Origin of the sequence: Luteitalea sp. (assembly GCA_009377605.1) — a bacterium.
Classification (GTDB): domain Bacteria; phylum Acidobacteriota; class Vicinamibacteria; order Vicinamibacterales; family Vicinamibacteraceae; genus WHTT01.
The window spans coordinates 1-115,343 of the sequence record WHTT01000001.1; the positions used below are offsets into that span (position 1 = coordinate 1).

The following is a 115,343-nucleotide window of genomic DNA, read 5'->3' on the forward strand; positions in this document are numbered from 1 at the left end:
CTTAGGGGACATTTCTATTTCGCTCGCGAGGGGACATTATCACTTCGCTTCAACAGCAACCGCCGTCGCGGCGGAAGGCCTTCACGTCGGGCGGCGATCAGCGTGTCGATTCTTCGCACCGGCGAGCGACTAACCTACGTACGGCAGGTCGGCCAAGACGCGGCCGATCCTGCGAGCGCCCAGGCGGCTCTCATTACGCCGACAGGAGCAAGGGAACATGACGGAATCGATCGAAGCTGTGACCGGCGGCGCGCCGACCGGCTCCCTTTGGTCCGGCCTCAAGAGCGCCATCCGCGGCACCGAGGCGGACTACACTCAGATCCCCCTGCGCCGAGCGGTCTTCCTGCTGGCGGTGCCGATGATCCTGGAGCTGGTGATGGAGTCCACCTTCGCGGTGGCGGATATCTACTTCGTCGGCAAGCTGGGCTCTTCGGCGGTGGCGACGGTGGGCCTCACCGAAACCTACCTGTTCCTGCTCTATTCGATCGCCATGGGCCTGTCCATGGCGGTGACCGCCATCGTCGCCCGGCGCATCGGCGAGAAGCAGCGCGACGAGGCCGGGAAGACTGCCGTGCAGGCGATCTTCATCGGCTTGGCGATCTCGCTGCCGTTCATCGTGGCGGGCATCCTCTACGCACGCGAGCTGCTGGCGCTGATGGGTGCCGACGAGTGGAGCCTGGCCCATGGCTACCGCTACACGCGATGGATGCTCGGCGGCAACGCGGTGATCGCGCTGCTGTTCGTCATCAACGCGATCTTTCGCGGTGCGGGCGACGCGGCGATCGCCATGCGCGTGCTCTGGGTGGCCAACATCCTCAACATCGCGTTGGACCCGATCCTGATCTTCGGGCTCGGGCCGATCCCGGCAATGGGCATCGAGGGCGCGGCGATCGCCACCAACATCGGCCGCGGCGCCGCCGTGCTGATGCAGCTCTGGCTGCTGTTCAAGGGCGGCAAGCACATTCGCGCCACGCTCGACCACGTCACATGGAACGGTGCGATCGCGCTGAACATCGTCCGCACTGCGCTGGGTGGCATCGGCCAGATGATCGTGGCCATGACGGCGTGGATCTTCCTGATGCGGATCCTGGCCAGCCTCGGCAGCGAGGCGGTCGCCGGCGCGACCATCGCGCTGCGGACCATGATGTTCACGATGATGCCGGCCTGGGGGCTTTCGAACGCCGCCGCGACGCTGGTGGGCCAGAACCTCGGCGCCGGTCAACCGGAGCGCGCCGAGTCGTCGGTGTGGCGGATCGGCCGGTACAACATGGTGTTCATGGTCGCGGTTTCGGTGGTGTACTTCCTTTTCAACGAGCCGATCGTCGCGATCTTCTCGCAGGACACGCGGGTGGTCGCGATCGGTGCGGAGTGGTTGCGGATCCTGTCGTATTCGTACTTCGTCTACGGCTGGTGGATGGTGGCGGTGCAGGCCTTCAACGGCGCCGGCGACACCATCACGCCGACCAAGATCAACCTGGTGTTCTTCTGGCTGATCCAGATCCCGCTGTCGTATGCGCTGGCCATCCCGCTGGGCTGGGAGCACTCCGGGGTGTTCTGGGGCGTGTTCGTCTCGGAGACTGCGGTGGGCCTGTTCACCCTGTGGCTGTTCACCCGCGGCGGCTGGAAGCGGGCACAGGTATAGCCAATAGGTATTGACTTGATTAGTCGCCCTCTATATCACGGCGGCCCTAAAGGACCGCCCTACCACCCATTGCCCTTTGTCTTCGTGCGGATGCGACAGACATAGGCGTCTGCAGTGATATAGAGTACCGATCCATCATCGCCCCAGGCGCAGTTGGCCGTGGCCTGCTCGGTGTCGATCCGGCCGAGCAGCGCTCCCTCGGGTGTCATCACGTGGACGCCGCCTGGACCCGTGGCGAACAAGTTGCCCTGATGGTCCACCTTGAGACCGTCGGGCAGTCCCTTGTGCGCGTCGACCATGCTCGTCACGTCACGGAACACGCGGCCCTCGCCGAGCGTTCCATCATCCTCGACGGGAAACGCCATCCACACCGCATGCTCCGGATCGGAGTTGGCAACGTAGAGCGTCTTTTCATCTGGCGAGAACGCGATGCCGTTCGGTCGTGTCAACGCCTTCGTCAGGAGCGTCACCTCGCCGGTCTTTGCCGACCTTCGGTAGACTCCGTAGAAATCGAGCTCGCGCCGTCGGTCCTCCGCTCGCTCCGGTAAGCCGTACGGCGGGTCGGTAAAGTACAGGTCGCCGTTGGACTTGAAGACGAGGTCGTTAGGGCTATTGAAGCGCTTGCCCTGATAGTTGTCGGCCAGCGTCCGCTTCCCCCCATCCCACTCGAGCCGTGCGATGCGTCGATCGCCATGCTCGGCGAGCGTGAGCCGTCCCTCCCCATCGAGCGCCAATCCATTGCTACCCGGCTCACGTCCATAATCGTCGACGCCAGTGTATCCGGCAGGCTTCATGAACGTTGTCACGCCGCTGCTCGCCGTCCATTTCATGACGGCGTTCCCAGGAATCTCCGAGAAGAGCAGGAAGCCCCCTTCCCGGGCGACCCAGACGGGCCCTTCCGTCCACTCGAAGCCGTCGGCCACGACCTCGATCTGCGCATCTGGTGCGATGAGCTCGTCGAAGCGGGCCTGTTCTTGCACGAGGCGACCAATGGTCGGCGGGCTCGTGTGCTCGGGCTCTTGACTCGAAACCGCGGCCGAGAGCAACCCCGCACAGACCGCCAGCGTGGTGACGTGACGAAGACGCATAGAAAGTCCTCCCGAGGAGGGAATCATAACGGTTCAGAAGCCATCGCGATATACTGAGATCTTCCGTGTGCCCCCAATAGTAGTGCTTGGTCCCTGGTTCTTAGTGCTTGGTGCGCCTAGTACGCTTCGATGCTTCATGACGCCCAAGCGCACCAAGGACCAAGGACCAAGAACTAAGGACCAAGGACCAGCCTCATGCCTCGATACACTCTGCGCGTCAACGGCCGGGAGCACGCGATTGAGGCCGAGCCTGGCGACAGTCTGCTCTCAATCCTTCGCGACGACCTCGAGTTGACCGGAAGCAAGTACGGCTGCGGCGAGGGCCAATGCGGGGCGTGCACGGTGCTCGTCGAAGACGAGGTCACGCGATCATGCGTGACCGACGCGGGCTCGGTCTCTGGCAAGTCCATTACCACGATTGAAGGGCTTGCCACGGACGAGCAACTCCACCCGGTGCAAGAAGCCTTTGTCGAGGCGGAAGCGCTCCAGTGCGGATACTGCACGCCCGGGATGGTCATGGCCGCGGTCGGCCTTCTGCGAAGCAATCCGAGCCCGTCGCAAGCAGAGATCACCAAGAGCATGAACAACAACATCTGCCGGTGCGGAACCTACGGGCGCATCGTGCGCGCCGTCGAGCTCGCCGCAACGCGCACCTCATCCAGGACGAGCAGCGGGAGCAAATGATGAGCGACGAGAGCGCCTTCGACACGGCGCAAGAGCCGGAGCGCTACGAGCTCCAAGAGCGTTCGCGTTCACCGATGACGTTGGAGCGACGCGAGTTCCTGCAGATCGTCACCGGCCTGCTCGTGGTGGTGACGACGGGCGAGGCGCGTGCGCAGGAGTCGGGCAGGGGAGCTCGTGGCTCCCGAGGTCGTGAAGAGACACCGGAGCTCTCGGCCTGGCTCCACATCGACGAGAGTGGCCGCATCACGGCGTACACCGGAAAGGTTGAGATCGGTCAGAACATCCGGACCTCGCTTGCACAGGCGCTTGGTGACGAGCTGCGCGTCCCGCTCGATGTCATCACGCTGGTCATGGGCGACACCGACCTCACACCGTACGACGCCGGAACGTTTGGCTCGCGTACCACGCCCGCGATGGCGCCACAGTTGGCACGCGCGGCTGCCACGGCGCGCGAGATGCTGATCGATCGAGCCGCTTCGCAATGGCGGATTCGGCGTGACACGCTGCGCGCAAAGAACGGGCGGGTGCTTGGCCCAGACGGACGTTCGGCGTCGTATGGGGAGCTGACGCGGGGGGAGAAGCTCACCGGCACGGTTGCCGCCGATGCCCCGGTCGCAGCGCGGGACGGCTGGAGACTCAGAGGCCAGACCACCAAGAAGGTGAATGGTCGCGAGATCGTGACCGGTCATCATCGGTACACGCCAGACATGGTCAGGCCCGGCATGCTCTATGGGGCCATCGTCCGGCCTGACGCGTTCGACGCCACGCTCGAGTCCGTCGACGACACCGCCGTGCGGCGGATGGAAGGCGTCACCGTGGTGCGCGAGGCCGACCTGCTCGGCGTCGTCGCAGCCCACCCGCGCCTCGCGACGCGCGCGGCGGCTGCGATTCGCGCGCGCTGGCGCGTGCCACCAGGTCAGCCTTCGTCCAAGACCATCTTCGATTACTTGAAGAAGAGCCCCGCCTCGAGCAGCGGCGGACGCGGCAGGCGGGAGCCAGACGTGGTTGGGGACGTCGCAGAAGCGCGGACGCGTGCTGCCCGCACGTTCAAAACGACGTATCTGATCCCGTACATTGCGCACGTGCCGCTGGAGCCTCGCGCGGCGGTCGCCGAGTGGAACGACGGCAAGCTCACCGTCTGGGTCGGCACGCAGCGCCCGTTCGGCGTGAGGAGTGAGCTCGCGGAAGCCTTCGGTCTTCCGGAGAGCCGTGTGCGGGTGATCGTGCCAGACATGGGCTCGGCGTACGGCGGCAAGCACACGGCCGAGCACGCGGTGGAGGCCGCTCGGCTTGCCGTGGCGGCTGGTCGGGCCGTCAAGCTGGTGTGGACGAGAGCCGAAGAGTTCAGCTGGGCGTACTTCCGTCCAGCCGGTGTCATTGACGTGGCAAGTGCCGTCGATGGCGACGGCCGGCTTCTCGCATGGGAGTTCGACAACTGGAACTCGGGCGCGGCCGGCATCGAGACACCTTACGAGGTGCCGAATCGACGCGTCGCGTTTCATGCATCGGAATCACCATTGCGGCAGGGCTCGTACCGCGGCCTGGCGGCAACCGCCAATCACGTCGCCCGCGAGATCCACATGGACGAGATCGCGCGCGCGACTGGGATCGATGCCGTGGAGCTCCGCTTGAAGAACCTGAAGGATGCTCGGATGCGCGCCGTTCTGACGGCCGTTGCCGAGCGTGTCGGTTGGCCTCGCGATGCTGGAGCCGAGCGGGCGCTCGGCCTCGCCTGCGGCACGGAAAAGGACAGCTACGTGGCGACGGCCGCAGAAGTATCGAAGACCGAGTCTGGCTTTCGCGTCGAGCGTCTCGTGGCCGCCTTCGAGTGTGGCGCGATCGTCAATCCGGATGGTGTGCGCAATCAGGTGGAGGGCTCTCTCGTCAGGGGCTCGGCGGCGCGCTGTTCGAGGCGATCGAGTTCGCCAACGGGCGGATACTCAACGGCAGCCTGGCCAAATATCGTGTCCCGCGCTTCGCCGACATGCCCGCGCTCGACGTGTTGCTCCTGGACAGGCCCGACCTCCCATCTGCAGGCGCCGGTGAGACACCAATCGTTGCCGTGGCTCCGGCGATTGCCGCCGCGGCGCGCACGTTTGGCCCTGTCGGTGCCGCCCTGCCCATTCGCCTCGAAGCCTAGGGGTGGTAGGGACGCCCCGCCGAGGCGTTCGGCTGTTGTGGAGTGGATGTGTCGCTAACGGTATTGCTTCTCGTGGTCGCTGCCGGTGCGCTCGCGTACGTGAACGGCGCAAACGATAACTCCAAAGGTGTCGCAACGTTGGTTGGCGCGCGTCTGGCGACCTATCCGCGCGCGCTCGCGTGGGGCACCGCGTGGACCGTCGCCGGCGGCCTCGCGGCGCTCGTCGTCTCGAGCGGTCTCGTGAAGATGTTCAGCACGGCGCTCGTTTCTGGCGGCGTTGCCGCCTCTCCACGCTTCTCGCTCGCGATTGCGGTCGCGAGCTGGGCGTGGGTGCTGTTGGCGTCACGCCTTGCGCTTCCCGTCTCGACGACCCACGCGCTCACCGGCGCGATTGTGGGTGCCGCCGTGGCTGGAGGCGGAGTGGAGGGTGTCCAGTGGGCGCTCCTGGCGGGTGTCGTGGTGCTGCCCCTTGCGTTCAGTCCCGTGGCATCGGCGCTGCTCGCCTACGCGATGCACGCCATATTCGCGCAGCCAATGAAGCGCGCCGCCCGCTACTGCGTCTGCGTCGAGAAGGGACAGCGCATCGTGCTCGCGCCCGCCAGCGGCACGGCGCAGTACACGGCGCTCTCGCAACCCGTTGTCGCGACCGGGGATGGGGCCGAGTGCGACGCGGCGGGATTCCAACATCGACTACCGCTGACGACGGTTGCACATTGGGGCGCCAGCGCGGCGCTCAGCTTCGCGCGCGGGCTCAACGACACCCCGAAGATCATCGCGATTGCGGTGCTCGTAGGTGCGAACAGCGCCGTGCCATCGGCGTCGCTCTTCGTGCTCGGGGCGCTGATGATGGGACTCGGCGGTTATCTCTCGGGCTGGCGCGTGACACATACTCTCGCTGAACGCGTGACTACCATCGATCCGCTGGAGGGGTTGTCGGCCAGCACCGTGGCGTCAGGGTTGGTGCTTGCCGCATCCTGGTTCACGCTGCCCGTTTCAACGACGCACGTGTCCAGCGGCGCCATCGTAGGCGCCGGGTTGCGCGGCGGCGCATCCGCCGTCTCCTGGCGAACCGTTTCCACGCTCGGCGCGGCGTGGGTCATCACGGTCCCGGTCTCAGCGCTTCTGGGCTTCTCCATCTACACGCTTCTCTGGTGAGCGACAGCAGGGACGCCTCGACGAGGCGTCGCTACGGCCCCGATGGTAGGGGGGAGCCCGACCCGCCTCCCTGAGTGCTAAATGCATGGCAACACGAGAATGACCGTGACAGCAGAAACGAGAAACCTCGCTGAATCCCATCTGACAATCACATCGTCGGTGTATCGGACAAGCAGTCGCGCGCCGCAGAGAGTCCACCGATGGCAAAGATCAGTGGATAGAGCTCTTCGAAGTACCACAGTCGTGCGAAGTACAAACCGATCGGCGAAGCGGGTGTGCACTCGCCTCGCTTCGTCGCCTTCAGCAACCACTCCGCTCCGCGCGCAACGGCGCGCGTGACTCTGTCAGGGTCTGCATCCGACTTCGCGCGCGACAGCGCCGTCAATGCAACGCCGGTCTCTTCGATGGATGAGGCCACGCCGCGGCTTCCACCCCAGCCGCCGTCCGCGTTTTGCGCGTCGAGCAACCAGGCCGTTCCTTGACGACGACAGTTGACCGCCTCCGCCGCGTCTCTGACGAGTGGCGCGTGCAATCCTGTAAGGACCCGCGCCGTTCCGTACGTCCCGTTCTCCTCGTCTGATGCGTGCTCGTTGCCGAACCAGAGTGGAATCCAGGCTCCCTCTGCGCGTTGTGCTCGGGCGATGTATCGCAACGCGCGACCGGAAGCGCGCAGAATCGCGGCGCGGACCGGGGGATCGAGCAGCTCGTGCCACGCGCTCAGAGCTTGCAGCGCGTGCGCGGTAATCTCGGGCGTGCTGCGATCGAAAGGTAGCGCGCCCCATCCGCGGCAGAAGGTTGGTATCCCACCGTCGCGATTCTGTACGCCGAGGAGCCAGCCGGCGCCCGCAGCTGCTTGGCGCCGGATCTCTGCATCGGGTGGACCGAGCCGGCGGAGTGCCAGCAGGGCGCCTGCGGTGTCGTCTGCGTCTGGGACGCCGCCGCTCAGATTGGTCCAGGCCCAGCCGCCAGGCGCCGCGTGGGTAAACGGATGCTCGCAGACAGGCTGCTGCGAGAGCAGCCAGGCACGCACACGCTCGGTGTCGATGCGCTCGAGCTCTCCCGCAGCCGCCAGCGCAGACACCGCCAGCGTCGTCACCCACGTCGCCAGGTTCGTATCGATTGGCCAGCTCCCATCACCTCGAGCGGACTCCTCGAGGAATCGAAGACCACGCTGGACGACGGGATGCCGAGCGTGCCCGGCGGCGGCGAGGCTCATCACGACGAAGCTGGTCAGCGGCGCTGCCTCGAGATAGCCGCCACTCTCTGGTTGCATGTTCCTCAGCACGTCGAGCGTTGGCCGGCGTAGGCGATTGCGGACGAGGCGCAGCACCGGATTGGAAGTTGGCGCGAAGTAATGGCGCACCTGGCCGATCGCGATGAGCGCAGGCAGCGCGTAGCTCACCACGGGAAGCCGCGCATGGTGAAACCATCGATGCGGAAGGGCGGCGAGCTCGAATGGAAGCTGCGGCACGCGCCGCCACGCTGTTGCATCGTCGTGCCCCAGCTTGCCGGCCAGGGCGAGCACGGTCAGGATCGGGACCGAGAACGTCTTGTCTTTCCCGTATCGCCGGAGAATGGCCTCACGCAGCGCTTCCGGCTCGAGAGCATCCGCGCCGGACCCGAGCATGCCGCGTGAAGACTTCCGCAGCCACGCCTCCGCCCGTTCGCGATGAGCGCCGGTGAATGCGGGTCCCTCGCTTGTCTTCAGGGCAGGATGCGACGAAGCAATCGAGAGCGCCGACCACACGAGCGCCGTGGTGCTGAGGTTGCTGCGACTGCGCACGGTGTCTCCCCAGCCGCCATCTGCGTTCTGATGCGCCAGAAGCCACCGTGCGCCGTTGTCAACGAGGTGATCGAAGGGACCGAGACCTTCGCGGCTGGAGAGGGTCAGCGCCATAACCGCAGTTGCCGTGGAGAGCGCGCTGCTGGCCAGCGCACCTTCCCAGTGACCAGCCAGGACGCGGCGCTCGAGGAGTCGACGGGTCAGAGTCGCCAGCGTCGTGTCGAGGCTTTCACGGGATGGGCGCATCCTTGGGGGAAGGGATGAAGGGGTAAGGATCTCATTCTACTGACTTGGGTCCGGAAGCGGAACGAGCGCGGAGCGATTGCCCGAGGCGTCGACCGCGCGGATCCAGCCACCAAGACCGGGGTGGTCGACCGGCGATGTGACATTGTAGTTGGTCACCTCACATTGTCCCGTCTTTCGGGTTTGAAACTGCTTACGCGAATGGGAGGGAAGACTCATGCGGGCGATTTCTCTCCGGGGTTCGCATCAAGATATGTCTCTCACGGAAAACCGCCGGCGATAGGCGGTGGGTGTGGTTCGTAGTGAACGACGGAAGTGCAGCCGCAGCGTCGCAGCGGTCTGGAGGCCGACCGCTTCCGCAATGTCATCGACCGACTCGGGGCTCGTTTCCAGACGACGTTGGGCCGCGAGGAGACGCTGATGGGTCAGCCACTGATGCGGTGTCGTTCCCGTTTCTGCCTTGAAGCGCCGCGCAAACGTTCGCGATGACATCGCCGCACGTCGTGCGAGCGTGTCGACGCTCAGCGGCTCAGCGAGCCTGCTCTGCGCCCACTCGAGCACGGGCGCGAGTCCATTCGTCGCTTCGGTCCGAAGTGGTGCGGGAATGTATTGCGACTGTCCGCCGTCACGCTGCGGCGGAACGATGAGCCGGCGGGCCACCTGGTTGGCGACTTCTGCCCCGTAGTCGCGGCGCACGATGTGCAGACAGAGATCGATCCCTGCAGCGCTCCCGGCCGACGTCAGGATGTTGCCTTCGTCGACGTAGAGCACGTCCGGCTCCACATGCACGTTCGGGAAGCGTGCCCGCAGCCGATCCACGTGACGCCAGTGTGTCGTGGCGCGCTTGCCATCGAGCAGTCCCGCCTCGGCGAGGACGAATGCCCCGGTGCAGATCGTGACGAGACGGGCGCCGCGCGCGTGGGCGCCGCGCATGGCGTCAAGCAACGCCTCCGGGGCGGGATCGTCCACATCCCGACAGCCGGGAATCACGATCGTGCCCGCATGCTCGAGCGCGCGCAGGCCCGCGGTTGGCTGAAGCACGAGGCCTCCAGTGATCCTCAGCGGACCGCGATCGGCCGAACAGACCTGAAACCGATACCAATCGACGTCCAGCTCTGGGCGAGCGAGCCCGAAGATGTCGACGACGATGCCGAACTCGAACGCCGAGAGGCGGTCGTATACCAGCGCAACGACGCGACGGTAATCGAGGCGCCGCATGGCAGGATCTTAACGCATATTGGCGTTTCTGCCTATCGACCGTCTGCACGAGATCTGTGAGACTACGTCGAAGAGGTGAACAGATGGAGCCTTTTCGAATGACGCGCGCAGTTCATGGCGGTCGTGATCCCCGCGACGGTGGTCCGGTTGTGCCCCCGATCTATCAGTCGGCGATGTTCGCGGCACGCACGCTCGAAGAGCAGGCTGAGCTGAGCACCACTGACCGCTTCTACATGCGCTATGACAGTCCGAACTTTCGTAGCGTCGAACGCGTGCTCGCCGACCTCGAGGAGACCGAGGACGCCGTTGTCTTTGGATCTGGCATGGCCGCGATCAGCACCGTGTTTCTGAGTCTCCTCGAGGTAGGCGATCACGTCATCGCGCTGCGCGATCTCTACGGCGGCACCGTGGAGTTCCTCGATCATCACCTGAAGCGCTTCGGAATGTCATTGACCTATGTCGATGCGGTCGAGCCAACTCATCTCGCCGAGGCGGTTCAGCCCAGGACGCGCCTTGTGTACGTCGAATCGCCAAGCAATCCGCTGCTTCGTCTCGTGGACTTGGAGAGCATGGCGCGCTTCTGCCGGGAGCATCGGCTGCTGTCGGTCATCGACAACACATTCGCGTCTCCTGTCAACCAGCGACCACTGCGTCTGGGAATCGACGTGAGCCTCCACTCGGGCACGAAGTATCTCAGTGGTCACTCGGACGTGATTTGTGGTGCAGTGTGTGGAAGTCGTACGGTAATGGCGCGTGTGCGCGAAGGCCGACGTGATTTCGGCGGCATTCTCGATCCGCACGCGGTCTTCCTGCTGCAGCGCGGCTTGAAGACGCTGGCACTGCGCGTCGAGCGCCAGAGCCAGAGTGCATTGACGCTCGCGACGTACCTGCAAAGCCGCCAGGAGATCCAGACGGTTCACTACCCGTTTCTGGACAGTCATCCGCAGCACGCGCTTGCGCGGCAGCAGATGGCCGGAGGTGGCGGGATGCTCAGCTTCGAGTTGACGAGCGGCCTGAACGCGACGCGTGTGTTCACCGAGTCGCTGAAGAGCTTCACGCTCGCAGGCAGCCTCGGCGGCGTCGAATCGCTCGTTACCGTCCCGGCGATCACCACGCACGGTCGATTGAGCCCGGAAAGGCGAGCGGCCATGGGCATCTCGGACGGTCTGATCCGGCTGTCGGTCGGCATCGAGGACGTCGAGGAGCTTCAGGCTGATCTGGATCAGGCGTTTCAACGGGTGGCCGACTCCCGCGTCGCATGACACGGCGACCACGAATAGCTCATGGACATTACCCAGCGACGACCTGCGAGGCTGGGCGTCCGAGGCGTTAGCTGAGGTTACTCGGCGCTCTGTACCTGGTGGCTAACCGTTTGACGTGCGCTGGCGATCGGCGTCTTGCGGGATCGTCCGGCGAGTGGTGCCCCCAGGCGGTGACGTTTCCGCGGAAACGTAGGGCGGCAACGTTGCCGCGTTGTCGCTACAGGCTACCCGTTATCTTTCCTCTTGGTGGGGCGCCCACCGAACATTTCTTGCGTCCAGGCGGGATTGGATCTAGAGTCGGGGTTACGCGCGTTGGAAGGCTATCGGTTGGCTCTCCGAATCCTAGGAGAGTCGCATGGTCGTGGACGTCCCCTCCTTCGCTGAATTGGGATGCGCACGCTCGGTGGAGCCGGCGCACCTTTGTTCGCCCCGTTTCCCTCCACGCATCTTTTTGGCAACAGCCCCACCACGTCCTCGAAGCGATGCCAAGCGTGGCTCGTTGGCGAGCCGCGTAGCCGGCCGGCGTATCGGCGCGTCACGTACGGCCATCACGCGCGCATGAGGAATGAGGTGCAACGATGACCCCGAACCAGATCAATTCGCTCAGGCTGCACACGCGCCCCTTGCCAGCGGAATGGACGCCCGCGGAAGGCCGGGAAGCCGCCCGCGCGGTCGTGCTCTGCTACAGCGACGGACGGTTCTCCTGCCAGTCCTTCTTCACGCAGCCCTTGCTCGGTCAGCTCAACCGTGTCGAGGGACTGACGCCGGATGCAGAGGTGTACTTTCGGGAGATCGCGCTGATTGGGATGGATCTGTTCCACGTTCGCCTCGCCGGTCCAGAGAAACAGATCCAGAAGATGTGCCGTGAGCCAGGTTTCTACGACCTGCTGCGCGCGATCGACACGACACTGACGCCGGAGGTGCGTTCCAGGTGGTTTCTGGAGACCACGGGCGGGAAAGAACGCTCGGACGTAGTTGCCGCCCTCGATCTCAGGACCTTCTACCTGGCCAACTATGTCAGCCTGAACGGAGCGCGCACGAAGATCCACAACATCATCGTGGTTGGCGACCGGTTGGTCGGACGGACCGAGCGGCAGGAAGTGGTCATTGGGCAGCTCACACCCGACGTCATCGAGAAGGAGCACATGCTGCTGGAGGTGCAGCCGATGCGCAGCGTCAACGAGCTCGGCAAGATCGATCTCTTGGCGCGCGTCCCCAACTCGGATGACGTGTTTTTGGTCGCAGTAGAGAACCGCGTGTATGAGTTCGACCTCTGGGGCGAGATGACGCGGTTCCACGAGTTGGACGAGCGTGTCAAGGAGATCCACTCGATCGACTTCAACCGAGTTCGTTCAGTGCTGGCGACGAATGCGGGGCTCTTCGAAATCGACATCCAGGAGATGCCGAACATGGTGCGGGCCACCAGTCTGCCGCGGCAGATCGCTCATACCGAGCTCTGGAAGAGCTTCTCGCTTGCTCGCTACGTCGAGGATCCGCTGGTCCTTGGGATCCATCCGGCCATGGCCATCATGGCGAAGACGAAGGACGAGAAGGTGGTCATCGCCTGAACGCGGATCACTCGCTCGCGTTGAGAACTACCGAACCTTCGTTCCAGGAGCGCCGGTCCACGCCACGGTGGGCCGGCGCATGTTTTCAATGGACCGATTCCTTCACGCGCGGCTTCTGCTCAAACGGCCTCGTCCGCGGAAGGGCCGTAGATCGACGGCAGCGGGACATCCTGCAGGCGCAGGTACACGGTGAGCTGACCACGATGGTGAATCAGGTGGTTCAGGAACATCGTGCGCAAGGCGCCGATCTTCGGCTGCGTAACTATCACGCGTCCGTCATTCTTGAATGTCCAGGGCACCAGCAGCTCCGCGTCAGTCTTGCCGACCATGGCGGCACGTGAGGCGCTGACCTGCTCGTCGAAGGCTGCCAGCAGCTCGTCGACGTTCGCGTACGGCGCGCGCGGCGGTTGTGCCGCGCGGTCGAACTCGCTCAGCGTCATCGCCCGTACCACCAAGCGGGGAATGTCCGCGAGGTGCGAGGCGAGCTGCCGCAGCGTACGTGACTTCTGATGCGGCGTCCATTCGCCATCCTGCAGCGGCGTGCGCTCTAGCAGACGACGAGTCAGCCCCATCTCGCGATCGAATTCCGGTAAGAAGGCATCCATCATAGCCATGCGTGCTTCTCCGTTCCAGAGCGAACCATTGCCCGAGCGAGTTGTATCCGATTCATGAACGGCTCGGGCGCCTTGATCTCGTTCGGCAGGCCGCCCGCGCCCGGGAGGTCAGCGACCGCTTCCGAGCGCGGCGCGCATGCGGGCATCCTCACGGATCCTTCTTGCAAGTGGAAAACCTCGCTCCGATTCGGCAAGCCAGTCCCCGTCGACGGTGGCGCCCGCATCGACCAAGATCTCTACCACATCGTAGTGGCCGCTGCTGCTGGCAGTGCGCCGCTCGCTGCCGCCCCAGGCGTACAGCGCCCAACCGAGGGGCGTCCCGCCAAAACGTTCGTCCTTCGCATTGACATGTGCGTTTCGGCGGAGCAGCACTCGGACCGTGCCCGGATGGCCGCCATAAGCGGCCCAATGCAAGCCCGTCTGGCCATCATGTTTGAGCTTTGCGTTGACGTCCACACCTTGCTGCAGCAGGAAATCGACGACGTCGCTTCTGCCGTACTCGCAGGCCCAGGTGAAGCCGTCCCTCATCTGCGTCTCGGTCGTGTTTCCTTTCAGTGGCCCGTCCGATGTGAAGAAGCTCTTGACCACATCGAGCCGTCCGGCCCCTGCGGCGGCTTCGAGATCCAGCCCTGGAGCGCGCTTGGCGAGGAACTCTGCGGCCTTTCCGCGACCATTTGCATGGCACCCGTTAATCAAGTGTGACCATGCCGCTGTTCCTGTCGCGTCGCCCACCGATGCGCCGCGATCGAGCAGGAAAGCCATCAGCTCCTCCTGGACGCCCGCGGTCACGGGATGAATGCTTGTTGCCATGAGACCCAATGTGGTCGACCCGCCGTACATGCCTGCCGTTGCGTCGATGTCTGAACCCGCGCTCAGAAGGATGTCTGCAATCCTGACCGCATTCTTTGGTGTCCGCTGGCGGAAGCCCTCGACTCCATTCGCGCCGACGTAATGGAGCAGGGTCGAGCGGTGCGTGCGTGTGGAGCGCGCGTGAACCAGATCCGGATTGGCGTGAAGCAAGCGCTCGACGGTACGGGCATCACCGGTCACGATGGCATCGACGGCTTCCTCCGCCGCCCGCCATATCCTGTCCGACGGACTCTGTTCAGTCACTGCGCCAATGTGCTTGGCGAACTTCGGCCAGCTCTCGAAGCCATGCTCCCGCGCAAGGACGAACTGCGCGTCCGCAAGCGTGAATGTCGCCGGCCGGAGGTCGGGGTCCGGCCTCGCACTCAAACGCGGATGGTGTTTCCTGATCCGTGCGAGCGCGGCTGGGTCGCCGGCCTTCCACGCTTTGACGAGCTCCTTTGCTTGCTTCTTGTACTGCTCGAGGTCGGGACGGGCGGGTAGTTCTCTGGCAGCCATACGAATCTCCTTTCATCACATGCCTGGAGTCCGCCCGACTCAGGCTGAAAGAAGCTTCGTAGCGGTCGCTGTTGGTAGGGTGGGCACGGCCCTTTCCGCGGACTGGATGCGCCCCTCGCGCTGACGTGGATTATACGGCGTTTTCGGGGCGTCCGACCGGTTTCAACCGCTTATCGCGCTCAACTTCGCGCAGTCAGCGTCGCCGAGCGTTCCAGTCATCGACACGCAGGCCCGGGATGCGCGTCATGTGCTCGAGATTCGCTGTCACGAGCGTCGAATCGAGGGCGAGGGCATGCGAGGCAATGGCCACATCGAAATCCTCGACGCGCCGTCCCCGTCGTTCGAGGGTGGCTTTGACCCGGCCGTAGGCCAGGCTGACGGCGTCCGTCCACTCGGCCCGCGCCAGTGTTGCGCAAATGAGATCGAAGCGTGCCTGGAGTGCCGCGCGACGTTTCGATCGCGGCAGCCGCTCGATCCCGTAGGCGATCTCTGCAATCACCGGATGCGGCACGGCGACCTCCGTCGGGGCGACCGCTGCCAAACGGTCCACGACGTTCGGCGTTCCCTTCATCAGCGCGGATACCGCGTTCGTGTCGAGCAGGTACTTCACAGATCCTGCGGCCGCTTCGACCGCCGCGCGTGCTTGACGTGGGCGACCAGGTCGTCGACCGCCGCGGCCGTCTCGGCGTCGACCTCGCGCAATCGATCGAGGAATTCTGTCGGCCAACCCTGTCGCTCATTGACCGCCTGCTGCAGAGTCTGGACAATGAGGCGGTTGCGACTCAGCCGGAGGGCCTTGGCTTGCCGGTCCACGGCACGCAACAGGGCGGGAGGAATGTGCACAGTCGTCGGCATGAATATATTCATGAATATACCACAGTGCCTGTGACATTCGCCAGTTGGAGGCGAGTTGGGAATTGCTTGTTTGCATACATGCCTCACGCTGGAATTTCGGCCGTCGGAACTTCATCGGCGGCGGCGCTGGTCACGGGGAGGGTGCATGCTCGCGTACAGTTTTCAAGCCGCTCACAGTGCGCAAGAACCATGCCCTACGGGCCGCGGGGCGAGTTTCTGTAACACCGCACATCATATATAACGGGCGATAGAAGCTGGGTGAGCTGCCACGCGCAGGTTTGGATGGGATTGGCTCCGAAGCTCGGTTTCGTCGCACTGTGAGATACTGACAGGGAATCGGAGATCTTCGGAAATGCGCAAGATCGTCGAAGTGCGGCCCTTAGATGACTATCGGATCTGGCTCAGGTTCAGTGACGGCGCGAAAGGCGAAGTCGATCTGAGCGATCTCGCGGGCCGTGGCGTCTTTTCAGCGTGGGCCGACCGAAACGTGTTCACGGCGGTTCATGTTGAGAGCGGTGGCGGGATCGAGTGGCCTGTGGAGATCGACATGTGCCCAGATGTGCTGTACCTGCGGTTGACGGGCAAGGCGGTCGAGGACGTCTTCGCCAGTCTCAAGCCGACGCCGGTTGATGCCTGAGCTCAGCCGGCAAGATCGATCCACTACCGCAAGCGCCAACGGTGTACTGCTGGGTTCCGAGACCTGAAAAGATTCCTGAAACGCTGCGCACGAAACGGGCCGTCCCCTGAGGCTGGCCACGCGTCCGGACTGCAGTCCCGTCGTGAATCAAGAACCGTCGGTGTGGGGCCTATTCTGGTCGGCGCTTTCGTCACACCCGCAAGAACGGCCATCCCGCTCGCCGAGATCGGAGCCGGGTATCATACAGGCCGATCGCGCGATTCAGGAACCGATCGGTTGCGGCGTGACGAAATCGGGAAGGAGAATTCTCAGAGTACGTCTATCCGTTTCCCACGTCGCTCGGCCGCTGACCCTGCCACCGCCAGGTGCCCGAGCGCGAGGAGGCCGTAGTAGGTGTACTCGCAATCGAGACCGTCATCCGCCCAATTGCCGTAGAAGCCGCCGCGGTTCGTCCACAGTGAGTCGATGAAGTCGAGGCAGGGCTCGAGAACGCCGGCCAGCGGGACGTGCAGCGTGGACAGGGCATGGAGCGCCGTAGCCGTGGAGAGCAGATCGGGGATTGGCGCGCCCGGCGTGGCGAAGAAACCGCCTTGAGGGTGACAGCGATCCAGCAGCCACACGCCGTGCTGAGGATCGATCGGCGCATCGAGATACCGGCGCAACAGCACGGCAGCAGCCGTCGTGGCGGTGACGCCGTGCTCGAGGCCAGGCTGATTCCCATAACCTCCATCACGCGAGCGCAGGCCTTCGATTGAGCGCACGAGCGCCTCGGGATTGGGCAGCGCGCAACCGAGGTCCTGGTAGATGCCGAGTGCGAGAAACGCCGCGTAAATGGTGCCGCGCGGCGATCGCGCCACCTGCGCATAGCCGCCATCGTCGCTGCGGTAGGTCTCGAGTCGTGCGAGGAACCGATCGGCGGGCAGGCCGTCGAGCCGGTGCGAGAGCGTCGCCCAGCTGCGTACGAGACACGCGAGATGCACGAAATCCAGGCTCTCGCCGCTCCCGAACCGACCGAGATAGGTGGACGTACGCTCGGCCGGTAGGCCGGCCTGCAGAGCAACTAGGCCCTCCAGCCCGAACACGGTGTAGTAAAGATCGCTGACGCCAGCGCGATCTCGGAAGCCGCCTTCATCGCTCATCTGCTCGAGCAGGAAGGCGCGGACGAGCTCGGCCGATTCACCCAGCTGCGTGGGTGCGAGCCTCGCGATCTGCAGCATCTCGAGCCTGAAACTCACTGCACCAGCCCTTGATCTCGACACGGAAGATCTTGCCCACCACGCGCCGCAGCAGTCCCTTCAGGCTCGCGTGCTGCAGATCCGGCAGCGTCCGGATGGCATGTTCTTTGTACCCTTCGAGCAGCGCGTGGGCACGTGCCTCGGCGCCAAGCTCGGTGACCAGCGTCCGGACTGCGTCTGGGCCGGCCGTATCCTGCAAGCGCCGGCGCCAGAGCTGATCCAACGTCTCACGCGCCGACCCCTTGGCCTTTTCGAAGGCGAGCGCCAGCGGCAACGACGGCCGCATGGCGCCCACGTCATCCGGCGCGTGGCTCTCGACGAGATCCTCGAGGTCGTCTCGAATCTGATAGGCAACACCGAGCGCTTCGCTGTAGCGGTGCAAGACGTCGTGCACCTCTGTCGATGCGCCGCCGAGCACGCCGCCGAGTCGGAGCGCTACCTCGAACGCCGGCGCCGTCTTGCGACGGAAGATGTCGATGACCTCGGCGGATGGGAGCGGCGCCGGTGTGCGGGCCCACGCGAGCTCCGCCCCTTGGCCCAGCGTGAGTTGTCGATGACCCTCTGCCGCGATCCTCACGAGCTCTGCACGCGATACGGCCGTGGTGTCGGCTGCTGCCAAGAGCCGGTAGCCCTCACCGACCAGCAGGTCGCCCACGTTGAGTGCGACAGGAACGCCCTGCTCGACGTGGAGTGTCTCTCGTCCATACCGCTGCGCGTCATCGTCCTCGATATCGTCATGGACGAGCGAGGCCTTGTGAAAGCATTCGACCGCAACAGCGACCTGTCTGAGCGCTGTGGGAAGCGGCGCCGTCGGGTCGTCTTGCAGGGCGCGATAGACACACGCCGTCAGGAACGGCCGCCACCGCTTGCCCGCGGCCGCGAGCCATCGCCTGGCAACGATATCGGCGTCGCCTTCCGTTGGGCCCATCAACTCATCGAGCGCCTCGGGCGCGAACCAGCCCTCGACCTCGTCGCGCAGCGCATCCAAATCGAGGCGACGTGTCCGGTCGTCGCTCGTGAGGTGCACCACGCTCCAGATCCACTCCAGATCGACCGCTGTGTCTTTGCAATCATCTTGGAGCAGCGGGATCGCGACGCCGGGAACGGCTGCGGACTCCATGTAGGGGAACGCGCGCTCGAGCACCGACAAGCAGCTCACCCCCACGATCGCGTCGACCTTCCCGGTCTGGATGAGCGCCATGACGATCGCCGATCCCTCCGCGACGAGCACAGCGTAGCCCAGACGTTCCGCCTCCACTTGCAGGTCCTGAATCGTGCAGAGCCCACACTGCTTACACAACAGACCGAACTCGTCGAAAGGAGCGGGGCATTTGTCCTCGACGCGCAGACACTTCGGCAAGAGCAGCAGTCGCCGCTCGTACGGCACGGTCGCGAGCTGTTCGTGCCACACTTCGTTATTGATGAGCACGCCGATGTAGTCCCGATAGATCGGGTCGGTGTCGGTGAGCGCGACGAGCGTATCGGCCTGCTGACGCAACTCGTCCAGCACGAGCGGCGGTACCAAGGTCGACCGCCGCGCCTCGACATAGCGCACTACCAGCGAGCGCAGCTGCTCGCGCTCCGGTAAGGTCTGCGGGATGTTCGCCTGCGGCGGCCGTTCCGGCATCGACGGGAGGACACGCAGGAGCTTGGGTGCGGGCAAAGTCATGCGGATGTTCCTAGGTTCCTAGTCCTTGGTCCTTGGTCCTTGGTCCTCGGTGCGCCTATTGCCCCGATGCCAAGGCGCACCAAGCACCAAGGACCAAGCACCTCTAGGACCGCTAGCTATAGGCGCCGAATCCGAAAAACCACCGTTTCTTGGCAAAGCGATACGCCCAGTGTTCTTCCGGGATCTCATGGCCCGGATTGTGTTGGCTGCGGCGTGGCGTCATCGCCTCCACTTCCGCAAGCGCGGTGCCGCGCTGTGTCGTGTCGCGGGCGCCATGCTTCTGCACGAGGTCGCGTACGAGATCGGGCCGTTCGAGCACGATGCAGCCGCGCGTGGCGCGAGCCGCCGTCTCGCGGAAGTCCTGCAGGAACGGGGATCGCGTCATGGTCTCGTAGAACGACGCGCCGTCGCGGACCGTGCTCGTGGCGAACTGCAGGATTGGACAAGGCTCGATGTCGCCCGACGGTCCGATGTGATGACTCACGCCGGTCGCCATGGGACAGAGAGCCTCGCCGCGATCATCCCAGTACGCGTCGACGATGGCGATGGGCAGCCGCGCACGCATTTCCACGATGAAGCGGCGGACTGCAAGCGTCTGCTCCGGTCTGAGCGCCAGCTCCGGCGACGGCTTTGGACCCGCGACTCGATACGTGTGAAACCACACGTAGTGGACGCCGAGGTCGATCAAGCGCCGCAGCCAGCTCTCGGACACGAGATCGTCGATGTTGCTCTGGCACACGCTCGTCGCGACGCCAACGAGGAGCTTGTGTCGGCGGCAGGCCTCCAGACCAGCGAGTGTGCGTGTGAGCACCTCGGTGCGTCCGCGCCGCTGGTCGCTCACCACCGCTGTTCCCTCCACGCTGATGAGCGGCGTGACGTTGCCCAGTCGGCGCAGCTCGCTTGCGACAGCATCGGTGATGAGCTGTCCGTTCGTGAAGACCTGAAAGTAACAATCGCGATGGGTCGCGAACAGCTCGAGCAGCTGCGGGTGCAGAAATGGCTCACCGCCCAGAATCCCGAAGTACGCATTGCCGTGTGCCTTCGCGTCCCCGACGATGCGGTTCAGGTCGTCGAGCGAAAGCTTCTCGGCTGGTGCTGCCACATCGACCCAGCAGCCGTGGCAGCGTAGCTGGCAGCTCGAGATCACGGAGATGAACAGGAATGGCGGAAAGTACTCGCCGCGACGAAGGCGCCGCTTGTACAGCTCGACCGAGCGGATCCCCTTGACCCCGAAGTTGTACACGAACTTGCCAACGACCTTGGGGTCGGCTTCGGTCAGCACGCGGCGAGCAAGCTGGAACAGCATAAAGGACGAACTCCGTAGCGCAGGCCTTTAGGCCTGCTTTTGCCGTGGCCTCTCTTCGCCGCGGTTGGCAGGCCTGAAGGCCTGCGCTACGTACGAATATCTGACGCCTAACCCCTGACGCCTACTGACCCCTGACCCCTGACGCCTGATCCCTGGCGCGTGCCCTTGCCGCCTCGGACTTCTCGCGAATCTCGTCCGGCGATGGGAGCGCGGCCAGCACTTCGGCCGGCACGCCGAGCTCCTTCTGCAACTTCACCAGACAATTCTGCCGTTCCTTGAGCGCGCGCTCATCGTCGCGCTCTTTGGAGAAGCGCGACTGTGCCTTCGCGCTGCGATCCCGGAGCGCCGCGTAGATGTCGCCGCCAAGGAGCGAGGAGATGTCGACCTTCATCGCCTCGCGGCGCACGTCATCCACATCCACCTTGTCACCGTTGATCGGCCCGTGGCGATACTTCGGAAACATGATGGCCACTTCCGGGCACACGCGCGAGCAGGCCGGACAATCCGTCTTGCAGTTGGTCTGGTTCTGCACCTGGATCTTGCCGTCCGACGACACACCGTAGACGTCGAATAGGCAAAAGCTCAGACACTGCATGCAGTTCGTGCAGCGTGTGTAGTCGATCACCGGAAACCAAGGCTTCCAGGGCTTGGAGGTCTCCGTCCTCTCGGCGGCGCGGAGGCTGTCCATAGCGTCCGCCAGCGCGCTCGGTGCGAGCCCGTCTACTTCCTGGAACTGCGTGCCGGCGACCGGAGGCTCGGGCACGCGGCCACCGTAACGGCCGACAACGATCGGCGGCTCGCCAGCGACGGCGCTGCCGACCGACGCTGCTTCATCACCGACGCACGAGACCTCATAGCCGCGCTCGAGCAGGGTCCGCAGGATCGCACCACGTTCGCCCGCCGCAAGAGCGGCGCTCCCGCGCGTGATGACCAGTGCCCGTGGCGCCCTCGGAACCGGCATCGTCATCGCGAGCTCTCCATCTCGCCAGCGTCGCTCTCCGGCGCGAGCAGCCCGTGCGCGACGTCGTCTGCGGTTTCTGTGCGCATGTTGAGAATCTGGACCCGGTCGTCTGCCAGCTCGGCACCGGCTGCGGCAAACAGCCAGCGCACGGCACGCGGATAGCACGCCGCGATGCGGAGACGTCCCTGCGCCGCAAGCTCACGCAAGCGCGGATCCGCTCGCGCGGCCATCTCGCAAAGGTCAGGGACGGCGTCGAACTCGACATCCGCTTCGGCGAGCCGATCCAACACCGCCGTCTTGACGTCCACTGGCAGCACTCGGGCATGTACGCAGTGACAGTAGAGGACGCCTGGGCGAGGCGTCCGTCCCTCCCCATCGTCAGGTGCGTTCGCCGAAGGCGCCGTGTCAGGTGTCGTCTTCACAGGTCCGCTCCAATCGTTGCCATGCGATGCGTCGGACTCGGTCTGCCTGGGCGGAAATATTCGCTGTGCTCGATTGTGGCGTCGACGCCCATTTCTCGCGACGCTTCGACCAATGTTTCGCCGACCACCACATGTAGATGGTTCGGGTCACCCTCGGCGCGGAGATTGAGAATCAGCTGTCCCTCGGCCACGGCCTCGTCGAGGCGATGCGACAGCTCCGGCTCCCCGTCCGTTCGCACGAGGTTGAGTGCTGCAATGTCGTCCCCTTCGACCGGTGTGAGCGTCATCTTCAGGTGCGCAATCTCGAGCCCATCTGCGGCGAGTCGCCCACGGATGCCGCTTGCCAGCCGTTGCAAGAAACGGTTCCCGTCAACCGGCGCCGGCGCTGCGATGCGCACCGTCGCGTTGAGCCAACCAAGCAACGCTTCGCCCTCGGCATACATGTCGTAGTCGATATCCATCGCACGACGGTCGGCGAGCGTCGTCGCGGCGAGGCGGCCGAACCACTGGTCGAGGTTCGAGCCGGTCCGCGCGCTCACCGTGAAGATTTCTGCCTGCGGGTAACGGTCGTGCAGCGCCCCCTGAAGCGTGCGCTGCTCGTCGGCGGTCAACAGATCGCTCTTGTTGATGACAATGAAGTCTGCTTCCTCGAGCTGTTTCTCGTACACATAGAGCACTTTGGGTGAGAACGTGCGGCCAGGCTCGAGGCCCAGGATGCGTCGCGCGCGCATCGGATCGACCAGCACGCTCAGCGGCGCAATCCGGTAGTCGTTCCCATAGAGGCGGCTCAGTGGGTACTGCACGGTTGCGCGGAGATCGGTGCAGCTCCCAACTGGCTCGGCGAGGAAGACGTGGGGCTTGGCCTCCTGCATCAGTCGGTCCGAGGCCTCGGTCAGGGAGTTGAAGCGACAGCAGAAGCAGCCACCGGTGATCTCCTGAACGGGGTAGCCGTGCGCGGTGACAAACGAGGTATCGACCAGCCCATGGCTTTGGTCGTTGGTGATGAGGCCGACTCGGCGTCCCTGTTTTGTCAGATGCTCCGCCAAGCGCAACAATGCTGTCGTCTTCCCAGCCCCTAGGAAGCCCCCCACCATCATGTAGTCAGCGCTCATCGTTCGCTCCCTCGTCAGCGTGGCGGCTTGCGAGCATCTTGTCAATCGTCACATCGAGAATCGCGGTGTAGCCGTGCACGTCCACCGCGTCCTCCGCCGGCTGGCCTTCGAGCCGATACAACCAGCCCTGTCCGTATGGGTCCGACTCGATGAGCGTGATGTCGCTGCCAATCGGGCCGCCGGCATCCAGGAACCGTCCGGTTCCCACCGAGAAGATCGTCGTCACCGCTTTCAATCCCTCCATCCAGCCGATATCCTCACCGACTGAGATGGCCGCGCCCGGCGACCGCGTGAGCTCGTATTCCACGACGTCGCCCAGCATGCGCGTCGCGAACTTCGTGAAGCCAATGCGCCAGATGCCCGATGCTTCCTCGGCCAGCCAGTAGTGCGCCGCGGTATACCGGCGGTCGACTGGCAAGTGCGTCGTGAAGCGCGACCGGCGATAGTAGACCGACTCGCCGCGCCATCGGCTCATGAAGCTCGACTCCCGACGGCTCGGACGCCGCTGGGCTCCGGCGCTTGCAGCCGTTCGAGTGCCGCGACCATGGCCGAACAGTCAGGGAGCTCCGACGTCGCACACCATGACAAGCGCAGCGCACCTGCTTGTCGCCATTCCGGCAGTCGCATCGCGCTGAGCACGTGACTGCAGGTGTAGGTTTGTGACGTGCAAGCGGCTCCGTTGGAGATCGCCACGAGGTCGCGCCACCGATCGATCGCTGTCTCGGCATCGATGCCGGGGAATGAGACATTCAGGATCTCCGGCACGGACCGATCCGGATCGCCATTGATCACCGGCTGCAGCGGAGCCAAGCCATCGAGCAACGCGCGTTTGAGCTCACGACACCGTTCACGCCGTCTGGCGCCCTCGACGACAGCCAACTCGGCAGCCTTGCCGAAGGCCACGATGAGCGGCACCGCCAGCGTGCCAGGTCGCAGGCCCCGTTCCTGCCCGCCGCCGAACATCAGCGGCCGCAGGCTGGGTCGCACGCCTCCTCGTCGCCGCACGATTAGCGCGCCGATACCCTTCGGTCCATGCATCTTGTGTGCGCTCGCGCTGATGAGGTCGATCCGAGGATGGCTCAGCGCCGCGCACTCACGACCGAAGCTTTGCGCCGCGTCGACGTGGAAGTAGATGTCGCGCTCCTGGAGGAGGCGTGCCACCTCCGCGACGGGCTGAATCACCCCGGTCTCGTTGTTCACGTGCATGAGGCTCACGGCGAGTGTGTCAGGCCGCAAGACCGCGCGGATGGCCTCGGGCTCGACCCAGCCCGCACCGTTCGGGGAGACCAGCGTCACCTCGAAGCCGCGTCCTTGCAATTCGGCCAGTGGCTCGAGGACGGCGTGGTGCTCGATCTCGCTCGCAACGATGTGCCGCCGATCCTCGGCGCTGGCAGCCGCCAGTCCGAGAAGGGCAAGATTGTTGCTCTCCGTGGCACCGCTCGTGAAGACCACGTCACCGCGTGAGGTGCCGATCACTGCTGCAACACGGTCGCGCGCCTGCTCGACGGCGGCCCGAGCCCGTTGGCCGAAGTCATGCGTGCGGCTTCCGGCATTGCCGAAGTCCTCGTCCAGATATCGCAGCATCTCCGCGCGCACGCGAGCATCGAGCGGCGTTGTTGCAGCACAGTCCAGATAAACTGGCATCACCCGCGTCCTAAGCCCTGAGCTCACTTGACGGGCCTCGTAGTAGCGCAGGCCTTTAGGCCTGCCGGCGGCGGGATTGGCAGGCCTGAAGGCCTGCGCTACGAGTACCCTGATTCAGATGCACCTCATCGCCGACCAACCAGATCTCAGCGCCACGGACCAGGTCGCTCAGGACTGGGCGCTGTTTCGCGCAGCCGAGGACGGATCGGCCAATGAGACGCTTCGGTTTTGGGAGACGATCCACCCCACTGTCGTCATTGGACGCGGCGGTCACCTTACTGACGAGGTCTTCGAACAGTCGTGCGCGTTGGACGGCGTGCCCATCGCCCGTCGCTGCTCCGGCGGCGGCGCCGTCGTCCTCGCATCCGGCTGTTTGAATTACGCCTTGGTGCTCTCACTTGTTCAGCGTCCGGACCTGGTGGACTTGCGCCGGAGCTACCACATCATCCTCGAGCGGTTGGCCGAGGCGCTCGCGGTGCCGGGTCTCAGGCCCTCTGGCACGTCTGACCTCGGGGTGGACGGCCGTAAAGTCTCGGGGAATGCCCAACGCCGGGGCCGGAGAGCCCTCCTCCACCATGGGACCTTGCTCTATGCCTTCGACCCGCGCCTGTCGGAACGATACGTACGGGAGCCGGTTCGTCAGCCGCCTTACCGTCGCGGCCGGCCACACGTCGACTTCCTGACCAACCTCCCCCTTCCGGTGCATGCCATTCGTAAGCGCGTTGCCGCCGCCTGGCTGTGAAAGGGAACCCGGTCCCTTTCCGATCCCGGGTACAATAGCTCATCCTCGCCGACGGTGCTGTTCCGTGCCTGCGAAACAGCGTTATGATGCAAGCTTCGAACATTCCTTTCTCTTCTTCGACTCCGCCTCTGGGTGCCAACCCACGGAGCTGGGTCGCGTCGCCCGAACACTCGGGCTTGGGGGGTGCGAATCATGAACGTCAGACCGATTCTGGTGCTGGTCGCGGCCTGCGCTTTCGCAGCACCGACAGCGGCACAGCAGGGGAGCACGGAGATCCGCGGGCAGGTCGTCGACGAGCAAGGTGCGGTGCTACCGGGCGTCAGCGTGACGGTGCGCAATCAGGAAACCGGCATGTTCCGCGAGACCGTGAGCAACACCGAAGGCACCTACTTCATCAGCGGCGTCACTCCCGGCCAGTACGAGATCACCGCACAGCTCGAGGGCTTCAAACGCTATCAGAGACGCGACGTTTCGCTCGCGATCGGCCGGACGTCGACGGTCGACATCCGCCTGGAGGTTGGCGCCCTCGAGGATGCCATTACAGTCACGGCAGAGACACCGCTGGTCGACGTCACCTCGAAAGAGGTGGGCGGTAACATCACCAGCCGCGAGCTCGTCGCGCTGCCGTCGATCAACCGTAACTACATCGGCTTCATCGGACTACTCCCGGGCGTGATCCCCAACATCAGCACGGAGTCGTTTGGCTCCGATTCCATCAACGTGAACGGCCAGGATGCCCGCAACAACAACTACATGCTCGACGGCGCGAACAACAACGACGATGTCATCGGGCAGCGCGCAGGCACCCAAGCGCGGACGCCCCTCGAGGCGATCCAGGAGTTCCAGGTGCTGACCAGTCAGTTCGACGCCGAGTTCGGCCGGACGACAGGGGCGATTGTCAACGCGATCACCAAACAGGGGACCAACGCGTTCCGGGGCAGTCTGTTCGAATACTTCCAGGACGCACGCCTCACCGAGCGGGACTACTTCGCGAGCAAAGAGGGCCTCCCAAAACCGGATACGCAGCATCAGCAGTTCGGCGGCACCCTGGGCGGACCCATCATCCGCGACAAGGCGCATTTCTTCACGAGTATCGAGCGCGTGCTCGTCGACGAGGGCATTACGGTCAACATCCCGGCGCGTCCCGAGCTCAACGCCACGACGACGGAGGCGACGCGCGTGTGGAACACGCTGCTCCGCTTCGATCATCAGCTCAACGCCAACACGACCTGGGGTGTGCGCTGGCTGCGCGAGGCCTCGCCTCAGTTCAATCAGATCATCACGCCGCCCCTCGTCACGCTGGCAGCGTCACGGGAAGAAGACGACGTCGACCAGACGGTGGTCGGGACGCTCAGCACGGTGCTCGGCAATGCCAGCGTCAACACATTCCGTCTGGCCTGGACACAGGAAGATGTCGCCTTTGCCAACCCCTGCTTCAACGGCAACGGTCAGCGCCAAGATCTGTGCGATCCCACGCTGGCCTTCCAGACGTTCGACGACCAGCAGAGCGACGTCGCGCAGGCGCGCGTCAACGATGCCGTTCAAATCGAAGACACGTTGTCCTGGTTCGTCCCGGGCTGGCACGGTGACCACGACATCAAGGTCGGAATGCAGTATCAGTACTCGTCGAACGATTTCGTGTCGCAGGACAACTTCAACGGCACGTTCACCTTTGGCGGGAACGATGCATTCGACGCCGCCAACCCGGCGAGCTATCCGGAGCGGTTCTCGATTCGCGTGCCGGGGCCGCTGACGTATTTCATGAAGGCGCATCACTTCGGCGCCTTCGTCCAGGACAAGTGGAAGGTGAGCGATCGGCTCACGCTCAGCGTGGGTGCGCGCTACGACCTCGAGGTGATCCCACTCCGGGAAGAAGCGAACCCTGCCTTTACCGACGTGGATGACTATCCCGTGGACACCAACAACCTGGCTCCGCGGGTTGGCCTCACCTACGACCTGAGCGGCGACGGCCGGTCGGTCGTGCGTGGCGGCTACGGCCTCTTCTACGACAAGACGCATTTCGAGTTGATCACGGCGCTCATCGCATCCGGTGTCTTCTCGAACTCGTTCGTGGCGCAGTTCCCCGCGAATCAAGCGGATCCTGGACCCGCGGCGGGAGAGCTCCCCACCGATGCATTCCTGCGTCAGGGGCCAGTTGTCGATCGCGATCGACTGCAGGCGCTCTTTCCTCCGGGATCGCGGCTACAGAACGCCGGCAACGTCTTCCTCGACAATCCCGATCGGCACATCCCGTTCACGCACCAACTGTCGGCAGGATACGAGCGGCAGCTCTGGTCCAGCGTGTCGCTCAGCCTGGACTACGTGCATGCCTTTGGCCGGGCGCAGTTCATGACCCAAGACCTCAATCCGCCCGAGCGGCTCGGCGAGGGGCGGACTGACCCGGTCGTGCGTCCCAATCCGGAGTTTCGTCAGGCGGTGTTCACCCGCATCAACGCGGGTGAGACCGACTACGATGCGCTGCAGCTTCAGCTCGAGAAGCGTTTCGCGCAGAGCTTCAGCTCGCGCGTCGCGTACACTCTGGCGTACTCCCGCGGCAACACGAGCGGCGTGGGCATTCCCACCAGCTCCTTTCAGCTTGCGGACGACCTGCGGCTCGATCGCAATACCGGACCTACCGATATCGATCGCCGGCACAATTTCGTGTGGAGCGGGGACGTCTTCGTGCCACGCACGGGCGGCTTGACCTTCAGCTGGGTGGCCCGGGCGCTCAGCGGCTTACCGTTCACGATTATCGACACTGACGTGGATCCGGATCGCAACGGCATCCTCTTCGATCCATTGGCGGCGGGAGCTTACAGCGGAGAGGGTGAGGACGCCTTCGATGTGGAGTTCGACGGTGGACGCAACGGCGCGCGTGGTCCCGGTTTCTTCCAGCTCGACGTACGCTGGGGCTACAAGTTTCGCGTGGGCGATTCCCGGGCGCTCGACCTCTTCGTCGACGTGTTCAACCTGACGAATCGGTCGAACTTCGATAACCCTGACGGAGACCGCCGGTCGGTCGACTTTCTTCGCCTGACGGAGCTTCGGCAGGGCGGCGTGCCACGCACGCTCCAGCTCGGTGCGCGCCTGCAGTTTTAGGTAGGGCCGCCTCGCCGAGGCGTCCTAACGAGTGACGAGTGACGAGTGACGAGTGAGGGTGTACCCGACTGTATAGCCTACCGACCACAATCGGGGCGCTTCATGCGTGCGTCGCCAGCCGGAGTGCCGCCAAGCTGTGGCTCGTCACTCGTCACTCGTCACTCAGTGCACGGCACCGTGCGGCGGAGACGGTTCCTCCTCGTCCACCATGCCGTGGGCGACGACGAAGTAGTACGCCGCGAGGCGCCGGCTCTTCGTTTCTTTGATCGCTTCGAAGAGGTGCTCCCCCTCCTGTTCCTCACCGAGGCTCTCGACGTAGGTGATTTCCTCGGGATCGACCACAACCTCGCCGACCACGCGCTTGCCACGAATGAGCTGGACCACCATCCGTGGCCCATCCTCGCCCAGGTGCCAGTGCAGGTCATCGTCGTCGTACAGCGCCCCCTTGGGCGTGCCGACGCGCTGCACGCAGTTGGGGTGTTGCCGCAGCCACGCCCAGAAGAGGTCGAACGGGAGGGTCGACATGACAGAGCACGGTAGCATGAAAAACGTCCCTGCGACGCTGCTCCGTTCTCTTTGTGAGGCTGTCAAAGCGGAGGCCGAAGAGAAGATGCGGGAGGGGGCATCGATCCCGCGTTCTATCAGAACAGGTCTTCAGAACCTCGAGGGCAGGATTCGGAACCGCTTTCGCCCACCAATGCGATAGGTTTCAAAGTCGTCGTGCTAAATCTCGGTCTTTCGCATGGTGCATTGCATGGTAATGCAGGCGAGTGTAAGTGTCGATTGGGAGCTCAACGTCGACCTGGAACGAGCCGCGGAATAAAGGGAGGGCAGTCATGGTCTAATCGAGAGATGCCGTTGGCGCTGACGCGATGTAGAGAGCCCTGAGTGGATGCCGATCGGACGCTCGTAGCCGAGGCTGCGGCTGGGAGCCGGGAGGCGTTTGACGAGCTCGTCAGGCGCTACCAGGCACGCATCTACGGGTTGGCGCGCACGCTCACCGGCGGCGACCCTGATGCCGAGGATCTCGTCCAGGAGACGTTTGTGCGAGCGTTTCGCGCGGTTGGCGACTTCCGCTGCGAGAGCTCGTTCCATACCTGGCTGTACCGAATTGCGGTAAACGTCATGAAGTCGCACCTCGAGCGACGTCGCCGGCTAGACAGCGTGACGGCGCGGCCGGCCGGGGAGACCTTCAAGTCGGCGACCGAGCAGTTGCCGTCGGTCGAGGACTTGGAAGCGACCGTCGCGCGCCGGCAGGCCATCGATCGCGCGCTCGCGTCGCTCCCGGAGGAGCTTCGGATCGTAATCACGCTCCGCGACGTCCAAGGACTTGAGTACCGTGAGATTGCGACAATCACCCATCTGCCCATGGGGACCGTCGAGTCCCGGCTGTTTCGCGCACGGCAGCGGCTGCGACCGCTCCTCGAGCCGCTGCTGGGAAGTGCGTCCGGCGGCCGTGGTCCTTCGGCCAAACGCCGAAGGGATGACCGAGCGGATGGCCGAGCGGATGGCCGAGCGGATGATAGAGACGAGAGATGTTGAGTTGCGATGAATCGGTGCCGCTGCTCGCTCGCGCCGTGGACGCGCTGCTCGATCAGGAGGAGCTCGACCGGCTCAGAGAGCACCTCTGGCAATGTGGCTCGTGCCGCAAGGAGGTGGAGGCACAGCTCTCCGTCAAGTGGGTCCTCGCCGAGCGACCGGAGGAGGCGCTGCCGGCTGGCTTCGGCGAGCGTCTTGCGCGGCGGCTCAACCGAGAAGCACGGCACCAGCAGCGCGGGCGTCGAGGTCTCGAGCGCCCGCCGGTCTCGGGGCGTCGCAGCGTTGACGTGAACGGTGGAACGCTACGCTGGCTCGAGCTGCTCAACTGGCGCAAATGGAGCATCCGGCTCCTGCCCGTGGCGCTGGCGCTCATCGCCTGGGCGGCGATCGCCGGACACACCGATCGGGGAGTCGCATCGATCGACCTCGCGACGGCTGTCGAGGCGTGGACGCTTCCGGGCGAGGCGGCGACGACGCTGCTCGTGGACCCAGAGGTCAGTGACGACTCGCTGCTGTTCGTCTTGCTGTCTCATGACCCGGAGCGGCCGGCCCAGGAGAATCCCCCATGACCGCCTACTCACGTACGGCGCGCGCCTGGTTCGGAGTCTTCGTCGCGGTGGTATTCGGCGCAGGTGTCGCGACCGGACTCCTCCTGCATCACTACCTCGAGCCGCCTCTGGCAGCGGACACCCCTCCTCGATTCTTTGTCGCCCCCCCAGGGGCGCGACTGACCACCCTCATGGCTGACGAGTTGGAGCTCACCCCTGAGCAACAACAGCAGCTCGCCTCCATCCTCGCCGCCCGCCGGCAGAAGCTCGGCGAGCTTCGGCAGACCCTGCGCCTGCACTTCGAGCGTGAAGCGACAGGGGTCGGCGCCGAGATCGCACACATCCTGACGCCGGCGCAGAGAAGGCGGTTCGATGCCCTCCAGTCAGAGATGCGGTCCCGCTTCTTGTTTCGGGAGCCACGGCCACCGGAGAGGCCCGGTTTGTAGACGCTCTCAGATCTGTGACGCCGCCGCCGGCGAGAGGATGACGCTCGCAATGCTCGACATGATTCGCGCATCCAGGTACTCTTCACGGCTCGACAGCGCCTTCCACTCCGAATCCTCACGAAACGCCGCCCACCGGGCCTCGCGTTCGGAGGCCGATGGGAACGTCAACAGATACTCGAAGCACGGCATGCGCTGGCCGACGACGGTCTGACCGAAGAAGACAGGTGTGAGGCCAACCCGCTGGAAGATGCTCAGCTCGCCACCCGTGTTGAACATTTCAATCTTCTTCAGATGTGTCGCATCGCTGGGCTGCTCGTAACGCCGCAGCTCGAAGATCCGCGGCTGAGACGCGTCAGGCGGCACGAGACGTGGGATACCCTCGAACGCGACGAGCAAGCTGCTTTCGATGCGCTCGAAGGCCGGGCTCGAGGCGGTGCCTTCGCGGAACGCGGCCGCGGCCTTGAGATAGGCGGCGTCCTGCTCCAGCCGGCTGCCGAGCGTCAGGACCGACTCGCTGTTCCGATGCGTGATGAGCAGGACAATGCCGGGGTCGCCGAACGTCACGTTGAAGACGCCGGTCGGACCGAGACCGGCGCGGCCCAGCGCCGGAACGAGCGCCTTCTCCAGATACTCGCTGGTGGCTCTGCGCTGCTCGCCGACACGCACGAGGTACCGCCTGAGCTCGTAGATGTCGCGCTCGATCCGTGTCTCCCGGGTCTGTGCGCTGGTGGTGCCTGCGGCGGACATGGCCGCGAGCGTAGTCGAAGAGGCGAGAAAACGACGTCTGGTCATTGACAGGACACTATACGATACGTAACAAGGTTGCGGTACCGTCAGGTTGGAACGACTGCGTCCCGGCGACCCGCCTCAGGGGGATGATCGGGAGGAGTGACCGGATGGCCATCAAGCGCTCAGTGGTGCTTCCGTCGTTGGCGATGGTGATCCTGGCCGGCGCGATGGCGTCTCAGCGGAGCTCGCTGACCGCGCCTCGTGACGTCGACCGTCGTGCGTACGGTGAAACCTCGAATGGAGAGGCTGTGGATCTGTACACGTTGAGTAATGCGAACGGCGTCGAAGTAAAGGTGACCAACTACGGCGGCATCGTCGTATCCATCTCGGTGCCGGACAGAAATCGCATGAAGGCCGACGTCGTCTTGGGCCACGATACGATTGCGGGGTACGAGAAGAGCTCGCCTTACTTCGGGGCGATCGTCGGCCGATACGGCAACCGCATCGCCAACGCTCGATTCGCGCTCGAGGGCGCAAGCTATACCCTCGCCCGTAACGATGGCCAGAACCACCTCCACGGCGGCCTGCGCGGATTCGACAAGGTAGTCTGGCAGGCGTCGGAACGCGGGGATCCAAACGGCATGGCGATCGAGTTGCGCTATCGCAGCGAGGACGGGGAGGAGGGCTATCCCGGCAACGTCGAGGCGAGGGTGACCTACACGCTGACGGAGAAGAACGAGCTTCGCATCGACTATTCGGCGACGACCGACAAGCCCACGGTGCTCAATCTGACGAACCACTCGTACTTCAATCTTGCTGGCCACGGTGAAGGTGACATCCTCGGCCACGAGCTCATGATTGATGCCGACCAGTTCACACCTGTCGATGAAGGGCTCATCCCAATCGGCGAGCTGCGGCCCGTCGAAAGCACACCGTTTGATTTTCGGACGCCGACGCCGATCGGCGCGCGCATCGACCAGAAGGACCAGCAGCTCGCCTTCGGCAAGGGGTACGATCACAACTATGTGCTCAACGACCCTGCTGGTTCACTCCGGCTCGTTGTGCGGGTCACCGAGCCGAAATCTGGGCGCGTGCTCGAAGTGCTCACGACCGAGCCGGGTTTGCAGTTCTACAGCGGCAATTTCCTCGACGGCACCATTCGGGGGAAGGGGGGCAAGGTCTATGGCCATCGCGCGGGCTTCTGCCTCGAGACCCAGCACTTCCCAGACTCGCCGAACAAGCCCCGCTTTCCAACGACCGTCCTGCGCCCGGGTGAGCAGTACAGGACCACGACCGTGTATCGCTTCTCTACCCAGCGTTCGTAGAGAATTCCCTTACGTAGCGCGCGGCCTTTGAGCCCGGAGCTCGTTGGATTGACGGTCGTAGCGCAGGCCTTTAGGCCTGCCTGACCCGCAGTTGGCAGGCCTAAAGGCCTGCGCTACGTGGTCAAGCGGTGACGGCGGCGCCGTCCGTCGCTCGACAGACGTAGACATCCGGTGGACGTCCCTCCTGTGCCAGGTATCGCTCGGTAACACGTGCGGTGAACGCGTCGATCGTTCCGGCGTCGATGAGCGCAACGACACAGCCACCAAAGCCGCCACCTGTCATTCGCGCACCGTAGCAGCCGGCCTGCAGAGCAGCCTCCACCATGACGTCCAGGGCGCGACTGGACACTTCGAAGTCGTCTCGCAAGCTGCAGTGGCTTTCGTTCATCAAGCGGCCGAATGTCGCGGCGTCCGCGCCGGTAAGCGCGTCGGCGGCGCGCAGCACGCGCTCGTTCTCGCTGACGACGTGCCGAGCGCGCCGGCCCATGAGACCGTCGAGCGGTCGAGGGTGGTCCTCCAGCGCGGCGATGCTCACGTCGCGCAGCGCCGGCACGCCGAGCGCCCGGGCCGCTTCTTCACACTGCTGCCTCCGTTCGTTGTACGGCGAGTCGGTGAGCCCGCGCCGTGTCAACGTATCGAGCACAATGACGGCCGTGCCTGGCGGCAGCGGCATGGCGGCGAGCGCCAGCGAGCGGCAGTCCATCAACAATGCATGGCCGGCGCGGCCCGCAGCCGCCACGAGCTGGTCCATGATGCCGCACTGCAGGCCGACCCATTGATTCTCGGCGAGCTGCGCGGCCCTCGCCATGCGCACCGGATCCCACGTCAGATGCGAGACGCTCGCGAAGACCCGTGCCGCGGCGAGCTCCAACGCAGCCGACGAGGAGAGCCCGGCGCCGATTGGCACATCGCCGGCCAGCACACCCTCCCATCCACCGAGCGGGAGGTCCTGTTGTCGAAGCGCCCACGCAACACCCTTGATGTACTCGGACCAGGCTGGTCGGCCGTGGGAAAGCTCCAGCAGATCGAGCTCACACCACTCGTCGAAGTCGTCCGAGTAGAGACGCACGACCGCTTGCGTGATCGGCCGGAACGCAATCCAGACGGCCCGATCGATGGCCATTGGCAGCACGAAGCCGTCGTTGTAGTCGGTGTGCTCGCCAATCAGGTTGACGCGGCCGGGCGAGCGCACGACACTGGACGGTGCAGAGGTGAATAGACGCGCAAACGCACGGCGTGCGCGTGTGTCGGGCGACGCGGAGTGATCCATGTACCGCCCGCGATCTTACGCGAGCCGGTCTGATGCGCAAAGCCGCTCCTCGTACGCGGTGATATCATGAAGGATCTTGCAGTCCGACGAACGACACTCATGCACAGGACACTCAGATGAGCAGCCTCGATTCCTTCGACACCCGAACAACCTTGAGCGCCGGCGGCGAGACGTTCGACTACTTCAGTTTGCCAGCGCTCGCCGAGAAGTTTCCTCAGGTCTCGCGTCTTCCGTACTCGCTGAAGATACTGCTCGAGAACCTCCTCCGGCGCGAGGACGGCGGCTTCGTCAAGGCGTCGGATATCGAAGCGTTGGGGACGTGGGACGTCACAGCTGGCGTTGAGAAGGAGATTGCCTTCTCGCCCGCTCGTGTGCTGCTGCAGGACTTCACAGGGGTTCCCGCCATCGTCGATCTGGCCGCCATGCGAGAGGGCATCGTCAAGCTCGGCGGCGACGCGAAGAAGGTGAACCCGCTTCAGCCGGTCGAGCTCGTCATCGACCATTCGGTGCAAGTGGACGTCTTCGGCTTGCGCGACGCGCTCGAACGAAATGGCGAGCTGGAGTACGAGCGGAACCGAGAGCGCTACGTGTTCCTGCGCTGGGGCCAGAACGCCTTTTCGAACTTCCGTGTCGTGCCGCCAGAAACGGGCATCGTGCATCAGGTCAATCTCGAGTACCTGGCGCGGGTCACATGTCGTGACCAAGACGATGGCCGCCACATCCTGTTTCCAGACACGCTGGTTGGCACCGATTCGCACACCACCATGGTCAACGGCTTGGGCGTGGTGGGTTGGGGCGTCGGCGGGATCGAGGCGGAGGCCGCGATGCTCGGCCAGCCGATCTCGATGCTGATTCCAGACGTCGTGGGCTTCCGCCTGAGCGGCCACCTACCCGAGGGGGTCACGGCGACGGACCTCGTGCTGACGATCACCGAGATCCTCCGCCAGCAAGGCGTGGTGGGGAAGTTCGTCGAGTTCTTTGGTCCTGGTCTCGCCGCGCTGACCATTGCCGACCGCGCGACGCTTGGGAACATGTCGCCCGAGTACGGGGCGACCATCGCCATCTTCCCCATCGATACGATGACGCTCGAGTATCTGCGTTTGACGGGACGTGACGAGGCGCAGGTGGCGCTCGTCGAGACTTACACGAAGGCGCAGGGGCTGTTCCGCTCGGAGGGGGCGCCAGAGGCGAGCTATGCCAGCCTCATCGAGCTGGACTTGGCCAGCGTCGAGCCGAGCGTCGCCGGGCCGCGGCGCCCGCAGGATCGCGTACGCCTCGGACAGGCCAAGGCGCGGTTCGGTGAAGCGCTTCAGTCCCTGCTCACCGCACCGAAGAAGGAGCCCCGTGTGACGGGCACGGCGACCGGCGGCGGGGGCGGCGCCGCCCTCGCGAGCGCCGGTGCCGCCGCCGCAACCGAGGCGCCCCCCTGGGTCGATGAGCTCGATCATGGCGCCGTTGTCGTTGCCGCTATTACGAGCTGCACGAACACCTCGAACCCGAGCGTGATGATCGGCGCCGGCCTGCTCGCGAAGAAGGCCGTCGAGAAAGGGCTCACACGAAAGCCTTGGGTGAAGACGAGCCTCGCCCCGGGGTCGAAGGTGGTGACGGAGTATCTCCGCGAGGCCGGTCTGACGGAGTACCTGGACGCGCTGGGGTTCAATCTCGTTGGCTACGGGTGCACCACCTGTATCGGAAACAGCGGCCCGCTTCCCGAAGAGGTGTCCGCTATCGTCGACGAGCGCAACCTCGTCGTCTGCTCGGTGCTGTCGGGCAATCGGAACTTCGAAGGGCGCATTCAGCCGCAAGTTCGTGCGAACTACTTGGCCTCACCGCCGCTCGTCGTCGCCTATGCACTCGCCGGTCGGATGACGATCGACCTGACGACCGAGCCCCTTGGAACGGATCGTGACGGGGCGCCTGTCTATCTTCAGGACGTCTGGCCCAGCAGCAGAGAGATTCAAGACACGATGGCGGCTGCGGTGCAGGCGGAGATGTTCCGCCGGCAGTATGCCAGCGTGTTCGAGGGCGACGCACGCTGGCGCGCGCTTCCGGTGCCGGAGGGCGAGCGCTACGTGTGGGATTCCGACTCCACGTATGTCCGACACCCACCCTATTTCGAGGGGATGACGCTCACGCCGCAGCCGCTCGAAGACGTCGCCGCAGCGCGTGTCCTTTGTGTGCTCGGGGACAGCGTGACGACAGACCACATCTCGCCGGCGGGATCAATCAAGGCCGACAGCCCGGCTGGGAAGTACCTCGAGGAGCATGGCGTCCGTGTGCGCGACTTCAACTCGTATGGTGCACGGCGCGGGAATCATGAGGTCATGGTCCGTGGGACCTTTGCAAACATTCGGCTGCGCAACCAGCTCGTGCCAGGCGTGGAGGGCGGCTTCACGATCCATCTGCCAGACGACGAGCAGATGACGATCTATGAAGCGGCGATGCGGTACCAAGCCGAAGGGGTGCCGCTCATTGTCTTGGCGGGGAAGGAGTACGGCTCTGGGTCGTCGCGCGACTGGGCCGCAAAAGGGACCAAGCTGCTGGGCGTGCGAGCGGTCATCGCCGAGAGCTTCGAGCGCATTCACCGGAGCAACCTGGTGAACATGGGGGTGCTGCCACTGCAGTTCAAGTCTGGTGATCACGCCGCGAGCCTGGGACTGACAGGACGCGAGCGCGTCGACATTGCCGGGATCGCCGCCGAATTGCAGCCGCGCGGAGAGCTCACCGTCCGTGCGACGCCCGATGAGGGCCATCCCATCACGTTCACCGTGACCGTGCGCATCGACACGCCGGAGGAGCTCGTCGCGTTCAAGCATGGCGGCATCCTGCCGTACGTGCTTCGCAAGTTAGTGCAGGCGGGCTGAGTGGATTCCTTGCAGCATGCTGACAGCCGCTGCAATCAAATCGCGCGCTTCGGAAATCGGCTTCGACCTCTGTGGCATTGCGCCTGCGGAGGCGTTTCCAGAGCTCGGCCGATTCCGCGAATGGCTCGCGCGGGGATACGCAGGCGAGATGCAGTATCTCGCCAGAACGGCCCACAAGCGCGCAGACCCGCATCTCCTTCTCCGAAACGCTCGGTCCGTCATTGTCACGGGGACCATCTATAACGTTGACCGGCCGTACTCGGCGACGTGCGGACCTGGCGAAGCACGTATCGCGCGCTACGGCTGGGGTGACGACTACCATGACGTCATCGGCCAGCGGCAGCATTTGCTTCTGGGTTGGATGAAGGATGCGGCTGGTGAGCTGTTCGACGCGGTCTCCTACGTCGATACAGGCCCGGTTCAGGAAAAGGTCTTCGCCGCGCGTGCTGGCCTGGGCTGGATTGGTAAGAACACGTGCGTCATCAACCAGGATGTCGGCTCGTGGATCTTCCTGGGCGTGATCTTGTGCGGTCTCGAGATCGAGCCGGACGCGCCTGCGCTGGACCACTGCGGTAGCTGCACGCGGTGCCTCGAGGCCTGCCCAACCGGTGCGCTGGTCGAGCCGTATGTGCTCGATGCAACCCGGTGTATCTCGTACCTGACGATCGAGGTGCGTGGTGCCATCCCACGGTCACAGCGGCCCGACGTGGGAGAACATGTCTATGGGTGTGATATCTGCCAGGACGTGTGCCCCTGGAACCGGCGCGCGCCGACGAGCGACGATCCGGCGTGGCTGCCGCGGACGATCTTCGATCGAACGCGCACCATCGATCTCTGGCGCCGATCGGACACCGATCTGCGGGCGGCGCTCAAGGCGAGTGCCATGACTCGGGCCGGGCTCCGCCGCTTCCGTCGCAACCTCTCGGTTGCGCTTGGCAACAGCGCCGGCCCGGAGAGTGAAGCGGCACTGTGCGATGATGACCGAGCCGACGCCCCGTCACTCGCGGATCCAGCCGTGAGGGAGCATGTGGAATGGGCGAAGGGCGGTAGGGCGCGTTCGCCGAACGCGCCAGATTAGTGGACCCCTTGGCCGCCCTGGAGAAACGCGGGATCCGCGCCGAGCATGCGAATGCCCCGATCCCACATCTGATCTGCCGGCGTGTCGAAAATGAGTCCGGCGTCTGCTTCCATGGTGAGCCACGCCGAAGCGGCGAGCTCGGCATCGAGCTGGCCAGGGCCCCAGCCGGAATAGCCGGTGAGCACGCGCGTGCGGGGCGGCGTGTCGATCAGGACACGCCGCAGCAGCTCGAGTGAGGTGGAGAGATAGAGACTTGGTGCGACCTGGGTGACGTCATCATCGACGCCCGAGGGCAGTCCGCCAAGCAGGATCCAGCCGCGCTGGGGCTCCACAGGACCACCAAACCACAGGAGAGGGCCGCTCGTTGCGCGGACGGGCGGCGCGAGGTTCACAACCTCCGCGGCGGCGGTGGTGGTCGGCCGATTCAGCACGAGACCGAACGCGCCATCCGGCGTGTGCTCGCAGAGGAGGAGCACCGTTCGCTCGAAATTCGGGTCCGTCAGTTGGGGCATCGAGAGCAAGAGCGTCGGTGCCAGGCCATTCACATGGTCGCCATCGATCGACATGGCTCCATCATACAAGACAGGATTCAGGAATCAGGGGTCAAGGGCGTCGAAGCTTCTGGTACTGCGCGAGCCGCACGGCGGGGAGACGGCCGTCTGCGACAGCCTGCTTGACCGCGCAGCGCGGCTCTCGATCGTGCCTGCAATCCGTGAAGTGACAATCGGTTGCCAGCGCCTCGATGTCTGGAAAGGCTGCTTCCAACGCCCCATCCCCTTCCCAGAGCTGCAGCTCCCGCATTCCTGGCGTGTCAATGAGCAATCCACCGCCGGGCACGGCGATCAGCTCCCGATGCGTCGTCGTGTGTCGTCCGCGCTGGTCCGAGGCGCGCACTTCGCGTGTGGCCTGACGGGCCTCTCCCAGGAGCCGATTGATCAGGGTCGACTTGCCGACGCCCGAGGATCCGAGGAAGGCGACCGTACGTCGCGGTCGCACGTGGCTACGGAGCTTCTCGAGCCCATCGCCTCGACCCGCGCTGGTGACCACGATGGGGACGCCGGGAGCGATCGCCTCCACGTCCCGCAGTCGCGCATCGATATCGTCGCACCTGTCGGCCTTGTTGAGCACGACGACCGGCGCCGCGCCACCCGCCCACGCCGTGACGAGATAGCGCTCGATCCGGCGCGTGTTGAAATCGTGATCCAAACCGCTCACGAGGAAGACCGTGTCGACATTGGCCGCCAGGACCTGTTGCTCAATCACCCGGCCAGCCGCCTTGCGCGAGAAGTGGCTCCGACGCGGCAGCACGCCCTCGATGAGCGGGGTCCGATCGTGCGCCGCCAGGCGAAGCGCCACCCAGTCGCCGACGGCTGGAAACGCGTCGCGCGCGCGCCAACGATGCCGGGCGCGCCCTGCGACACGGACGAGCATCTCTGCTTCGTCCGTGCTCACCCGATAGATGTGCTGATGCTCGGCGACGACACGCCCCGGGACCAGGCCTGCGGCGGCGTAATGCTGGAATTCTCGGGCGAAGCGGTCGTCCCATCCCAGTGTCACGAGACGAGCTGGTAATGTCATGATGACTGATGTGCTCCCGCGTGCGGCAGCGAGCCCACCGCTCGTGTGGCGCCCGGAGCCGACATATCCGCACCCCTATTGTGCGCGCGATGGACGACGATCGAGAATCGCGGAGATTCATGAATGGACCGGACGGACGCCGCAGGGCCGATGAGCGGCAGCGCGCCGACGCGCTCGAGACGTTGCTGCCAGTGGTGTACCGGGAGCTCCGGCGGCTTGCGGCGCACTACCTGCAGCGCGAGCGACCGGGTCATACGCTGCAGGCCACCGCGCTCGTGCACGAAGCGTACTTGCGCCTTCTCCGTGAGCACAACACCGCCTGGCAAAACCGCGCACACTTCTGCGCGATTGCGGCCGGCGCCATGCGTCAGATCCTGGTCGAGCACGCGCGCGCGCGACACGCGCAGAAGCGGGGCGGACACGCGGCTCGCATCACGCTCGATGAAGCGCTCGTCGCCACATCGCCGGGCTCGATCGACGTCGAGGCGTTGCATGGCGCGCTCGAGGAGCTTGCGGATCTCGATCGGCGCCAGGCGCGATTGGTCGAGCTGCGGTTCTTTGGTGGCCTGTCGATCGAGGAGGCGGCAGGGCAACTCGATGTCTCGCCGGCGACAGCCAAGCGCGATTGGACCGTCGCGCGTGCCTGGCTGCGGCGCCGGCTCGTCGGGAGCGAGGCGCCGTGAGCCGTCGGGAGGAATGGCGCCGCATCAACGAGCTATTTCATGCGGTGCTGGCACGGCCTCGAACCGAGCGAGCGGCCTTCCTCGAGGGGGCGTGCGCGGACGCGCCTGCCCTTCGGCGCGAAATCGAGGCGCTCGTCACCGCCCACGAAACCGACCCGGACTTCCTCGAGCAGGGGCTCGATCCACTCGACTTGCTCGCCCGCGGAGCCCTGTCCTCCATTGGTCCGTCGGTAGACGCACAACCGTTGTCGGCCGGCTCTCGCCTGGGCCGCTACGCCATCGAGGAGGAGCTCGGGCGAGGCGGCATGGGCATCGTCTATCTGGCCCGCGACACCGAGCTGAACCGCTCCGTGGCGATCAAGCTCCTGCCAGCCGCAGTTGCCAGCGATGACGGCCGCCGGGCCCGCTTGCGGCGTGAAGCACGCGCGGCGGCGGCGTTGTCGCATCCCGGTATCGCCACCGTCTACGCCCTCGAAGAGGTTGGACGCGTGCTCTTCATCGTGTCGGAGTACGTGCGCGGCCGAACCCTTCGGGATGAGTTGGAGGCGTTGGGCCCTTTCAAAGGTGGGCACCTTCTGAGCACCGTTTTGGACATCGCCCGCGCGTTGGCGGCTGCGCATCGACAGGGTGTCGTTCATCGCGACCTCAAGCCAGAGAACGTCGTGCGGAGTGAGCACGGCATCAAGATCGTGGACTTTGGCTTGGCGCAGGTCGCCCCTGCGGAGCGCGCCGGGTCGCTGCCCACACGGCTCACGCAGACTGGCATGATCGTGGGGACGCCGGCGTACATGTCGCCCGAGCAGCTGCGCGGCGAAGAAGCGGACGCACGATGTGATCAGTTCATGTTTGGCGTCTTGCTCTACGAGCTGATCACCGGGCAGCATCCGTTCCGTGGACCGGAAGTGCCGGCGACGTGGGCGCGGATCTTGCGCGACGAGCCGCAACCGCTCAGCGTCGTCGGTGACACAGTGGCGAGGCAGCTGCAGCCCGTGGTCACACGTTGCTTGGCGAAGGACCCTGCCGAGCGGTTTACGGCGACCGACGACCTCGTGTCTGCCATCGTGGAAGCGCGCGGCTCACTTGCCAGCGAGACGCGCAGGCAGGGTCACGCGGCCGAGAGCGTGGAGCCGGACGGCTCGGTGCCGATGACGCACGGCGGCGCACCCGGCGAGCGTCAACCGGCAACGCGGTTGGGATGGGAGGTTCACCAGGTCGTCGTGTCGCTCGTCTACGGCGTGATGCTCTGGCCCATGTGGCTGGTGCGCGCACACATGACGCCGGGACCATGGCGCACGCTGTGGTTCGTCGTCAATGTGGCGGTCGTGGCGCTCGCGGCGACGCTGCGCTTCAACCTTGCGTTCACGTCTCGTTGCTATCCTGCGGCACTCGATCTGCAGCGGCGCCGCGCTTCCTGGCTGGTGCGCAGCGCGGACTGGGCGGTTGCGCTCCTGTTGATGCTCGGCGCCGCCATCGTCGGTGGGGCGGATGTCGGTCTCACGGCGCTGCTGGTTGGCGTGGCGATTGGCGCCGGCGTGGCCTTCCTCTTCATCGAGCCCGCGACCGCGCATGCGACGCTGGGTGAGGGTGGGCCCGACCTTTAGGCCGCGCGTTCGCTGTAAGATGAAAGATCCGGGCCGGACGCCTCGGCGGGGCGTCCTAGCCTCACGACCTACCCGATCGGCTGATCCGCATCACGGCGGCGCGCGGATAACCTGAGTGATCGACGCTGATTATGCCTAGTTCCCCGGAGACGAAGAAGCGCATCGACTACCGCAACGCCTGGGAGGAAGCACGCGCGATCATCTGGGCGCGGCGCGCACGCTTGACGCTGGGCGCGGTGCTGATGCTCATCAATCGACCGATCGGGTTTGTCCTTCCGATTACATCGAAGTTTCTCATCGATGATGTCGTCGGAAAGCAGCGCCATGATCTGCTCGTGCCGCTGGCGATCGCGGCGGGTGTGGCAACGCTCGTGCAGGCAGTCACCTCGTTTGCGCTGACACAGGTGCTCGGCATAGCCGCGCAGCGCGCCATCACGGAGCTGCGTCGCTCGGTGCATGCGCACGTCACTCGCCTCCCGGTTCGGTACTTCGACACCACGCAAACCGGCATCCTCATCTCGCGCATCATGAGCGACGCGGAGGGTATTCGGAACCTCGTCGGCACCGGCCTGGTGCAACTGGCGGGTGGCATCGTCTCGGCCGTGCTCGCGCTTGGCGTGCTGTTCTATCTCAACTGGACGCTGACGCTCGCGACGCTCGTCCTCCTTGGGTCGTTTGCCGGCGGCATGGCACTGGCGTTCAAGCGGTTGCGGCCGCTGTTCCGCGAGCGCGGGAAGATCAACGCGGAGGTGACCGGCCGGCTGTCGCAAGGGCTGAGCGGGATTCGCGAGGTGAAAGCCTACACGGCCGAGCGGCGGGAGCAGATTATCTTTGCCGGCGGCGCGCATCGCCTGCTCCGAAACGTCGCGCAGTCGATGACGGGCATTTCACTGACCACCGCGCTCTCCACCGTGGTGATGGGCGTCGTGGGCGTGCTCATGATCGTCGTGGGCGGCCGCGATATGCTCAGCGGCTACTGGACGGTCGGCGATCTGTTCATGTACGTCATCTTCGTCGGCCTGGTGACCGCACCGCTCGTCCAGATGGCGTCGATTGGCACACAGATCACCGAGGCGTTCGCCGGTCTCGATCGCATTCGCGAGATTCGCCAAACCGTCGCCGAAGACGACGGCGATAGCGACCGCGTACGGCTCGAGGATCTCCAGGGAGAGATTGGGTTCGAGGAGGTGTGGTTCGAGTACAAGGAAGGCGTACCGGTGTTGAAGGGCGTGTCGTTCCGGGCGCCGGCCGGCTCGACGACCGCTCTCGTCGGTTCGAGCGGCTCTGGCAAGAGCACGCTGACCAGCCTGGTCATGGCCTTCAATCGACCCTCGTCTGGGCGGATCCTGATCGACGGCCATGACCTGCGCGATGTACAGCTCGCCAGCTATCGCGGCCAGCTCGGTGTCGTGCTGCAAGACAACTTCTTGTTCGACGGTACCATTGCCGAGAACATCCGCTATTCCAGTCCGCACGCACGCATGGATGAGGTGCGGGAAGTGGCGCGTATCGCGCACTGCGACGAGTTCGTCGAGGCGTTCGAGGAGAAGTACAAGACGGTCGTCGGCGAGCGCGGCGTTCGGCTGTCGGGCGGCCAGCGACAGCGCGTGGCCATTGCACGGGCGATCCTTGCCGATCCCAAGATTCTGATCTTGGACGAGGCGACGTCGAGCCTCGACAGCGAGAGCGAGGGCAAGATTCAAGACGCGCTACGCATGCTGCGCCGCGGCCGTACGACGTTTGTCATCGCACATCGCCTCTCGACGATCCGGAGCGCCGATCAGATCCTCGTCATCGAGGATGGTCAGATCATCGAGCGTGGGACGCACGCGGAGCTCTACGTGCGGGGCGGACGCTACCGGCAGCTCCACGACCGGCAGTACGAGTGGGAATCGGACCGGTTCATCAACCCCGGGGAAGACTTCACCCCAGAGCCGGAGAAGATGGAAGCGGCATCACGGGTGACAGAGGCGCTGTAGGGCGGCCCTTCCGGATTCCAAACATAGCTGTGTATAGTTTCACGCGTGTCTATCTGTGCTCATCTCTGGATCAAAGATTCCTTGTGCCCACCGGTGATGTCCTGTCTCATCGGCGTTGCCTTGATCGGCGCATCGCTCTTGACGAATCAGCCGGCCGAGGCCTCGCAAGGCGGTGAGACAACCGGCGAGCTGTTCGTCTACGTCGGCACCTATACCAACGGCGAGAGCAAGGGCATCTACCTGCTGCGGATGGATCCGCGCACGGGACAGCTTTCCGAGCCCACGTTGGCCGCCGAGGCGAAGAGTCCAAGCTTCCTTGCCGTTCACCCGACCAAGCGCGTGCTCTACGCCGTGAACGAGATAAGCGGCAACGACGGCGACCGCCCGGGCGGTGCCGTGAGCGCGTTTGCCATCGGTCCCGACGGCTCGCTGACACTCCTGAACGAGCAATCGTCCCGCGGAGCAGGCCCATGCTTCGTGGCCGTAGACGAGGCGGGAGCGCACGTGCTCGTCGCGAATTACGGGGGCGGCAGCGTTGCCGTGCTGCCTATTGACGAGGATGGTCGCCTCGAATCAGCCTCTGCGACCGTGCAACACGAAGGATCGAGCGTCGATCCGAAGCGGCAGCAAGGGCCGCATGCCCACTCCATCAATCCCGACCCAAGCAACCAATTCGCGTTGGCGGCGGACCTAGGGCTCGATCGCATCCTGGTTTATCGGCTCGATGCCACGGCAGGCACGATTACACCGCACGATCCCCCAGATGCCCGAGTCGAGCCTGGGGCCGGGCCACGGCATCTCGCGTTCCACCCCAACGGCCGCTTTGCCTACGTGATGAACGAGCTCCAGTCGACCGTGACATCCTTTGCCTGGGACGCGGCGGAGGGCACGCTCGAGGCTCTGCAGACGCTGCCCACGTTGCCAGCCGATTTCAGCGGCACCAACCATACGGCCGACGTCCAGGTACATCCGTCAGGCCGCTTCGTCTACGGATCGAACCGTGGCCACGACACCATCGCAGTCTTCGGCGTAGACGAAGCAAACGGGCGTCTCAGCCCGGTGGAGCATCGAGCCAGCGGCGGTAAGACGCCACGCCACTTCGGCATCGATCCCAGCGGCACCTATCTGCTCGCCGCCAATCAAGATTCCAACTCGCTTGTGGTTTTTCGCATCGACCAGCAAAGTGGCCGACTCGCACCCACTGGCACGCAGGTCGAAGTCCCTTCACCAGTCTGTGTCAGGTTCGTACGCCGGTAGGGTGACTCGGTGACAGGGTGACTCGGTGAGTTTCACCCTGTCACCCCCTCACCCCGTCACCCTGTCACTCGGGCCGGCGTACGGATCGAACCCACGACTCGACCTCTCGGCCAGCGGCGTCTCGTGCACCAAGACCAAACGCCAAGGCCACCGCCACGGCGATGGCCCCCACGAGGAGCCCAAAGGCGAGGTTGATGATCTCGTTGGCGAGCCCCATCTGACGGAGCGCCATGGCGCCCGCCAGCACGAGCACCGCCACGCGTGCGGCACTGGCCAAGAACCGCGCGTTGGTCACGTTGCTGTCTCGGATCACGTTGGCCGCCAGGTTCGCGAGGTAGAGCCCGACGCCAAACACGACGAGGCCGAGCAAGATGTGGCCGCCCAAAACGATGAACGACGACAGCAACGCTTGCAGTTCCGTGAAGCCCATCAGCCCCGCCGCTTCGATGGCAGCAAACAGGAGGATGGCGACGAGAATCAGCTGCCCCACGATGGTCGAGGGCTTCCGCGTGGGGGCTGCGCCCGCTTGCCCGACGACGCCGAGCTTGGCCAGGAAGTTATCGAAGCCAACCGCAGACAGCGTTCGGGCGACCAGCTCCGCTATCACACGGCCGATCACGTACGAGAGCACGATGACCAGCGCCGCGCCAAAGATCGCTGGCACGGAGCTCAACAGCGTATCGAGCATGTTGCTCGCCGGGCGAGTGACCGCCTCGAGCTGGAGAGCATTGAGCGCAGCAATAGCAACCGGGAGGAGCACCAGAACATACACCACCGTGCCGATGGCCCCGGAGACCGACGTGCCACCTAGGGCTTGCTGCAACCCGTGGCGCTCACCCAAGCGGTCGACGCCAATCGCCGCGAGCAGGCTCGACACGATGCGGCGGACCAGGTGTGCCACGAACCAACCGACGCCAAGCACCAGCGCCGCCGCAAGGATGTTCGGCAGGAAGGCGAGCGCTTTGTTGAGCATGCCCTGGATTGGTGTCAGCAATCCGTAGAGCTGCAGCGTGCTCAGGATCGCTGGGAGGAAGAGCAGCCACACGATCCAGTAGATGGCTTCGCCCAACGTCTGGCTGAGAGGGGGGCCCCCTTCTACGGCGAGTCGTTGGTCAGCACCGGTCGCAGTCAACGCGCGCGTGACGATTGCTCGCGCGATGGCGGCCAGCACGGCAGCGACGATGAGCAGCACCAGCACGCCCAGGAGCCGGGGGGCGAACTCGGTAATCTGCTGCAGCAGGGCGTTGAGTGGCTCGGTGACGGCCGTGAGCTGCAGGGCCTGGAAGAAGGCCATGAGCACGAACAGCATCACGCCCCAGAAGACGATCTGACCCAAGTACCGCTCGATAGGCACTTTCGCGCCGCGGGCGCCGAAGATCCATCCGGCCAGCTTGTTGTCGAAGTCGGTACGTTTCAGCAAGCCGCGCACGATTCCGGCCGCGATTAGGGCCACTAGCCAGCCCACGATGAGAATAACCAGCGCGCCAAGCACGCTGGGAAGAGACGCACCCACGTGCTCGTTGAACCGGTCCATCATGTTCTGCATCAGGTTGGTCCTCCTTTCTGCGATTGTGCCGAAAAGGGATACGCCGGGCCGTTGCTCGGGCCAAACACACCGCCACCGGCTCATCCGTTGCGTCTAACTGGGAGCATACTGTATCAACTGCCTGTCAAATCAGCAGTTTCGACTCAACTATACTCTTCATACCCTCGCGACGTCCGCCCCGTTGCGCGGCGCGACCCCCGTCGAGCAGCCCGGGAGCACCCCTGTACATTTCGGCCGTCGCACTCTACCAATCCAGGTCGTCAGTACCCTTGACACCCGAGCGCAAATGGGGCGTTGAACAAGCCGCACGTCGGCAGCTCAGCACTGAGGACCGGGGACGACAGCGCCCAAACCGCGGCCCGCCCAGCACTTCAGACCCTCTGAGGCTGTCCAATGTCACGTGTCACTGTCGAAGGGGAGGCGTGGTGTGAGGTCGTCGGTACGTGTGGGCCCCCAGGGTGACTCGCACAGATTGTGCACGCTCACGCCGAGGAGGCGCACCGGCCGTACGCCCGCGTCCGTGCGATTCAACAGGCTCAGGGCGCGGCTGACTATCTCTGGTTCGTCACGGGAGGCCGGGCTCGCGGTGCTGCTGCGGGTGATGGTCGTGAAGTCGTCGTACCGCACCTTCAGGGTGACGGTTCTGGCCCACAGGCTCTTTCGCACGAGCCAGGTGGCGCTGTGGCGCGCCATCGCTGCAACCTCATGTTGAATCTCAGCAAGGCTCGTGAGGTCCGTGGCGTACGTGTTCTCTGAACCGCGCGACTTCAGGGGACGGTTGGGCTCAACCGGCCGATCATCGATGCCGTGCGCCAAGCGGACGAGCGACTCCGCAAACGAGCCAACGCTCTCATGGAGGAGCTCAGGGCGTGCGGCACGCACGTCCACGAGGCGACCGATGCCGCGCTCGCGCAAGCGACGAGCCGTAACGGGGCCAACACCCCAGAGGGCTTCGATCGGGAGCTCACGCAGGAACGCCTCGACACGCTCCGGGGCGATGACCGTGAGGCCGTCGGGCTTCTTCCAGCCCGACGCGATCTTCGCGAGAAACTTGTTGGGCGCGGCGCCTGCCGACGCGGTGAGCCCGGTGACGTCGCGGATGTTCGCCTTGAGCCGGCGTGCAACGTTGGATGCGAGCGGCTCGTCCCAGGTGTTCTCCGTGACATCGAGGTATGCCTCGTCGAGCGAGAGCGGCTCGACAAGGGAGGTGACGCTGCGGAAGATTGCGAAGACCTCACCGGAAACCGTGCGGTACTTCGCAAAATCAGGTGGGACAACAATGAGGTCGGGACAGAGACGGAGGGCGCGCGCCGTCGGCATCGCCGAAGCGACGCCAAACTTGCGTGCCTCGTAGCTGGCCGCGCAGACAACGCCCCGCCCGCTCGGGCTGCCGCCCACGGCCACGGGACGTCCGCGCAGCGTGGGGCGATCGCGCTGCTCCACCGACGCGTAGAAGGCGTCCATGTCGATGTGCAGAATGCGCCGCACTTTCCAGGATTCCCGACTCCTGATTCCTGAATCCTGAATCCGAAACCTGATTCAGTTCTTCACAGTCACTTCCAGCGGTGCCGCCAGCGTCGTCGTCACGCGAGATCCGGAAGGGAGACGTACTTCCTGGCCGCGAGTGGCGAGCACCGCGCCGCCGCCGGCAGCGGCGCCTGCTGCTGCGCCGATCGCCGCACCTTTCCCACCACCGGCGATCGCGCCGATCACACCACCAGCGGCCGCCGGGACGGCGACTTTTTGCGCGTCCTTCTTCGTGGTGGCCTTCGCTTGTCGCGCGACTCCTGCCGTGCGGATATCGTAGCTCTGTTCGCCGATGACCAGCGTGTGAAAGCGAATGCCAAGGTGAGCGACGCCCTTCACGCGGCCCGAGCGTTGCACCTCGGAGACGGTCCCGGAAACGACGGAGCCTTCGGGAATGACCGTCGTGCCCTCGACATCCACGGCGCTCGCGAGCCGTGCATCGACCGGGTCCTCTACCTCGCTCGTGTCCGATGCTACCGCGCCCGTCAAAACGAGCGGCAGGGAGGTGCCGTCGGGCACCGTGATAACGCGGGTGAGCGGAACGGCAGGTGCGGAAGGTGCCGGGCTGGCCGTCTCGCGTGAATCGCTACGGGCTTCACGACCGGCCGGTGCCGTATCGGGGCGGTCGGTCGTCGCGGTACGCGGCTCGCTGACCGAGTCCGACGCGCTGGGGCGATTCGTCCTCTCGGCGTCGGGCTCCGGTGCCGGTGCCGGTTCTGTCGCCTCGCCGGTCGCCGGCGCCGTGGCCGCATCCGGCGCATCGTCATTCGCCAGGCGATTGCCGGCCGTCGGTGCAAACGTCTCGTCGGCCCCCGCCGCCTCGGTCGGCGCCGGCCGTCCCTCCTCGGACCGCGCGGGCCGTTCCGGCTCCGCCGTCCTCGTGCAGGCGCCAGCCATTATGACGAGGCCGCCGCACAGCAGGCTCAGGCCAATATCGCGAATGCTACGCATCAGTTGTCCTCTCTGCGCCGCATGTGCGCGGACGCCTTTCCCAATCCTGTGACGATGAGCTGCAAGCGTCGTGCCGGCCGACGTACACTATCCTGACGGAGCCGCCTTCGCGTTGGCGGACGGATCGCAACGCTGACCATTGTGCAATGACGGAGACACCGAATTCCCGACCATCTATTCTCTGGAAGCAGATGACCGCTGCGCAACGGCGTGCCGCGGCAGATGCGTTCTGGCGCGAAGACACCCCTTCAGCCGAGCAAGCCGAAGCCGTGAGCCTCATCGCCGAGCGGCTGCATTTTCGGCCAAAATCGGTGATGGGCATGCCGCTCGAGCGCCGGGTCCGCGCGCTCGCGTCGGCGAGCGCGCTTTCGGAAACGCTTGCGGCCAGCTTGTTGGTCGCCTATCACCTGGCGTCGCAGCGCCCGATGATGTCCACGTTTCTCGATGCGCTGGGCATTCCACACGAGAATGGTCTGATTGCAGAGGATGTCACGCCGCAGCTCGACGAGGCGCGGCTCGACGAGGCCGTCGGGCAGGTTCGTGCGTCGTTCCCTCCGGAAGACGTCTCGCTCTACTTCGCCACGCTGTCGATGCAGGATCCCGATAGGTGGAAGGTCCTGGCGCGCTTTCAACAAGATCAGAAGGCGGACGAAGGTCGGTGATGCACCTGTCGTCTGCCGACGTGTCTCATGAGCGAGCTCCTCAGCCGCCGGACAGTGAGAATCCGGCTACGTCTCTTCGGATATCTGAGCCTGCCAACTTTGCTGGAGGTGCTCGTTCATCAGGGCGCGCGCGGCTGTGGTGTCGCGTTGGCGGATGGCCATATAAATGCGCCGATGCATCTCGGCCGATTCTTTGAGATCTCGCGCTCGTGCGACCGTTTCTCGCCGCCGCTTGTAGAAGACGGCGGAGACCATCTCGACGAGCGAGGCGAGGATGGGATTGCCGGACGCGGCCGCCACGGCTCGATGGAAGCGGATGTCGTGGACGAGGAAGTCGTGTGGGATCTCGATCGAGGCGAACATACTCGTCACCTCCTCCGCGATAGCGGCGAGGTCTTCGCCAGTGGCCCGCTCTGCGCTCAGGCCGGCGACGCCCACCTCGAGCAACCGGCGCGCCTCGAACATCTCATCGCGGCTGAAGCCATGTAGCGTCGCCAGGTAGCGAAGTGGCTCGCTCTCGAGCATCGGCGGTCCGTCCACCACGTAAGTGCCCGAGCCGTGACGCGACTGAATCACGCCCATGGTCGCGAGCGCGCGCAGGCCGACCCGCACGCTCGACCGACTCACACCCGCTTCCACGGCGAGCTGTCTCTCCGGTGGCAGGCGATCGCCCGGCTTGAGCAGCCCTTGTTCGAGCAGCACTCGCACGTGGTGCACGACGCGCTCGGACGCGCTGGGCACAGCATCCTCGAGGGCCGCCTCCGCGTTCTGTGCTCCGGGGAACCCAGGTGCCTCCGCGTCCTGCGAGTCGGTGCGCCGAGCCGAAGCAGCGCGAAGGCGGGGCCTGCCCGCTGAACGGCTGGCGCGACGCGCGGTCGGTGAACGGCCGGGGCCAGGCGCGTCCATGAACTCTGACATGCCAGCAGTTGTATCACATTCACTGTGGCCTCAGACCAGGCTGAGGTCCAGGAAGGCTGCGGGGCCGAGCTACTCGATGGCGCGTCTCACGGCGTCGTAGTCGTTTGGCAATTCGATGGGTGTGTTTGCATACCGCGGTACGACATTGTCCAGGGCGCGCTCATGGTAACGCTCCTTGAACTCGGTGAACTTGAGACCATTGGCCGTCGAGATCACGACAACCCGATCGCCTCGATCGATCTCTCCACGAGCAACGAGCTTTTCCAGCACCGCCAAGGCGACACCCGTGTGGGGACAGTTGTACATGCCTGACTGATCCGCGCGTGCCGCCGCGTTGGCGAGCTCCTCTTCGGTGGCCTGCTCGACGATGCCGTCATATTTCTCGAGGGTGCGGATCGCCTTCTGAATCGAGACGGGATTACCAATCTGGATGGCCGACGCGAGCGTGGGCTGCGCGACGACCGGTTCGAACTGCCAGCTGCGCTGAGAGGCGAGATACAGAGGATTGGCGGCGGCCGCCTGCGCGACGACGATGCGCGGTCGCTTGCGGATCAGCCCGAGCGCCTCCATCATGTCGAAGCCAGCGCCGAGCGCGCTCACGTTGCCCAGGTTCCCGCCTGGGATGATGATCACCTCCGGGACCTCCCAGTCCCACTGCTGGACGATCTCGATGGCCACCGTCTTCTGGCCTTCGAGACGCAGACTGTTCATGGAATTGGCGAGGTAAACCCCTTCTTCTTCGGCCAACCGCTTGACGATGGCCATGCAGCCATCGAAGTCCGTGTCGAGCGCCAGCACCGTGGCGCCGTTCGCCAGCGGCTGAATCAGCTGCGCCACCGACACGCGTCCCCTCGGCAGAATGACGATGGCCGGAATGCCCGCCGCCGCCGCGTAGGCGGCGAGCGAGGCGGAGGTGTCGCCGGTCGAGGCGCACCCGACCGCGCGCACCGGCTGGCCCAGCGCGATCATGTAGCGCACGACCGACACGAGAACGGTCATGCCGAGATCCTTGAACGAGCCGGTGTGCGAGTTCCCGCACTGCTTCACCCACACGTCTTCGAGGCCGAGCGCACGGCCGTAACGCTCGGCCCACAGCAGGTTGGTTCCGCCTTCGTCCATGGAGACGATGTGCTCGTCGGGAAGGCCCGGGCACACCCACTCCTTCTTCCCCCACACGGACGATCCGTAGGGCCAGGCCGTTCGCTTGTAGCGGTCGTCGAAGAGCCGCATCCAGGCGGCGGGTGAGCGATCTCCCAGCGCCGCGAGATCATGGGCGACTTCCAGCAGATGCTGGCAGTGAGGGCAGCGATAAATGGGCTGCGTCAGCGGATACTCACCGGGGCACCCGTTGATGCAGCGAAAGGAAGCGCGATACATCGTTGGAAGAGCCGTTGACGAGAGACGTCGCCCTATGACCGGCCCGGCTCGGTCTGGGGTGCCTTTCGCGCTCGCTTGCGTGTGGTCGTCGTCTTTCGCGCACCGCTCGACGGGCTTGCAGCCTTGTCCGCCGAAGCGCGAGGCGCGAAGGCGGAAGCGCCAGCCGTCGACGTGGCGCGTGTGGGACGTCGAGCCGTCTGCTTGCCGACGCGCGTGCGACGGGCCGTTGGCTTCCGCGTGGGTTCCTCCTCCATGGACGTCCCGCCGGCATCGGGTTGCGCCTGCTCGCTCGGCGGGGCCTGCTCAGCGCTCTCGAACAACCCGGTTTGCTCGCGCTCGCTCCGCTGGTCAGGCTCTGCAGAAGTCTCGCGCTCGTCGACGAGCGGCTCCGGTCCGGGGGCGCCTTCTGCCTCCTGTTCTTTCACGTCTGGGGCACCGGCGGCTGTAGTGGCCGTCGACGGCTGTTGGAATAACGCACCGGGATAAACCCGGATGACCCCTTGCCGGTCACGGTCGAGACGGAAGAGGCCTTCGCGTTGACCATAGCGCAGCGCGTCGACAATGCCCCCGAAGCCGTAGCGGCGCTCGTCGAAGCGCTCTTGCGTCGACCGGAGAATCTGCTTCACCTGGCGCACATAGAGCGGCCAGCGTTGTACGGCCCCGGGGCGCAGGAATGTCTCGCGCAAGATCGTGAAGCCGTCGGCTTGGGTGCCCGCTGGCGCGCCGTTCTCACTGACGGGACCTCCCTCCGTGCTCTCGCGAGGCTCGGTTTGCGCCACGCTGTCCGCCGCGACCTCTGGGGCATCCGACGCGCTCTCAGCGCTTGCCGCGTCGGCGTCTCCAGACGATTCTTGCTCCTTCAGCTCGACGTGTAGGCTCCGGTCCGTGCCCTTGAGTGTCACGTGGCCGCCGCGCGCCAGCCGCTCGGCGAAGTCGCGGAAGCTGCTGACGCCGTACTCCCGCTCGGAGAACGTCGGGTCGAGCTGGAGCAGCGTGCTCTTGAGGACGCCAAGCTGAGGCGTGACCTCACGATCCGCGAGAATCTTGAGCGCGCGCTTGACGAGCGGCATGCCCTCCGCGGGGTTCTTGACCGGCCCCCGCCGAGCGCCCGGGCGGCGGTCACGCGTCACGTTCTCGTACGCGATGAACTCGTGGCAGTTGCGCTGGAGGATGATGCTCGTGAACTGGCGCCCGCCGACCACCATCACCTTGCGATCGTACTGTTTCAGCTTTTCGACCAGGGCCATGAAGTCGCTGTCGCCACCGACGATGACGAATGCGTTGATGTGGCTGTGCGTGAACGCCATTTCGAGGGCGTCGAGGGCGAGGTTGATATCTGCGCCGTTCTTGTCGCCACCGGGGGTCAAGCTGCGCTGGACCATCTGGATGCCATGCTGCGTCAGCTCCCGGCTGTAGTCGCCTGCGCGCGTCCAGTCACCATAGGCAATCTTGGTTGCGACCTCCCCGCGCTCCTTCACGGCTTCGAGGACGGCGCCGGGGTCGAAACGGCCACCGAGGGTGGTTTTGACGCCGATCTCGATGTTGTCGAAGTCGATGAAAACGGCAATCTTCAGTCGTGGTTCCGGCAAGCGGGATGTCCTTTCACACCGGTCTGTCGGGACACCAGCGTCGCTGGTGTCCATCTATTGGCAGCTGATCATCGGGCGCATGTCGTTGGTTCGGCAGAGGAAGGGATCGTCTCCTCCTCCTAACCGACAGCACGCGGCCGGAGCACAGACCGTCTCCTTCACTATACGGGACCGTCAGCCCTCAAACAAGCGGATGAGGTTGTATTGCCTGGTTCGCACACCTACAGTTCTCTGCTAGACTGACGCGGTTCCGCAGGCGCGCACGGGGTGTGCGCACGAGCCCGTGCCCCCGTTCAGCGATCGAGGAGACGCTCATGCAACAGCGATGGTCAGTCGTAGGGTTTGGTTTGGTCCTGATGGTGTTAATGGTGCAGGCGGAATCCCGCACGACGGCACTGAGTCTGCCACAGGTGGCGGCGCCGCCGGCGTCCAGTGAGTCGGAGAAGAGCGAGCCGGATGTCATCTTCGTTCCAACTCCGCCCGAGGTCGTGGAGGCGATGCTCAAGACCGCCAACGTGACCAAAGACGATGTGGTCTACGACCTCGGATGCGGCGACGGCCGCATCGTCGTGGCTGCCGCTCGTGACTTTGGCGCGCGCGGCGTCGGGATCGACATCGACCCACAGCGCATCAAGGAGGCGAACGAGAACGTCCAGGCCGCCGGTGTCGAGGATCGCGTCGAGATCCGGCAGGACGACTTGTTTGGCACCGATATCAGCGAGGCGACCGTCGTCACGCTGTACTTGCTCCCAACGCTCAACGTGAAGCTCATGCCAAAGCTGCAGAGCGAGCTCAAGCCAGGCACGCGGATCGTCTCGCACTCGTTCGACATGCAGGGGGAATGGGAACCTGAAGAAGAGGTCGAGGTAGACGGCCGCAAGGTGTACTACTGGACCGTTCCGGAGAAGTAGGGAAGGAAGGGATCAAGGGATCAAGGGATCAAGGGATCAAGGGGCACGTTGGTTCGAGCGTATAGGGCGTGCGCCGTCGGACGCTGGGCCCAACACCGACCATCACCTCCGACTGCCGAGTCGACCCCTAGATCCCTAGATCCCTAGATCCCTAGATCCCTAGATCCCTAGATCCCTAGATCCCTAGCCCCCTTGCCCTTTCCGGCCTACCCCAGCCGCTCGATGATTCGGTCCATCGTATCGAGTTGTGCCTCCATCGATTCCACCATCTTGAACTGCGTGCGGGCGCGGTCCACGTTGTGATCGGGACGCGACGTCTTGAAGTAAACGTCGCCCTGCAGGTAGTCGGTCAAGAATCGAAGACCGTTCTCGAGGGTGATGAGCCTGGCACCCACAGTGAGCGATTCTCGTTCAGGTGGCGTGAGGAAGGCACCTGCGGTGGACAAATAACCTTCCGCGAGCGCCTCGAACATGTCCATGCGTGCGCAGACTTTGTCGAGGTTCTGCTCGTCTTCGGCGGCTGCCGCCGTCGCGGTTCGCACCAGGTCGCCAAAGTCATACGCCGCAAGTCCCGGCATGGTTGTGTCGAGGTCGATCACACAGAGCCCTTCCGACGTCTGATCGTCAATCATCACGTTGTTGAGCTTCGTGTCATTGTGCGTGGTACGTTCTGGGAGCTCGCCGTGAGCTTGCCGTGCCAGCAGCGCATCGATACCGGCCTCGCGCGCGTCCGCGAACGCGATCTCGCTGGCCACCCGCGCCGCGCGGTTGCAGATGTCGGCGTCGATCGCCCGCTGCAGAGCGCCGAAGCGCCGGCGCGTGTGGTGGAAGTGCGGAATGGTCTCGTGCAGCCTGACGCCGGGGAGGTCGGCGAGGAGCCGTTGATACTCACCGAAGGCTCGCGCCGCGGCCCGCGCCTGCCGGTCCGTCTCGATGACATCGTAGGTCCGCGCGCCCTCGATGAAGAGATACATACGCCACACGGCGCCTTCTTCGTCGATGACGTAGGGCTTGCCGTCCGATGAGGGGACGAGGGTGAGGACCCGTCGCGAGATATCCCCGCTGCCGTTGGTGGAGAGTCGCGCGCGGGCATGAGCGGTCACGCGCGCGACATTCTCCATGAGCGGAATGGGTTGCCTGAAGACGTCGTGATTGATGCGCTGCAGGATGTAGCGGACTGGTGCGCCCGACTGGTTGAAGGTGAGGGCGTAGGTTTCGTTGATGTGGCCGCTGCCGTAGCGAGGGGTGGCGAGGCAATCGCCGTACACTTGGAACTGGCTGATGACGGTGAGGAGACTATGTTGGACGTGCGCGCGCATCAAACAGGTCAGCTCCAGAGCGGGGAAGGGTAGCGGCCGGCCTCGACGAGGTGCTGGATGGCTTCCATGACCAGGGGCTTGTCTTCCCGGTAGGTCACGCCGAACCAGGACGCGGAGGTCGGCAGCACGTGCACGCGCGCCCGGTTGCGGGCAATGAGCGTATCGACCGCCGCCGGAATATAGCATTCGGCCGTGAGATCCGCACGGCGCGCGCGCAGGAAGCGCTCGAAGATCTCGGCAAGCTGTGCGAACACCGACGGCGCGAAGCCCCAGAAGTTGAGCGAGACCACCTCGTCACCGGTCAGCTCGACCGGGTGTGCGGGATCCTCGCGGTTCTCGACGCGTCCGTCCACTCGGACCACCTTCGTCATCTCGCGCACCGACCGCAACAAGCCCTGCCCGTTGGTCTCACACACGCCGCGCGCCACGCTGCCGTGGGCGGAGAGCGTCTGCCGGAGCTGGTAGCCGATCATCGCGTAATCGGCGACGGCAGCGGGCGACTGCTGCGATCGGGTGACGAGGAAGTCGTGCATGATCCGGTACGATTCACGCCCGTAGAAGTCGTCTGCATTGATGACCGCGAACGGTTCGTGGATGATATCGCGTGCCGCGAGCACCGCTTGCGTCGTCCCCCACGGCTTCTCACGTCCGGGCGGCACCTCGAAGTCGGACGGCAGATCCTCCAGTGTCTGGAAGGCGTAGTCGACTCTCGTCTGGCTCGCATACCGCTCGCCGATCGTGGTGCGAAACAGGTCGGCGAACTCGGGCCGGACGATGAACACGATACGGGCAAACCCTGCGCCGATCGCATCGAACACGGCGTAGTCCATGACGGTCTCCCCGTGAGGCCCCATGGGATCCAACTGTTTCAGGCCACCGTAGCGACTGCCGATGCCTGCTGCAAGAATGAGAAGAGTCGGGTTCATACGGACACAGGAGACGATACAGGCAAGTGCGTAGCGCAGGGCTTTAGCCCTGCCGCCGTCTGGCCCACGCCTCGCTGGCAGGCCTGAAGGCCTGCGCTACTGTTTTTGACCACTGAACTTGCGCCCGTCACGCGTTCCCGAGAATAATGCGCGAGCTACGCATCTTCAAGCCTTGAATGCGCTGCGACGTGGCTGGGGTCTTCGATGCAACTGCAGGCGATTGATTGGCTCATCGCGCTCGGATCCGTGGCGATCTGCTTCGTTCCGGCACTGTTCTTCGGCCGGCGGTCTGGCCGCAGCACGTCCGAATACTTCGGGTCGGGTCGGGCGGTGCCCTGGTGGCTTGCCGGTATCTCGATGGTGGCCACGACGTTCAGCAGCGACACACCAAATCTGGTGACCGACATCGTGCGCCGGCAGGGCGTCGCCGGGAACTGGCAGTGGTGGGCGTTCACGCTGACCGGCATCGCGACCGTGTTCTTCTACGCGCGGCTCTGGCGTCGATCCGGCGTCCTGACGGATCTGGAGTTCTACGAGCTTCGCTACTCCGGTACAGCGGCCAGCGCCGTCCGGGGGTTCCGGGCCGTCTATCTCGGCTTGTTGTTCAACTGCTTGATCATGGCGACGGTCAACCTGGCGGCCTGCAAGATCGCCGGCGTGCTGTTTGGACTGGCGCCGTGGCAGACGCTGATGTTCGTCGGTCTCCTGAACGTGGCGTTCGCGGCGCACTCGGGTCTCTGGGGTGTGCTCGTCATCGACATGATCCAGTTCGGGATCATGATGACCGCCGTGATCGCCGCGGCGTACTTCGCGCTCGGGCTCCCGCAAGTGGGTGGTCTCGACGGTTTGGTGACCAAGCTCTCCGCGATGGAAGGTCCCGGCGGCGTGCACTATCTCAACCTGCTGCCAGACTTCACCAACACGTGGGACATCGCGCTCGCAGTGTTCGTCATGCCGATCGCCGTGCAATGGTGGGCCGTGTGGTACCCGGGCTCGGAACCAGGCGGTGGAAGCTACATTGCGCAGCGCATGCTGGCCTCGAAGTCGGAGCGAGACTCGCTCGGGGCGGTGCTGTTCTTCAACCTCGCCCACTACGTGCTCCGGCCGTGGCCCTGGATCATCACAGCGCTCTGCTCGATCTTGGTGTACCCGGAGCTCTCCGACATCCAACGGGCTTTTCCCCACCTCGACCCGAGGCTGCTCGGTCACGACATCGCGTACCCAGCGATGTTGAAGTTCCTGCCCGCCGGCTTCGTGGGATTGATGGTTGGAGGCCTCATAGCGGCCAATTCGTCCACGATTCTCACACATCTCAACTGGGGCGCCTCGTATCTGGTGCACGACTTCTACCGTCGGTTCATCCGGAGAGAGGCGGACGAACAGCACTACGTGCGCGTGGGGCGCATCACGACGGTGCTGTTGTTTGTGTGTGCTGCCGGCCTCACGTTCGTCCTGGACACCGCCAAAGACGCCTTCGACATCATCTTGCAAGTGGGGGCCGGCACCGGATTGCTCTATCTCGCGCGTTGGTTCTGGTGGCGCGTGACCGCCTGGTGCGAGGTCGTCGCCATGGTGAGCTCGTTCGTGATCTCGGTGCTCCTCATCGGGCTCGCGCGTTATGATGTGCTGCAACCCTCGACCTTCATCGGCTTGAAGGACATCAACCTGCTCATCACCATCGCCGTGACCACCGTCTGCTGGGTGCTGACCGCGTATCTCGGTCCGCAGACCGATCGTCAGACGCTCGTCGAGTTCTACCGAAGAGTGCGCCCGGCGGGGCCCGGTTGGGCGCCCATTCGCCGGCTCGCCGGCATCTCGAAAGAGGAGGCTGCACGCACAGGAGACGACTTGCCGCTGGCGCTCGTCGGGTGGGTCGCGGGCTGCACGATGACCTGGTCGGCGCTCTTCACCATCGGCAACTTTCTCTACGGTCGCATGGGATACACGATCCCGTTGGGCCTCGTGGTCCTCGTCAGCGCTTCCGTCCTGTTGTACGTGGTCAACCGCCTCTGGTCATCGCCACTCAAAACTCAACACTCATAGCTCACAACTACGTGAGCGAGATCGCTTCGTCGACGAGCATGACAGGAATATCATCGCGGATAGGATAGAGGTAACGGCCGTCCTCCCGAACGAGACCTTCCGTCAGGGCCTCGGTCACGGCTTGGCCGCTTCGATTCTTCAGCGCGCCTGCCTCGATCCGCTGGTTCAGCGCGCCGATCTCTTCCGCCGTCGCTGGCCGTACCGGCGTCTTGTCTTCTGGGCACACGAGAATCTTGAGTAGCTCATCGTCGATCATTGCAACCTCCACTCACACCGTGACCGTCTTCTGCACGACGAAGATGTTGTTCTCCGTCTCCTGAATGGACACCTCGATCGTGTAGTCGACCTTGTGTTCCGGGTACTTGCGACGAATCAGCTCGACGACGTGATCGAAGACGTAGTGCGTGACGTTCTCGACGCTTGGTCCCTTCCCGGGCAGCACCACAACGCCTTCCGGCTCGAACTGGTCTTGATCCAAGAACGCCTGGTCTTGCGACGTCGCCAGCATCTTGTGGTCCAGGAAGCGCATGATTGCCTTGATGTCGCCGAAGTCGAGTGACATGTCGAGATCGTCGCGCGGGAACGCTTCCGTCGTCACGGTGACCGTCCCGCGCCAGGTGTGACCGTGCACGAACCGGCACTTGCCTGGATAACCGAGCTGACGGTGGCCCGTGTGAAATTTCGTATGGACGATGACCTTTTCCATGTCTAGATCATTCTACCCGGATGTCATCGAGCCACACCGTGCCGCGCGTGCCAGGACGCGTATTGACCGTGTCGACGACCAGCAGCAATGACTGCAGCTCCGCGGTGGGAATGCGCGGCGGAGCATCCGCCACTGGACGAAAATCGTCCAACCGAACGGTGACCTCGCGGGCGGTGGCATCGAGGTACACCGAGCGTGTCCAGCGGTCGCCAACCTCGCCGGTTGGCTGTCGCACCTGCACCGACAGCCGCATCGGCCTGCTCGCCCGCGCCCGGAATCGAAGCAGACGCCAGGTGTCGACCCGCTTCAGCGCGTCGGTTGCCGCCGCGGCGAACTGGCTCGCGCGTGGTCCCGGCCCAAGGGCGTACTCGAAGGTCAGTCCCTTGCCGGCGCCGCCACGCCCGACGCGTCCCGCGGACCGAGCGTCGTGCTCGACGTGCCACTTGACCTTTCGCGTGCTGAGGAGGACGGGCCCCCGAGAGCCGGTGCCGGTGCCGGTGTCAGCGCCCGCCCGCCCAGCGGGCGTGCCGCTCGCCGTTCGGCCTGGTACGTCCCCCGATGCCTGCGATCGCCGTGGCGGCTCCCGAACGAAGATCGGGTTGCTGACGATCCACGGGATGGCCGGCTCCCTACGGCGGCGTGGCAACCAGACCTCCGCACGGTACACCGCCGGATGCCCGCTCGCACGATACGTGAGCACAGGCGCCGGGCCATCCTCGATGAGCCGCCCGTTCTCGAACAGCCGAAGGCGCGTGCCGGCCGGTCCGATCGCGCGAGCCTTCACCTCCAGTGGGCTGCCTGCCGAGATCTCGTCGCCCATGCGGACGCCGACAGTACCCCGCGACGCGGTGAGGTCGAAGCGAGCCGGCGCTGCGAGCGCCGTGATGGTCGAGAACATGTGTCCGCGGCGCAGCGCGTCCAACAGGCGACGGCCATCCTCTGGGCCGGACCCAGTGAGCGGCCGGTCGAGCTGGACCTGTAACGCGAAGAGTTGAAACGAGCTTTCGTACGACGGCGCGCGGAGTGTGCCCGGCATGGAGAACGAGCGCACTTCCAGACGCCTCCAGAGCCGCGCATGCGCATCCGCCGCCGCAAACGCCACGACCCGCCGTGTTGCTGCCAGGCGATCCCACCGTGCCAGGAGACGTTCTGGGTAGGCCAGCATGGTCATGAGTGTGGCGGCCGGGCGATACGGATAGCGAAGGAAGAGCAGCGCGGTCGCTGGCCACGACTCGTCGCGCCACTCGCTGTCGGCGTTCAGCCATTCGAGGCCGTCGATCGGGACGCTCCAATCGGTCCAGGCGAGGTTTGCCTTGCGGGAGTCGGGATGCGCCGCCACACCGAATCCCCCGAGCCGCTGTACGTCCTCGGCGACGTCGCGTGCTTCGCCCGCCAGCGGATACGGCGCCGCCGGTAGATCGAGGGCAACATAGTGTCCGTGAGCCGTGCTGATCTCGACCGCATCCAGAACCAGCACGCCGTGACTGTACCTTGGGGGATCCGGCCCCCGCGTGGCGTCACCGTGATCCGTGAGAACGACGAACTGCAGGCCCGCCGAAGCAGCAGCGGCGGCCACCTCGTTTACCGACCCGCTGCCATCCGAGCGGGTCGTGTGGATATGATAGGCCCCAGCAACGGTGGCGGGCAGCGTTTCTGGAGACCAACCTGGGTTGCCCTCGGCCTGCCGCCCTTGTGAATCCGTGAGGGCCCGCCCGTCGAGCAGGCTCAGGCCGAGCTGGCCCAGGTCGCGCGGGTTTGGCGGCAACGTGAGGATGACGACCGCGAGGCCGGCACCCACCGCGAGCAGCAGTGCTCGCAGCACGTAGAGCAGCCGTCGCATTGCCCGCATTGTATCGGGATTCAGGAATCGGGAAACAGGGAACCTCGAACTGCTAACCTTGAACCTCGCCCCTCGTCCCTTGCCCCTTGCTGTGCTCGCGATCGTCGCGCTTGTGGGCGCCACTGGTTCCAAGCCGGCGGCCGGCACCCAATCGCGCCACCGCATCGTCCGGGTCACGCCCGCGGATGTGCAGAACCCCGCTGAGGTCTCGGTGGCCATCAACCCGACCGATCCAAACAACTTCGTCGTCTCGATGTACGCGCGTGGGCCGAAAGAGGGGCCGCGCGTGACGAACCGCATCTCCGTTACCCGTGACGCAGGGCGCACGTGGCAGGGCGCCGCAGCGGCCAATCCCGAGAAGCGCGTACAAGGAGACGACGCGGTATTGTTCGACGGCGATGGCCGCGCGTTGCATAGCTACATCTCGTTCGAGGGCATTCGCGCGCCGCGCCCCAGCCGCGCCGTCAACGGGATCTTCGTACGACGATCAGACGACGATGGCCGGACGTGGGGACGACCGGTGGCGGTCGTCGATCATCGCAACACGGTCACGCCATTCGAAGACAAGCCGTGGCCCGGCATTGATCGCGTCAGCGGGTCTCCGCATCGGGGCAACGTCTACGTCGCGTGGACGCGCTTCGACGAGTACGGCAGCAAGGATCCGGAGTGCCGGACGGAGATCCATTTCAGCCGTTCGACCGACGAGGGCAAGACGTTTGCGATGCCCTTTCGTATCTCCGACGATTCCGGAGACTGTCTCGACAGCGACAACACGGTCGAAGGCGCTGTGCCGGCGGTCGGACCGCACGGTGAGGTGTATGTCGCATGGAATGGCCCCAAGGGGCTCATGTTCGACCAATCGGAAGACGGGGGCCTGACGTTTGGACGAGATCGCCAGGTCGCGATCACGCCCGGTGGGTGGGACATCGACATCCGCGGGATTGCCCGGAGCAACGGCATGCCTGTCACGGCCGCGGATGTCAGCGATGGCCCGCGGCGCGGGACGATCTATGTGAACTGGATCGATGAACGAAACAGTGATCCGGATGTGTTCGTCGTCTCGTCCACCGATGGCGGTCACACGTGGAGCGCGCCCGTCAGAGTCAACGATGACCCTGCGAAGAACGGCGCCGCGCAGTTCTTCACGTGGATGGCGGTCGATCCAATCGACGGCTCGGTCAACGTCGTGTTTCACGATCGGCGCGGGTTGAAGGGCACTCAGACACGCGTGACGCTCGCCCGCAGCGTCGATGGTGGCAGAACGTTCGTCAACCACGCCCTGGATCTGGCGCCGTTCGAGTGCAACGAGAACGTGTCGTTTGGCGACTACAACGGCATCGACGCGTACAATGGCCGTGTGGTGGCCGTGTTTCCTCACTTCATCGAAGAGGAGGCGCTCGCCGTGTCGGCCGCTGTCTTCGACTTCGCGCTCGGCACGCAGGAGACGCGCTGAGGATAATCGCTGTCGAGCCCGACCTAAAGGTCGGGCCTACACCTTGGCTGTTCCGTGCGCCAGACCTAAAGGTCGGGTTTGCGCTTCCGTATTCTGTAGGCCCGACCTTTAGGTCGGGCGTGACCCCTTTCGCGCCTTGCGTCGAGTGGTGGACGTTCGAGACTTCGGCGTGGTACGGGGCTGTTCGTCCGGCTTCTCCGATTCTGTCGGCGGTTCCAGCTTTTCGACGCGCTCGACCAGGCGCCGTAGGGTCTGGACCGATGCGGTGCTCGTGCCACCCCGGTTCGACAGCCAGAAATCCGGGGCCTGCTGTGTGAGGATGTCGCGGAAACCGCCGCCGCTCTTGACGCTGTTGGGTGCGAAGGTCGCGATGTCGAGCGGCCCAGACCAGTCGTCCCGATGCTTGATCAGCAACCATGAGCGGCCGTCGGGCGAGGCACCGGCGGCCCGACTTCCAGGGACCCCCCGCGTCCGCACGAGCACCCAGGATCCTTTCAGCTTGTAGCCATTCAGCGTGAACTTGAGGTCGCCCTTTTGGAGGGCCGCGTCGATGTCGTCCACCTCTGGCTCCCACGTGCCCTGATCCCAGAGCATGACGACGCCGGCACCGTAGCCCTCGGGAATAACCCCTTCGAAATCGCCGTAGTCGATGGGATGATCCTCGACGTGCATCGCGAGTCGCTTCACGCTTGGATCGAGCGAGGGACCTTTGGGGACGGCCCAGGAGAGCAGCACCCCGTTGTGCTCGAGCCGGAAGTCGTAGTGGAGCTGTGTCGCGAGGTGCTTCTGAACGCAAAAGAAGCCGCCACGCGGTGTGACCCGACGCTGCGCCGACGGCTTCTCATCGCCGCGTGGCTCTGGCGACTTCGTGAAGTCGCGCTTCTCTCGGTACTCCTTGAGGGACATCGATGGCCTCCAGGACACAAGTTTACCGGTTCGGCGGACGCCTCGGCGAGGCGCTGGGGTGGCCCGTTCCGACCACCACGATGGTAGGGCGCGTTCGCCGAACGCGCCGTGCTCGATGCTAGACTGTCCGCTGTTGTCCGAGAATCGTCTTTGAGTCGCACACCATCATGTTGAACGCGCAAGATTGGCAGCTCCCGACCTCGCTGGCGGCGGCAGTGCAGGAGGAGCTGGAACGTTGGGTGACCGACGAGAAGATCGCGCGTTTGTGGGCGCGCGACGCCAGCCTGTGGACCGGCGGCGACGAAGCACGTTGGTTGGGTTGGCTCGGCGCCATCGAGCATCAGCGCGGCCAGATTGACGCGCACACCGCGCTCGCCGCCGCCTTTCGTGACGAGCAAGTGACGGACCTGCTGCTGCTCGGTATGGGTGGCTCCAGCCTCGGGCCGGAGGTCATCGGCCGCGTCCTTGGAGCATCAGTGGGGTGGCCGCGCTTGCACGTGCTCGACTCTACCGATCCAAGTCAAGTCCGCAGTGTGGAGGCGCGTGTCGACCTGGCAATGAGCACAGTGATTGTCGCCAGCAAGTCTGGCACGACGCTCGAGCCGAACATCTTCCACCGCTACTTCTTTGGGCGGATACAGGAGCGGCTTGGCGCTCATCGAGCCGGTCGTCGCTTCGTGGCGATTACGGATCCAGGCTCGCAACTCGAAGACGTGGCTCGGCGCGACGGCTTCCGTGCCACGATACACGGTGATCCCTCGATCGGCGGCCGCTACTCCGTGCTGTCGCCGTTTGGGATCGTGCCTGCCGCCCTGATCGGCGTCGATGTAGCGGAGCTCCTGAAGCGTGCCGGTGCCATGGCGGATGCGTGCCGAAACGGCGGGACGACCAACCCCGGGCTCCGCCTCGGTGTCGTGCTGGGAATTGCTGCGCTGCAGGGCCGCGACAAGCTCACCATTGTCGCGTCGCCCACTGTCGCGCCGCTGGGAGCGTGGCTCGAGCAGTTGATCGCAGAATCGACAGGGAAGAACGGTCGTGGAATCATCCCGGTGGACCTCGAGCAGCTCGGATCGCCGGATGAGTACGGTGACGATCGAGTGTTCGTCTATGTCAGGTTTCGGCCGGCGCCAGATAGTCAGCAGGATCAGCGCATCGACGCCTTGATGCAGCGCGGTCAGCCCGTCGTGCGTATCGACATCGCTGAACCGTATGATCTGGCGCAGGAGTTCTTTCGCTGGGAGGTGGCCACGGCTGTCGCGGGCGCAGTCGTGGGCATCAATCCATTCGATCAACCGGACGTCGAGGCGAGCAAGGTCGAGACGCGCGCCTTGACTGACGCGTTCGACGCCACCGGTAAGCTGCCGGCGGAGCGCCCGCTCTGCGACGACGGGCTGCTGCAGGTGTTTACCGACGGCGCCAATGCGAGCGCGCTTGCCGTTGGCCAGGGAGGCGGCGTGCGCGACTGGCTGCGCGCTCATCTCTCTCAATTGCGGCCAGACGACTATTTCGCGTTGCTCGCATACCTGCAGATGAGCGACGGCAACATCGACGAGCTACAAGCGATCAGACACGCCGTGCGGCAGCGATTTCGCGTGGCGACCTGCCTGGGCTTCGGCCCGCGCTTCCTGCACTCCACGGGCCAAGCGTACAAGGGCGGCCCGAACAGCGGCGTCTTTCTCCAGGTCACGTGCGATGAAGCGGGGGATCTTCCCGTGCCAGGCCGTCGTTACACGTTCGGGGTCGTCAAGGCAGCGCAAGCACGAGGCGACTTCGACGTGCTGGCGGCGCGCGGGAGACGTGCGCTCCGTGTGCACCTGCCTGCCGACGTCCCGCGCGGGCTCAGGGCGCTTGGTGAGATGATCAGGGCTGCTCTCGAGTGAGATGAGAGGAAACGGGGAAACGGGGACTGCCCTCGTTTTCTCAGCGTAAGGAAGTGAAAACGAGGGCTGTCCCCGTTTCCCCGTCTCCTCCAATACTAGGTGTTGAAGCGATGCAAATTGGGATGATTGGTTTGGGCCGCATGGGCGGCAATATGGTTCGGCGATTGATGGGCGCCGGACATACCGCGTCCGTGTACGACCGCAGCGCGGACGCAGTCGACGCGCTCGTGTCAGAAGGCGCATCGGGCACGACGTCGCTCGAGGATCTCGTGACCGGGCTCGAGACACCGCGGGTAGTCTGGATTATGGTGCCCGCCGGCAACCCAACCGAGCAGACAGTCGACGCGCTCGCTCCGCTGCTCACCGGGGGCGACATCATCATCGACGGTGGCAACTCGTACTTCAAGGACGATGTGCGACGGGCGGAGGCGCTGAAGCCACGCGGCATTCAGTACGTGGATGTGGGAACCAGTGGCGGGGTGTGGGGGCTCGAGCGGGGCTACTGCCTGATGATCGGTGGTCCGGCCGAAGCCGTCAGCCATCTCGACCCGATCTTCCGGGCGCTTGCGCCGGGAGACGGCGGCGTGTCGCGCACACCAGGACGCAGCGGCGAGCCGGTTGCCGCCGAGCTCGGGTACTTGCACTGCGGCCCGGTTGGTGCCGGGCACTTTGTCAAGATGGTCCACAACGGCATCGAGTACGGTCTCATGCAGGCGTTTGCGGAAGGGTTCGACATCCTGCGCAGCGCGCGCCTCGAGCAGGTGCCAGAAGCGCACCGCTACGAGCTCGATCTCCGCGACATCGCCGAGCTGTGGCGACGGGGGAGCGTCGTCTCCTCCTGGCTGCTCGACCTCACGGCGCAAGCGCTCGTGGAGCAGCCAGACCTCGAGCGCTACTCTGGATTCGTTCAGGACTCGGGCGAAGGACGCTGGACGATCTTTGCCGCCATCGAGGAGGCGGTGCCGGCCGACGTGCTCGCCGCCTCACTGTTCGCGCGCTTCCGTTCGCGGCAGGAACGTACCTTCGCGAACCAAGTGTTGTCCGCGATGCGCGAGAAGTTCGGCGGGCATCAGGAGCCAAGGGGATAGAGGGATCAAGGGGCCAAGGGATCAAGGGATCAAGGGATCAAGGGATCAAGGGATCAAGGGGCAGGCTCAAGGTCTCGAGGTTCGAGGTTCACGCTTCGAGGTTGCGGAGCGAATAAGCGAAGGTCATATGGCCGATCAGGAGCTGGACACGACCGTCGTCGAGGAGACGCGCGCGCTGGAGCCGACAGCGAAGCCGGCGGGGGCGTGCGTCATGGTGATCTTTGGGGCAACGGGCGACCTCACCAAGCGTAAGCTGCTGCCTGCGCTGGTCAATCTTCATCAGGAGCACTTGCTCGACGAACCCTTTGCCATTGTCGGTGTCGGTCGCCAGGCCATGAGCGATGACGCGTTTCGCGACCGGATGCTTCAGGAGCTCGCGCAATTCGCCACGCGCCCGCTCTCGGCGAGCGAGAAGACCTGGCTGTGCAAACGGCTGACGTATGTGAGCGGCGATACGCAGGATCCCGACCTCTACCAGCGCTTGGCCGAACACCTTGCGGAAGTCGACCGGCGCAATCAGACGGAGGGGAGTTACCTCTTCTATCTCGCGATGCCACCGGCACTCTTCCTGCCGATATCCAAGCACCTGGCTCGCGCCGGGCTGGTGAGACAAGCGAATACCCACTGGCGCCGCGTCGTGATCGAGAAGCCGTTTGGCCACGATCTCGCTTCCGCGCGAGACCTGAATCGCCAGGTCGCCACGTGTCTGGGCGAATCGCAGGTCTATCGCATCGATCACTACCTCGGGAAGGAGACGGTGCAGAACCTGATGATCTTCAGGTTCGCCAACGGCATCTTCGAGCCGGTGTGGAATCGTCGGTACATCGACCACGTGCAGATTAGCGTGGCGGAGACGGTCGGCGTGGAGCAGCGCGGCGGCTACTACGAGGAGGCGGGCGCGCTTCGTGACATGGTGCAAAACCACCTCTTCATGTTGCTCGCGCTCACCGCGATGGAGCCGCCGAGCTCTTTCGAGGCGGAGGCAGTACGCAGCGAGCGCGTCAAAGTGCTCGAAGCCATCGCGCCGTTCACGCCGGACGAGGTGCGCCGGTATGCGGTGCGCGGTCAGTACGGGGACGGGACAACAGCCGATGGTGAGCCCCTCTCCGCCTATCGCAGCGAGAGCCACGTGGCCCGCGACTCGAAGGTGGAGACGTACGCGGCGCTGCGGCTCATCGTGGAGAACTGGCGGTGGGCCGGCGTGCCCTTCTATCTCAGAACCGGCAAGCGGCTCCCGAAGCGCGTGTCCGAGGTCGCCATCCATTTCAAGAGCCCGCCATTCGTCATGTTCCGTAAGACGAAGGTCGACAGCCTTCGTCCAAACCTTCTCGTCGTCCGGATTCAGCCGGACGAAGGCATCTCGCTGCGGTTCCAGGCCAAGGTTCCGGATCAAAAGCTGCGACTGGGCACCGTCAAGATGGACTTCCACTACCAGGACTACTTCGGCGCGAGCCCTTCGACCGGTTACGAAACACTGCTCTACGATGCCATGATGGGAGATGCGACGCTGTTCCACCGCGCCGACATCGTCGAGGAGGGCTGGGAGAAGGTCACGCCCCTGCTCGACGTGTGGCGCGAGGAGCCAGCCGCGGAGTTTCCGAATTATGCGGCGCACACGTGGGGCCCAGAGGCCGCCGATGCCCTGCTGGAGCGCGACGGACGGAGCTGGCGCCGGCAGTGACGGGGTGACAAGGTGACGGGGTGATGGGAGCGACAACGTGATGGCGTGGCGCCAGGGCCGGCGTGCAGATCGGTCGACGTGCCCTGATCTTTTGACGCGGGGCCTGAAGGCCCCGCGCTACTACAGCTCGAACGAACTCCCTCACCTGGTCACCTGGTCACCCGGTCACCTGGTCGCCTCTCGCGCCTTTTACCCCCGGAGGAGTTCGTGAGCCCTCTGGCCGTGGTCGTCTTCGCGTATCCGCTGGCGATGGTTGCCGTTAGCCTCTGGCGCTCTCGCAGGATCAAGAGCCACGAGGACTTCATGGTGGCCGGCCGCTCCGTTTCCGTACCGCTGCTGGTTGGGACGTTGGTCTGCACCTGGATCGGTTCCGGCTCCCTATTCGGCGGTGCCGGGTTGGCCTATCGTAGCGGTCTCGCCGAGCTGTGGTTCTCGTTTGGCGGCTGGGTGGGGCTCGTCGTCGCCTTCTTCATTGCGGGCCGCGTACGGCGGATCGCCCAGTACACGGTCCCTGATCTTCTCGAGCAGCGCTACAACGCGACGGCTCGTGTGCTGGGAACGGTCGCGATCATCCTCGCTTACGTCACGATTGCTGCCTATCAGTTCCGCGGCGGCGGCTGGGTGCTGTCGATCGTGACCGACGGCGCAATCGACGCGACGACCGGCCTCTACATCACCGCGGCAGTCATCGTGCTGTTCACGGCGCTGGCCGGCATGGTCTCGATCGTCACCGTTGATATCCTCAACGGTGTCATCATCACGCTTGGCGTGCTCTTCGCACTCCCTTACATGGTGGTCCAGCTTGGGGGCGTCGCCAGCGTAGTGTCCCTGTTGCCAGCCGAGCACGTGACGCCCCTCGGCGGGCACAACGCACTGTGGGCCGTGGGCGTCGCCCTGCCCACGTTCCTCTTGCTGTTGGGCGAAAGCGGGATGTATCAGAAGTTCTTCTCGGCCAAAGATGAGCGGTCGGCACGCCTTGCCGTCCTCGGGATGGTGGTCGGGATCGTGGTCATCGAAGTAGCGTTGGCGCTTCTCGCCATCACCGGGCGTGCCGCCTACCCGCGGTTGATGGAGGAGACGTCGATTGTTGGTCGTGCGGCGTCCGAGACGGTCATTCTCTACGTGGCGCGGCACGGCTTGCCGATGATCGGCGGAGCGATGCTGCTGAGCGCGGCGGTGGCCATCGTGTTGTCGACGGGCAACACGTTCCTCCTCGTGCCCTCGACCAACGCCAGCCGCGATATCTTCCAGCGGTTCATCAAGCCGGACGCCAAGGAAAAGCAGCTGATCAACCTGCAGCGGGCGTTCATTGTCATCTTTGGCGCGCTGGGGCTCGTGCTGCTGACGCAGTTCCAAACCGTGCTGTCCATGGCGCTCTATGCCTACTCGTTGGTCGGCGCGAGCCTCACGCCGGCGCTCTTGGCTGCCTTCCTGTGGAAGCGGGTGACGCCCCAAGGCGGGGTCGCCTGCATCGCCGGGGGACTGGGAGCGATCATCGGCATCGGGCTGCTCGGCCGGAGTGGCCTCGACTTCAGCATGAACATTGGCGGCACGGACTTCGACTTCGCCAGCAGCGACTACATCGTCATCCCGGGCGTGATCGTCTCCTGTCTGCTCTTGATTGTGGTGAGCTTGTTGACCAAGCCGTCACCGCGCGAGAAGTGGGAGCCGTTCTTCTCGACGCCGGCGCGAGGAGCCTGAAGGCGCCTCGCGCCCGCGGCCGCCTCGGCGAGGCCGCCGTACTTTTGTCCGCCGAAGCGCGGAGCGCGAAGGCGGAGCAGACAAGATCTTGTCCACGCCGGCCAACATCTTGACTGCGCGACCCGCTAGAAGAACTTCTTGATCAGCCCTAGCGCGCCTTGACGCCAGGGCAAACGATGTGAGACACCGGAGGCCTCCGCAAACTCGTGGCGGTGAGCGATGTACCACTGGAAGTTGCGGATGAGAGCCTCCCGATTGGAGTACTTCGGCGTAAAGCCCAGAACGTGCGTCGCTTTCTCGATACCGACGAACGAGTCGTGACACGCCGTTTCGTAGACCCACTTGTAAAGCGGTGAAAGGCCTAGCTTCTCGAGCGCCCGAAGACTCCACACGGCCGGCGCAGCGGGGAAGCCGATGATTCGCTTGCCTTTACCCGCGTAGGTCAGCACCGCTTGATAGTCCTCGCGCATCGTCGCAAATTCCTTGGCGCCGATGTTGAACGTGTCGTTCACGCGCTCGCGTGGCAGCGTGAGGCACAGATGGATCACCTCACAGAGATCTTCGACATCGAGGAGCTGGTAGCGGTTGTGCCCGCGGCCGATCATGGGAAAGTGACGACCGTCGAGCGCCCAATCGTAGAGCAGCGCAAACACGCCGAGGCGCTCGGGTCCGACAAACGACTTCGGCCTGAGAATCGGCACGCAGAGGCCCTTGGCGCGCTGCTCCAGTGCCACCATTTCGGCCTGCACCTTGGCCTGGCCGTACGGACCAACCCCCTCGAGGCGATCGTCTTCGACGACCGGATGATGGTCCGGGATGCCGTAGACCGCGGTCGAGGAAATGTGGACCGCACGTTCGACGTCCGACCGCCGTGCGACCTCCAACACCAGGCGCGTGCCCTCGACGTCCGTCGTGTAGATGTCCCTGGAGCTGTAGAGCGGCAGCGCTGCCGCGCAGTGCACGACGTGTGCGCATCCCGCGATGGCGCGTTCCACGTCGGCCCGGACGCGAATGTCCCCCTGGATGATGCTGATCTCGCTGGCGATATCTGGATAGGTGAAGTCAGTGATGTCGAGGGAAACGAGATCGTACCCGCGCGCGTGGAGATAACGAATGAGATTGATGCCGAGAAACCCCGCTCCGCCGGTCACGAGGACGCGCGGACGGTCCTGTCCGTTGAGATCCGTCATGCATTCCCTCGTCCGTTCAGCGCTGACCTTCGGGCACATAGCCGGGTGGTGGCGCGGCGCTCTCACCAAAGAAAAACTCCTCCATGTAGCGCGCCATGAGATCTTGTGCCTCCTTCTGCCAGGGCATTAGGCGGTACTCATTGAGGATCATGCGCATGCGCTCCTCCCACATCTGCCACGCCTCGGCCGACACGTTCTCGTAAATGCGCCGGCCGAGCTCGCCGGGCCACGGTGGCTCGTCCAGACCCGGCAGCTCGCGCCCGAGCTTCACGCACTTCACGAGGCGCGGGTTGGCGGGTTCCGGTGTGTCTGCGCTCATAAGGACTACTCCCGCCCGACTTGAAGGTCGGGCCAATCAGGTGACATGGATCGGAAGGCGAAAGAGGCCGTTCTCAAGGGTTCTGGTGAGCAGACCGCTCTCATCTGCTTCAGCGCGCTTCCGGTACTCATTCTCACCTATTCTGGGCAGTCGGTGAAAAGGATCGAGGCTCCGGATGTGCGCATGGCGGGCATGTATGTCGTCTCGGCATGCCATTCTTACGCGGTCGTGTAGGGAAACCCTTCGGCGCGGGCGACGAGCATGCCCGGCAAGTGAAATCGAGGCAGGCTCTTCACCGGGCCTGACGCCGTCGGACGCTGTGCTCGAGGTGGCACGGAAGTTGTAGCACTTACGGGCACGAGTCGCCTGGGGCCGGTGTGCGCGGCATGCGAGTGCCCTGGGTCGGTCAGACCTTAGCTAGGCCTCCGACACGGCTTCTCCGTGGCGATGGCAGGTCGACGATCGGGCGCGCACGACGAGCGCGCTCGCAGTTCTGGTTCATGGAGGTGCGGACGTGAACGACGAGCTCAAGACGCTGAGTCCGACAATGCCGGGTGAGCCGGCGCGGCGCAAGGAGCGTCGAGGCTTTGCTTCGATGTCTCGCGAAAAGCAACGGGAGATTGCCAGTAAGGGCGGGCGCATGGCGCATCTGAAGGGCACGGCCCATGAGTGGACGCCCGAGGAAGCACGCGTGGCCGGACGCAAGGGTGGCATGGTGAGCCGCGGAGGCCGCGGCCGGCTCACGGGGCCGGGTGAGGCCGAAGAGGGGACAGAGAGCTCGGCCGGCCCAAGCGTTTAAGGCTCGAAACTTGACATAGCTCGTTAGCTGGTCGGTCAAGTTTCCTCCCCAGCGCCCTCATGTGGTGGAAGGGCGCTGGGGACCCGATTCGAGGTGTGGGATCGCGCCCTGGCGGATGCGGTGGCTGGCACGTTGCTGCCGTACGGCAGCTGTTCTCGTGTGGCGTCGCATACCCTCCCCCGCCAGGGCGCGCTCCCGCGCCCTTCGACGAGCTCAGGCCGAGCCCTGACAAAAGGGGCCTGTTCCCCTCTGCCGTGGTCGTTCGCTCTCTTGTGCAGACCGCAATCCCAGGGCAACATTGACGCGTGGCGCACGAGGGCATCCCTCCTCCGCGACGTCTGGCCACACCGGCCTGCCGATCGGCTGGCCAGGTGCTTGCCTACCTCATTGCGGCATGGCTTTGTGCCTTGCCCGCCTCGGCGCAGGAGGAAACACTCCACGTCGAGCGCCTTAGTTTCACCGGTGTTCAGCACGTCGATGTCGACGACCTCGAGTCGGTCCTGGCCACCCGAGAGAGCAGTTGGCTACCGTGGGGGCGTAAGCACCGGTTGGTGTCCGACCAGCTCCAAGCCGACCTTGGACGCATTGCCGCGTACTATGCTGACCGCGGTTACCCACAGGCGCGCGTCACCCGCTACGACGTTCGCCGCGAGGAAGGGGCTGGCAACGGCGTTTCGATCACGATCCATGTAGACGAGGGTGAGCCGGTCCTCCTGGAGGAGGTGCAATTCTACGGCTTCGAGTCCTTATCGCCGGATGACATGGCACGCCTGAAGGCGGCGGTCCCGCTTCGCGTCGGTCAGCCTCGCCGCGTCACTGACCTGCAGGCGAGTCGCAGCCGCGCGCTCGCGTTGCTGCGCGAGCGCGGATACGCGTACGCGACGGTCGATACGCTCGAAGCGCAGGGCTCGGCTCCCGCGCGCATCTACGTCATCCTGGCCGCCACAGCGGGACCACAGGCGCGGTTCGGTCCGATCACCATCGCGGGCAACCACACACTGCGCGGTCGCAACGTCCTCGAGCAGCTCGTCTTCAAAGAAGGTGAGCCTTACCAATGGAGCAAGCTACAGGACAGCCAACGCCGCCTGTACCAACTCGAGCTCCTGCAGTTTGCCAACATCGAAACGACGCGCGGAGGCGAGGGTCAGCCGGTGGACGTGCCGGTCCAGATCACCGTCAGCGAAGGGAAGCCCAGGCGTCTCAGCCTCGGGTTGGGATTTGGCAGTGAAGAGAAGGCACGCGCGACGCTGAACTGGCGGCATGTCAACTTCTATGGCGGCGCCCGGAAAGCGGGCATCGAGACGAAATTTTCGTCGCTCGACCGTGGCGTGCGTGTGAGCTTCGAGGAACCCTCGTGGGGACGGTATGGTCTTGTGCTGTCGACGAGCGTTCAGTCGTGGTTCTCAGACGAAACGGCTTATGACCTGGCGACCAGCGGCGGCCGCGTGACGCTCACCAAGGAGCTCGGTTGGCGGGATCCGGTGCGTCAGCGCCAGGCCACGACGACGGCGTCGCTGAGCCTGGTGAACGAGTACGAGGACTACCAGATCAGCAACGAAGCGCTGTTGGATCCCGAGTTCCGCGACACGCTCATCGCGCTCGGTCTCGATCCGACGACCGGAGAAGGGGAGGGCGTGCTCCGCGCGATCGCGCTCGATTTCCAACACAACACCACCGCGAACCTCCTCAACGCCAATAGCGGGTACATCGCTGCGGTTCATCTCGAGCAGGCAGGACGATGGGTCTCCGGTGACTGGGACTACTTCGAGCTCACGGCCGAAGGGCGCTTTTACAGGCCGCTCGCGGGCCGGGCCGTTCTGGCGGTGCGTGGCCGTGCCGGGAGCTTCTTCGGCGCCGATGACATCGAGCTGCACGTCCCATTTTTCAAGCGCTATTTTCTGGGCGGCTCCGGTAGTCTGCGTGGGTGGAACCGATTCCAGGTTGCGCCGCTCAGCAGGGACGGCTTTCCGTTGGGCGGCCATGCGGTGTTCGAGAGCGCGGTCGAGCTGCGCATGCCGGTCATGGGGAACTTTTCGATGGTCGCGTTTCTCGATGCAGGCAACGTCTGGGCGAATTCGTGGGACTTCCGGCTGAACGACCTTCGCTACGCGGCTGGCCCAGGCCTTCGCTATCAAACACCCATAGGGCCCGTCCGTGCCGATGTCGGTTTCCAACTGAATCCAATACTAGGTCTGAAGGTGGATGGCGAACCGGAAACACGGAACTGGCGGCTGCATTTCAGCATTGGGCAAGCATTCTAAGGTTCGAGGTTCGAGGTTCGAGGTTCGAGGGGCGAAGTTCGAAGGCGAGTGGTTCCGACGTTCCGACGATTTCCTAACGGATTGAGTCTCATCTGAAGTGCGGTTGCTTCGACGTACCCTGCGCGTTCTCGTCATCCTCGCGGCACTCGTGGTCGGGCTCGTGGCGCTCGCCCTGGTGGCGACCCAGACGCCATGGTTCAAGGAGCGCGTCCGCCGCCTCGCGGTCGGCCAGGCCAACCGGGTGCTCAACGGCGAGCTCTCCATCGGCCGCCTCGAGGGCAACCTCTTCACCCGCGTGACCCTCTCCGACGTTGTCTTGCGTCAGGAAGGACGCCCGTCGATCACAATCGCGCAGGTGGAGGCGACCTACGATGTGACGAGGGTCGCTTCCAATGGTGTGACGCTCGATGGCTTGGCGTTGGAGCGTCCGGTGATCGTGCTGCGTCGAATGGGCGACGGTTGGAACCTTGGACGACTGCTCGCGCCGCGGCCTTCTGCAGGTCCACGCCGCGGCCCGCGGCTCACCTTCAACCGGATTTCCCTCACCGGCGGACAGTTCGTTGTCGAACCCGAGCACGATCCACGACCGCCCCGCCGCTTCGATGAGATCGATACCGATCTCGCCCTGAGCAACAGCCCGGACGGTCTTCGCATTGCCGTCAACCGCCTGAGCTTCGTGACCGATCAAGCGGACCTCGCGATGCGCAGCTTCACGGGCACGATGGTCTTTGACCAAGGGACGGTCACGCTCGATCGGATCCATGTCGTCACCGCGCAGAGTGATTTCGAGGTGCACGGCTCGATCGCAGACTTCGCCGACAGGGCGCGCTACGGTTTGGACGTCGAGGCAGCGCGCGTGTGGCTGCCGGAGTGGGCAGGGCTCCTCCCGGCGCTCCGCAACATGCGGTTGAATCCAGTGTTTGGCGCCAGAGTCGATGGTCCTGCTTCTGCCATGCAGATCCGGGTCCGTGACTTGCGCTCGGAGGCGGGCCAGGCCGATGGTAGCCTCCTCGCGGATTTCGTGGGCCCCGATCGAGCGCTCAGCGGCACGCTTGCCGTACAGGACGTGGACCTCGCACCGATTTTCGATGACGCCGAGCGGCAGACGCACATCACGGGTGATGTGACGTTCGATCTCCACTTCCCTCCGCGGAGCGGCGAGGGCATGGCGGACGGCACGTACCGATTTCAGGGCCCAGTCGCGCGAGCGTTCGGCTACGAGGCCCAAAACCTCACCGCACAGGGGCGAGTCGACGGGCGGCGGGTGACGATTGCGAGCGCGGTGGGCAGGGCGTACGGTGCGCGGGTGAGGTCGAGCGGCACGCTCGATGTGCCGGTGGACGGGAAACCGTTGGCGCTGGATCTCCGCGGGCGCGTGCAGCAGGTGGATATGCGCCGTGTGCCGCGTGTGCTCGACCTCCCACGGCTCGCGACCAGTCTCGACCTCGACTACTACGTTCACGGGCCCGAGGGCGCGATCGGGGGGGACGCGACGTTTCATGCGCCGTCGGTCGTCGAAGGCACGACCGTTGGTGAAGGCAGCGTGGCGCGCTTTGCCTTCCGGCCGCGCCGGTTCGACTATCAAGCCAGCGGCACCGTCACCGGGCTGGATCTTCAGCGACTGGGTCGTGCGCTGGATGTCGAGGCGCTAGCCGCAGACCGATTCAGGAGCCAGTTAGGCGGCCAGTTCGACGCGCGCGGTACCGTGGCGCCAGACACGCCGGCGATCGTTTCCGGATCTGGCAGGTTGGTCGATTCGACAATCATGGGCGGCGAGCTTCCAGAGCTTCGCTTCAAGGCCAACATGGCCGACAACTCACTCGACGTCACGGCTGATGGTCGCTTCGTGGACTACGACCTCGAGACACTGTTTGACGTCGAGCGCGTCACCAGTCGACTCACCGGTTCGGCCGACGTGCGGCTCTGGTTTCCAGATGTCCGCGCACCATTGACACCCGAGTATCTCGACGTGAGCGGGCTCGTTGCGCTGCAGGATTCGGAGGTTGCCGGTGTGACCGTCAATGCGATGGAAGCAAAGGGTGACTACGAGAAAGGGGTCGCAACGTTTGACACGCTGAGCGCCAATGGGCCGGGATACTCACTGACTGGCGCGGGCACGGCCTCGCTCGATGAGGAGACGCCCTGGTCAGTCACCTATCGGATCGTGTCGGACGACGTCGAACCTCTGGCGCGCCGCATCGGCCAACCGGTCAAGGGAGCGGCAACCGTCGAGGGGCGGATTACGGGCCGGCGTTCGGAGCTCACCACTACCGGAACGCTCGAGGCGCAGACAGCCGCGTACGGCGCACGGTTCTCGATCGCACAGCTCGACTCGACGTTTCAGCTGGTGCTGCCAGAGCTCGACGTTGCTCGGCTCAGAGGCGAGGCCAAGACGCGTGCGAGTCGTGTTGGAGCGCCCGGCGTCGAGTTGCAGACGCTGACCGCCGACGCCACGTATGCAGACCGCACGCTGGACTTTCGAGCGAGTGCTCTGGAATCGCGCGGCTCGATCGAGACACGCGGCCGTGCATCCCTCCTCGATGGTCGCCAGGAGGTCCAACTGGAGGAGTTTTCGATCGAGCGCAGGGACGTGGTTTGGCGTCTCCCTCCGGACCGAGAAGCGCGCATCGTTTACGACAAAACGACGGTGACCGTCGCTGGAGTCGAGTTGGTGAACCGCGCGCAGCGGCTGGCGGTCGATGGGCTGCTCGCCATCGGCGACACCAGCAAGTCCGAGTTGGAGGTCACAGCGGAGCGGGTCGACCTCTCGCAGATGGACGACCTCACGATTGGCGACCGCGGGATGGCAGGCATGCTCGACGGCCGCGCGACCATTCGCGGCACGCCTGCGGCGCCGTTGGTGAACGCAACCCTCGACGTCAGGGACGGCGCGTACGGCGACTACGAGTTCCAGTCGCTCGCGGGCACCGTCAGGTACGACGGCGCGCTGGCGGACGTCGATCTTCAGTTGCAGCAAGATGCGAACGCTCGCCTCACGGCGCGCGGTGTCGTGCCGAAGACGCTGTTCCAGCCCCGCGCCGAGGCGCCCGCTGGCCACGTGGCCGCATCCGCACGTGACCGGCTCGACGTGACGATCCAGGCACAACAATTCAGTCTTGCCCTGATCGACGAGCTGGTGCCACAGATTCAGCAGATGCAGGGCACAGCATCGGCCGACCTTCGGCTCACCAATGCCGGCCTGGATCCGCACATCGTTGGGTCGGCGGATCTCGCCAACGTTCGATTCACGCTGCCGGCCACGGGGCTTCGCTATCAGGGTGGACACGCGCGTCTCCGATTCCAGCCGGAGCGGCTGCGGATCGAGGAGTTCCAATTGCTGGATCCCCAAAAGCAGCCGCTGGCAGTGACGGGGCAGATGGCGCTGCACGGCGGCGACATCGGCGAGTTCGTCGTGAGAGTCAAGGCGCAGCAGTTCGCCCTCGTGAACAACGAGTACGCGAATCTCGACGCCGATCTCAACCTCCGTATCGACGGAGAGCTGCTTCGGCCGCGCGTGCAGGGGGACGTCACGGTGAGGACATCGGAAGTGGAAGTGGATCGACTGCTCGAGCGTTTTGGAGCAGGCACCTACGCCGCCGAGCCGATACGAGAGCTGCCCGAGCTGACGATCCGACCCGGGGAAGAGATCAGCGTGACCGTGCCGCCGCCCCGGCCTTCTGACCTGCCCGCCGACAGCGAGACGCCTCCCGGCGATCGCACGGAGCCTTCCCCCGAGCCTTCCCCTGGGCCAGGAGGCGTGGCGCGGCTGCCGTCGGCCGACGCCGAAGACCAGACGACCGAGCGGCCGAGCGCGTTTGCCTCGAGCGCACTGAACGTCAGGGTCAGGATTCCCGACAACATGATCCTCCGTGGTCAGAGCCTCCGGCCGGGCGCCCGCGGGCTCTCGCTCGGCGACATCAACGCGACGGTCGGCGGTGACTTCCGCGTTGCGAAATCCCCGGGAGAGCCGGTTGTGCTGATTGGGAGCGTCAACATGGTGCGTGGCCAGTACACATTCCAGGGCCGGCGCTTCGAGATTCAGCGCGACGGACGTATCACGTTCCGAGGTGGCGGGCCCATCGACCCCGGCCTGGACATTTGGGCGGAACGTGTCATCCAGGGCATCCAGGCGCAGGTCCATCTTCATGGGACTGCGCGGCAGCCCGAGCTCTCGCTCTCCAGCAAGCCGCCGCTCGATGAAGGAGATGTCCTCGCGCTCATCATCTTCAACCAACCGGCGAGCCAGCTCGGTCAGGGACAGGCCCAGACGCTCGCAGAGAGCGCGGGAGGCCTTGCTGCCGGAATCGTCGTCTCACCGCTGGCACAGACCCTCGGCAGCGCGCTGAACATCGACCTCCTCGAGGTCCAGACGACCGACGAGGCAGGCCGCATCAGTCCGTCCATCGTTTTGGGTGAACAGGTCGGCGAGGCGCTCTTCGTCAAGTTTCGCCAGCAGTTCGGCGCCCAGCAGGTGAGCGAGTTCCTCTTGGAGTACCAGCTCGCGCACTACCTGCGGTGGCGCTCGTCGGTGGCGGAGGGCGAGGGCGTGGGCCGCGGTGCGAACCGATCACTCATCCAACGCGTCGAGCGCTACGGCATGGATCTCATCTTTTATTTCGCATACTAGGTCCTTAGGCCTCAGTCCTTGGTCCCTGGTGCGCCTATGACCCCGATGCCAAGGCGAACCAAGAACCAAGAGCCAAGGACCAAGGACCGTTATTACTACGCGCCGATGTGGAACGGCGGTCGCTCGCGCCACACGGCGACGACGCTCGGGCGCGGTGGCCCCGCGCCGAAGTCGGGCCAGCGCGTGCTCGGCCCAGTGGGATCCGAGAGCGTGGATCCTTCACCCGGATGCTGGATGCTGACAAAGAGCGTGCGCTGGTCCGGTGCCAGCACGAGGCTCGCGACCTCGGCGCCCATCACGCCACTGAGGAACTGCCGGAGGAATCCGCGGCCCCGACCATCGGTCGGTACCGCGTAGATGCCGTCGTTCGCCCCGAACGTGCTGGCCTGACCGTCGGTGGCGATCCAGAGGTTGCCGCGCCGGTCGAACGTGATGTTGTCCGGCGAGGAAATGGCGCTCACGTTGCTCTGATCGAAGCCCGCGAAGTAGGTGCCGTCGGCGGGCTCGTCGGGGTCCCCGCAGAGAATGAAGACCTCCCACGTAAACGACGTCGCTGCGTGGTCGTCGTCTTGCTCGGTAATTTCCAGGATGTGGCCGTGCGGATTCGGCTGTCGCGGGTTGGCGGCATCCTCGCCGGCGTCTCCGGAGGGCGTCGTCCGCGCGGTGTTGTTGGTGAGGGCGAAGTACACCTTGCCACTGCGGGGATTCGTCTCACCATCTTCCGGACGATCCATCCTGGTCGCGCCGGATACCAGGGCAGCCTCTCGCGTGTTGATGCACACTTCGGCTTGCGTCCAATCGGCCAGCGCGCCCTGCCCGGCGATCAGGGGAATCCACGCCCCCGTCCCGTCATCGTTGAACTTCGCCGCGTATAGGATGCCTTCGTCCAACAGGTCACGATTGTGTCCACGAACGTGGCTGACGGGCTTGGCGCTGACGAACTTGTAGATGTGCTCGAATCGCTCATCGTCTCCCGAGTAGACGACGGCGCGTCGACTTCTCGACAGCGCCACGGTCGCCGCCTCGTGTTTCATGCGACCCAGGGCGGTCCGTTTTGTCGGAAACGAGTGCGGATCGAACGGATCGATCTCGACGATGTAGCCGAACCGAAACGGCTCGTTCGGCTCTTTGGAGACGTCGAAGCGGTCGTGGAACAGCTCCCACCTGCGTGCGCTGGCGTCGCCCGGGATCCCGTAGCGCTCGTGGAAGGCTCTTCGTGGATCGCTCTCTGGAAGGGCGTTGTTGTTCGCGAAGTATTGGTTGAAGTTCTCTTCGGCCGTCAGCAGCGTCTGCCACGGCGTGATGCCGCCCCCGCAGTTGTTGAGCGTGCCGAACGCCAGGCGCCCGTTCGGATCGCCCGACGTCTTGACCATGGCGTCCCCCGCCACCGGTCCGCCCAGGAGAATGGGCGTAGCCGCCGTGATCCGACGGTTGAATGGGGATCCCCGGCGAACCTCCCATCCTGTCTCCCGCGACTCGATGACCTCCAGCACCGACAGGCCATGTGCCATCAGCTCGATGTTCACCTGTTCTTCGAGTGGACTCTCAGGGTTGTAGCCCTCGAACATCAGCTCAGGGTTGGTGTACTCGTGATTGACCGTGAGCAGACCGCGCCTGCGCCATCCAACCCCGAATCGCCCGCGCCTGCCGCGGTGCTCAGGTGGGAGCGGAAAGAACATCAGGAAGTCACAGTTGTACCCGACCTGTTGGGCCTGTTGTATGGGTGTCTGGCCAAGCGGATCGAACGTGGGAACGCCATCGTGGAGCGGGTCACCCCATCGGGCTACGACCGCCGCGCGGTAGCCCGGCGGCACGACCACCTGCTCGCCAGACTGCAACGGGATCGTCTTGAAGGTCAAACCGTTCGATCCGCCGAGCGGTCGTGTTGCCGTATCGGCGCCAGACGGCTCGGCCAGCGCCGTTGGTGCAACGACGAGCAGAGGCGCGGCTGCAGCTGCGCCCTTGATGAAGCTCCGGCGACCCACGCGCCTGGCCATCACTTCTTCGAATGTTTCCCCGAGCCGCAGGAGCGGCTCATGAACGCCTGTCGACATCCTGCATCCTCCTTCCCACGTGGTGGGAGCTGCCGCTGAGCGTAACGGCGGGTGATGACAGACGTATGACGCGACGTCCGCGCACCGGTAAATTCCAAGTAACGGTGAATCTTCTGAAGGAGCGCGGATGGATGTTCGTGAGCGTGAAAGGAGGCCGTAGCCAAGACGAGAGTACGGCGGTCTCGTCGCAGCACCTGCACTATCTGAAGAGCTGCGCAATCGGCTTGCCCGCGCCCGGATACTCGGCGCGATACTCGAACCCGAGCAACTGCGCAATCGTGGCGGCAATCTGATTGGCATAGACCGTTTCGGCCTGCGACCACTCGCCGCGCAGCGGGACGCCCGGAACGACATACGCTTGCCAGACGTCCTGTGCGCCATCGATCTTGCCGTGCTCCGACCAGTCCTTGACCGTGTGGCCCCGGCCGTGGTCCGTGGTGATGAGCAGTGCTGTTTGCCCCCGGTACTGCGGATCGGACTCGAGGAACGTCCAGAGCTCACGCAGATATCCGTCCAGCCGCGCCAGCGTGTCGAGCAGGCGGTTGTATCGACCCTGGTGTGCATCCACATCCGTTTCGCTGAACGCTAGGTAGAGCACCCGCGGTCGGTGCCGGCGGAGGTGCGCCATCGCGAAGCGAAACGTGAACGCGTCTAACCGATCATCGTCTGCATCTCCTCTTGCTTCGTGCTGCAGCGTGTTCAGCGCGTCGATAACGGCACCGGGCGCGTCGTAGTCCTCGTACCCCGCGTTGACGAAGATCTGCCGCTCCTTGCGCTGGACGATCCAATTGAATGTTTCCCAGGAGCCAAACATGGCAACGCTTCTGTCAGTGCGACCCAGGCGTTGCCTGAGGAACTCCAACACGGTCGGATACGGATAGAACGTCTTATCGTTGCTGTCGATCTCATCGTGCGCCTCGCCCACGAGGATCTCCGAGTATCCCGGATAGGAAAACCCGTGACGATTGGTGATCCAGACACGGCTGCCGCGTGCCCTGTTCCCAGCAATCGAGCCATGCTGCCGCATGAGCGTCTGCCAGAAGAACGGCATCAGCTTGACTCGCCGTTCCTCCGGTGTTGCAGCCCAATACTTCTCGTAGGCAGGCTGCTCCTCGAGCTCGACTCCCTTCTCGAGTGTCGACTCGAGGACAGCCAGATCCAGGCCACCGAAGATCTCCTCGACGCGCACGCCGTCCATCGTGATGAGAATCACGTTTCGGACGGTCGGCTGAGCGAAGGCCCCGTGGGCGCACGTGACGACACCGACCAGCACACCGGATATCACGCCGCGAGCCAGATCATGCATGATGGCTTCCCAACCAGAGCAATCGGATGCGAGGGCGCTTTCGGTGAAGCTGCCTCAGAAAGCATAGCGCTCAGAAAGCATAGCCCAGTGAGAACTGCACGCTCCGCGGATGCACTTCTAGCGGGCCGCGTCCTCCGGCCGCGCTCCGAGACGCTCACTTGCGAGCCCCGAAACTTGACTCAATGCGTCAAGTTTCGCGTTCTCAAGAGTTCGTGCCCGCTTTTATTGATATGCTCGAGCATGAACATGACGGTTCTGAGATTTGCGAGACGCCTCCGTGTCTCTGAAGGAATCATCACGGGCGTCTTGGTCGCTGGCCACATGCCTGTTCACGCGGCCCCCGGACAGGCTCGCTCGTCAACGGCTTCCGGCTTTGCAACCATTGCTGTCCGCGCCGACGCCGCGCGTGACGCAGGCCGCCTGGACGAAGCATCGGGTCTCTATCGCCAGGCGTTGGCCCTGCAGCCCGACTGGACGGAGGGTTGGTGGTCACTCGGCACCATCCTCTACGACCGGGACCTGCACGCGGACGCGGCGCGGGCCTTCCAGCGCGTGGTCTCCCAGAATCCGAAGAACGGCACCGCACACCTAATGCTGGCGCTCTGCGAGTACCAGCTCGATCGCAATGCAAGCGCGACGCAGCACATCCAGGCCGCTAAGACGCTGGGCGTCCAGAAGGACGACCAGCTGCTTCACGTGCTCGTCTATCACGAGGCGATGCTCTTGCTTCGTGCGGGCCGCTACGAGCGCGCCATCGAAGCCGCGCGGCCTCTGGTGGCCGCCGACGTCGAGGATGACAACCTCGATGTCGCGCTTGGCTTGGCCGTTCTGTTAATCCGTCCAAACGACGCGCCGCCGGAGGGCTCGCCGCGCCGTCAGATTTTGCTGCGCGCAGGTCGCGCCGAGCGCCACAGCCTGTCCAAGCAGTTCGCCGAGGCGAGGGAGCACTACAGCGCCCTGGTGCAGGAGGCACCGAGCTTCCCGAACGTTCACTACGCGTACGGTCGTTTCCTGCTCGCGACGGAGGATCGCGAGCGTGCGGTCGCCGAGTTCCGGGAGGAGATCAAGCGCGATCCCTCTCACGTCCGCGCACGCATGCAGATTGCCGCCGCACGCTACCGTGTGGATTCCGCCGCCGGCATCCCGTTCGCCCAGGAAGTCGTGAAGCTCCAGCCAGACTATCCGTTCGGCCACTACTTGCTGGGATTGCTGTACTTCGACACCGGCGACATCACGCGCGCGATTCCAGCGCTCGAAGCGGCGGCTCGCATGGTGCCCGACGAGCCGCAGTTTCAATTCACGCTGGGCAACGCCTACGCGAGGGTCGGGCGAAAGGAGGATGCCGCGCGAGCGCGGGCCGCTTTCCAGCGGCTGCGTGGAAACGACACGGCAACGTCGTCGCCACGTCTCGACCTGGACGAGGCCGAGCCGACACCGCGCGCTGGGAAGAGCCGGCGACCCCGATAGCCGGCCAAGGACGCTGCCCCTTGATATTCCCGGCCGGTCGCACAACGAAAACAAGATGTGCGCGACGGCCGCATAGCGGTCCGAGGCACCGTACCGGGGTCGCCGGGCACGTTCAGAAGCTGAACCTCGCCTGCACCTCCACCGTCCGCCCCCCAAGCGCATCCTGGGCTTCGCTGAAATGCGAGTCGAAAATGTTGGTCTGGAGGTTGAAGAGGTTCACGGCGTTGAACACGTTGTAGATGTTTGCGCGGATCTCCAGCCGCGCCGCGTTCCCGAGCCCGGGCATTGCCGGCAGGCCGAACGCCTTGCTGATGGTCGCGTCCACGTTGAAGTAGCGGGGCCCGCGGAACGAGTTGCGCGCGACGCCGGGCCGCTCCGGGATCGGCCCCGGAGGATTCTCCCCCTCGACGATCGACACGAACGACGGACCCTGCTCGCGCACTGGCTCGGTGAAGTACGCCGGCCCGCCGTCCGGGAAGTTCCCGCCCGGCCGGCGGAACGCGTCGTCGCCGTAGTCGCTCAGCGCGCCGCCGAGGTAGGCCGCCGGGCGCAGATCGCAGTTGCCTGAGCTCTCCGCGTACACCACGCCGCAGCCGAGCCCCGCGTAGATCGGCGTCCACGGGAACGCGGAGTGCGCGTTGACGATGCCGCTGAGCGTCCAGCCACCGGCGATCTTCTCGAGCAAGCTGTCAGGATTGTCCGAGAGCTGGGGCGACCACACGCCCCAGAACTTGAACGTGTGAGTGGCGTCGTAGTCCGACGGTCCCCAGGCTGCCTCGGGGTCGTACACGTAGTGGTCCTGCGCGAAGTTGTTGGAGCCGTGGTCGTAGCTCCGGCTCAGCCGGTACTGCGCGTCCAGCTGGAATGAGTTGCTGAACCGGTGGCGAATACCGGCGAGGAGCGCGTTGAAGCTCGCCTCGCCATCGTTCGCGTACCAGGTGAGTTGGTTCACGACCGGGTTGAACGGGATGCCCTGGACGGCGGAGACGAGGTTCAGGTTGTATAGCCGCGTCAGGTGGTCCGTGGTGCTGCCCTGGTAGCCGAGGCTCGCCACCCAGCTGCTGCCGAGGTCGTACTCGGCGTCGACCGAGTAGCGGAGCATGCGCGTCGTCGGCCATTCCGCCGGGAAGCCGGTGAGCCCGATCCGCGCGAAGTTGGGGCCCGGCACCGGCAGGTTGGTCTCGGGATCGAAGCTGGCGATTGTCGCCGGGTTGGAGGCGTAGCCTGAGAACGAGTTGACCTCGGCCGGGAAGCTGTCCACGCCGTACACGATCTGGCCGCCGGTCAGGTTGCCCGCAGCCGAAAGGAACGGCGCGTTGTTGCGGCCGTTCAGCGAGATCGCCTGGTCCAAGCCGTTGTAGGCGAGGCCGACGCCGCCGCGGACCACCATCTTCCCGTTGAAGCGGGTCGGCGTCCAGGCGAAGCCCGCCTGCGGGCCGAAGTCCGTCTTGTTGGACTCGTAGAGCGTCCCCCCGAGGCGCAGGCGGAGATCGGTGAGCGCGGCGTCGCCCGACCCGAGCACGACGGCGCTCAGGTCGTCGGTGTCCTCCGAGATGGAGCCGAAGTACTCCCAGCGGAGGCCGAGGGTCAGCGTCAGGTTGTCACGGACCTTCCAGTCGTCCTGGACGAACAGGGCATAGAGCGTCTGCTGCGTGTCCTTCCGGAAGTCGGTCGGCACGCCGGTGAGCGGATCGAAGGTGGCGTTCTCCTCCGACGGCGCGTCGTTCAGGAAGTCCCACATGTTGTTGAAGTAGTACGACGGCCTGGCCGACCACGGCGCGGTGTCGACAAACGTCATGTAGGTCACTTCGCCGCCCATCTTCAGCAGATGGCTCTTGTGGACCTTGGTTAGCACGTTCTTGAAGCCGTAGGTGTCCTGGTTGAACAGGCCGGGTGCGCCGATCCCGAAGTCCAGGTGGTTGTCCTCGATGGTCCCGAGCGTGGCGCTCCCGTCGACGTTCTGGATGAACGTGGACGGCAGGCCCCACGGGCCGTCCGGATTGTTCCCCAGATCGTCCCAGCTCCAGCCCGCGTGGTTGACCCGGACCTCGTTCAGCAGCGTCGAGGAGAAGGTGCGGTTCCAGAGCACGGTCTCCGCGCCGTTGTTCTGCGTGTGGTGGAACTGGTTCATCTCGCGGAGCGAGCCGTTGATGGAGTCGTTGCTGACAGGCACCTGGTACATGCTGAACGCGATGAGGTCTCTGGCGGTCGCGTTGAAGTCCACGCGCATGTTGTACTGCGAGTTCGTGCTCTCGTTGGGGTTGGCGTTCGCCACGAACACCATGTCGGGCACGCCGTCCAGGTTCGACGGGCGGCCGGTCCCATCGCCGCCCAGGCCGGGGCTGAAGGGGTCGATGAACGACGGATCCCGCGTCCCCACAGGGAACCGATCCCGGGACAGCGGACGGCCGAGGTCGAGGCCCTGCCCCTGGATGAACCGGCAGTTGACGCCCTCGCCGAGCCCGATGTCGCTGCAGGAGTGGCCGTCGTTGGCGCCCATGAGGACGGTGCCGGCGAGCGGCGAGGATCCCGGGAACGACAGGAAGCGCTCGGCGGCGCTGGCGGACGGGGCGGCGGTCCCCATGTACTGCGGCGTCATGTACCACCCCTGGGTGATGTTGGAAGCCGAGTCGCGGATCGTCTCGTAGGAGAAGAACCCGAACAGCCGGTTGCGGAGGATCGGGCCGCCGAGCGTGGCGCCGATGTCGTTCAGCAACGCCTGGTTGCGTTCCACGGCCTTGCCGGACCCGTTGTACTCCTGGAAGGCGCTCATTCCCGGGGTGATCCGTCGCAAGAAGGCGCTGCCGTGGAAATCGTTGGTGCCGTTCTGCGAGATGATCTGCACCTGCGCGCCGCGGTACCGGCCGAACTCGGCATCGTAGTTGTTCGTGACGATCTTGATCTCCTTGATCGAGTCCTCGTTCGGGGTGATGACCGACGTCCCGCCCCACGACACGCTCGTCAGGCCGACGCCGTCGATTTGGTAGTTGTTCTCGCCCGTGCGCGCGCCGTTCGCCACGATCTGGCCGCCGTTCTCGGTGGCGAAGACGCCCGACGCGTTGCCGGTGCCGCCGATCGTCGTCGCGGGCAGGTTCTGCGTGCCGCCGCCCGCGCTACGCGCCCCGTCGCCGAACGCGCCCGGGGCGAACTGGAGGAGCTGGAACGGATCGCGCCCGTAGGAGGGGAGCGACTGAATCTGCTCGGCGGTCACGGTGCCGCTGATGTTGCCCGTGGCGGTGTCGAGCAGCGGCGCGGCATCGCTGACCGTGACCGTTTCGGCGGTCCCGCCAAGCTCCAACGCGACGTCGAGCGCGTTCGACTGCTCAGCGATGATCCGGACATCGTCCAGGACCTTCCGCTTGAAGCCTTGCAGCTCCACAGCCAGCGAATAGGTCCGGGCTGCGAGCGCGGTGAAGACGTAGACGCCCTGCTCGTTGCTCGTGGTGGTAAGAGTCCGGTTCGTCTCCTTGTCGCGGAGCGTGACCGTAGCGCCTGGAACGACAGCGCCCTGGGGATCCTTGACGGTGCCCGAAAGGCTGGCTCGATATTGCGCGTATACCGCCGTGCCGGCCAGGCTCACGGCCACGCACACAAGTGATGCCGACAACCTTTGCATGCGGGATCTCAGCCTCATGATGCCCATCCTCGTAGGCCCGTGGTTCGTGGCACGGGCGACAACACCCCTGAGTACACAGGTGAACGCACCAAGCGCGACGCTCTGCGACGGATGAACCTACTGCGTGTTCAAACGATTTAGTATAGGCGGGCGAGCGTTGGGTGTCAACGACCGAGATCGGGATCACACCAAGGAAGAAGAGGACGGGCCTTTTATGTGAGGAGTAAGGCAGCAGACGAGAAAAGGTCTGTCCCCATTCCTCACACCATCGGCCACTTGAAGCCCGAACGTAACCCGATCTTCTTTCCGCTGTTCGCCGATGCGCGCGCAGCTTCGATGATCTCGAGCACGTGGAGCGCGTGCTCGACGGCAATCGACGGCTCGCGTCCCGTGAGCAAGGCTTCGGCGACGACTGTCGCACCTTGCTGCCACACGTACGAGCCGGGATCGGGCGCGAAGCGTTGTGGCTTTTCGTGATCGATCGTGGCGAGATCCACGCCAAATGGCGCCCAGTCGTAGCCGACGAGGCCCATGTTCCCACGGGTGCCCCATACGGTAATGGTGTGGCCCTCTTGTCCCTGGCCGCCGTGACCGTACGGATCGAAGTAATTGAAACCACACTGCACGTGGGAGATGAGGCCATCACCATGATCCATCAGCAGCATCGCATTGTCTTCGGCTTCGACGCGTATCTTTCCCTTGTTGTCGACCGTTCGCTCGGGGGTGACGATGGCGGTCATCGCCATCACAGCACGGGCAGGGCCCAGTAAGCCTGTCAGCGTGGCGAGATTGTAGACGCCGAGATCGGGCAAGCTGCCGCCGCCCTTTTCATAGAAGAATGCCGACCACGTGGGCCCCAGATGACCATAGTGCGCATGCGCGCTGGAAACTCTCCCTAGCTTGCCCTCGCGGATGGTCGCCGCCATGAAGGCAAACTGCGGGCTGTTGACCACGGCGGGCGCGCCCCAGATGCGAAGCTTCCGGCTATGCGCGAGGTCCAACAGATCCTTGCCTTCCTCGTAGCTGTTGGCCAGTGGCTTTTCGCTCCAGACATGTTTGCTCGCAAGCAAGGCCAGCCTGTTGAGGCTGCCGTGTTCCTGCATATCGGTCAGGTTCACGAACAGATCGAACGGCGCGCCGGCCAACATTTCATCCACATGGGGATAGTGATTCGGAACGCGATACTCGGCGGCGCGATGTTGCGCTCGCTCGTAGATGATGTCGCACGTGCTCACGAGCTCGACATGAGGCGACTTGGACAGATGTGGCAAATATTGTGATGAGACGCTCCCACAGCCGATGACCCCGACGCGTATGGCCCGGCGCTGAGCCGTGGCCACATCACTTATCGACGCGACCAAGAGGCTCACGCCGGCCATCGCGGTTCGCTGAAGAAATTCCTGACGTGAGATGGGATCCACCACGATGACCTCCGCTACCGTTGCTGCGACGCTTTTGCCGAGACTGGAGCAGGCGCTACGGTCGCAGCGGCACGAGCCAGCTCAGGACGACCACAATCAGAAAACCGACGGTGCCCGTAATCGCCGCCACCGGTGTCCACAGCCTGAAGGTATCGCGCTCCGAGAGACGCGCCATGCGCGAGATCACCCAGAAGCCGCTGTCGTTCATCCACGACACCACCAGCGAGCCACCCGAGATGGCCAACGTGGCGTACACGGGATGTGGCAGGCCGCTCATCCCTGACGCGTAAATACCCTGCAGTACGGAAGCGGTCGTGATCATGGCCACCGTGCTCGAGCCCTGCGCCACCTTGAGGAGGGCTGCCATCAGATACGCTAGCAGCAAGAGCGGCAAGTGCATCGCATCGGCGACATCCGCCAGGCTGGCGCCCGCGCCCGCCCGGGTGAGCATGGCCCCGTAGGCGCCGCCCGCCGCGGTGATCAGAATAATGGTGCCGGCGGTTGCCAGCGCGCCCTCTGAAAACGTGCCGAGGTCGCTCATCGTCATTCCACGCGTCCGCCGCGCCATGTCGAGCGCCAGGACAGCCGACAACAGCAGCGCCGTATTTGGATCACCGAGAAAGGCCACGAGCTCGGCGCCGGGGAATTGCAGCTCGAGCGTCGTGAGGATGGTGCGCGACGCGATCAGGACGACGGGCAAGACGACCGGGAGAAAGGCGTAGCCGGTCGAGGGCGCGCGGCTCAGGTCGGCCGCCGGCTCCGCGTCGACGGTGGCGTCGACCGTGGCGAGCGGATTCCCACCATCCCAGCGCCGATTGATCCAGTGGCCGTACGCCACGCCGGCCATCGATCCGCCCAGGGCGACCACTGATCCCATGATGATGAGCAGGCCAAGGTCGACGCCCAATGTGGCGCCCATGGCGAGTGGCCCTGGCGTCGGCGGCACGAAGACATGTGTGGCGGCGCCGCCCGCCAGCGTTGCACAGAGATAGAGCGGATAGTTGTGGCCGGTGCGCCGGTACATCGCCCGGATGATGGGCGCCATGAGGAAGAACACGGTATCGAAGAAAACGGGCACCGACAGGACGTAGCCAGAGGCCCAGAGCGACATATGCGCCCGTCGCTCACCGGTCAGGCTCAGAAAGGCTTGGCTGATGCGCGCGGCGCCACCGCTGTGCTGGAGAGCAAAGCCGATGACAGACGCGAGAGCGATGACGATCCCGATGCGGCCGCACACGACACCGAACTCGGTCGCGGTGGCCGACGCCGCGTCGGCCAAGGGTACGCCGGGACTGAACAACGCAACGAACAGCGCGCCGAGGAACAAAGCGAGGACCGCATGCACCCGGAGGCGTGCGATCAGCAGGATGACGGCCAGCATCGAGCTGACCAAGACGACGAGTGGCATGGACGAGCGTGATTGTAACTGACGTGAGGTCCCTGACGCTTATCGTTCTGAGCTCTGAATCCTACTCGTAACGCAGCGCTTCGACGGGGTCGAGGTGCGCCGCTGTCCGCGCAGGGTAGACGCCAAAAACCAAGCCGACGACGAGCGACACGAAGAAGGCGAGCAGCACGGAGGTTGGCGTGATGATGGTGGTCCAGCCCGCGAAATAGGCGACGAGCTCCGAGAGGCCAAAACCGACGAGGACGCCGATCAGGCCGCCGGCGCAGGAGATGATCGTCGCCTCCATGAGGAACTGCCGGACAATCTCGCTGCGGCGTGCGCCCACGGCGCGCCGGACGCCAATCTCACGGGTGCGCTCGAGCACACTGGCGAGCATGATGTTCATGATGCCGATGCCGCCCACGAGCAACGAGATCGAGGCAATGGCCACCATGACCATCTCGAAGATGCGGCGGGTGCGCTGCTGCTCGGCCAGGAGCTGTGCCGGCACGTAGACGGAGAAGTCGCCTGCGCCTTTGTGCGAGTCGTTCAGGAGGCCACGCACGATGCCGGCCGCCCGCGGGCTCTGTTCTGGCGATTGGAGCTGCACGTAGATGGCGTCAATCTCGTCGCGAATCCGGGTCTTGTTGTCCTCGAGGCGGAGCATAGCTCCTGCAAGCGGCACGTAAATGAGGTTGTTTCTATCCTCTGACGGTAAGCCCGCGACCTCGCCTGGAGCGCTGAGCTGCGGTCCGGCGACCCCGATCACGCGGAACCACTGTTCGTGGATCTTCACGAATTGGCCAAGCGCAGAGCGGCTGCCGAAGAGGTCGCTCGCAACCGCCTCGCCGAGCACGCAGACTGGCGAGGCGCGCGTCGCTTCATCCTCGTCGAAGAAGCGCCCCGATGCCATGCGGAGGTTGCTGATACGCCGATACACGGGAAGCACGCCATACACGGTAGGTGTCTCGCGCCCTGGCCTGGGCAACACGGTGGATGGCGTGAACCGTTTGCGTGGCGAGATTGCCGTAACCCCTGCGAGGTTTGCGTCGATCAGTCTCACATCGCGAAATGTGAGCCCGGGCGAGATCTGACGCACTTGGATGAACTCTTCCTGGTCGGCGGCCTCCCGCGCCTCGACGATGAGGTTGCGTACGCCGAGGTTCTCGATGAACTCGAGGACATGCTGCTGCGCACCGGCACCGATCGAGAGCATCGACACGACGGCGGCGACGCCGCAGATCATGCCGAGCATCGTGAGCAGCGAGCGCAGCTTGTGGAGACGCAGGTTCTCGAGACCAAGACGCAAATCGGGCACGAGGCGCGTGAGCCCTGTGGTGCGCGATTTATCGACCGGTGTGGCTCGGTCGCTCATCATGTCCCCAGGGGCGCGGTGGGAGTGGATGGGGTGGGACTGTTTCGCGATGCGGGGGCCTCCTCGGGATTGACCAACGCGACCTCCAGGCCCTCCTCTAGCCCCTCCAGCACAGCCCGCGTCTCCGTACGGCGCACGACCTTCACCTCATGCGCCTCGAAGCCACGAGCGTTGCGTACGTAGACCACAGAAGCACCTCGTTGATCGAAGACTGCCTGGCGCGGGACGTGTACCACGTCTTCGAGCGGCGCAGCCGCGACCTCCACACGGAGCGTTTGCCCGGGCTTCAGCGCGGTGTGCTCTCCTTCGAGCTCGAGCGTGACGTCGAACTCACGCGCGGTGCCGGCGTTCCACCACTTACCGCGGCTTGCGACCGCGCCAACGGTCTTCACGTGCGCCCGATACGCCCGTCCGCCGCGGCTGTCGATGGAGACCTTGGCGCGCTGCTTGGGCGCCAAGGTCGCGCCAACCGACTCTGGCGCCTTGGCGAGAACCTCGAGCTGCGTCACATCGAGCAGCTCCGCGATCGGACGGCCCGGCGAGGCCATGTCGCCCTCCGCGTACTCAGGCAGGACAATGCCCGGGTAGAAAATGCCACCGGCGGCGTCCCGATTCGCGAGCACCGACAGGACCCCATCGAACGGGGCGACGATCGTCATTTGCGCGATGTTGCGCTCAGCCTCCTTGATGGCGATGAGCGCTTTGTTGCGCTTCTCACGTGCGACATCGAGCGCCGCGCGGCTCGTAGTCGAGCGCTCACGGACATTCCGTTCGAGCTCTTCCAGCTTGCGGCCCGCCTCTTCGAGAGTGAGCTCGTTCTTGCGCGCCTCGACCTTGCCAACGAGCTCGTTCCCGCGGATATCCAGCTCCGCCGCCCGGACGTCGTAGCGCGCGCTCAACAAATCGACCTCGTCCTTTGCCGCTTGCACGGCGTTGTCCGCCTCCAGCTTGTCGATTTCATACTCCGCTTCACGCAGCTGCGATTGCGCCTGCCCCAACTGATACTCCTGGTCGGCGGTATCGAAGCTCAGTACGAGGTCTCCCTTCTGCACTGCAGTGCCCGTTGGCAGCAGCGATAGGATCCGCATCGTTCCCGGAACGGGAGGCGCCTGGATCATCGTCGACTTGGTCGTACGGAGCTCGCCCTTCAGGTGCACGGTTTGATCGAGCGAGCTTCGCTCGGCAGGCGCGAACGGGATCTCGGTGCTGCGCGAGCGGAGCTTCCCAAGCCCGGCGGTGACGGCGCTCGCGACGACGACCAAGCCTGCGGTTCCCGCCAGCAGCCACACGAGGCGTTGTCGCCGTCTCGGGCTCATTGGCCCCCTCCTGTTCCGCTGTTCTGGTCAGGTGCTCGTAGCGCGACGCGTTCTCCTGCCGATACGCCGGAGGCGATCGCGACGATTTCCTGGCCGCGCCGTGCGACGCGTACGTGACGCCTGACGAATCCGTCGGACGTTTGCACGTAGACCGTCGGTTGGCCGTCGCGCTGGAAGAGCGCGTCGGTCGGGATGATCAGCGCCTTGGGCGCGCGGTCGATGATCAGGCGCGCGGTCGCCGACATGCCGGGCCGCAACCGAGGGTCCACCTTCTCGAGCAGGATCGTGACGTCGAACCGTCGCGGCGGCGGCCAGGTGCCCGTGATCTCCGGCTTCGCAAGCGTGCTGAGCTGGCTAATGCGTCCCGGAAGCTCTACGCCGGGCAATGCCTCGACCCGGACCATCGCCCGCAGGCCCTCGGAGAGACGGCTGCGATCACTCTCGTCGATGCGCGCCAACACCGTGACCTCGGAGAGATCCGGCAAGGTGACGATGGCCGCGCCTGACCAGGCACTGTCACCAGGACGGAACTCGCGCGCACCACCGCTGCCGGGGCTGGAAGCGCGATAGTTCGGCTGGATGGAGACGATGCCATCGGTCGGCGCACGCAGCGTCAGGGCAGAGAGATTGTGCTCCGCCAGGGAGACATCCGCTTCGACCTTCGTTTGCTTTTGCTGCAGCGCCTTGACGTCGGCCTCGGTTGTCGCGTGATCGGATTCGACGCTCACCGTGGCCTCATCTAACAGCTGTTCGGCGTCCGCCAGCTTCAGCTTGTTCTGCTCGCTCTCGATCCGTGACAGGACGTCGCTCGTCTCGACGTCGAGGCGCGACCGCTCGACGTTGTAGTTGGCGCCGAGCTGCGTGGTCAAGCTCTCCTCCTCGGCGATGCTACCCTGCGCGCGGGCCCTCTCGATCTCCGCACGCGCTTGCTTCAGCTCCGAGCGTTTTTCATCGAGCGTACGCCGGACGGTGCTGACGTCGAACTCCACGACAACATCGCCTTTCTTGACCGGACTGCCGTTGGGCGCAAGCTTGATGATTTGGAGCTCGCCGGCTCGGGATGGCGCGTTCAGCACGAGAGACCGGATCGGCGAAATCTCGCCCCTGAGTGTCATGCGATCCGCGAACTCACCCCGCTTCACTTCCGCGGTCGGGACAGTGGCGCGAATGACGTCGGCAGACGAGCTGCTGCATCGCGCTGAAGCAACCGCGATCAGACTCCCGACCGCGAGGATGCCTAGACATCTGCGTGGCCAACGCCGCCTCACTCCGATGCTCCTTCGCTGGGCGGCGTCATCACCACCCTATCGTCGGCCGTGACACCCTCGCCAATCACGGCTTCCATGTCAGTCAATGCCGTCACCTCGACCGGACGCCAGTCGATGGCCCCCTCGCCGGTTGCCACCGCGATCTCGTAGCCCGCCGATCCTGCTCGCCGAATCGCGCTGCGCGGGACGCTCAGGGCTTGCCGCCAGCGTGCAACCTCGACATCGACCGCTGCAGAGAGATCTGGAGCCACGCGCCGATCTGGCTGATCGAGTGCGAACACGGCCACGTACGATCGCACGGCTGTCGAGAGCGTGCTGGTCAGGCCGACCGGTGCGAGGCGCTCCAGCCGTCCCGGATATGTATGGCCTGGGAACGCATCGAGCTCGATCCGGGCCGCGAGCCCCCTGCGCAAGCCCGGGAGGTCGCCCTGATTCACCCTCACGCGGACACGCATCTGCTTGGGATTGACGACCTGCATCACCGGTCGTCCGGGCCACATCTCGTCACCCTCCTGGATGTCGCTCATTCCACCGCCTCGCCAGTTGGTCTTGAGCACCACGAGGCCGTCCATCGGGGACGCCACAATCATGCGCTCGGCGTTCTCTTCGGCCTGGCGAAACTCCGCCGTGGCCCGATCGCGCTGGACCTCCAGCATCTTCAGCTCCGCCTGCGCCGCTTGGCGCTTCAAGGCAAGGCTTTCCTGCAGCTGCTCATGGCGCGCTTGGGCGGCTTCGAACGCGTTCGTATTCTTCTCGATCTCGATGACCGGCAGCATCTCGTTCTTGAGCGTCTCGAGCCGAGCCGTCTCCGCCGCGTTCTTGGCGTTTTCCAGCTCGGTCAGGTCCTTCGCTCGCAGCTCCGCCTGCTCCGCCTTCTTCTTCTCGATTTGCGCGACCAGATCCTGCCATTCCGCCCGCTTCTCGAGCGCCGCATTGATCTGCTCCTGACGATCGAACTCGACGAGAATGTCCCCAGGCTCGACACGCGCGCCATTGGCCATCAGACGTGTGATGACGAGGCCACCGCTTTGCGCACCCGAGAGCCGTGGTGTTGCGATGGGCGTGGACTCCACCGCTTCGACGAGCCCGTGCAGGCGAACCGTCTGGACGACATCTTTGCGTGTCACGACACTGGTCCTGCCGCCATGCCCGCCAGCGGCCGGCTCCACGGCGCGCGCGCCGGAACATCCAGCCGCGAGGGCGGTAATAACTGCAGAGCTAAGAAACGATCTGGCTGTGCGAAAGCGGACAGTCATAGCCACCTACTGCGTTCCAACGCCATAACAACGAGACATGGCGTCGAGCAGATACACCCACTCATCCGAGGGGTTCTGTTCCCCCCGGGGGGATCCGCGCGAACTGAGGGAGAACAAGGGGCAAGCCCTTGGCTGATTAGACACCGGAGCTTGCGTCTTAGACGACCGAAGGCAGGTGATGGTTGGGTTTGCTCGGGAGCCGCTCCGCCCTCTTTGGCGGCAGTTTTCCTGGCTGTTACGACGCGGTCTCCACTGTGCCGTCCGTTACAAGCCCTGAAGGCTTCCGGCGCGGCCTCGAGGCGGCCGTAGCGCGCTGTGCCGGAAGCAGGTGATCACATGGTCATTGACCAGACCGACCGCCTGCATGAACGCATAGCAGATCGTCGAGCCCACGAACGAGCACCCTCGCTGCCGGAGGTCACGACTGAGTGCATCTGATTCCGACGTTTGCGCCGGAATGTCCGCCAGCGAGCGCCAGCGGTTGACGCGCGGCCGACCGTCCACGAAGCGCCACAGATACGCATCGAAGCTACCGAGCTCCTCGATAATTGTCAAAACGACGCCCGCGTTCTTGATGGCGGCTTCGATCTTGAGGCGGTTCCGCACGATACCCGCGTCGCGCAGCAAGGCGGCCTGTTTACGCCGCTTGTACGACGCCACCGTCGCAATATCGAAGTTGTCGAACGCAGCCTTGTAGGCCTGGCGCTTGCGCAGAATCGTGATCCAGCTCAGGCCGGCCTGCGCACCTTCTAGCACCAGCATCTCGAACAGGTGGCGGTCGTCGTGTTGAGGCACACCCCACTCGGTGTCGTGATAGGCGATGTAGAGGGGGTCGGTGCCCGCCCAAGGGCAGCGCGCGACAGACTTCATCATCTCAGAGGATAGCCCAATACGTAGGTAGGGCCGCCTCGCCGAGGCGGCCGTGACGGCGCGTTCACGCCTTCGCGCTTCGCGCTACGGCGGACGAGTCGGCGAACGCGCCCTACCATCCGACCCTGACCCCTGCCCCTGAGCCCTGATTCTTGTGTTACCCTAAATGTTGATGGCTGTCGCGGTCTCTGATGCCGTGGAGGCCGATCAACGGCCTCCACTCCATCTGCTGCCTTATCTTTCAGGACCTGACTACGCCCGCCCGCTGCTGCAGCTCACGGTCGAGCAACGTGCTCGTCTTGTCGATGTCCTGACGTTTCTCTACGGTCGCCAACGCGCCGAGGAATGCTTCGTCGAGCTGGACCGCTTGATGAAGGTCCATTACGCGCACAAGACGCCCGAGATGATCGAGGCGGAGCGCGAGTTCGATCCCCGGGAGCGCTTCAACGAGCGCGACATCGTGTTGATCACCTACGGGGATCTGCTGACGAGCCCAGGCCGCCCGCCGCTCCAAGTCCTCTCCGACTTCCTCCTGCGGTTCATGCGCGGCACCATCAACATGGTGCACATCTTGCCGTTCTTTCCTTACTCGTCGGACCGTGGCTTTTCCATCATCGACTACGAGGAGGTGGATCCGAGGCTCGGCAAGTGGGACGATATCAACCGCCTCTCGCGCAATTTCCGCCTCATGTTCGACGGTGTGTTCAACCATGCATCGAGCAAGAGCCGCTGGTTCCAGCGATATCTCAACGGACGTCCCGGGTACGAAGAGTTCTTCGTCGCATTCACCACGAAGGACGCCATCAGCGACGACCATCTCGGCCTGATCCTCAGACCGCGGACCTCCAGCCTGCTCACACCGTACCGCACCATCAACGGTCAGCGCTTCGTCTGGACGACGTTCAGCCCCGACCAGGTCGATCTGAACTTCAAGAATCCGCGCGTGCTGCAGCGCGTCGTCGAGGTGCTACTGCACTACGTGATGCGGGGCGCCGACGCCATTCGGCTCGACGCGGTGACCTACATCTGGCGCGAGCTCGGCACGAGCTGTGCCCATTTGCAGCAAGGGCATGCGCTCGTGCAACTGTTTCGGGCAATCCTCGATATCGTCGCACCGCACGTCGCGCTCATCAGCGAGACCAACGTGCCGCATGCGGATAATGTGACGTACTTCGGAGATGGCGCCAACGAAGCGCAGATGGTGTACAACTTCGCGCTACCACCGCTGCTCTTGCACACCCTGCACGCGGGTAATACCAAGACGCTGAACGCATGGGCGAAGACGCTGGCACCGCCCTCCGATACCACGGCATTCTTCAACTTCCTCTCGTCGCACGATGGCATCGGCTTGCTCGGTGCGCAAGGCTTGCTGACTGCCGACCAGATCAACGCGCTCGTGGAAAAGACGACGGAGCATGGGGGACTTGTCTCTTACAAGGACGATGGCGACGGCACCAAGAGCGCCTATGAGCTGAACATCAGCTACTACAGCGCCCTGAATCGTGACGATGTGGACGAATCGGTGGACTTGCAAGTCGATCGCTACATCTGTGCGCGCGCCATTGCACTCGCCATTCGAGGCGTTGCTGGTGTGTACTTGCCGGCGCTCTTCGGAGCGAAGAACGATGCGGAGGCCATTCTTGCCGGACGGGAGGCCCGCAGCATCAACAGGAAGACGATAGACGAGGCCAGCCTCTACGCGATGCTGCTCGACCGCAAGAGCTCCGCCCACAAAACGGCGACCAGGTTTCGCCGTCTCATCAAGCGCCGAATCGCGCACGCGGCGTTCCATCCCAACTCGCCGCAGGAGGTCCTCGACGTCGACGAGCGTGCGTTCCTGTTAGTGCGCGGTGGGCGCGGGGGTCGCCCTCGGCTCGTGGCCGTCCACAATGTCACAGCGCAACCGTTCACCCTCCACCTGCCGCTGGCGCTCGTCGGTGGCGGACCATCCGTGTGGGTGGACATCATCAAGCGCCGCGAGGTCACCGCGGCCGGGGGAGCGCTCGTGATGCCGCTGGGACCCTACGGGGTATTGTGGCTCGAGCCCGAGCATGCCTCCGACATACCGACCTACGACACCTGACGCGTACCCTGCGAGGCCACCCAGACTGCGAGCCGTTCGTCTCCAAGCGCCACGCTCGCCAGCTTCGCGATCTCGACGCGTGCGTCGTTGAAGCAGGCGCCGCCGCCGAGATCCGACAACTGGTCGGGCACCAGCGCGTTGGCCGTGGAGTGATTCAGGACGTGGTGCCGCCAGAGCCCTTTCGGCAGGCTGACTGTACCCGGCGTGATCTCGTCGGTGACCTTGGCGAGGCAGTGCACCTCTCCAAGCCCGTTGAACACGCGAATCGGGTCGTCGGTCGCGATGCCGCGAGGATCCGCATCCGCGGGATGAATCAGCAGACGCGAGACGTCTTGCTGCAGCTCACCCAAAGTCGAGCTGATCGTTTTTTCGGTGGCTGGCGAGATGAGTGCGAGGGGGAACTCGCGCGTGCCGGGATCCGGCTGATAGGCATACAGGCCGTCGGGTGCGGCACTTCGGAGATCTCGGGGAAAGAGGTTCACCTTGCCGTCCGCGGTTGCCGGAAAGAGGTCGACGAACTGTACCGGGTTCAGGCCGCAAGGCGGGCTCACGACCTCGTCGGCAAGCAACGCGTCTCTGACGCCCTCCGGCAGGCCCGCGGCCACGCGGAGCAACGTCTCCGCCTCCGACTCTTCGGCGTGAAAGCCGAGACACTCGGCTAGCTGACCGAACACTTCCGGGTTCGTCCGCGCCTCGCCCGCCGCCTCGACGATGGGGCGCACCAACTGAAGACTGTAGGAGCCGTACCCGGGCACGATGTCGTAGTGCTCGAGAAACGTCGTCGCCGGCAGCAGCATGTCGGCATAGTCCGCGGTATCCGTGCGCACTTGGTCGAAGACAATCGTGAAGAGGTCCTCGCGCAGCAGTCCCTCGAGCACGCGGTTCTGGTCTGGCATCGTCGCCAGCGGATTGCAGTTGTAGACGAACAGCAGCTTGATGGGCGGGTCCCGATACTCGGTCAACGCACGACCGAGCTTGTTCATGTTGACGATGCGCGTGTCGGTCTCCGGTTGGTGCGCCCAGCGCTGGCGGTCCACCGCCCAGGCTGAAGAGTTCGACATCGTGAACCCGCCGCCGCGCACGCCGAACTTCCCGGCCACCGCAGGCAGGGTCAGTACAGCGAGCACGGCGTGCCCGCCATTGCGATTTCGCTCCAGCCCCCAACCACAACGGATCACGGCAGGAGACATCGTGGCGTACAGCTCCGCGAATGCAGCCACCTGGTCGGCTGCGACACTACACTCGCGTGCCGCCTGCTCGAAGGTCCATGCACGAGCAGCGGCACGAAGCGAGTCGGCGCCGATCGCATTCGCCTGGAGGAAGGCGTCGTCTGCGCGGCCGGTCTCGAACAGATAGCGGATGAGCGCGAGCGCGAGCGGGAGATCCGTGCCTGGCCGAACGGCGAGGTGCAGATCAGCGTGCCGCGCGAGCTGCGTGCGGCGCGGATCCACGACGACGAGCTTCGCGCCGCGGCGCTGCGCCTCGCGAATGAACGGCACGAGGTGAATGCTCGAGATGGAGGGGTTCGCGCCCCAGACCACGATGAGCCGTGCGTGCATGTAGTCGTCGTACGCGACACCAGGCATCTTGCCGTACATCGCTTCGTGAGCGGCGCCGGTAGGCGCAGCACAGACCGTCCGCGCGAGTCGCGATGCGCCGAGGCGGCCGAACAGGTCGCCGTCGATCGTGTCTTGCGTGAGGAGGCCGTTCGAGCCGCCGTAGGAGAAGGGGAGAATGGCTTCGCCGCCCCACTCGCGACGGACCTCCTCGATCCGCGCCGCGATTGTCGAGAGGGCCTCACGCCAATCCAAGCGCTCGAATCCTCCTCGGCCCTTCGGGCCCTTTCGCCGCGCCGGATGGGTCAGACGTCGAGCGTGAGAGACGCGTTCTGCAAAGCGACGCACTTTGGCGCAGATGAAGCCGCGCGTCACCCTGTTGCGCGAGGAGCCGTCGATCTTGGCCAGCCGGCCGCCCTCGACCGAGACGGCCAGGCTGCAAGCATCGGGGCAGTCCAGTGGACACGCGGTGTCGATGGTGCTGCGGCCCCGACGCGTCTCCGTGGATTGGCTGGTCGGGCGGGGCTTTCTTGGCCCGAGCGGAGTCGAAGACAGCCCCGCCGACTGATTGCCGCGCCTCATGCGAGACTCATCGCCCGGTTCCATCGAGCCAGTCTATCAGTATCCATCTGGCGTGCCATAATCGCTCGAGGCAGGAGCTTTCATCATGCCCGAGCAGAACGGCTCCGACCAGTCGCGTGTAGATGTTCTCGAATCACCGGCGAGCGCGGCCCGAGCCGAACGGCCCGGCGCGCGGCGCATTGTCATCTCCTCCCATCCGGGCCGACCGCGTGTCGTGATCATCGGCGGCGGATTCGGTGGCTTGAACGCCGCGCGCTTGATGAGGCGCGCCCCGGTCGACGTCGTGGTCGTCGATCGGTACAACCACCATGTCTTCCAGCCGTTGCTCTACCAGGTCGCCACAGCTGGGCTCTCACCTGGCGAGATCGCCTCACCTATCCGTTGGATTCTCAGGCGTCAACGCAATGTGCAGGTCCTGCTCGCGGAGGCACAGGCGGTCGATCGCGCCCGGCGCGTTGTGTCGCTCGATATCGGCGAGCTGTCCTATGACTACCTGATCGTCGCGAGCGGTGCCGCGCACGCGTACTTCGGTCATGACGAGTGGGCGCAGACCGCGCCAGGTCTCAAGACGCTCGACGATGCGCTCGTGATTCGCCGGCGTTTGCTGATGGCCTTTGAACGGGCGGAAGTCACCACGGATGCCGAGACCCGACGCCGACTGTTGACGTTCGTGATCGTGGGCGGCGGTCCAACCGGTGTCGAAATGGCCGGTGCCATCGCGGAGCTCGCCCGGCACACGCTCGCAAAGGACTTTCGCGCGATCAACCCTCGCGAGACGCGCATCATCCTGCTCGAAGGCGCGCCGAGCGTCCTCACGGCATTTTCGCCTCCGTTGCGAGCGCATGCGGAGAAGTCACTGGCACGGCTCGGTGTCGAGCTTCGCAAGAGCACACTGGTGACTGGTGTCACATGCGGCGCGGTCCAGATCGGAGAGGAGCGCATCGAGGCGGGGACGGTGGTCTGGGCTGCCGGGGTCGCCGCGTCGCCACTGGGACGGACGCTTGGCGCGCCGCTCGACCGGGCCGGTCGTGTCCAGGTCGAGCCGGATCTCTCTGTTCCTGGTAGTCCCGAGGTGTTCGTGATTGGCGACCTGGCGAAGCTCGAGCAAGATGGCAAGCCGCTCCCGGGTGTTGCCCAGGTCGCGATCCAGGGGGGCCGCCATGCCGCACAGAGCATCGTCCGGCTGATCGAGCGACAGCCCACGCAGGAGTTTCGCTACAAGGATCTCGGCAACATGGCCACCATCGGCCGCGCCGCAGCCATTGCCGAGATCGGGGGCAGGCGGTTCTGGGGTTGGCTCGCCTGGTTGGTTTGGCTCTTCGTGCATATCATGCTCCTCACGGGATTCCGAAATCGTGTCATCGTGCTCGTTCAGTGGGCATGGGCGTACTTCACCTACCAGCGAGGAATTCGGCTGATCACCGGACAGGGCGCTCGGTCGGGATAGCCGCGCCACACGTGAGAGGCCAGCTCTTGAAGCTCGCGGTGATCGCCGCGGCGCTGTTGCTGGCAGTGGCGCCGTTGCCCGCGACGCTCGTCGAGCGGATGTACTCGGGCGGCGCGTATCTCCTCTTCCAGCCGGTCGTGACGACGATCACGAATCGAGTGCCGTTCTTACTGCTGGACGCGGGCGTCGCTGGTGCGTTGGCGGCGCTCCTCGTCTTCGTTGGGCGCCAGATCCATCGCTGGAGACGCCGACGCGTGTCGAGCGAAGCTCGCGCAGCGAGCGGCGGTTGGTCGGGCGGAGTGGCGACGGTGTCGAACATCCTGCTCGTTGCCGCGGTCGTTTACCTCGCGTTCGAAGCGTGTTGGGGCCTGAACTACCGTCGCACGCCACTTACGGCCCGCCTCGACTTCGACCGTGGCCGTGTGACCCGGACGGCGGCCATCGACTGGCTCGACAGGGCCGTGGAGAATCTCAATGACGGCTATGCGCCGGCCTACCGCGCACCATGGCCGCAGGCGCGGGATCTGCCGGAACACCTTGGTCCCGCCTTCGCACGGGCTCAGCGATTCTTGGGCGCACGCCGCACGGCCACTCCAGGTCTGCCCAAGCGAACATTGCTGACTCCTTACTTCCGCTGGGCTGGCATCGACGGCGTCACCAATCCATTTGGCCTCGACATCACCATCAATCCTCAGGTCCTGCCAGCCGAGCGCCCCTTCGTGGTCGCGCACGAGTGGGGCCACCTCGCCGGCTTGGCGAACGAAGCAGAGGCGAGCTTTCTGGCGTGGCTGACCTGCATGCAGGGGGATGCGCAAGCGCAATACAGTGCCTGGCTCTCGGTACTGGGACATCTCGTGGGAGCGGTGCCGCGAGATGAGCGGCGCTCGATCGTTGGTGCGCTCGAGGAGGGACCGCGACGCGATCTCGCCGGCATGGCCGCGCGCAGCCGCCAGACCCTTCCAGCCGTTCGTGTCGTGGCGTGGCAAGCCTACGACCGGTTCCTCCGTGCGAACCGTGTGCCGGAAGGGATCGCGAGCTATGATCTGGTCGCGGAGCTGCTGCTGGGCACGCGCTTCGATGAAAAAACGGGGACAGCCCCCGTTTTACGAAAAAGGTAAGAACGTATGAAGTCCTGACGAGAACAGGGGAGAGGGGATCGCCTAACCAGTTTTTTCTTACCTTTTTCGTAAAACGGGGGCTGTCCCCGTTTTTTCATCGTCCGGTCACATCGATGCCGCCGTTGACCGTCTCGAGTGAGAGCGGCGGACCACCGCCGCCAAGGCGACCATCGACCCGCTGGTCTGACGCCTGCGACGAAAAAGCGCCAGTGGCCAGGTCGCAACCTCCGGCCACGACGCCGAGGAGCACGATCAGGACCGGTGGGTCCCATGGTCTCGTCGCTCGCATGGCTTCCTCTCCTGTAACCCTGACTCGCCGCTAGTGCCTGACGGCTAGCTGATGCGTGGTCGCCGGCTCCACTAGATGCATAGCTGGGGTGCAGTACAAAATTGCGCTTCGCTTACAAGGCCGTTAGAACATACACATATTGTCTGTTGGAGTACTACGTCATAACCTATTGCTCTCACAGCGTTAACGAACGAAGTACGCAAGCGGCATGGCGGTTGCCTTCAAGCGAGTCTGCCATGTATATCCCCTACGTTGACCGCCACAGCTTGGTTCGCTCGAGTGGGCTCGCCGTGCTCGGGCTCGTCCTGATCGCCCGAACCGCCGCGGCGGGCTCCATCAGCCTGGCGTGGGATGCCAACACCGAGGACGACCTTGTCGGCTACCGCGTCGTGTACGGCACCTCGCCCGGCAGCTACACGGAGCGGATCGACGTCGGGGATCGCACGACCGTGACTGTCAGCGATCTGACAGAGGGCCGCATCTATTACTTCGCGGTGAAAGCTTACAACAGCGCTGGCCTTGCCAGTGGGCCGTCGAACGAGGTCTGGGCGTGGCTGTCGGGGCTTCCGGACCTGCCACCCCTGCCACCCCTTCCTCCGCTGCCGCCGTTCCCATCGATTCCGCCGCTGCCGACACTGCCCGACCCGACGGCGCCGCCGGCCTCCACACCGACGTCACCTCCCCCCTCATCGTCGACGACCCACCTCGGCTACTTTGCCGAAGGTATCCAAGCCGATCTGTTCGAGACGCGCTTCGCGCTCTTGAATCCAAACGACGAGGCAGCGGCCGTGGCGATGGTGTTCGAAGACGAGGGTGGCGAGCAGCACACGCGCGCAATGACGCTCGGGCCGCACACGCGGGCAACCGTAACGAGCCGTGACATCCCCGAGCTCGCCGGACGAGGCTTCTCCACCCGCGTGGAGGCGAACGCCGAGGTGATCGTGGATCGCACGGTTGCCTGGGGCGCCGGCCGCTACGGCGCACACCTCGAGACGAGCTTGCCGACGCCGTCAACCAGGTGGTACCTGACGGAGGGTATTGCGTGGAACGGCTTGTTCGACCTGTTCTACCTCGTGCAGAACCCGCATGCCTCACCAGCAGAGATAGCCGTCACGTACCTGCTCACTGATGGTCAAGAGCCGGAAGTGCGTCGATACACGGCGCCGCCTCACAGCCGGCTCACGATTTGGGTGAACGGCGAGGGAGACCCGCTGAGTCACGCCGAGCTGTCCGCCGTGATCGAGTCAATCAACGGTGTTCCCGTGATTGCCGAGCGTGCGCTGTATCTGTCGGGCCAGGGGCAAGCGTTTCTCTCGGGCAGTGCGAGCGCCGGCGTAACCGCGGCTGCGACGCGCTGGTTCTTCGGTGAGGGGGCGACAGGGAGCTACTTCGACATGTTCCTGTCGCTGGCAAATCCCAACGACAGCGTTGCTGAGGTTCGCGCCACTTATCTGCTGCCCACTGGTCGAACCGTGCACCGCACCTATGCGCTGCAGCCGCGGTCGCGCAAGACCGTGTATGTCGATCAGGAGGGTGGCGGACTGGAGCAGACCTCGGTTTCGACGATACTCGAATCGACCAACGGCGTATCGTTCCTGGCCGAGCGTTCCATGTGGTGGCCAGGACCGACGGCCGCGAACTGGTATGAATCGCACAGCACCGTTGGCGCCACCGAGACCAGTACGCGCTGGGCCGTGGCGGAGGGCGAAGTCGGCGGCGCGGCGAATACCCAGACGTACCTGCTGGTCGCGAACACGTCGCCAACGAAGGGCAAAGCTCGAGTGACACTGCTCTTCGAAGATGGCAGCCGCATCAGTCGGACCTACGACCTTCCAGCGCAGAGCCGAACGGACATTCCTGTTGCGCGCGACTTTCCCGACAGCGAAGGGCGACGCTTCGGCGCGCTGGTCGAGAGTGTTGGTGCCGAGCCTGCTCAGCTTGTCGTCGAGCACGCCCTTTACTGGAACGCCAACGGAAGATTCCTGGCGGCGGGCGGCGCCGCACTTGGATCGCCGCTACCGTGAGGAGTTGTTGCTGTCCGGCTAGCGCCAGACCTTGACATCGGCGCTAGCTGGGCCGCTATCTATGTCTAGCTGCTCTATCTCACAAGCTCGTCTATCTTACTAGCCCTTCTATCTCTGCCGAATCTTCTCGCGAATCTCTCCCGGGGGCACACCTCTGCCACAGAAGTCGAATCCGCTTACGGAAGTGTGATCCCGCGAGCTCTGACGAGCTTGCCAGTAAGCGATTCAATTATCTTGCTATGTGTTAATAAGCGTCGGTTCAAAAAAATGCAGTCCAGGCACGTGGGTTGCCTTGTTCGCAGCCCATGTCAGCTCCGCTTTCGCAGAAAGGATCGTGGCGCGCCTTCGCGCTCATGCTGCTCTTCATGGCTTCTGCACTCCCGGCCGAAGCCGGCTCCGTGTGGCTCATGTGGGATTCCAACAGCGAGCAGGATCTCAAGGGATATGTGGTTCTCTGGGGTACTGCAAGTGGTTCGTACACTGGATTGATCGATGTCGGCGCACGGACGAGCGCAAGCGTGCCAAACCTCAAGGAGGGGGCCCGCTATTACTTCGCGGTCCGTGCCTACAATGAATCGGGTCTCATCAGCGCGCCGTCCGGAGAAGTCTCGGCCGTGGTGAGCGATGATGCCAACAACAACGGCCTACCGGACAGCTGGGAGAGGCAGTACGGGCTCGACAGCCTCGAGACGACGAGCACGTCGATGCGCAATGCTGATCCCGATCGAGACGGTGTGCCCAACCACCTGGAATATCAGCGAGGCACACACCCGCGTGGAACCGAGGTCCAGTACTTGCCCGAGGGGGTGCAGTCTCGGACCTTCTGGAATACCAGGCTTGCGCTCTTGAATCCAGGAACGCTGCCGGCGAAGGTCGTCGTGGTGTTCGAGCGCGCCGACGGTCAGCTCGTGACGAAGCCATTGGACCTGGCCGCGCGGGAGCGCACGACGGTATCTGCGGCAACGTTCGACCAGCTCGACGGCGTCGACTTTGCGACCCGTGTCGAGTCCGACGTCCCGCTCGTGGTCGATCGTACCGTGAGCTGGGACAGCACGGCGTACGGTGCGCACGCCGAGACAGGTATGGCGGAGCCAGCGCGTCGTTGGTACATCACTGAAGGCGCGACGAGCCCTTTCTGGCTCTTCTATCTCATTCAGAACCCGGACGAGCGCGCCGCGCAGGTGCGAGTAACCTATCTCCTGGAGAGTGGTGAGCCGGAGCGACGCACTTACGATCTTGCTCCCCACAGCCGCAAGACGATCTTCGTCAACAGCGAGAGTCAGCGGCTGGCCGCGACACCGGTATCTGGCGTGATCGAGTCGGTCAACGGTGTCCCGGTCATTGCCGAGCATGCGATGTACTACGATGCGCCCCGGAAGCCCTGGGCGGCCGGCAGCGCCAGCGCGGGCGTCACCGACGCCTCCTCTCGTTGGTACTTTGCCGAAGGGGTCGCCAATGGCTGGTTCGACCTGTTCTATCTGTTGGCCAACCCGGGCAACGAGGCCATCACCGTCCGCGCGACCTATTCACTCCCGGATGGGGGCCGCGTTCAGCGGTCGTACGAGGTGCCGCCGCGTCGGCGACGGACCATCCACGTCAATGCCGATCGCCAGCTTCGCAACACCACCTCCTCGGTGAGGCTCGCGTCGCGCGATGGGCAGCCGTTTCTGGCAGAGCGCAGCCTGTGGTGGCCGCGCGGCAACTGGTACGAGTCGAACTCGAGCAACGGCATCAAGGCGCCAGGCACACGCTGGGCCATAGCCGACGGTGAATCCGGTGGGCCGCGTAGCACGTCCACCTTCGTGCTCGCCGCGAACACTGCGGCGGCGGACACCTCGGTCGAGATCACGCTCATGTTCGAAGGAGGTGGTGAGGTCTCTCGACAGAAAAGGCTGCCGGCGAATAGCCGGACGAGCTGGGATATCGGTGAGGAGTTCCCGGGCGCCATGGGACGTCGGTACGGCATCCTTGTCGAAACCAGTGGCGCTCCCATCGTCGTGGAACGGTCGACGTACTGGAATTCCGGCGGGCTCGCCCTTGGCGCCGGCACGAGCGCTGCCGCGGTGCGGCTCACTCCCTGAACGCCTCCCTCTGTCGCATAATGAAGGCGGACCTGGCAAGGGTCCGCCTTCAGGAGCGGGGAGGTGCATAGTGGTTGCAACGGCGCGCATCGTGGGCGTGCTGCTCGTGTTGCTCGGGGTCTTGGGGTATTCGGCTACGCAGGGGGCGAGCGTCACCGCGCTCATCCCCGCGGCGTTCGGCATCGTTTTGTGGGTGCTCGCGGTCGTCGCGCGCAATGAGCGCTGGCGGCGTCACGCGATGCACGCCGCGGTCCTCGTGGGACTAGTGGGCTTTCTCGCGACCGTCCGGGCAGTTGGGCGTCTGCCGGCCCTCCTGCAGGGCGAGACCATCGCGCGGCCCAGCGCGGTCATCGCGCAGTCGATCATGGCCGTCCTCACGGGCGTCTTCGTGGCGCTGTGCGTGAAGTCGTTTGTCGACACACGTCGGCGGCGGTAGAGACGGTCCTTGGTCCTTGGTCCTTGGTCCCTGGTCCTTGGTTCGGCGAGCCACAGCGCGTTGAACGTCGACGCGCTCGGGCGCCATCGGAACGGACGTGCGACTTACTAGCTAGACGCTGGCGTTGCCGCGATCCGGCCTGGGCGCCACCAACCGTCGCCACGGCAAGGACCAAGGACCAAGAACCAAGGACCAAGGACTAAGGACCAAGGACGGCGCCGCGCGAGCGGCGCGGGTACTTGGAGGCGATGTAATCGTCGATGATCTTCCCGAAGGCCGGTGCGAGCTCGTCGTATGTACCGCGTAGCGTCACAGCGTGCTGGCCGTCGATGAAGACGGGGCAGTTCGGTGCTTCGCCCGTGCCCGGCAAGCTGATACCAATGTTTGCGGCCTTCGACTCCCCGGGGCCATTGACCACGCACCCCATCACGGCGAGCGTCAGATTCTCGACGCCCTCGAATTCCTGCTTCCACGACGGCATCTGCTCACGAATGTGGGACTGAATGCGCTCGGCAAGCTCCTGGAACGTGGTACTCGTGGTTCGGCCGCAGCCTGGGCAGGCGGTCACACTGGGTGCGAACGATCGCAAACCGAGCGCCTGCAGCAGCTCGCATGCGGCATAGACCTCTTCGCGGCGATCACCGCCGGGCCGCGGCGTGAGTGACACTCGAATGGTGTCGCCGATACCATCGTTGAGCAGAACACCAATGGCGGACGCAGACCACACGAGTCCCCTGATGCCCATTCCGGCTTCGGTGAGGCCAAGGTGGAGCGGTTGTCTCGTCTCGCGTGCCAGACGACGGTACACCTCGATCAGATGGACGGGGCGCGACACCTTGCAGGAGATGATGATCTGATCGTCGCGGAGCCCAGCGTCGATGGCCAGCTCGGTCGACCGTAGCGCCGACTCGATCATGCAGTCGTTGATGATTTCGTCTGAAGACTTGCCGAGCCCGCGGTCCGTGTTCTCTTGCATGCGCTGGACCACGAGCTCCTGATTCAGGGAGCCGCCGTTGACGCCAATGCGAACCGGCTTCTCGTTGTCGCGTGCGACCTCGCAGATGGTGGTGAAGTTGTCGTCGCGGCGGCGGCCACTGCCGACGTTCCCTGGGTTGATGCGGTACTTGTCGAGCGTTCTCGCACAGTCGGGATAGCGTCTGAGCAGCAAGTGGCCGTTGAAGTGGAAGTCGCCAATGAGCGGCACGCCACAACCGGCGTCACGCAGTCGACGCGTGATCTCGGGAACCGCAACTGCTGCCTCGGGGTGGTTCACCGTGACGCGTACCAGCTCTGATCCTGCCTCCGCCAGGGCCAGGCACTGCTGTGCCGTGGCCTCGATGTCGGCCGTTTCCGTACTGGTCATGGACTGCACGACGACGGGGGCGCCACCGCCCACCTGCACATCCCCAACTTTGACGCCGATAGTCCGGTGAAGCCTGACTCCCACCATATGATCCCATCAATTTTAGCACTTTGGGAAGGCGGGGAGGGCAGAGACGGGGTGACAAGGTGACAAGGTGACAAGGTGACAAGGTGACAAGGTGACAAGGTGACAAGGTGATGGGCAGTTTCAGCGTGTGTGGCTAAACGTCGAACGCCGCGGCAACGTCAACCACCGTCACCCCCTTCACCCCTTCACCCTGTCACCCCTTCACCCTGTCACCCCCTCATCCCGTCACCCCCCTCACCGTGATACATTCCGCCGTCGGGACAATCGAGGAGCAGCACCATGGGCAGCAAGAGACAACGAAGGAGCATGCGGCCTTCACGGCGCGACATGTTGAAGTCCGTGACGATGGCGGGCGCCGGACTGGCGGTAGCGAGGCCAGTCGGCGTGACCGCGCAGGCCAATGGTGGCCCTGCAGCGCTTCAGGAAGCGCCGGCGCGCCAGGCTGGCCAGACCAGCATGATTGGTGTGCCATTCGAGCGCCGGTCCACCGTACGTCTCGGCCTGATCGGCCTTGGCGCACGTGGTGGTGGCATGCTCGACAATTGGCTCGCGCTCGACGGCGTGGCGATCACCGCCATCTGCGACGTTGTACCGGAGAAAGCGCAGAAGGCAAGCGGTCGAATCGAGAAGAAAGGCTTCACGGCTCCCGCCCTCTACACCAACGGCGAGCGGGACTTCGAGCGTATGTGCACGCGCGACGATCTCGATGCTGTGTACATTGCGACGCCATGGGACTGGCACGTACCGATGGCGGTTGCCGCCATGAAGAACGGCATCCACGCCGCGTCCGAGGTGCCCGCGGCAGAGACGCTCGAGGAGTGTTGGACGCTGGTCGATGCATCGGAACAGAGCCGCCGCCATTGCATCATGCTCGAGAACTGCTGCTATGGCCGCAGCGAGCTGCTGGTGTTGAACATGGTCAAGGCTGGCCTGTTCGGCGATCTGCTCCATGGTGGCGCCGGCTATGTCCACGATCTGCGGGCGTTGCTTTTCAGGGACGAGAGTGAAGGCCTGTGGCGGCGTGCCGAGCACATCGGACGCAATGGCAATCTGTATCCGACGCACGGCCTGGGGCCGGTTGCCAACTACATGGATATCAACCGCGGTGACCGCTTCGAGACCCTGGTGTCCATGAGCTCGCCATCGTTGGGCCTCCAGGCCTATCGGGAGGCGCATGTTCCTAGAGGCAACGCGAAGTGGCAGGAGCAGTACGCCTGTGGCGATCGCAACATCAGTCTGCTGAAGACGGCCAAGGGGCGCCTCGTCCGCCTGGAGCACGACGTCTCGTCGCCGCACCCCTATGACCGTATCAATCTCATTGCAGGCACGAAGGGAATCTTCACGGACTACCCGCCTCGCTTTTACTTCGACGGCCAGGAGCCCGAGGAGTTCAAGCCCATCGAGGAGTACGCGCAGTACGAGCACGATCTCTGGAAGCGCGTGGGGGGAGCTCGCGCGCAAGCTGGGTGGGCACGGCGGCATGGATTTCATCACGTGCTACCGCCTGATCGAGTGTATACAGCAGGGACTGGCGCCGGACATGGACGTCTATGATGCAGCGACCTGGAGCGTGCCGGCCGCGCTCAGCGAGGCGTCGGTCGCGCGAGGAAGCGCGCCGGTCGCCTTCCCGGACTTCACGCGCGGCCAGTGGCAGGAGGCGAGGGAGTTCGTCTCCGCAACAGGGTAGCAGGGATCCCTTGATCCCTTGATCCCTTGATCCCTTGATCCCTTATCCCTGCTCTTCCCCCTCTTCCCCCTCTTCGTCCTCCGGCCGGTTGGTGGCGGGCCCCTCTTCGTCCTCCGGCCGGCTGGTGGCGGGATCGTCGAAGTCCTCCAGACGCTCGTCCACCGAGACATCCTCGTCGTCGTCGTACAGACGACCGGCGGTGCGCACCTTGATGGGACCACGTGGACCCTTGTCATTGCCCCACTGCGTTCTCGACCGGCCACCACCGGCGCCGCCGCCGGCTCGCTCACGACGCGGCGGACCGGAGCGCTCGCGCGGCGGTGGCGGTCCGCTGGGGCGTGGTAGACCACCGGCGAAGCCAGGGCCGGCCGGCCCTGGCCGTGGACCGCTCGGCCGGTCCTCACGGGCGCGCGCCTCGCTCACGGCGATGGGCCGCCCGCTGAGGTTCTGGCCGTTGAATCGGCGGATGATTTCCTCTGCTGTCTCGCGATCGGCGAAGTCCACGAAGGCAAAGCCTCGTGGACGGCCGGTGTCGCGATCGACAGGCAGCAGCACGTGCGTGGGCTCGTTCACCGCAGCAAAGAGCTCGCGAAGATCGGCCTCTGACGTGCTGTAGGGCAAGTTTCCAATGAAGAGACGAACTGTCACAGGTTCCTCGACGGTTGGGCGATCTTCAATCCGGCGCGTGAGCCTCCGTCGGTAGCTTCACTCCCGGAAGGAAACGGCACATCGAACATGGCAGGATCGTAACTTGGGCAGGTAGGACATGTGCGAGGACAAAGTGCGACGACGAACCCCACCCCCGACGAGAGGTTCGGGGCGGCTGTGGCCCGTCGCTTGTTCGGCGGCACGGCCGGAACGCGGAGACTGCCAATTGAACGTGTCCAGCATGACACAGCACGGTGCACCGTGCCAACGCGGCTATCAGGGTGGCACAGTTTCCCGTATGCTGCAACCAGAACCCTTGAGAAGCCAAACTTGACCGTATCGGGAGAGAATATATCAGAGGTGCTCCAAGGACCAAAATCGGTGCTTCGAGACCAGGAGACATCACGATGCCAAGAGTGCCATTCGAGAATTTGCCGGAGGATGCGCGGGCCTGGGTGTTCGCCGCGGACCGGCTGATGGACGAGCCGGAGCAGGCGCGTCTTCTTGCAGAGGTAGACGGATTTCTGGCCGACTGGACCGCGCACGGCGTGCCACTCAGTGCGGCGCGCGAGGTCCGGTACGACCGCTTCCTGCTGATCGCGGTGGACGAGCATGCTGCCGGAGCGTCCGGCTGCTCGATCGATGCGCTCGTCCGCCGGATCAAGCACGTGGGCGACATGCTCGGCGTGACGCTGCTCGATCATGCCCCCGTCTATTATCGTGCCGGGAGCTCGGTCGTTCGCGTGTCGCGGGAGGAGTTCGCTGACCGCGCCACGCGTGGTGACGTCACCCCCAACACGCTCGTCTTCAACAACGCGGTCACATCCGTCGGCGAGATCCGCACTGGGCGGTGGGAGACACCTGCGTCAGGGTCCTGGCACGGGCAGGTGTTCTTCTAGGGTCGTGTTGCCTGTCGACGCTCTTCGGGGCGCGCGCCGCGTCGCGATTTATAGCGTCGTGGCAAATGCGGTTCTGGCGGCGGCAAACCTCGCGGCCGGCGCAAGCGCCGGCTCCACCGCCGCACGGGCGGCTGGCGTCGAGTTCGTAGCCGATGTCATCGCTGCGCTCTTCCTCTATTTCGGCCTCTGGTATGCCTCTCGTCCCGCTGACTCCGAGCACCCGTATGGGCACGGCCGCGCTGAAACGGTCACCGGCCTCATCCTTGGCGTGATCCTCGCGCTGACTGGCGTGGCGATCGCCGCGACCTCCTTATGGGGGCTGGCCTCCGTGCGGACACCGCCCGGCGTAGCCGCCCTTTGGACGCTGAGTGCGGCCCTCATCGTGAAGGGTGTGCTCATGACGGTGAAGATCCGGCTAGGCCGGAGCCTTGGGAGCAGAGCGTTGGAGGCAGATGGGTGGAACGACAGCGTGGATGTGCTCTCCGCGCTCGCCGCAACCGTTGCCCTGGCGCTCACACGCCTCGATCCAGACGAATTTCTCATGGCTGACCAATTCGGCGGGTTCGTCGTCGGGCTCTTCGTCGTGTCGGCCGGCGTGGGTACCGTTGCGCAAGCGTCGCGCGAGCTGATCGACACGATGCCACCGCCACCGCTGATGGCCGAGATCCGGCGCGTTGCGCTCACCCTGCCGGGCGTACGGGGCGTCGAGAAGTGCTTCGGCCGCAAGACGGGGCTGCACTATCACGTCGACCTGCATCTGGAGGTGGACGCAACGATGAGCGTTCGCCAGGCGCACGACATTGCCACGGATGTCCGCTTTGCCATCGTGCGTGAAGTGCCACAGGTCACGGACGTGCTCGTCCACGTCGAGCCGGCATGACGCGGGTGACAGGGTGACAGGGTGACAAGGTGACAGGGTGACAAGGTGACAGGGTGACAGGGTGACAAGGTGACAAGGTGACAAGGTGACAGGGTGACAGGGTGATTTCGAGCGTCCTGGGTGAAATCTGGTGACGCTTTTGGGCGTCCGACGCACTCTCCCGAGTGCGCGAACCACCCGTTTCACCTTCTCACCCTGTCACCCTCTCACCCCGTCACCTTGTCATAAACCTTTCGGTGACGAGCGGCGTGGCGGGACTGTCAGGTCGAGCACTGCTGTGCGCCCGGCGCGCACTGTGGCTCGCTGAATGCGACTTCCGAACCAGCCGCCGACTTCGATATCGTGAATGCCGGGAGCTACATCAGGAATCGTGAGCGGCGTGACGCCGCGGCGCCGACCCTGAAACACCACCGTCGCACCGGGTGGCGTCGTGCGCACCTCAATCGTGCCCCTGGTTGGTACCGCGGGAGGTGCGCTCTCCGCCAGCGGCGGACCAACCTTCGCCGCGGAGTCGCCACCTGACGGCGCCGTACGACGAGCCTCGGTCGACCGATCCGTCGGTGGTGCGGATTGCGAGCGCGGCGCGGCAGGGACGTCGGCCGAGCGAGTGCTCCAAACGATGTACGCTCCCTCGGCCGCCGCCACGACAACCGTGGCTGCGAGCGCGATCTTGATCCATGCAGGCGCGCTCCTCGGCGCGCCGGTCCCCAGACCGCGCCCGTCCGGCGCTGTCTCATTGGCCTGCTGTGCGACGCCTTCGTCGTTACCCGTAGATGGGAGACCTTCGTCTCTGCTGCTAAAATTCTCTGGGCGTGCCTCTGCGCCGGTTTGTGACTGCTGTCGGTTCTTGAGGTAAGCCTCGAGACGCTCGCTCGCCGCTTCGATGGCGCTGGTCGAGACAGCGGGATCCGGAGAGGGGCCTCCGTCTGTTGCCACGCGCCAAGGATAGGGGTAAAAGGGGCAAGGGGTAAAGGGATGAAGGGATCAAGGGATGGAGGGAATGGGGGCTAAAGATACGCAGAGGCACGACGGCGAAAAGGCTACGAACCACCTGTCCACCTCGCGACCTCCCTTTGCCCTTGATCCCTTGACCCCTTGACCCCTTGATCCCTTGACCCCTCCAATTGGCAGGTCCCTTGCAAGGGAGGCAGGTATGACGGCTCGATCAATCGTCCCGCATCGCACACGGCGGATGCCTTTCGCGCTCGCGTTCCTCGTGATGATGTCGTCGGGCGCCGCGGCGTTCTCGCTGGTCTCCGTGAAGGA

At 64.8% G+C, this 115,343-nt stretch carries 87 protein-coding genes and 2 pseudogenes (1 of these 89 running past the window's edge); 40 read left to right on the forward strand and 49 right to left on the reverse strand.

Features of this window, described 5'->3' with window-relative positions:
• Positions 1-217: 217 nt before the first annotated feature.
• Positions 218-1,642: an MATE family efflux transporter gene (locus GEV06_00005; GenBank protein ID MPZ16286.1), complete on the forward strand. Its 1,425-nt coding sequence runs from the start codon at positions 218-220 to the stop codon at positions 1,640-1,642.
• A gap of 59 nt (positions 1,643-1,701) precedes the next feature.
• Here the strand turns inward: GEV06_00005 and GEV06_00010 are convergent, their stop codons facing one another.
• Positions 1,702-2,730, reverse strand: coding sequence for an SMP-30/gluconolactonase/LRE family protein (locus GEV06_00010; GenBank protein MPZ16287.1), 1,029 nt, complete (start codon positions 2,728-2,730; stop codon positions 1,702-1,704).
• Positions 2,731-2,925: 195 nt separating this feature from the next.
• Here GEV06_00010 and GEV06_00015 point away from each other — a divergent pair, with 195 nt between their 5' ends.
• The 3 genes and pseudogenes from GEV06_00015 (at position 2,926) to GEV06_00025 (ending at position 6,709) form a co-directional block, all read left to right on the forward strand.
• Positions 2,926-3,414, forward strand: a complete 489-nt coding sequence (locus tag GEV06_00015) for a 2Fe-2S iron-sulfur cluster binding domain-containing protein (GenBank protein MPZ16288.1) — start codon at positions 2,926-2,928, stop codon at positions 3,412-3,414.
• Positions 3,414-5,554 (forward strand): annotated as a pseudogene (locus tag GEV06_00020) (molybdopterin-dependent oxidoreductase). The gene GEV06_00015 and the pseudogene GEV06_00020 overlap by 1 nt, the downstream one beginning before the upstream one ends.
• Before the next feature lie 42 nt (positions 5,555-5,596).
• Positions 5,597-6,709 carry an inorganic phosphate transporter gene (locus tag GEV06_00025; GenBank protein ID MPZ16289.1) on the forward strand — a complete coding sequence of 371 codons (1,113 nt, stop codon included), beginning with the start codon at positions 5,597-5,599 and terminating at the stop codon, positions 6,707-6,709.
• A 148-nt stretch (positions 6,710-6,857) separates the two neighbouring features.
• Here GEV06_00025 and GEV06_00030 read toward each other — a convergent pair whose 3' ends face one another.
• Together GEV06_00030 and ftrA are read right to left on the reverse strand one after the other, a co-directional pair.
• The gene (locus GEV06_00030; GenBank protein ID MPZ16290.1) at positions 6,858-8,738 is read right to left on the reverse strand and encodes a squalene--hopene cyclase; all 1,881 of its coding nucleotides are present in this window, start codon (positions 8,736-8,738) and stop codon (positions 6,858-6,860) included.
• A gap of 243 nt (positions 8,739-8,981) precedes the next feature.
• Positions 8,982-9,953, reverse strand: coding sequence for a transcriptional regulator FtrA (gene ftrA, locus GEV06_00035; GenBank protein ID MPZ16291.1), 972 nt, complete (start codon positions 9,951-9,953; stop codon positions 8,982-8,984).
• An 83-nt stretch (positions 9,954-10,036) separates the two neighbouring features.
• Between ftrA and GEV06_00040 the strand changes: the two genes are divergently transcribed.
• The gene (locus GEV06_00040) at positions 10,037-11,215 is read left to right on the forward strand and encodes an aminotransferase class I/II-fold pyridoxal phosphate-dependent enzyme (protein MPZ16292.1); all 1,179 of its coding nucleotides are present in this window, start codon (positions 10,037-10,039) and stop codon (positions 11,213-11,215) included.
• 578 nt (positions 11,216-11,793) lie between these two features.
• On the forward strand, positions 11,794-12,783 hold the full coding sequence (locus GEV06_00045; GenBank protein ID MPZ16293.1) for a hypothetical protein: 990 nt from the start codon (positions 11,794-11,796) through the stop codon (positions 12,781-12,783).
• A gap of 119 nt (positions 12,784-12,902) precedes the next feature.
• Here the strand turns inward: GEV06_00045 and GEV06_00050 are convergent, their stop codons facing one another.
• From GEV06_00050 to GEV06_00065, 4 genes are all read right to left on the reverse strand, one after another.
• A complete protein-coding gene (locus GEV06_00050; GenBank protein MPZ16294.1) occupies positions 12,903-13,397 on the reverse strand; it encodes a hypothetical protein in 495 nt (164 codons plus the stop codon).
• A gap of 108 nt (positions 13,398-13,505) precedes the next feature.
• Positions 13,506-14,762 carry an ankyrin repeat domain-containing protein gene (locus tag GEV06_00055; protein MPZ16295.1) on the reverse strand — a complete coding sequence of 419 codons (1,257 nt, stop codon included), beginning with the start codon at positions 14,760-14,762 and terminating at the stop codon, positions 13,506-13,508.
• 193 nt (positions 14,763-14,955) lie between these two features.
• The gene (locus GEV06_00060) at positions 14,956-15,372 is read right to left on the reverse strand and encodes a PIN domain-containing protein (protein ID MPZ16296.1); all 417 of its coding nucleotides are present in this window, start codon (positions 15,370-15,372) and stop codon (positions 14,956-14,958) included.
• On the reverse strand, positions 15,369-15,617 hold the full coding sequence (locus GEV06_00065; protein MPZ16297.1) for a hypothetical protein: 249 nt from the start codon (positions 15,615-15,617) through the stop codon (positions 15,369-15,371). The genes GEV06_00060 and GEV06_00065 overlap by 4 nt, the downstream gene beginning before the upstream one ends.
• 352 nt (positions 15,618-15,969) lie before the next feature.
• Between GEV06_00065 and GEV06_00070 the strand changes: the two genes are divergently transcribed.
• Positions 15,970-16,254, forward strand: coding sequence for a DUF2442 domain-containing protein (locus tag GEV06_00070; GenBank protein ID MPZ16298.1), 285 nt, complete (start codon positions 15,970-15,972; stop codon positions 16,252-16,254).
• A 308-nt stretch (positions 16,255-16,562) separates the two neighbouring features.
• On the opposite strand, the gene GEV06_00075 is transcribed toward GEV06_00070, so the two are convergent.
• The 8 genes from GEV06_00075 to GEV06_00110 all read right to left on the reverse strand — a co-directional run bounded on the left by GEV06_00075 (position 16,563) and on the right by GEV06_00110 (position 24,603).
• On the reverse strand, positions 16,563-17,489 hold the full coding sequence (locus GEV06_00075) for a hypothetical protein (GenBank protein MPZ16299.1): 927 nt from the start codon (positions 17,487-17,489) through the stop codon (positions 16,563-16,565).
• Positions 17,431-19,158 carry a DUF116 domain-containing protein gene (locus tag GEV06_00080; GenBank protein ID MPZ16300.1) on the reverse strand — a complete coding sequence of 576 codons (1,728 nt, stop codon included), beginning with the start codon at positions 19,156-19,158 and terminating at the stop codon, positions 17,431-17,433. The genes GEV06_00075 and GEV06_00080 overlap by 59 nt, the downstream gene beginning before the upstream one ends.
• Positions 19,159-19,270: 112 nt before the next feature.
• A complete protein-coding gene (locus GEV06_00085) occupies positions 19,271-20,464 on the reverse strand; it encodes a radical SAM protein (GenBank protein MPZ16301.1) in 1,194 nt (397 codons plus the stop codon).
• 121 nt (positions 20,465-20,585) lie between these two features.
• Entirely contained in the window at positions 20,586-21,431 is an 846-nt protein-coding gene (locus GEV06_00090; protein MPZ16302.1) for a ferredoxin family protein, read from the reverse strand.
• Positions 21,428-21,742 (reverse strand): hypothetical protein, encoded by a 315-nt coding sequence (locus GEV06_00095; protein MPZ16303.1) that lies wholly within the window; start codon positions 21,740-21,742, stop codon positions 21,428-21,430. The genes GEV06_00090 and GEV06_00095 overlap by 4 nt, the downstream gene beginning before the upstream one ends.
• A 101-nt stretch (positions 21,743-21,843) precedes the next feature.
• Positions 21,844-22,941 (reverse strand): cobalamin biosynthesis protein P47K, encoded by a 1,098-nt coding sequence (locus GEV06_00100; GenBank protein MPZ16304.1) that lies wholly within the window; start codon positions 22,939-22,941, stop codon positions 21,844-21,846.
• A gap of 7 nt (positions 22,942-22,948) precedes the next feature.
• Positions 22,949-23,434, reverse strand: a complete 486-nt coding sequence (locus tag GEV06_00105) for a glycine cleavage system protein H (GenBank protein MPZ16305.1) — start codon at positions 23,432-23,434, stop codon at positions 22,949-22,951.
• Positions 23,431-24,603 carry an aminotransferase class V-fold PLP-dependent enzyme gene (locus GEV06_00110; protein ID MPZ16306.1) on the reverse strand — a complete coding sequence of 391 codons (1,173 nt, stop codon included), beginning with the start codon at positions 24,601-24,603 and terminating at the stop codon, positions 23,431-23,433. Before GEV06_00110 ends, GEV06_00105 begins: the two co-directional genes overlap by 4 nt.
• 118 nt (positions 24,604-24,721) lie before the next feature.
• Here GEV06_00110 and GEV06_00115 point away from each other — a divergent pair, with 118 nt between their 5' ends.
• Positions 24,722-25,345 carry a lipoate--protein ligase family protein gene (locus GEV06_00115; protein MPZ16307.1) on the forward strand — a complete coding sequence of 208 codons (624 nt, stop codon included), beginning with the start codon at positions 24,722-24,724 and terminating at the stop codon, positions 25,343-25,345.
• A gap of 192 nt (positions 25,346-25,537) precedes the next feature.
• Complete coding sequence (locus GEV06_00120; protein MPZ16308.1) at positions 25,538-28,444, forward strand: TonB-dependent receptor plug domain-containing protein; 2,907 nt, start codon at positions 25,538-25,540, stop codon at positions 28,442-28,444.
• 162 nt (positions 28,445-28,606) lie between these two features.
• On the opposite strand, the gene GEV06_00125 is transcribed toward GEV06_00120, so the two are convergent.
• Entirely contained in the window at positions 28,607-28,969 is a 363-nt protein-coding gene (locus GEV06_00125; GenBank protein MPZ16309.1) for a hypothetical protein, read from the reverse strand.
• A 363-nt stretch (positions 28,970-29,332) separates the two neighbouring features.
• Between GEV06_00125 and GEV06_00130 the strand changes: the two genes are divergently transcribed.
• The 3 genes from GEV06_00130 to GEV06_00140 are packed head-to-tail and all read left to right on the forward strand — an operon-like array spanning position 29,333 to position 30,977.
• Positions 29,333-29,986, forward strand: a complete 654-nt coding sequence (locus tag GEV06_00130) for a sigma-70 family RNA polymerase sigma factor (GenBank protein ID MPZ16310.1) — start codon at positions 29,333-29,335, stop codon at positions 29,984-29,986.
• Complete coding sequence (locus GEV06_00135; GenBank protein MPZ16311.1) at positions 29,980-30,552, forward strand: hypothetical protein; 573 nt, start codon at positions 29,980-29,982, stop codon at positions 30,550-30,552. The genes GEV06_00130 and GEV06_00135 overlap by 7 nt, the downstream gene beginning before the upstream one ends.
• Positions 30,549-30,977, forward strand: coding sequence for a hypothetical protein (locus GEV06_00140; GenBank protein MPZ16312.1), 429 nt, complete (start codon positions 30,549-30,551; stop codon positions 30,975-30,977). Before GEV06_00135 ends, GEV06_00140 begins: the two co-directional genes overlap by 4 nt.
• Positions 30,978-30,983: 6 nt before the next feature.
• Here GEV06_00140 and GEV06_00145 read toward each other — a convergent pair whose 3' ends face one another.
• Positions 30,984-31,769 (reverse strand): NIPSNAP family containing protein, encoded by a 786-nt coding sequence (locus tag GEV06_00145; GenBank protein ID MPZ16313.1) that lies wholly within the window; start codon positions 31,767-31,769, stop codon positions 30,984-30,986.
• A 104-nt stretch (positions 31,770-31,873) separates the two neighbouring features.
• On the opposite strand from GEV06_00145, the gene GEV06_00150 reads away from it, so the two are divergent.
• Positions 31,874-33,031, forward strand: a complete 1,158-nt coding sequence (locus GEV06_00150; protein MPZ16314.1) for a galactose-1-epimerase — start codon at positions 31,874-31,876, stop codon at positions 33,029-33,031.
• A 121-nt stretch (positions 33,032-33,152) separates the two neighbouring features.
• On the opposite strand, the gene galK is transcribed toward GEV06_00150, so the two are convergent.
• Complete coding sequence (gene galK / locus GEV06_00155; GenBank protein MPZ16315.1) at positions 33,153-34,301, reverse strand: galactokinase; 1,149 nt, start codon at positions 34,299-34,301, stop codon at positions 33,153-33,155.
• A gap of 116 nt (positions 34,302-34,417) precedes the next feature.
• Here galK and acnA point away from each other — a divergent pair, with 116 nt between their 5' ends.
• Complete coding sequence (acnA, locus tag GEV06_00160) at positions 34,418-37,165, forward strand: aconitate hydratase AcnA (protein ID MPZ16316.1); 2,748 nt, start codon at positions 34,418-34,420, stop codon at positions 37,163-37,165.
• Positions 37,166-37,181: 16 nt separating this feature from the next.
• Positions 37,182-38,243, forward strand: a complete 1,062-nt coding sequence (gene queG / locus GEV06_00165; GenBank protein MPZ16317.1) for a tRNA epoxyqueuosine(34) reductase QueG — start codon at positions 37,182-37,184, stop codon at positions 38,241-38,243.
• Here queG and GEV06_00170 read toward each other — a convergent pair.
• Together GEV06_00170 and rsgA are read right to left on the reverse strand one after the other, a co-directional pair.
• Positions 38,240-38,809, reverse strand: a complete 570-nt coding sequence (locus GEV06_00170) for a YqgE/AlgH family protein (GenBank protein ID MPZ16318.1) — start codon at positions 38,807-38,809, stop codon at positions 38,240-38,242. The genes queG and GEV06_00170 overlap by 4 nt on opposite strands.
• 37 nt (positions 38,810-38,846) lie before the next feature.
• The gene (gene rsgA / locus GEV06_00175; protein MPZ16319.1) at positions 38,847-39,821 is read right to left on the reverse strand and encodes a ribosome small subunit-dependent GTPase A; all 975 of its coding nucleotides are present in this window, start codon (positions 39,819-39,821) and stop codon (positions 38,847-38,849) included.
• Positions 39,822-39,940: 119 nt separating this feature from the next.
• On the opposite strand from rsgA, the gene GEV06_00180 reads away from it, so the two are divergent.
• The 4 genes from GEV06_00180 to GEV06_00195 all read left to right on the forward strand — a co-directional run bounded on the left by GEV06_00180 (position 39,941) and on the right by GEV06_00195 (position 45,341).
• Positions 39,941-40,504, forward strand: a complete 564-nt coding sequence (locus GEV06_00180; protein ID MPZ16320.1) for a sigma-70 family RNA polymerase sigma factor — start codon at positions 39,941-39,943, stop codon at positions 40,502-40,504.
• Positions 40,501-42,105, forward strand: coding sequence for a protein kinase (locus GEV06_00185; protein MPZ16321.1), 1,605 nt, complete (start codon positions 40,501-40,503; stop codon positions 42,103-42,105). Before GEV06_00180 ends, GEV06_00185 begins: the two co-directional genes overlap by 4 nt.
• Before the next feature lie 131 nt (positions 42,106-42,236).
• Entirely contained in the window at positions 42,237-44,084 is a 1,848-nt protein-coding gene (locus GEV06_00190) for an ATP-binding cassette domain-containing protein (protein ID MPZ16322.1), read from the forward strand.
• A gap of 96 nt (positions 44,085-44,180) precedes the next feature.
• Positions 44,181-45,341: a beta-propeller fold lactonase family protein gene (locus GEV06_00195; GenBank protein ID MPZ16323.1), complete on the forward strand. Its 1,161-nt coding sequence runs from the start codon at positions 44,181-44,183 to the stop codon at positions 45,339-45,341.
• Positions 45,342-45,405: 64 nt separating this feature from the next.
• Here the strand turns inward: GEV06_00195 and GEV06_00200 are convergent, their stop codons facing one another.
• The 3 genes from GEV06_00200 to GEV06_00210 form a co-directional block, all read right to left on the reverse strand.
• Entirely contained in the window at positions 45,406-46,887 is a 1,482-nt protein-coding gene (locus GEV06_00200) for a mechanosensitive ion channel (GenBank protein MPZ16324.1), read from the reverse strand.
• Positions 46,888-47,283: 396 nt separating this feature from the next.
• Positions 47,284-48,375: a DNA polymerase IV gene (gene dinB / locus GEV06_00205; GenBank protein MPZ16325.1), complete on the reverse strand. Its 1,092-nt coding sequence runs from the start codon at positions 48,373-48,375 to the stop codon at positions 47,284-47,286.
• Positions 48,376-48,426: 51 nt separating this feature from the next.
• Positions 48,427-49,365 carry a hypothetical protein gene (locus tag GEV06_00210; protein MPZ16326.1) on the reverse strand — a complete coding sequence of 313 codons (939 nt, stop codon included), beginning with the start codon at positions 49,363-49,365 and terminating at the stop codon, positions 48,427-48,429.
• A gap of 191 nt (positions 49,366-49,556) precedes the next feature.
• Between GEV06_00210 and GEV06_00215 the strand changes: the two genes are divergently transcribed.
• Positions 49,557-50,027, forward strand: coding sequence for a hypothetical protein (locus GEV06_00215; GenBank protein MPZ16327.1), 471 nt, complete (start codon positions 49,557-49,559; stop codon positions 50,025-50,027).
• Between the two features lie 66 nt (positions 50,028-50,093).
• Here GEV06_00215 and GEV06_00220 read toward each other — a convergent pair whose 3' ends face one another.
• The 3 genes from GEV06_00220 to GEV06_00230 form a co-directional block, all read right to left on the reverse strand.
• A complete protein-coding gene (locus tag GEV06_00220; GenBank protein ID MPZ16328.1) occupies positions 50,094-50,933 on the reverse strand; it encodes an FCD domain-containing protein in 840 nt (279 codons plus the stop codon).
• Positions 50,934-51,014: 81 nt separating this feature from the next.
• Positions 51,015-52,322, reverse strand: coding sequence for a threonine synthase (thrC, locus tag GEV06_00225; protein ID MPZ16329.1), 1,308 nt, complete (start codon positions 52,320-52,322; stop codon positions 51,015-51,017).
• 32 nt (positions 52,323-52,354) lie between these two features.
• Positions 52,355-53,965, reverse strand: a complete 1,611-nt coding sequence (locus GEV06_00230) for an NYN domain-containing protein (protein MPZ16330.1) — start codon at positions 53,963-53,965, stop codon at positions 52,355-52,357.
• 260 nt (positions 53,966-54,225) lie between these two features.
• On the opposite strand from GEV06_00230, the gene GEV06_00235 reads away from it, so the two are divergent.
• Complete coding sequence (locus GEV06_00235) at positions 54,226-54,822, forward strand: methyltransferase domain-containing protein (GenBank protein ID MPZ16331.1); 597 nt, start codon at positions 54,226-54,228, stop codon at positions 54,820-54,822.
• A gap of 206 nt (positions 54,823-55,028) precedes the next feature.
• Here GEV06_00235 and GEV06_00240 read toward each other — a convergent pair whose 3' ends face one another.
• Together GEV06_00240 and GEV06_00245 are read right to left on the reverse strand one after the other, a co-directional pair.
• Positions 55,029-56,141, reverse strand: coding sequence for a phosphotransferase (locus GEV06_00240; protein ID MPZ16332.1), 1,113 nt, complete (start codon positions 56,139-56,141; stop codon positions 55,029-55,031).
• An 8-nt stretch (positions 56,142-56,149) separates the two neighbouring features.
• Complete coding sequence (locus GEV06_00245) at positions 56,150-57,067, reverse strand: nucleotidyltransferase (protein MPZ16333.1); 918 nt, start codon at positions 57,065-57,067, stop codon at positions 56,150-56,152.
• Between the two features lie 204 nt (positions 57,068-57,271).
• On the opposite strand from GEV06_00245, the gene GEV06_00250 reads away from it, so the two are divergent.
• Positions 57,272-59,110, forward strand: a complete 1,839-nt coding sequence (locus GEV06_00250) for a Na+:solute symporter (protein MPZ16334.1) — start codon at positions 57,272-57,274, stop codon at positions 59,108-59,110.
• Between the two features lie 7 nt (positions 59,111-59,117).
• On the opposite strand, the gene GEV06_00255 is transcribed toward GEV06_00250, so the two are convergent.
• The 3 genes from GEV06_00255 to GEV06_00265 are packed head-to-tail and all read right to left on the reverse strand — an operon-like array spanning position 59,118 to position 61,656.
• Complete coding sequence (locus GEV06_00255) at positions 59,118-59,366, reverse strand: hypothetical protein (GenBank protein ID MPZ16335.1); 249 nt, start codon at positions 59,364-59,366, stop codon at positions 59,118-59,120.
• A 12-nt stretch (positions 59,367-59,378) separates the two neighbouring features.
• Positions 59,379-59,816, reverse strand: coding sequence for a hypothetical protein (locus tag GEV06_00260; protein ID MPZ16336.1), 438 nt, complete (start codon positions 59,814-59,816; stop codon positions 59,379-59,381).
• Between the two features lie 7 nt (positions 59,817-59,823).
• Positions 59,824-61,656 (reverse strand): hypothetical protein, encoded by a 1,833-nt coding sequence (locus GEV06_00265; protein MPZ16337.1) that lies wholly within the window; start codon positions 61,654-61,656, stop codon positions 59,824-59,826.
• Positions 61,657-61,735: 79 nt separating this feature from the next.
• On the opposite strand from GEV06_00265, the gene GEV06_00270 reads away from it, so the two are divergent.
• Entirely contained in the window at positions 61,736-63,109 is a 1,374-nt protein-coding gene (locus tag GEV06_00270) for a glycosyl hydrolase (GenBank protein MPZ16338.1), read from the forward strand.
• Positions 63,110-63,217: 108 nt separating this feature from the next.
• Here the strand turns inward: GEV06_00270 and GEV06_00275 are convergent, their stop codons facing one another.
• Positions 63,218-64,015 (reverse strand): hypothetical protein, encoded by a 798-nt coding sequence (locus GEV06_00275; protein ID MPZ16339.1) that lies wholly within the window; start codon positions 64,013-64,015, stop codon positions 63,218-63,220.
• Between the two features lie 167 nt (positions 64,016-64,182).
• Here GEV06_00275 and GEV06_00280 point away from each other — a divergent pair, with 167 nt between their 5' ends.
• From GEV06_00280 to GEV06_00295, 4 genes are all read left to right on the forward strand, one after another.
• A complete protein-coding gene (locus GEV06_00280; GenBank protein ID MPZ16340.1) occupies positions 64,183-65,895 on the forward strand; it encodes a bifunctional transaldolase/phosoglucose isomerase in 1,713 nt (570 codons plus the stop codon).
• A gap of 110 nt (positions 65,896-66,005) precedes the next feature.
• Complete coding sequence (gene gnd / locus GEV06_00285) at positions 66,006-66,983, forward strand: decarboxylating 6-phosphogluconate dehydrogenase (GenBank protein MPZ16341.1); 978 nt, start codon at positions 66,006-66,008, stop codon at positions 66,981-66,983.
• Between the two features lie 127 nt (positions 66,984-67,110).
• The gene (locus GEV06_00290; protein ID MPZ16342.1) at positions 67,111-68,664 is read left to right on the forward strand and encodes a glucose-6-phosphate dehydrogenase; all 1,554 of its coding nucleotides are present in this window, start codon (positions 67,111-67,113) and stop codon (positions 68,662-68,664) included.
• 207 nt (positions 68,665-68,871) lie between these two features.
• Entirely contained in the window at positions 68,872-70,365 is a 1,494-nt protein-coding gene (locus GEV06_00295) for a sodium:solute symporter family protein (GenBank protein MPZ16343.1), read from the forward strand.
• Between the two features lie 125 nt (positions 70,366-70,490).
• Here the strand turns inward: GEV06_00295 and GEV06_00300 are convergent, their stop codons facing one another.
• Positions 70,491-71,555 (reverse strand): NAD-dependent epimerase/dehydratase family protein, encoded by a 1,065-nt coding sequence (locus GEV06_00300; protein ID MPZ16344.1) that lies wholly within the window; start codon positions 71,553-71,555, stop codon positions 70,491-70,493.
• 16 nt (positions 71,556-71,571) lie between these two features.
• Positions 71,572-71,874 carry an oxidative damage protection protein gene (locus GEV06_00305; GenBank protein ID MPZ16345.1) on the reverse strand — a complete coding sequence of 101 codons (303 nt, stop codon included), beginning with the start codon at positions 71,872-71,874 and terminating at the stop codon, positions 71,572-71,574.
• A 547-nt stretch (positions 71,875-72,421) separates the two neighbouring features.
• On the opposite strand from GEV06_00305, the gene GEV06_00310 reads away from it, so the two are divergent.
• The 3 genes from GEV06_00310 (at position 72,422) to GEV06_00320 (ending at position 79,561) form a co-directional block, all read left to right on the forward strand.
• Complete coding sequence (locus GEV06_00310) at positions 72,422-72,673, forward strand: hypothetical protein (protein ID MPZ16346.1); 252 nt, start codon at positions 72,422-72,424, stop codon at positions 72,671-72,673.
• A gap of 305 nt (positions 72,674-72,978) precedes the next feature.
• Positions 72,979-74,934 (forward strand): BamA/TamA family outer membrane protein, encoded by a 1,956-nt coding sequence (locus GEV06_00315; protein MPZ16347.1) that lies wholly within the window; start codon positions 72,979-72,981, stop codon positions 74,932-74,934.
• Positions 74,935-75,037: 103 nt separating this feature from the next.
• Positions 75,038-79,561, forward strand: coding sequence for a hypothetical protein (locus tag GEV06_00320; GenBank protein MPZ16348.1), 4,524 nt, complete (start codon positions 75,038-75,040; stop codon positions 79,559-79,561).
• A gap of 95 nt (positions 79,562-79,656) precedes the next feature.
• Here GEV06_00320 and GEV06_00325 read toward each other — a convergent pair whose 3' ends face one another.
• Both GEV06_00325 and GEV06_00330 read right to left on the reverse strand, forming a co-directional pair.
• A complete protein-coding gene (locus GEV06_00325; protein ID MPZ16349.1) occupies positions 79,657-81,615 on the reverse strand; it encodes a DUF839 domain-containing protein in 1,959 nt (652 codons plus the stop codon).
• A gap of 199 nt (positions 81,616-81,814) precedes the next feature.
• Complete coding sequence (locus tag GEV06_00330; GenBank protein MPZ16350.1) at positions 81,815-82,921, reverse strand: phosphoglyceromutase; 1,107 nt, start codon at positions 82,919-82,921, stop codon at positions 81,815-81,817.
• On the opposite strand from GEV06_00330, the gene GEV06_00335 reads away from it, so the two are divergent.
• On the forward strand, positions 82,631-84,388 hold the full coding sequence (locus GEV06_00335; GenBank protein ID MPZ16351.1) for a tetratricopeptide repeat protein: 1,758 nt from the start codon (positions 82,631-82,633) through the stop codon (positions 84,386-84,388). The genes GEV06_00330 and GEV06_00335 overlap by 291 nt on opposite strands.
• 112 nt (positions 84,389-84,500) lie before the next feature.
• On the opposite strand, the gene GEV06_00340 is transcribed toward GEV06_00335, so the two are convergent.
• From GEV06_00340 to tag, 8 genes are all read right to left on the reverse strand, one after another.
• Positions 84,501-88,031 carry a carboxypeptidase regulatory-like domain-containing protein gene (locus tag GEV06_00340; protein ID MPZ16352.1) on the reverse strand — a complete coding sequence of 1,177 codons (3,531 nt, stop codon included), beginning with the start codon at positions 88,029-88,031 and terminating at the stop codon, positions 84,501-84,503.
• A 233-nt stretch (positions 88,032-88,264) separates the two neighbouring features.
• A complete protein-coding gene (locus GEV06_00345) occupies positions 88,265-89,383 on the reverse strand; it encodes a gfo/Idh/MocA family oxidoreductase (protein ID MPZ16353.1) in 1,119 nt (372 codons plus the stop codon).
• Positions 89,384-89,480: 97 nt separating this feature from the next.
• Positions 89,481-90,833: a GntP family permease gene (locus GEV06_00350; protein MPZ16354.1), complete on the reverse strand. Its 1,353-nt coding sequence runs from the start codon at positions 90,831-90,833 to the stop codon at positions 89,481-89,483.
• 61 nt (positions 90,834-90,894) lie between these two features.
• On the reverse strand, positions 90,895-92,187 hold the full coding sequence (locus GEV06_00355) for an FtsX-like permease family protein (GenBank protein ID MPZ16355.1): 1,293 nt from the start codon (positions 92,185-92,187) through the stop codon (positions 90,895-90,897).
• Entirely contained in the window at positions 92,187-93,503 is a 1,317-nt protein-coding gene (locus GEV06_00360) for an HlyD family efflux transporter periplasmic adaptor subunit (protein MPZ16356.1), read from the reverse strand. Before GEV06_00360 ends, GEV06_00355 begins: the two co-directional genes overlap by 1 nt.
• Positions 93,500-94,771, reverse strand: coding sequence for an HlyD family efflux transporter periplasmic adaptor subunit (locus tag GEV06_00365; protein ID MPZ16357.1), 1,272 nt, complete (start codon positions 94,769-94,771; stop codon positions 93,500-93,502). The genes GEV06_00360 and GEV06_00365 overlap by 4 nt, the downstream gene beginning before the upstream one ends.
• A complete protein-coding gene (locus tag GEV06_00370) occupies positions 94,768-96,027 on the reverse strand; it encodes an HlyD family efflux transporter periplasmic adaptor subunit (GenBank protein MPZ16358.1) in 1,260 nt (419 codons plus the stop codon). The genes GEV06_00365 and GEV06_00370 overlap by 4 nt, the downstream gene beginning before the upstream one ends.
• A gap of 264 nt (positions 96,028-96,291) precedes the next feature.
• Entirely contained in the window at positions 96,292-96,897 is a 606-nt protein-coding gene (gene tag / locus GEV06_00375) for a DNA-3-methyladenine glycosylase I (protein ID MPZ16359.1), read from the reverse strand.
• A gap of 172 nt (positions 96,898-97,069) precedes the next feature.
• Here tag and GEV06_00380 point away from each other — a divergent pair, with 172 nt between their 5' ends.
• Positions 97,070-98,980: a sugar phosphorylase gene (locus tag GEV06_00380; GenBank protein ID MPZ16360.1), complete on the forward strand. Its 1,911-nt coding sequence runs from the start codon at positions 97,070-97,072 to the stop codon at positions 98,978-98,980.
• Here the strand turns inward: GEV06_00380 and GEV06_00385 are convergent.
• A complete protein-coding gene (locus GEV06_00385) occupies positions 98,968-101,142 on the reverse strand; it encodes a molybdopterin-dependent oxidoreductase (GenBank protein MPZ16361.1) in 2,175 nt (724 codons plus the stop codon). The two genes, GEV06_00380 and GEV06_00385, sit on opposite strands and share 13 nt — an antisense overlap.
• Before the next feature lie 61 nt (positions 101,143-101,203).
• Here GEV06_00385 and GEV06_00390 point away from each other — a divergent pair, with 61 nt between their 5' ends.
• Entirely contained in the window at positions 101,204-102,565 is a 1,362-nt protein-coding gene (locus GEV06_00390) for an NAD(P)/FAD-dependent oxidoreductase (GenBank protein ID MPZ16362.1), read from the forward strand.
• Positions 102,499-103,683 (forward strand): DUF3810 family protein, encoded by a 1,185-nt coding sequence (locus GEV06_00395; protein MPZ16363.1) that lies wholly within the window; start codon positions 102,499-102,501, stop codon positions 103,681-103,683. Before GEV06_00390 ends, GEV06_00395 begins: the two co-directional genes overlap by 67 nt.
• A 94-nt stretch (positions 103,684-103,777) precedes the next feature.
• Here GEV06_00395 and GEV06_00400 read toward each other — a convergent pair whose 3' ends face one another.
• Positions 103,778-103,972: a hypothetical protein gene (locus tag GEV06_00400; protein MPZ16364.1), complete on the reverse strand. Its 195-nt coding sequence runs from the start codon at positions 103,970-103,972 to the stop codon at positions 103,778-103,780.
• A 236-nt stretch (positions 103,973-104,208) separates the two neighbouring features.
• Between GEV06_00400 and GEV06_00405 the strand changes: the two genes are divergently transcribed.
• From GEV06_00405 to GEV06_00415, 3 genes are all read left to right on the forward strand, one after another.
• A complete protein-coding gene (locus GEV06_00405) occupies positions 104,209-105,996 on the forward strand; it encodes a hypothetical protein (GenBank protein ID MPZ16365.1) in 1,788 nt (595 codons plus the stop codon).
• A 305-nt stretch (positions 105,997-106,301) separates the two neighbouring features.
• Entirely contained in the window at positions 106,302-108,077 is a 1,776-nt protein-coding gene (locus GEV06_00410) for a hypothetical protein (protein ID MPZ16366.1), read from the forward strand.
• A gap of 70 nt (positions 108,078-108,147) precedes the next feature.
• A complete protein-coding gene (locus GEV06_00415) occupies positions 108,148-108,513 on the forward strand; it encodes a hypothetical protein (protein MPZ16367.1) in 366 nt (121 codons plus the stop codon).
• A gap of 199 nt (positions 108,514-108,712) precedes the next feature.
• Here the strand turns inward: GEV06_00415 and ispG are convergent, their stop codons facing one another.
• Entirely contained in the window at positions 108,713-109,963 is a 1,251-nt protein-coding gene (ispG, locus tag GEV06_00420) for a flavodoxin-dependent (E)-4-hydroxy-3-methylbut-2-enyl-diphosphate synthase (GenBank protein MPZ16368.1), read from the reverse strand.
• A 306-nt stretch (positions 109,964-110,269) separates the two neighbouring features.
• Between ispG and GEV06_00425 the strand changes: the two are divergent.
• Positions 110,270-111,650: pseudogene (locus GEV06_00425) on the forward strand (gfo/Idh/MocA family oxidoreductase).
• A gap of 42 nt (positions 111,651-111,692) precedes the next feature.
• On the opposite strand, the gene GEV06_00430 reads toward GEV06_00425, so the two are convergent.
• On the reverse strand, positions 111,693-112,298 hold the full coding sequence (locus GEV06_00430) for a hypothetical protein (protein ID MPZ16369.1): 606 nt from the start codon (positions 112,296-112,298) through the stop codon (positions 111,693-111,695).
• 702 nt (positions 112,299-113,000) lie between these two features.
• Here GEV06_00430 and GEV06_00435 point away from each other — a divergent pair.
• Positions 113,001-114,077 carry a cation diffusion facilitator family transporter gene (locus GEV06_00435; GenBank protein MPZ16370.1) on the forward strand — a complete coding sequence of 359 codons (1,077 nt, stop codon included), beginning with the start codon at positions 113,001-113,003 and terminating at the stop codon, positions 114,075-114,077.
• 222 nt (positions 114,078-114,299) lie between these two features.
• Here GEV06_00435 and GEV06_00440 read toward each other — a convergent pair whose 3' ends face one another.
• The gene (locus tag GEV06_00440) at positions 114,300-115,013 is read right to left on the reverse strand and encodes a PEGA domain-containing protein (GenBank protein MPZ16371.1); all 714 of its coding nucleotides are present in this window, start codon (positions 115,011-115,013) and stop codon (positions 114,300-114,302) included.
• A gap of 217 nt (positions 115,014-115,230) precedes the next feature.
• Between GEV06_00440 and GEV06_00445 the strand changes: the two genes are divergently transcribed.
• On the forward strand, positions 115,231-115,343 hold the 5' end (the start) of the coding sequence (locus GEV06_00445) for a M48 family metalloprotease (protein ID MPZ16372.1). The gene runs 733 nt beyond the window's last position; the window shows 113 of its 846 coding nt (coding positions 1-113); its start codon is at positions 115,231-115,233; its stop codon lies off the right edge, out of view.

What these genes read in the sequence shown, in the direction of transcription:
- GEV06_00005 (MPZ16286.1), top strand. Translation starts at nt 218, where the DNA reads ATGACGGAATCGATCGAAGCTGTGACCGGCGGCGCGCCGACCGGCTCC.
- GEV06_00010 (MPZ16287.1), bottom strand. Translation starts at nt 2,730, where the DNA reads ATGCGTCTTCGTCACGTCACCACGCTGGCGGTCTGTGCGGGGTTGCTC.
- GEV06_00015 (MPZ16288.1), top strand. Translation starts at nt 2,926, where the DNA reads ATGCCTCGATACACTCTGCGCGTCAACGGCCGGGAGCACGCGATTGAG.
- GEV06_00030 (MPZ16290.1), bottom strand. Translation starts at nt 8,738, where the DNA reads ATGCGCCCATCCCGTGAAAGCCTCGACACGACGCTGGCGACTCTGACC.
- ftrA (MPZ16291.1), bottom strand. Translation starts at nt 9,953, where the DNA reads ATGCGGCGCCTCGATTACCGTCGCGTCGTTGCGCTGGTATACGACCGC.
- GEV06_00040 (MPZ16292.1), top strand. Translation starts at nt 10,037, where the DNA reads ATGGAGCCTTTTCGAATGACGCGCGCAGTTCATGGCGGTCGTGATCCC.
- GEV06_00045 (MPZ16293.1), top strand. Translation starts at nt 11,794, where the DNA reads ATGACCCCGAACCAGATCAATTCGCTCAGGCTGCACACGCGCCCCTTG.
- GEV06_00050 (MPZ16294.1), bottom strand. Translation starts at nt 13,397, where the DNA reads ATGGCTATGATGGATGCCTTCTTACCGGAATTCGATCGCGAGATGGGG.
- GEV06_00055 (MPZ16295.1), bottom strand. Translation starts at nt 14,762, where the DNA reads ATGGCTGCCAGAGAACTACCCGCCCGTCCCGACCTCGAGCAGTACAAG.
- GEV06_00065 (MPZ16297.1), bottom strand. Translation starts at nt 15,617, where the DNA reads ATGCCGACGACTGTGCACATTCCTCCCGCCCTGTTGCGTGCCGTGGAC.
- GEV06_00070 (MPZ16298.1), top strand. Translation starts at nt 15,970, where the DNA reads ATGCGCAAGATCGTCGAAGTGCGGCCCTTAGATGACTATCGGATCTGG.
- GEV06_00080 (MPZ16300.1), bottom strand. Translation starts at nt 19,158, where the DNA reads ATGACTTTGCCCGCACCCAAGCTCCTGCGTGTCCTCCCGTCGATGCCG.
- GEV06_00085 (MPZ16301.1), bottom strand. Translation starts at nt 20,464, where the DNA reads ATGCTGTTCCAGCTTGCTCGCCGCGTGCTGACCGAAGCCGACCCCAAG.
- GEV06_00090 (MPZ16302.1), bottom strand. Translation starts at nt 21,431, where the DNA reads ATGACGATGCCGGTTCCGAGGGCGCCACGGGCACTGGTCATCACGCGC.
- GEV06_00100 (MPZ16304.1), bottom strand. Translation starts at nt 22,941, where the DNA reads ATGGTGGGGGGCTTCCTAGGGGCTGGGAAGACGACAGCATTGTTGCGC.
- GEV06_00105 (MPZ16305.1), bottom strand. Translation starts at nt 23,434, where the DNA reads ATGAGCCGATGGCGCGGCGAGTCGGTCTACTATCGCCGGTCGCGCTTC.
- GEV06_00110 (MPZ16306.1), bottom strand. Translation starts at nt 24,603, where the DNA reads ATGCCAGTTTATCTGGACTGTGCTGCAACAACGCCGCTCGATGCTCGC.
- GEV06_00115 (MPZ16307.1), top strand. Translation starts at nt 24,722, where the DNA reads ATGCACCTCATCGCCGACCAACCAGATCTCAGCGCCACGGACCAGGTC.
- GEV06_00120 (MPZ16308.1), top strand. Translation starts at nt 25,538, where the DNA reads ATGAACGTCAGACCGATTCTGGTGCTGGTCGCGGCCTGCGCTTTCGCA.
- GEV06_00125 (MPZ16309.1), bottom strand. Translation starts at nt 28,969, where the DNA reads ATGTCGACCCTCCCGTTCGACCTCTTCTGGGCGTGGCTGCGGCAACAC.
- GEV06_00135 (MPZ16311.1), top strand. Translation starts at nt 29,980, where the DNA reads ATGTTGAGTTGCGATGAATCGGTGCCGCTGCTCGCTCGCGCCGTGGAC.
- GEV06_00140 (MPZ16312.1), top strand. Translation starts at nt 30,549, where the DNA reads ATGACCGCCTACTCACGTACGGCGCGCGCCTGGTTCGGAGTCTTCGTC.
- GEV06_00145 (MPZ16313.1), bottom strand. Translation starts at nt 31,769, where the DNA reads ATGACCAGACGTCGTTTTCTCGCCTCTTCGACTACGCTCGCGGCCATG.
- GEV06_00150 (MPZ16314.1), top strand. Translation starts at nt 31,874, where the DNA reads ATGGCCATCAAGCGCTCAGTGGTGCTTCCGTCGTTGGCGATGGTGATC.
- galK (MPZ16315.1), bottom strand. Translation starts at nt 34,301, where the DNA reads ATGGATCACTCCGCGTCGCCCGACACACGCGCACGCCGTGCGTTTGCG.
- acnA (MPZ16316.1), top strand. Translation starts at nt 34,418, where the DNA reads ATGAGCAGCCTCGATTCCTTCGACACCCGAACAACCTTGAGCGCCGGC.
- queG (MPZ16317.1), top strand. Translation starts at nt 37,182, where the DNA reads ATGCTGACAGCCGCTGCAATCAAATCGCGCGCTTCGGAAATCGGCTTC.
- GEV06_00170 (MPZ16318.1), bottom strand. Translation starts at nt 38,809, where the DNA reads ATGTCGATCGATGGCGACCATGTGAATGGCCTGGCACCGACGCTCTTG.
- rsgA (MPZ16319.1), bottom strand. Translation starts at nt 39,821, where the DNA reads ATGACATTACCAGCTCGTCTCGTGACACTGGGATGGGACGACCGCTTC.
- GEV06_00180 (MPZ16320.1), top strand. Translation starts at nt 39,941, where the DNA reads ATGAATGGACCGGACGGACGCCGCAGGGCCGATGAGCGGCAGCGCGCC.
- GEV06_00190 (MPZ16322.1), top strand. Translation starts at nt 42,237, where the DNA reads ATGCCTAGTTCCCCGGAGACGAAGAAGCGCATCGACTACCGCAACGCC.
- GEV06_00195 (MPZ16323.1), top strand. Translation starts at nt 44,181, where the DNA reads ATGTCCTGTCTCATCGGCGTTGCCTTGATCGGCGCATCGCTCTTGACG.
- GEV06_00200 (MPZ16324.1), bottom strand. Translation starts at nt 46,887, where the DNA reads ATGCAGAACATGATGGACCGGTTCAACGAGCACGTGGGTGCGTCTCTT.
- GEV06_00210 (MPZ16326.1), bottom strand. Translation starts at nt 49,365, where the DNA reads ATGCGTAGCATTCGCGATATTGGCCTGAGCCTGCTGTGCGGCGGCCTC.
- GEV06_00215 (MPZ16327.1), top strand. Translation starts at nt 49,557, where the DNA reads ATGACCGCTGCGCAACGGCGTGCCGCGGCAGATGCGTTCTGGCGCGAA.
- GEV06_00220 (MPZ16328.1), bottom strand. Translation starts at nt 50,933, where the DNA reads ATGGACGCGCCTGGCCCCGGCCGTTCACCGACCGCGCGTCGCGCCAGC.
- thrC (MPZ16329.1), bottom strand. Translation starts at nt 52,322, where the DNA reads ATGTATCGCGCTTCCTTTCGCTGCATCAACGGGTGCCCCGGTGAGTAT.
- GEV06_00230 (MPZ16330.1), bottom strand. Translation starts at nt 53,965, where the DNA reads ATGGACACCAGCGACGCTGGTGTCCCGACAGACCGGTGTGAAAGGACA.
- GEV06_00235 (MPZ16331.1), top strand. Translation starts at nt 54,226, where the DNA reads ATGCAACAGCGATGGTCAGTCGTAGGGTTTGGTTTGGTCCTGATGGTG.
- GEV06_00240 (MPZ16332.1), bottom strand. Translation starts at nt 56,141, where the DNA reads ATGCGCGCGCACGTCCAACATAGTCTCCTCACCGTCATCAGCCAGTTC.
- GEV06_00245 (MPZ16333.1), bottom strand. Translation starts at nt 57,067, where the DNA reads ATGAACCCGACTCTTCTCATTCTTGCAGCAGGCATCGGCAGTCGCTAC.
- GEV06_00250 (MPZ16334.1), top strand. Translation starts at nt 57,272, where the DNA reads ATGCAACTGCAGGCGATTGATTGGCTCATCGCGCTCGGATCCGTGGCG.
- GEV06_00255 (MPZ16335.1), bottom strand. Translation starts at nt 59,366, where the DNA reads ATGATCGACGATGAGCTACTCAAGATTCTCGTGTGCCCAGAAGACAAG.
- GEV06_00260 (MPZ16336.1), bottom strand. Translation starts at nt 59,816, where the DNA reads ATGGAAAAGGTCATCGTCCATACGAAATTTCACACGGGCCACCGTCAG.
- GEV06_00265 (MPZ16337.1), bottom strand. Translation starts at nt 61,656, where the DNA reads ATGCGACGGCTGCTCTACGTGCTGCGAGCACTGCTGCTCGCGGTGGGT.
- GEV06_00275 (MPZ16339.1), bottom strand. Translation starts at nt 64,015, where the DNA reads ATGTCCCTCAAGGAGTACCGAGAGAAGCGCGACTTCACGAAGTCGCCA.
- GEV06_00280 (MPZ16340.1), top strand. Translation starts at nt 64,183, where the DNA reads ATGTTGAACGCGCAAGATTGGCAGCTCCCGACCTCGCTGGCGGCGGCA.
- gnd (MPZ16341.1), top strand. Translation starts at nt 66,006, where the DNA reads ATGCAAATTGGGATGATTGGTTTGGGCCGCATGGGCGGCAATATGGTT.
- GEV06_00290 (MPZ16342.1), top strand. Translation starts at nt 67,111, where the DNA reads ATGGCCGATCAGGAGCTGGACACGACCGTCGTCGAGGAGACGCGCGCG.
- GEV06_00300 (MPZ16344.1), bottom strand. Translation starts at nt 71,555, where the DNA reads ATGACGGATCTCAACGGACAGGACCGTCCGCGCGTCCTCGTGACCGGC.
- GEV06_00305 (MPZ16345.1), bottom strand. Translation starts at nt 71,874, where the DNA reads ATGAGCGCAGACACACCGGAACCCGCCAACCCGCGCCTCGTGAAGTGC.
- GEV06_00310 (MPZ16346.1), top strand. Translation starts at nt 72,422, where the DNA reads ATGCCGGGTGAGCCGGCGCGGCGCAAGGAGCGTCGAGGCTTTGCTTCG.
- GEV06_00325 (MPZ16349.1), bottom strand. Translation starts at nt 81,615, where the DNA reads ATGTCGACAGGCGTTCATGAGCCGCTCCTGCGGCTCGGGGAAACATTC.
- GEV06_00335 (MPZ16351.1), top strand. Translation starts at nt 82,631, where the DNA reads ATGCTGCCGCATGAGCGTCTGCCAGAAGAACGGCATCAGCTTGACTCG.
- GEV06_00330 (MPZ16350.1), bottom strand. Translation starts at nt 82,921, where the DNA reads ATGCATGATCTGGCTCGCGGCGTGATATCCGGTGTGCTGGTCGGTGTC.
- GEV06_00340 (MPZ16352.1), bottom strand. Translation starts at nt 88,031, where the DNA reads ATGGGCATCATGAGGCTGAGATCCCGCATGCAAAGGTTGTCGGCATCA.
- GEV06_00345 (MPZ16353.1), bottom strand. Translation starts at nt 89,383, where the DNA reads ATGGCCGGCGTGAGCCTCTTGGTCGCGTCGATAAGTGATGTGGCCACG.
- GEV06_00350 (MPZ16354.1), bottom strand. Translation starts at nt 90,833, where the DNA reads ATGCCACTCGTCGTCTTGGTCAGCTCGATGCTGGCCGTCATCCTGCTG.
- GEV06_00355 (MPZ16355.1), bottom strand. Translation starts at nt 92,187, where the DNA reads ATGAGCGACCGAGCCACACCGGTCGATAAATCGCGCACCACAGGGCTC.
- GEV06_00360 (MPZ16356.1), bottom strand. Translation starts at nt 93,503, where the DNA reads ATGAGCCCGAGACGGCGACAACGCCTCGTGTGGCTGCTGGCGGGAACC.
- GEV06_00370 (MPZ16358.1), bottom strand. Translation starts at nt 96,027, where the DNA reads ATGACTGTCCGCTTTCGCACAGCCAGATCGTTTCTTAGCTCTGCAGTT.
- tag (MPZ16359.1), bottom strand. Translation starts at nt 96,897, where the DNA reads ATGAAGTCTGTCGCGCGCTGCCCTTGGGCGGGCACCGACCCCCTCTAC.
- GEV06_00380 (MPZ16360.1), top strand. Translation starts at nt 97,070, where the DNA reads ATGGCTGTCGCGGTCTCTGATGCCGTGGAGGCCGATCAACGGCCTCCA.
- GEV06_00385 (MPZ16361.1), bottom strand. Translation starts at nt 101,142, where the DNA reads ATGGAACCGGGCGATGAGTCTCGCATGAGGCGCGGCAATCAGTCGGCG.
- GEV06_00390 (MPZ16362.1), top strand. Translation starts at nt 101,204, where the DNA reads ATGCCCGAGCAGAACGGCTCCGACCAGTCGCGTGTAGATGTTCTCGAA.
- GEV06_00395 (MPZ16363.1), top strand. Translation starts at nt 102,499, where the DNA reads ATGGGCGTACTTCACCTACCAGCGAGGAATTCGGCTGATCACCGGACA.
- GEV06_00400 (MPZ16364.1), bottom strand. Translation starts at nt 103,972, where the DNA reads ATGCGAGCGACGAGACCATGGGACCCACCGGTCCTGATCGTGCTCCTC.
- GEV06_00405 (MPZ16365.1), top strand. Translation starts at nt 104,209, where the DNA reads ATGTATATCCCCTACGTTGACCGCCACAGCTTGGTTCGCTCGAGTGGG.
- GEV06_00410 (MPZ16366.1), top strand. Translation starts at nt 106,302, where the DNA reads ATGTCAGCTCCGCTTTCGCAGAAAGGATCGTGGCGCGCCTTCGCGCTC.
- ispG (MPZ16368.1), bottom strand. Translation starts at nt 109,963, where the DNA reads ATGGTGGGAGTCAGGCTTCACCGGACTATCGGCGTCAAAGTTGGGGAT.
- GEV06_00435 (MPZ16370.1), top strand. Translation starts at nt 113,001, where the DNA reads ATGCCCCCGTCTATTATCGTGCCGGGAGCTCGGTCGTTCGCGTGTCGC.